Below are 115,343 nucleotides of genomic sequence, written 5' to 3' on the forward strand. Positions count from 1 at the left end.
CCATTAGGTGGTTGTTTGCCTATCCTGATACAGATACCCGTATTTATGGCTTTGTATTGGGTATTAAGTGAAACGGTTGAGTTTCGTCAGGCACCTTTTATGCTATGGATACAGGACTTATCAATACAGGATCCTTTCTATATCTTGCCGTTGATTATGGGAATTACCATGAAAATTCAGCAAAGTTTAAATCCTGCACCGATTGATCCCATTCAAGCTAAAGTGATGAAGATGTTCCCAATTGTTTTTACTGTCTTCTTTCTGTTTTTTCCGGCAGGTTTGGTTTTATACTGGGTTGTTAATAACACCCTGTCTATCATTCAACAAACTTACATCACCAAACAAATAGAAAAAGCAGGGTAACTTGCTTTTAAATCAAGATACCATTGCAGCTATTGCAACACCGCCAGGGAATGGCGGTGTTGGTATTATTCGAATTTCAGGAGCCTTGGTTACTGAAATTGCCAAACAATTGCTTAATAAATCATTAATTCCCAGACATGCCCTGTTTACATCTTTTATAGATAATGACGGCGGCATTATTGATTCCGGTATCAGTCTTTACTTTCCTGCTCCTGCCTCTTATACAGGGGAAGATATACTTGAATTGCAAGGACACGGCGGTTCTGTCGTATTGGATATGCTGTTACGACGAGTAATTTCTTTAGGTGCCCGATTAGCCAATCCTGGCGAATTTACCGAACGCGCATTTCTCAATAATAAACTCGACTTGGCACAGGCTGAAGCGGTTGCTGATTTAATTGAAAGCAGTACCGAACAATCAGTTCGTTCTGCACAAAAATCCATGCAAGGTGTTTTTTCAGCACAAATCAATGAACTGGTTACAGAGTTAACGGAACTTCGCATCTACGTTGAAGCAGCTATTGATTTTGTCGATGAAGAAATTGATTTTTTAACGGATGGTGTGGTTGAAAACCGCATAATCAGGTTATTGCAAAGCATTCAGAAAATACAAAAAACAGCGCAACAAGGTCGTTTATTACGCGATGGTATGACTGTTGTTTTGGCAGGTAAACCTAACGCCGGAAAATCCAGCTTGCTTAATGCACTTGCAGGGCATGAAGCTGCGATAGTCACTGATATTGCCGGAACAACCCGGGACGTACTCAGAGAACGTATCCAGCTTGATGGCATGCCATTGCATATTATTGATACCGCAGGTTTACGGGAAAGTGATAACTCTATAGAAAAAGAAGGTATACGCAGGGCACACGAAGAAATTCTGAAAGCCGATAAGATTTTACTGCTTATAGATGCAAGGGAACCTGAAACAGAAGATTTATTAAAAACCCTGCCAGCTAATATCGACATTACCAAAGTTTACAACAAAATAGATCTGCTAGGTCTGACACCTGAAATACAACAAACAGAAGATGGCTATAGTTGTTACCTTTCTATAAAAACCGGGGAAGGCATGGACTTGTTAAAACAACATCTCAAACAAAGTGTCGGTTTTAATGAAGCCACAGACAACGTTTTTATTGCTAGAAGACGACATATAGAAGCCATAAGAACAGGATACGAATTTGTCGAAAGTGCTTTAAATCAGTTACAGGTTAGTCAGGCAGGCGAATTGGTCGCTGAAGATTTAAGGCAAGCACAAATGAGTCTTGCCGAAATTACCGGTACGGTTACCTCAGATGACTTGCTGGGAAAAATATTTTCCAGTTTCTGTATAGGAAAGTGAAGCAGTAAAACAACCGAAAACAACAACTAAACAAAGTCAATAAAATAAGGGGATGTAGCGATACAACCCCTTTTTTGTTTGCGTATTTTTGCCTTTACTTACCCCTATATTACACCTATGACTTTTTCAGGTGTAATGAGGTGTTAATTGAGGAACACTATAGAGAAACGCGTCAACAAAGCAGGTAACAAACAAAATATTAGACTTGTGTACTGGTACGGGAGCAATACTGATGAAAATGGCAAGACTAAGCATGATCGAAAATTTGAACAGCTTGACCAGTATTTCTATGCCACCCCAAACTCTTTGGTGTTTTTTTCGAGGTCATCAAACAAGTCTTGAGTAGTTTCAAAAATCGGTAGATTACCGGAGTCGGCTTCTTCCATTGCTGAACAGGTTACTGAATTTGGCGTTTTGATCTCGAACGGTAAGCCATTCTGAGTAACTACCTGGCGCAAGCAGCATCCGATATATTTAAACCGCAAGAGGCTAATACCCTAGTGGCATTTTCTTTTAAATCAGGATCTATCCGAGAACGGATCTCGGCAATCTTAAGAGGATGAGTGATAGGCATGATGATACTCCGTCAATGTAACTGCAATATAGTTTATAGCATGGGTGATATTTTGTAGATAATTTAAGCTTTAATTTTTACCAGTAGCGCATGTTTTAAAAAAAACGTATTTACTATGAAATATTTCAACACTCGCTGGGATGATGTAAGTTCCTGCGCTCGAATCAAAGCAAGCATAAAAACTAAAATGTAATATTTTATAAAATTTATTACATTGCCAGTGTTCCAGAGCTATGCAGGCCAATTGGCAACTTCGACATGATATATCCGCGCACGCAGAGCCGTTAGGTAGAAGGGATGGGAAAATATTCCCGGCCAGCCAGGTACACTGCGCATAAAATGCCGTTATGTTAAATGTGTTAATTGTCACTGGCTGGTAACGGGCATGAGTCGACAGTAGTGGACGTTATTTAACGTCTGAAATAGAAACAGGTGGGCGTGTGCCATAACCGGTATCAACACATGTACCTATTAATCCTGATAGGGAATGACTCACAGTTACAGCCACCTACCATCTACTAAAACCTTGCCATCATAAATATAAGAATAAGTATATTTTCATTTAAATATATAAACCCATGCAAATAACTAGTTGACATTTTTTTAAAAAAAGAGTGTAATTTTTTCCGAATTTATTAAAGCCAAACCTATTGTAAAGTAGGGACAGAAAGTCACGGATCCGATACAAACGGAAAGCCGGATTGCCGATTATGACCATCGTTATGGTCACAATAATTGTTTCTATGTTCCTTTTTCTAGGTTCTGTTGACGTTTCACCTCAGCCATAAAAGCACCGAGGAAAATGATAGCATCCCCATGTAATTAATAGCTTTTTTCTCATATCGTGTAGCAATTCTGCGATAGTGCTTGAGCTTACCGAACATACATTCAATGGCATGCCGCTCCTTATAATGCCAATAATCGCACTCAATATCTTCTTTTCGGTTCGATTTAGGTGGGATAACCGCTTTTATTTCACGACTGGCTAACCACTCCCGCAACTCGTTCGTGTCGTAGGCTTTGTCTGCTAAAACGGCTGAAGCATTAACATTTTCCAATAAAGATATGGCTTGCTTGCATTCAGCCTCCTGCCCGCCTGTCAGGATAAATTTGATGGGCATGCCCAAGCCATCACAAAGCGCGTGAATCTTACAACCAAATCCACCTTTGGAGCGCCCAAGTGCTTCATTCTCAGCAGAACTATATGCCGCTCCAGCTGCGCAGGCATGTGCTCTAATAACTGAACCATCCATGGAAACATCTTGTAAATCAGCGTCTTCAGCAAGATGACAGAGAATTTCACCCCATATGCCATTGATACACCAACGTGAAAAACGCTTGAAGATGCTATTCCATTTACCATACGTTGACGGTAATACACGCCACTGTGCTCCCGTACGTAATATCCACAAAATGGCATTAACAAACTGCCTGCAAATATCGGGTAAACCGATATGAACTCCAGGCAATTTTTTTAAGCTTGCCAAAATACGAGTCCACTCTTCATCACTTAATGTTATCCGCTTCATTTCATTCAAAACGACTTATTCTACCGGATTGGTGAAACGTCAACAGAACCTAGAATAACGCTTCCTAACAAACAAAATTTTTCATCGATATTAACCTTACACATTCGACCAACTGTCGCGCCACGACTGACAATAAGTAAGTCACCATATTCTGGATTGCACCGTTGCAAAGCTTTTTTTGCTGTTTCCTCAGAAATGAATAGTGGATCATCAAGAGAAACTCCTTCTTCACGTACATCCTTAGCAGATAAAAAATATACCCCATTTTCTTCTGTCGGAGGCCTAAAATGCTCTCCGTCTGTAATTTTTATAGAGAATTCTTCTGGCTTAACCCACTCCCAGTTTTGGGGAATATCAAACGGTTTTTCTTCTTCCGTTATCGGTGCAAGCGGTTTGGCTTTTTTGATTTTACCTTCCGCTATCAGCTTAGTTTTTTCAATCTGTATGCGTTTTAGTAATTCGCTGGCGGGTTCGTCGTTCGGGTCTTGCGGGACGAGTTTACCCATAACGGCTAGTTGCAGGAGGGTTTGCTTGAGGGCGTCGATGCTGGTTTCGCTGGTGAACAGGGTGTCGAAATGGGCGGCGATGCGTTGCCAGTTGGTGTTGAAGTCTTCAGCGCTTTGCGATTGTGTGAGTGTGTCGAGCAGGTAGCTGACGAGTTTTTCATGGGCTTCGGTGGCATTGCTGTGTTGGTTTTCCAATTGGTCGCACAGCGCCATCAGTTCATCGACTTTGGCGACAATGCGTTGTTGTTCGGCGAGCGGGGACACGGGAACTAATAGCTCTTCCCATTTTGATTTATTGATAATCGGAGTTGCTGACCCCGTTGCAAATTCAAGAATCTTGGATTGAAAACTATTGGCCATCACGGATATATGAGCAAATTTATTTTCTACACAAAAAGGGCTAATGCAATTGATCTGTTGATTGAAACCCATTTCTTTATCTGCAATGGCAGATTTTCCAATAGATCCTCCAATACAAACCATTAAAATATCGCCAGTCTTTGCGATAGTTGTTTCATTTCGTCCAGCCTCAGATAGCCACTTTTCTGCAGGCAAAAGTTCGCAAGCCAACGTGATTTGCCCCGGACCAATAAATGGTATTGATCCATCATACAAAGCAGATTTTTGAGTACTCGGTGTTCTTCCTGTACTAGAAATGCCTATTGTACCGAGTCTAGCCCACCCCCAGCTTTGTGGTAACTCAAACGGTTTTTCTTCTTCAGTAATCAGTGGCAGTAGCTTAGTTTTCTTAACCTTACCCTCAGCAATCAATTTGGCTTTTTCAGCTTCTATCCTCTTAAGCAACTCACTGGCAGGTTCATCATTCGCATCTTGTGGCACCAACTTGCCGCGCACAGCCAATTCCAGTATCAGCTCTCGCAATTTTTTGATGCCATAAACACTGGCGGCATTACCCGAACTGCGGCCACGGCCTGATTTCTTGGCGGTATCGGCGGCTGTCCAGATGTCGATGTGCTCGGTGATTAAGGTTTGAATCGCATTCATCGTGCTATCTCGGTACGGCGCTTATAAGAGGCGGTCATTTTCATGCTTCACCTTCTGAAATGGCATTTTCCAGCACAGCACGGTCGCGTTGCAATTCGGCTTGTAATTCCGCTTCGGTAGGTAAAAAGGCGCGGTAGCGACTGGCGAACAGCTGTTGGCTATCGGCTAACAGGGAATATTTGGCGACGGCTTCATTGCGTTCAGAGCACAAGATCAAACCCAGTGTCGGGTTGTCGCCTTCGCCCCTGTATTGCTCTTCAAACACGCGTACATACATATCCATTTGGCCGACATCCTGGTGGGCAAGCTTGCCGACTTTTAAATCGACCAGTAAAAAGCATTTGAGCAGGTAGTTGTAAAACACCAGATCAACAAAAAAATTATCGCCTTCAACACGTAATTGTTTTTGCCGTGCCACAAAAGCAAAGCCCTTGCCCAGTTCCAGCAGGAAGGTTTGCAATTGCTGAATTAAATTGGTTTCCAGTTCTTTTTCATACAGCGTGGCACTGGGTTGGGCACCGATAAATTCAAGAATATAAGGATCGCGAATAAAGTCGCGTGGGTCACTGGGGGCGTATTGTTGAATGAGCGTTGCGGCTTCTGTTTTTACTGCGGCCTGATCTTGACTGGAAAGCAATCGCTCATAGAACAAGGTACTGACTTGGCGATCCAAGGCTCGCGCACTCCAACCTTGGCTGGCCGCTTCATTTAGATACCACGAACGTGCAACGGAATTTTCAATGCGCATCAACTGGCGATAGTGCGTCCATGTCAAATTGCTACGCAGTGCGTCGCAAATCTCTTCCTGGCTAAATATCTGGTAGAACTGGCGAAAATTTCGCAAGTTGCCGGCAGTAAATCCTTTGCCAAACTCCTTGCTTAATTCCTTAGCCAATTCGACGAGTACTTGTTGACCGTAGGCAGCACGATGTTCGCCAGCCTGTTCATGTTCAACAATTTGCCGACCGATTTGCCAATAGGCTTCAATCATGGCGACATTAACGGCGCGGTAACTACGCTGTCGTGCAGCCTGGAGAATATCCCGTATTTGCGCATAGAGCCCATCGAATAAGACTAGGGTGCTCATTGTCTTGACTCCAGTGCCTCTGCCAATATGGTTTTGAGTTTGCCGCGCAGTGCGGCGATGTCATTCTGCATGGTTTGGTATTGTGCCAATAATACTTCGGGGTCGTGGATTTCCTGCTCGTTGATATGCGGATTTTTGCAATCCAGGTTGTAGTTGCGGGCTTTGATGTCGTCAATACTCATCTTCCAGGCGTATTGATTTTCTTCGCGGGTGCTGAAGTTATCGGACTCTTTGCCCCACCAGGCGGCTTCGGCTTGAAACTCTTCGATTTTCATCGGTTTGGTTTTGTTGTAGTTTTTTACACCCGGTGGATAAGGATGCTCATAAAACCAAATGTGCTGTGTCGGTGTGCCTTTACTAAAAAACAGTAGATTGGTTTTAATACCGGTGTAAGGTGCAAACACGCCGTTGGGCAGGCGCACGATGGTATGCAGGTTACAGTCGTGCAGTAATTTTTCTTTGATGCGGGTTTTGATGCCTTCGCCAAACAGAAAACCATCCGGCAATACCAGTGCGGCACGGCCACCGGATTTAAGCAGTTGCATGATCAGCACCAGAAACAAATCGGCGGTTTCACGGGTTCGAAAAGTGGCGGGGAAGTTGGTTTCTATACCGTCTTCTTCCATGCCGCCAAAAGGCGGATTGGTGACGACCACATCGACCCGTTCTTTTGGTCCCCAACTGATCAGCGGACGCGCCAGAGTGTTGTCATGGCGGATATTACTGGGTACATCAATGCCGTGCAGAATCATATTGGTGGTGCAGAGTAAATGCGGCATCGGCTTTTTTTCTATGCCGAAAATACTGGACTGCAAGTGCATTTCATCATCGACGGTTTTTACATCTTGTTTGCGGATATGTTCAATTGAGCAAGATAAAAAACCACCGGTACCACAAGCCGGATCCAGCACTTTTTCAGACAGGCGCGGGTTTACCATTCTGACCATAAATTCGGTGACGGCACGCGGCGTGTAAAATTCACCGGCATTACCGGCGGCTTGTAAATCGCGGAGCAATTGTTCGTACATGTCGCCGAACAAATGACGTTCTTGGGCTTTGTTAAAATCGACGCCTTCCTGAATTTTGTTGATCACTTGCCGAATTAATTGGCCAGACTTCATGTAGTTATAGGCATCTTCAAATACCGAACGAACCACATAAGCGCGTTGATCGCCGCCTTTAGCTTCCAGTTGTTGCAAGGCCGGGAACATCTCGTTATCCAGAAAATTCTTGAGTGCATCGCCGGTCATGCCTTCGGGATTAGCGGCCCAGTTACGCCAACGATAGGCTTCCGGTAACGGTGATTGGTAATGGTCTTGCAGTAACTCCCATTCACTTTCACGGTCATCAAATATTTTTAAAAACAACATCCAGACCAGTTGGCTTAAGCGTTGGGCGTCGCCATCCACACCCACGTCTTTACGCATGATGTCTTGGATGGATTTAATGGTGGAGGAAATGCTCATGAATTTGTTTGCTTATGGGTAATAATTAAAATAATTTGTAATCATTCAAGTCCCCCTCTTTAAAAAAGAGGGGTTAGGGGAGATTTTATTAGATAAATCCCCCTCAATCCCCCTTTGTCAAAGGGGGAGGTGTACTTATACTTGGCCTTTTATGCTTATCTTACTTGTTACGAAATTAAGCATAGAGTTGTTTTTCCAGTTCATAGAGGGCTGCCAAATAAGCGGGCTTACCGCCAAAGGCTGACACCAATTCGCTGGCGGTGCCCATATTTGTGAAGGGATCGAGGGTAAGAATTTTAATGTCTTCGATATTCTCAATACCGGTATCGGCGTATTTTTCCAGTAAGGTTTCCAATACCTGGCGGGCTTGGTCGCCGTATTTGGTAAAGTAATTGCGTTTTTTTACCTGGTCGACACGTTCGCGGCGGGTCAGCGGTGGTTGATCAAAAGCTACATGGCAAATCAAATCGAAGGCATCAAAGTCTTTGCCTACGTCATCGGCCAAGGCTTCCAGCAACAGGCCGTGTGCTTCCAGTTCTTGCAGAATGGCAACCTTGCGGTCGGTTTTGCTCCAGCGGCGCAGGAAGTCATCAAGTGAGGCATAATCCTTACGCACTGTTGAACGGGTGTAATCTTTAAGGGATTCGGTAATCAACTTGCCTTCAGGACCGTAATATTGCACACGTTCTGAAATGACATAGACGGTTACATCGGCAAGCACATATTTTACCCGCTTGGTGCCGGGGTCATCAAATCCCCCCTCAATCCCCCCTTTGTCAAAGGGGGGAAGTTGTTCGCCTTCTGAATATGGCGGTACCGGATTACCGTTTTCATCGAAGATAATTTCAGGTTCATCTTCTGGTGGTACAGGGGATTCATCGCCTTTTGGCTCATAAATCATCACTGGTTCGCCATCAAAGTCTTTATCCGCAAACAGCTCGGTGACTTTTTTAAAATCCATGATGGTAAACCAGTATTTATCGTAATCTTCATTGATACGGGTGCCGCGCCCGATGACCTGTTTAAACTCGGCCATTGATTTGATATGTTGATCCAAGACAATTAGTTTGCAGGTTTGAGCATCGACACCGGTTGACATGAGTTTGGAAGTGGTGGCGATGACCGGGTAACGTTCTTCGGGATTGATAAAATTGTCCAGTTCCGCCTTGCCTTCAAGTTCATCACCGGTAATACGCATGATGTATTTGCGATTTTCCTGGACCCGTTCTGGATTCAAGTTGACCAAAGCCTGACGCATACGTTCGGCATGGTCGATGTCATCACAGAAGACAATGGTCTTGGCGTAAGGATCGGTCGCGACCAGAAATTCAGTGATTTTTCTGGCGACCAGTTCGGTGCGCTTTTCAAGTACCAAGGTGCGATCCATATCAATCTGGTTATAAACACGATCTTCTATTAACTCACCATTTTTATCCAGCTGACCTTTACTGGGTCGCCAACCTTGCAGGTCTTTGTCGATGTCGATACGGACGACTTTGTAAGGCGCAAGAAAGCCGTCTTCGATACCTTGTTTGAGTGAATAGGTGTAGACAGCCTCACCAAAGTAAAAAATGCTGGACACGTCTTTGGTTTCTTTGGGCGTCGCCGTTAAGCCGACATGCGTGGCCGATGCAAAGTAGGCCAGAATGACGCGCCAGGCCGAATCTTCTGCGGCGCTGCCGCGATGACATTCATCAATGACAATGAGATCAAAAAAATCCGGCGAGAATTGCTTGTAAATGTTTTGTTCTTCTTCGTTGCCGGTGACGGCTTGATATAACGACAGATAAATTTCATAGCTCTTGTCGATCTGACGCTTGCTGATCTTGGTCATGGCGGCGGCAAAGGGCTTAAAATCGTTATTCTTGGTTTGATCGACCAGAATATTGCGGTCAGCCAGAAACAGGATGCGTTTTTTAGTGCCCGATTTCCACAAGCGCCAGATAATCTGGAACGCGGTATAAGTCTTGCCGGTACCGGTCGCCATGACCAGCAAAATGCGTTGCTGGCCTTTGGCCACGGCTTCGATGGTGTTGTTGATCGCAGTAGCCTGATAATAACGCGGGGCGCGACTGCTGCCATCATCGTAATAAGGCATTTCTACGGTGTGGCGGGCATCGGCTGTTGCCAGTCCCTTCCACTGACAATAGCGTTGCCATAATTCCGCCGGTGCAGGAAAGGCATCCAGGGTTAATTCCTGCTCGGTTTTTTCAGCCAGTCCGGTGCGGTCATGCAATAAAAAACCATCACCATTGGAGCTAAACACAAACGGGATGCCCAGTGTTTCGGCATAGTTAAGTGCTTGTTGCATACCGGAACCTACACTGTGTTTATTGTCCTTGGCTTCAATCACCGCAAGCGGAATATTGGCTTTGTAATACAGGATGTAATCGGCGCGCTTTTGCTCACCACGAGTGTGCAACTTGCCACGAACAATCACACGGCCTTTGGTGAAAAAAACCTCTCGACGTATTTGTAAAGCCTCGTCCCATCCGGCCTGAATAACAGCAGGCGTGATGTACTTGGCACAAATATCGGACTCACTTAAGGTCTTTTTGCTCATGATTTCTGCTGTTGTCGTTAGGTTTTTAGGGTAGTGAGATAGCTTGATAACCAATTAACTTATTTTTTTGGTAAAAAAGGTTAATTTTAAAACTCATTCCAACTTCAAAAATCATTCAAACCAGTTTTGTAAGGCTAAGTTGTGAAAGTTCTGAAAATCCTGGGTATTTCGAGTGACCAAGGTTAATTTTTGGGTAACCGCAATGGCAGCAATCTCGCCATCCGCATAAGCACAGGTAAGTCCTTGCCGTTGTAATCCGGCTCGTTCTATTGCATACCAATCTGCTGCGGCCTGGTCATAAGGCAAAACAATCAAGCCATTAAGTAACAGCATATCCAAATAGGATTGAAGTTGTTTTTTTCTTTTGGAGGTTGCCAGTAATTCACAACCATAAACCAGCTCATGCCAGACAATTGCTGCTGTTGCATACTCGCCGTCATGTTTGGCAAGCTGTTGTAAGACGTTGTCATCCGGTTTTAAGCGGGCGGGTTCTGACAGGATATTGCTATCCAGCAAATAGCTTATTCGTCCCATGAAAATTCACGGCCTTGACTGGCTCCACGTAAATTTTTAAGTTCAATTTCCGTCAAGGCACTGTCACCCGTCAATTGACTGCGCCATTGTTGGATGGCTTGGTACAAGCTATTGTCTTTATGGGTCAGTTTTTGATAATTGACTTCGGATAACATCACGGCAACGGGCTTACCATGCCGGGTAAGATGAATAGGTTCATCTGATTCAAGCTGATAAATCAATTGTGACAGGTTATTTTTTGCCTCGGCTATACTGCTGGTTTTCATTGGCAATCACTCTAATTTAGCTAATATTATAGCCATAATAAGGCTTTCGATAGGCGTTATCAAGTTTGCTGTAGATTGTGTCTCTTGGCAGATTGCTTGCTTTCAGCGAAGAAACGCCAACCCGCTGTTTCGAGCAGCTTGTTGATCTTGACGCGGGCGGTGGCTTCTTTGACTGTCATTTAGTGGTTAACGGGGATAGATGTAAAATTTTCCGGCTATTATTTTGCGCCATGAAATACCGCCAGTATTTGTTGGTCTTTTACACGATGCGGCAAGATGAATTATGTACCGATCAGCACTAATTCGCGGGTGTCTTCAATGCGCCCCAAGCGCCCTATTAAGGGATTATCCTGAAGTAAAACGGTACGCTCTTTTATGTCGTTGAGTAGCTTTCGTGCTGTTTTGGGATTATTTTCGGCAATGTAAGTAAAAATATCACGTAAATCTTGACGGGCAGGCTCAGTCCAGACTATTTTCATGCCTTACCTTGGGCTTTGTTTTCGATCAAGCCTTCTATTTCACGCATGACGTCATCATGGACAACGAATTCGCCACGATTTGCTGCCGCTATACCTTTGGGTGATCTTGGCACAAGCCGAAGCGTTGGCTTGCAGATAGGCTTTTATAGCCTGATTAACCAAATAATTGCGCGATCTGTCCAGTGATCCGGCAAGGTTATCCAGTTTATGGATGATTTCTGTTTCGACTCTAATACTAAATGCTTCGGTTGCCATTATTATTCCTCCGGTTTAATGTGGTCCATTTATGATCTTATCTTAGTATATTGCTAATAATATTTTCGCTGCGTAAATGAATGTAAAGGGTGGTCTTCTGATAGGAAACATTTAAAGCACTTCCAGAAAAGTACTACAAAGAATCGTAATCTATTGGCCTTTTTACCTGAAATATTGGTGTGTAAGCCTGTGTATAACTTGTTACTAACAGGAGGACGGTTTTTTAGGGTTATTTTTATCCACAGTTTGTCCACAATGGCGGATTAATTTTTATAGCAGCCTTTAATCATTGGCTTATATGGGCTAAAGACAGTTATCCACAGATTTAACGCCGACTAATAATAATAAGATCTTAAAAGATATACTTTAATACTATAGCGGGCATGACTATAAAAAATGACGGCAATCATTGCCACCAAGAAACCTGTTATATATCTGAAAAGTCACTTTTAAACATCAATCCTTCACTTTTTACCCCTCGCATAGTCTAACTTATTGATTAAAAAGTCTACTGTACTTTCTGTATAGGAAAGTGAAGCGGTAAAACAACCGCAAACAACAACTAAACAAAGTCAACTAAATAAGGGGATGTAGCGATACAACTCCTTTTTTTTTGCGTATATTTGCCTTTACTTTACCTTTTCTCACCCCCTATATTACACCTATGACTTTTTCAGATGTAAGGAGCTGTAAATTAAGGATCACTATAGAGAAACGCACAAATAAGGAGGGCAATAAGCAAAATATGCGTCTAGTATATTGGTACGGGAGCAATACTGATGAAAATGGCAAGACTAAGAGTTTATCCGTAAATAATAGTAACTACTCAGCCCAGCAGCAATCCAAAAAAGTGTTTTTTAAAATTGAAGGGACGGAATGAAGGGGTAACAAGCAAAAGCATTACTGATAGCGATGAAAATACATACTGAATTTTTACGCGCAGTGGATATATAGCGGCGAATGGAAGCAAACTGTTACGCACCAACAAAAGTTTGAAATCCACCGGAAACTTTCTGCTTCACTTTCACCATGCGGATACTCCGCACGGTAAGATTATTGATAAACGGCACAGAAAAATCGTAGCTATGAAGGCCAAGGTCCCGCCTTTATAGTTCCTTAAACGAGCCAGAAGATTATGGGCGGCGGTCTGTTTAGTTTTTGCTGCTGTGTGGGGTTTTCTGCCAAGCCCTTTTTAACCAGTCCATCGTATTGCTGTTTAAATAAAATAATTTGTCCGAGGCTTAAAGAGACTTGTTCTGGCGGCAAGTCGGCCAGGGTGTTTTTAATGTTGACCAATAAAGTCACCATCTCGCCCGCCTAGGTTTGTATGAATGGCTTTTTCAGATAATCCAGCTCCCTTAGGTGATGGGCATTGCAGGCAACGAGTTCGTAGCCATAGTAGCTGAAATAAACTTTCCAATGGTCAAGCACTAATTTGCCATGAAAATTTTCCAGAATCCCGGCAGCATTCATGGCTTCACTACCCCGTTTGGCGTGGACTTCATAATCGGTGAGTTTTTCGGTTGAGACTAAATACAACCAATGCAGCTTACTCGCGACACGCAAATCTGTTTCATCAACATGCGAGATTTCCGCTTGTTGCAGTTGCTCTTTGATTGCAACTCTGGCGGGTTATATGTTTTGTTCCAATTAATTGCCCGCATCAAGGATGAAGGCTTCGGAAGGGGATTGCCCGAACAAATCCTTAAATATTTGCGCGGTACGTTCAATAGGAATGAAATGCCCAGTAGTGAAATAAGTGGCGGCCGTTTTAACTCCATCGCCATATTGCACGGGCTCGCTGACATTTTCTGGAAAATCGCCTTTATTTTCGGTTTGGCATTCAGGGCAGACTTTAAGGGTGGCTTGATGTGCGGTGACGATGATTTTCATTGCAGGGATATCAAAAACCTGCCGCTCCTCCACCTTCAGCACAGGAGCATCTGCCAAAGAAACGGCGCAGTTTCCGCAACAATCTTTGTCATGGACTTCGACTGGGTTCAACGTCGTGCCCTTATGTCCGGGTTGTCAGCCATTCGGTTTTTTGCCCTTTTCGTGCTGGCTGGCGGTACGTTTTTTTTGCCGCAGCTTGTATTTCTAACTGTTCGGATCATACCACTTAACATCAACTGTTTCAAAGGCGGTATAGGCTATCGCGGTATCTGGCTTCGATTCACGTTCGCAGCGTACGCAATTTTCCGGATAATGATGTGCTTCTGCAGTGACTTCTATCTTTTGCTCGCGTCCGTAGCCGGGTGACCCAAGTTGTTTGCCCGCTTTCGTTAATCGTTTGTTGCTTCATCTTGTTGCTTGATCGGTTGTGTCTCGTCTGCCTCGGTCGGTGTTTATTCCTCGGATCCGGTTTTCGATGCGTCTTCGGTGTCCAGGGCGCGATCATCTGCGCCAGAAAATTCATCCTGCCCTTGTTGTTGCTCCTCCTGACCTTCATCGCTGGTGTTAGCTTTATTCCACGGTAGATCACTACTGGATGGCCGTGAGCTATTCCGCGATGTTTATCTCAATCTCGCCCTCGCTTCTTTTAAGTCGTAGAGTAGTTTGACGGATAATCGACGCAGAACTTCCTCTGGCAATTGCAGCAATTTTCTTCAGTTAATTGTAGTAGATTGTGGTCACTTAATCTCATGGGAAATAACATAGCACTTTTTTAACCAAATTTTTAGGTTTTTGACGTTGGGACTGAATAATTACGATTCGACTTTAAATACGCTATGACCGGTATGACTACAATAACTGCAAACGAAATCTTGAGGCCATCGGGTTTGCTTTAACGCAGCTTCGCACTCTACTTCAGTACTAAATTTTTTGAGAAACTCAGGCATAGATAAACCCTGTTGAAGCTGGATACGATTCAGTAGACATCTTTCCTAAATACAGCCATAGCGTAAGTTAACAAGAGCCGCCACTAACTTCCATGTTAGGGAGTAATGCTTGTGCTTACCCCGATAAACATCTTTGGCAATCCTGAAGATTTTGCATCGGCGATTAACATGCTCAATAAGAATACGCCGTTTTGATAGTGCCTTATTATCGGCTTTATCTTCTGCCGAAAGCGGTTGGCCTTTTTTCTTTTTAACCGGTAGAGTCGAGTTTTGATGGTGTTTCTTTATCCCTTGGTATCCGGAATCCGCCAATAACAGGGCATCAGGATGCAACAATAGACGGCTGTCTTTGAAGATCGAAAAATCATGCTGTCGGCCTTTACCCGTCACTACGGAGAGGATAGCCATCGTCAATCGGCAGATCACGAACTGGGCCTTGATCGTGTGGCGTTTTTTTTCCTGAAAAATACGCTTTCTGGTTTTTAACAGGACGCTCGATAGGCTGCTCAGAAACATCGATGACCACGGTAACTGCTGGATTTTCCAATAGTGCTTTGCGGTTGGGGAGTTTTTCTATTTTGACCAATAGCCTTGCGGTGCGGCTATAAATTTTATGGCAATACGATTCGCTGATGTTGAAGACCGCAGCCAGATTTATCAACGTCGGATAGTGGCGAAGATAATAGAGTGTCAGTAACAAGCGGTCTTCCAAAGCCAGCTTGGAGTCTTTTCGTCCCCGTCTAGTCAGTGGATTAAGGACTTTTTGTTCGTCCAGGTATGCCGCTAGCTTACCGTGAAGATGCAGGAAATCTTCTAGTGACAGGCCGACAGTCCTTAAAAATTCTTCAGGCTTGTGTCTTGGTAATTGGGCATAAGGAGTCATGGCTATCCGTGTTTTCAGAGGTAGATCGCTATTTTAACCTTATCAAGGCCAAATTCTATGTCGATTATTTAGGAAAGATGTCTAATGAATAAACTTGGCTGAAGTACCTTGCTAATCAGGAAGGTTGTTGGGCTTGTTAATTTTTAGATTTTCGTTTTTATTTTGCCAAAAAAACCATTGACGCGGAAAAAGCCACCGTCAAAATCAAAGGCGTGATTGCGCTTTTCAGACTAAATTAGAACTGGCAGGTCTGTCCGGCGTCAACTATCCAGTCCGACCGGACAGAGTAATTGTCGCCGAACAGCTGTATGGTGACTATTAATAATGAGGCCCAATCTGTCGTGTTGAATGGTTTTTCAGGCAATAAACCGGTCATGGATAGTTATAAACTTCTTGGTTGATTTTATTCCGCCTTGATTTAATGCAGACCGCTGGCTATAATCCTCAAGCTATTATGTTTGGAGAACTGTGTGGCAAGTAGAAACTACTCTGCTTTCAGTAAAATTCTAAGTTATCAATTACTGATAATACTGGTAATTACTGCCGGCTTTGGCTTTGCAGGAGGATGGCAGCAAGCCTTATCCAGTGCTTTAGGGGGGATGGCAGCTTTTGTTCCCAACTTGTATTTTGCTTTACGGATAGTTAAATCTTCCGGGCAGCCAGCGCGAAAGATGGTCAACTCCTTTTATGCCGGAGAATCAGGCAAATTGTTGTTAACCGCCGCGCTGTTTATAATGATTTTTAGAGTGCCAAACATAGAAATATTACCGCTGTTAGTTGGCTACATAACAGCATTATCAGTTTTTTGGTTCGCGTTATTGATGCGCTAACATTACAATTAAGAGAGGAACGATGGCTACTGAAGTTCATGCCGCCGAAGGTGCAACCGGTTATATTATTCACCATTTAACGCCACTACAAGCTGGTGAGGGTTTTTGGACACTGCATCTTGATACCTTGTTCTTCTCGGCGGCGTTAGGCGGTTTGTTCCTCTGGTTTTTTAAGAGAGCCGCAGAAAAAGCAACCACTGGCGTTCCCGGCTTAGTGCAAAATTTTGCTGAAATGCTGATAGAATTTGTTGATAATCAGGTTAAAGACAGCTTTCATGGCAACAGTAAATTAATTGCCCCGTTGGCCTTAACCATATTTTGCTGGGTATTTCTGTGGAACTTTATGGATTTGTTCCCGGTTGATATTCTGCCGTTAATTGGCTCAATGATGGGTATCGAATATTTGCGATCCGTGCCTAGTACCGATTTAAATGCGACATTTGCCATGTCGATTTCGGTTTTCTGCTTGATTATTTTTTATAGCATTAAAATAAAAGGCCCTTGGGGCTTTGCCAAAGAATTAATGTTTCAGCCTTTTGGCCCCTGGTTATTACCTTTTAACCTGCTGCTGAAATTAGTAGAAGAAATTGCAAAACCAATCTCACTGGCGCTTCGTTTATTCGGAAACCTGTATGCCGGTGAGTTGATTTTTATTTTGATTGCCTTGTTACCCTGGTACATTCAACCGGTATTAAGTTTCCCTTGGGCAATATTTCACATTTTAATTATTACTCTTCAAGCTTTTATATTTATGGTATTGACTATTGTTTACCTGAGTATGGCGCACGAAGATCATTAATTATTGTTTAACCGTTTTTTTATTACTTTTTTTAACCGTTTGGAGGTTTCATGGAAATTGCAAGATTAATTGCTGATGTACAAGGCATGACTGCTATTGCAGTAGGTCTGGTTCTTGGTATGGGCGCTTTAGGAACTGCTATAGGTTTCGGTTTGTTGGGTGGAAAATTCCTGGAAGGCGCAGCCCGTCAACCGGAAATGGTTCCTATGCTACAAGTAAAAATGTTTGTTGTTGCCGGTCTGTTGGATGCGGTAACCATGATTGGTGTTGGTTTGGCGTTGTTCTTTACTTTCGCAAACCCATTCCTGTCTGCTGTACAAGCTGCGGCTGCGGGTTGATACAAGCTGTCTAATTTCAATAGCAACAAGAGGAACGCATCGTGAGTATCAATGCTACTCTGATTGGGCAAATGATTACATTTGCACTTCTGGTATGGTTTACCATGAAGTACATCTGGCCTCCTTTATTTGACTCTTTAGAAGAACGTAAAAAGAAAATTGCCGATGGTTTGGCTGCTGCTGAAAGAGGTCAGGAAGAAATTATTCTGGCCGAGAAAAAAGCTAAAGGCGTTTTAAAAGAAGCTAAAGTACAGTCTTCAGAGATTGTTACCTTGGCTCAGAAACGTGCAAATGAAATTGTTGAAGAATCAAAAGATATCGCCAAGAAAGAAGGCGAGCGTTTGATTATTGCAGCAAAAGCACAAATTGATCAGGAAATACAGCAAGCTAAAGAAGGTTTGCGTCAAGAAGTTGCTGATTTGGCGTTAAGTGCCGCAGAACAAATTCTGGGTGCAGAAATTGATAAAGCCAAACACCAGGACATTATTAGCAAAGTCTCTAATCAATTAGGTTAAGCATAATGAGCGAACTGGCAACATTAGCAAGGCCTTACGCAGCGGCAGTGTTTAAAAGGGCCAAGGAAACTGACGCGACCGCAAATTGGTCGCAAAGCTTGGCGTTTATGTCGGCTGTCCTAAAAAATGAAGATATTACTGTTGTAGCCGATAACCCCAAAGTAAGTAAAGACAGGTTGTTGGCACTGATACTGGACATTTGCCACGAGTACCTTAATGAAGAAAATGAAAATTTTCTTAAATTACTGGCTCATAACAATCGACTCGGCTTGTTACCCTCTATTGTCAAGATCTTCGAAGCCTATAAAGCAGAAGATGAGGGTTATGTCGAGGTTGACGTATTGACTGCTTATGCATTATCCAAAGAAGCCAAGCAAAACTTTGCGGTAACATTGGAAAAGACTCTGGGCAAAAAAATCCATATGAATGTAGCTCTGGATAAGTCATTAATTGGTGGTTTTCTCGTAAGAGCAGGCGACAGAGTAATTGACGGATCTATTAGAGGCCGGCTTCAACACATGCAAAAAGCACTACAGTGAGAGTGAGAAAAAGCACATGCAATTAAACCCATCTGAAATAAGCGATCTGATTAAAAAGAAGATCGAAAACTTCGACTTAAGTGCCGAAGCGCATACAGAAGGTACCGTAGTCAGTGTGACTGACGGTATTGTAAGAGTACATGGTCTTTCTGAAGCTATGCAAGGTGAGATGCTTGAATTCCCGGGTAATACCTTTGGAATGGCACTTAATCTTGAAAGAGACTCAGTGGGTGTGGTGATATTAGGCGCATATCAACACATTACTGAAGGCGACATTGTAAAATGTACCGGTAAAATTCTGGAAGTACCTGTTGGTGAGGCATTACTGGGCCGTGTTGTTGACGCGCTGGGTAATCCTATCGACGGTAAAGGTGCTATTGATACGACTGAAACGTCACCTATTGAAAAAATCGCACCGGGTGTAATTGCCCGTCAGTCGGTTGATCAACCCGTACAATTGGGTTTGAAATCAATTGATGCGATGGTTCCGGTAGGTCGTGGACAGCGCGAATTGATTATTGGTGACAGACAAACCGGTAAAACAGCCATTGCGATTGATGCAATCATTAATCAAAAAGGTACAGGCATTAAATGTATCTATGTGGCTATCGGTCAGAAACGTTCATCAATTGCCAACGTAGTTCGCAAGCTCGAAGAACATGGCGCAATGGCGCATACGATTATTGTTGCCGCATCAGCTTCTGAGTCTGCTGCACTGCAATTTATAGCACCGTATACCGGTTGTTCAATGGGTGAGTTTTTTAGAGATCGTGGTGAAGATGCCCTGATTATTTATGACGATTTAACCAAGCAAGCTTGGGCTTATCGTCAGGTATCTTTATTACTGCGTCGTCCTCCAGGTCGTGAAGCGTATCCAGGTGACGTATTTTATTTGCATTCGCGTTTGCTGGAAAGAGCATCACGTATCAATGCAGCTGAAGTTGAAAAATTGACTGGTGGCAGAGTAAAAGGTAAAACTGGTTCATTGACAGCATTGCCAATCATTGAAACTCAAGGTGGTGACGTATCGGCTTTTGTACCGACTAACGTTATTTCCATTACTGATGGTCAGATTTTCCTTGAAAGCAACTTGTTTAACGCAGGTATCCGCCCGGCTGTAAATGCCGGATTGTCGGTATCACGCGTAGGTGGCGCAGCACAGACAAAGATCATCAAAAAGTTAGGTGGTGGTACCCGTCTTGATTTGGCGCAGTACCGTGAGTTGGCTGCTTTTGCCCAGTTCGCTTCGGATCTGGATGAAAATACTCGCAAGCAAATTGAACGTGGTCAGCGGGTCACGGAATTAATGAAGCAAAATCAATATTCGCCAATGTCAGTGGCGCAAATGGCGGTTTCGTTGTTTGCTGCTAATGAAGGTTTCCTTGATAACATTGAAGTAAACAAGGTACTGGATTTTGAAGCTGCTTTACAGTTGTATATGAAATCAGAGCAGTCTGATTTAATGAATAACATAAATGCAACTGGCGATTTTAGTAATGAAATTAGTAGTGGCATAAGAACTGCTATTGAAACTTTCATTAAAACTCATAGTTGGTAAAAGGGTTTTCACATGGCTGTTGGTAAAGAAATACGCACAAAAATTGCGAGTATCAAAAATACTCAAAAAATTACACGCGCAATGGAGATGGTTGCTGCGAGTAAAATGCGTAAAACAAAAGACAGAATGCAGGCAACAAGGCCCTATTCTATAAAAATTGGCAAGATTATTAAACACTTGGCTCAGGCCAATCCGGAATATAAACACCCTTATTTGATAGTACGAGATGTCAAGAGAGTAGGCATTATTTTGGTAAGTTCTGATAGAGGCTTGTGTGGCGGACTGAATTCAAATTTATTCAGAAAGACGCTAAGCCAATTAATAGAATGGGATAAGGCAAACATAGAAGTTGATGTTTGTACCATTGGTTCAAAAGCTTCCGGCTTCTTTAGCAACCTGAAAGTCAATCTGGTCGGTCAGGTTTCCAAGTTAGGTGACGCTCCGCATCTACAGGATATAGCTGGTGTTATTAAAATAATGCTGGATGCCTATGAGGCAGGTAGAATTGATGAGTTGTATGTAGTTAGCAACGAATTCGTCAATACCATGACTCAACGGCCAACTGTTGAACAGTTACTTCCTGTAGTGGCCTGTGTACTTGACGAAAATCTGAATGGTCATTGGGATTATATTTATGAGCCTGATGCGAAAGACGTTTTGGATCATTTATTAAATCGTTTTATCGAATCCAAAGTGTACCAAGGTCTGGTTGAAAATAATGCCTGTGAGCAGTCTGCCAGAATGGTTGCGATGAAAAGTGCTTCGGATAATGCCGGAAACCTTATCGGTGAGTTGCAACTGATTTACAATAAAGCCAGACAAGCCGCCATCACTCAGGAAATTTCAGAAATCGTTGCCGGTGCCGCAGCTGTTTAAGACTCTGCTGAGCTTAGTCGAAGGCCCCAAGCAAAATGACACAACATTTAGAGGACAACTCAATGAGTTCGGGTAAAATCGTTCAAATTATCGGCGCGGTCGTTGACGTGGAATTTACACGTGCAGACCTGCCAAAAGTATATGATGCCTTAAACGTAGAAGGCAAAGGTCTCGTATTGGAAGTACAACAGCAATTAGGTGATGGCATCGTCAGAACTATTGCGATGGGTAGTACCGATGGCTTAAGCAGAGGCTTGGTTGTTAGTAATACTAAAGCACCTATTTCTGTGCCGGTAGGTAAAGAAACCCTGGGTCGTATCATGAACGTCCTGGGTGAGCCCATCGACGAAAAAGGACCTATCGGTGAAAAGGTAAAATGGGGCATCCATCGTGAAGCGCCAAGCTATGCAGAACAAGCAGCTGCCAACGAATTGTTGGAAACCGGTATTAAAGTTATCGATTTGGTTTGTCCTTTTACCAAAGGTGGTAAGGTCGGCTTATTCGGTGGTGCGGGTGTTGGTAAAACCGTTAATATGATGGAGCTGATTCGTAACATCGCTATCGAGCATAGTGGTTATTCTGTGTTTGCAGGTGTCGGCGAACGTACTCGTGAAGGAAACGACTTCTATCACGAAATGACCGATTCAAACGTAATCGACAAAGTATCGCTGGTTTATGGACAAATGAACGAGCCGCCCGGAAACAGGTTGCGCGTTGCCTTGACCGGATTAACCATGGCAGAATATTTCCGTGATGAAGGTCGTGACGTTTTATTCTTCGTGGATAATATCTACCGTTATACACTGGCGGGAACTGAGGTATCTGCACTGTTGGGTCGTATGCCTTCAGCGGTAGGTTATCAGCCAACACTGGCCGAAGAAATGGGTGTTTTACAGGAACGGATTACTTCAACCAAAACGGGTTCCATTACGTCTATCCAGGCAGTTTATGTACCCGCAGATGATTTAACCGATCCATCACCTGCAACAACTTTCGCTCATTTGGACGCGACCGTCGTATTGTCACGTCAAATTGCCGAGTTAGGTATTTATCCTGCTATTGACCCACTGGATTCAACCAGTCGTCAGCTTGATCCTTTGGTTATTGGACAAGAGCATTATGATGTCGCACGTACAGTTCAGGGTATCTTGCAACGCTACAAAGAGTTGCGTGATATTATTGCGATCTTGGGTATGGACGAGTTATCTGAAGAAGATAAGCTGACTGTATCAAGAGCTCGTAAAATGCAACGCTTCTTGTCTCAACCGTTCTTCGTTGCGGAAGTATTTACCGGTTCACCAGGTAAATACGTGTCACTGAAAGATACAATTGCCGGTTTTAAAGGTATCATTGCCGGTGAGTATGATGCAATTCCTGAGCAAGCTTTTTATATGGTAGGCACCATAGATGAAGTGCTTGAGAAAGCAAAGACATTAAAAGGTTAATGAATATTTCTCTCTGCTTAACGGCAGAGAGGGGTTTGAAACAGGTGAAAAAATGACCATGACCGTACATGTAGACATCGTAAGCGCGGAAAAGGAGATCTTTTCCGGCATTGCGGAAATGATTTTTGCTCCGGGTGAACTTGGGGAACTGGGTATTTCGCCACGGCATGCTCCATTAATAACCAAGCTTAATCCCGGTGAAGTTCGGGTAAAAGTAAGTGAAAATGAAAGTTATGCCTTTTATATATCCGGTGGAATATTAGAGGTGCAACCTCATCTGGTCACTGTTTTGGCTGATACAGCCATTAGAGCAAAAGATATTGACGAAGCACTCGCATTGGATTCTAAAGCGAAAGCTGAAGATGCCTTGGCAGATAAATCTGGTAAAATTGATTACGCAACTGCACAGGCTGAATTGGCACAAGCGGTTATGCAGTTAAGAACGTTGGACAGGCTTAGAAAGCGTGGCGGATAATAAAAAAATACAGATGCACGATTGCTGCCGGTAAGATAAAAAGCGCAATTCTATAATTTTAAAAAGCTCGATAACGTATGCCACGATATCGGGCTTTTTTTTTAACAGGATTTTAAATGAAAATAACGACTATTATTCTTGCCGCTGGTAAAGGTACGCGCATGCGTTCCGAGCTGCCCAAAATTTTGCATAAAATTGCCAATAGACCGTTATTACAGCATGTTTATGATATGTGTCAGCAACTGGAAAACAATACTATTAAAATTGTTTACGGTCATGGCGCCGATCTGGTCAGAGAGTCTTTACAGGATTTGGAAGCCGGCTGGATTGAACAAAAACAGCAGTTAGGTACGGGTCATGCCGTACAACAGGTTAGCGACCAAATTGCTGATGCCGAGACCGTTTTAATTCTTTATGGTGATGTCCCTTTATTGAAATTAACGACAGTAAAGCAATTAACAGCCAATGTTAATGATTTGTCGCTGGCTTTACTGACAGTCAATCTTGAAAATCCGACAGGTTACGGCAGAATAGTCAGGGATGAGTCTGGACGGGTAGCCAAAATTGTTGAAGAAAAAGATGCTTCCAGCACTGAAAAGCTGATTAAGGAAGGCAATACCGGCATCATGGCTGTTCAAGGCGGTCAGTTAAAAAAATGGTTAAACCGGTTAACCAATAACAATGTCCAAGGCGAATATTATTTAACGGATATTATTGAAATGGCCGTTGCCGATGGCATTGCCATTGTAACGAGCCAGCCGGAAACCGTTGATGAAGTGTTGGGGGTTAATAATCGTATCCAGCTTAGTCACCTGGAACGTGTTTATCAGTTGGAACAAGCCAATTATTTAATGGAGCAGGGTGTTACCTTAATGGATCCTGCACGTTTTGACCTCAGAGGATCGATTGAAATGCTGGGGATTGATATAATTTGCGATGTTAATGTCATCATTGAAGGCAAAAACAGTATTGGCAATAATGTCAAAATAGGTGCCAATACCCATATAAAAAATTCCATTATTAGCGATAACGTAGAAATCCTGGCTAACTGCGTCATAGACAATGCCGTTATCGGTGAAGGCAGTAAAATTGGACCTTATGCACGCTTGCGTCCTGAAACTGTGCTGGCTGAACACGTACATATCGGTAATTTTGTAGAAATCAAAAAATCATCCATAGCCGCATCTAGTAAAATAAATCATTTAAGCTATATTGGTGATGCTACCGTTGGCGCGCAAGTTAATATTGGTGCGGGAACCATTACCTGTAACTATGATGGGGTTAACAAATTTAGAACGATCATTGAAGATGGTGCTTTTATTGGTTCGGATACTCAGTTAATCGCCCCGGTGACCATAGGTAAAAATGCTACGATAGGTGCCGGCTCAACAATTACTAAAGACAGTCCTGAAAATCAACTAACTTTAAGCAGGGCAAAACAGGTTTCTATAGCAAACTGGCAGCGCCCCGTCAAACACGACTGAATGGATGCAGGATATCTTGTAATATCTGGAACAATTACCGAGGAAAAATAATATGTGTGGAATTGTAGGTGGAGTAGCGCAAAGAAATGTCGTGCCAATATTACTGGAAGGCTTGAGAAGACTTGAATATCGTGGCTATGATTCAGCTGGACTGGCAGTTATCAACGACCAGGTAATATATCGTAAAAGAGAGCTGGGTAAAGTTAAAGGTCTTGAGGCATTATTACAGGCTGATCCTGTTTCGGGCACTATCGGTATTGCACATACCCGGTGGGCGACTCATGGCAAGCCCAGCACAGCCAATGCACATCCACATATCTGCCGGGATAAAATTGCGGTAGTTCATAACGGTATTATTGAAAATCATGAAGTGTTGCGCAGTGCATTGATAAAAAACGGTTATGAGTTTACCTCGGAAACAGATACTGAAGTTATTGTGCATGAAATTTATCAGGCCATGGAATTTACTGATGGCTTGTTAAATGCAGTCAAGTTGGCGGTAAAGAAGTTGGAAGGTGCGTATGCCTTAGGGATAATCAGTGCAGAAGAGCCTGATATCTTGGTAGCATGCAGAAAGGGTAGCCCGTTGGTTATTGGTGTGGGTATTGGTGAGTATTTTATTGCTTCCGATGTCGCAGCTTTACTTCCTGTTACCCGACGTTTTATGTTTTTGGAGGAGGGCGACATAGCCTCTATCAGCATAGATAAATTGGTTATTTATGACGCAGATGACAATATCGTTAGCCGTCCCGTTAAAGAAAGCCGATTAACGGCAGACTCGGTTGATAAGGGCGATTATCGCCATTACATGCTGAAAGAGATTTATGAACAGCCGTTTGCGGTTTCGCAAACACTGGAAGGCAGATTCGTTAATAATCGCTTGCAAGAAAGTTCATTTGGGCATAATGCCAGTGACGTATTCGATAATATAAAAACCGTACAAATTTTAGCTTGTGGCACTAGTTATCACGCCGGAATGGTCGCGCGTTACTGGTTTGAAAAATTGGCCGGAGTACCATGTAATATTGAGGTTGCCAGTGAGTTTCGCTATAGAAGTCCGGTTTTGGCAGCGGATACCCTGGTTGTTACCATTTCCCAATCAGGCGAAACCGCTGATACCTTGGCGGCGTTGCAAGAAGCAAAAAAACTGGGTGCCAAATATTCTTTGGCGATATGCAATGTTCCCGAGAGTTCATTGATCAGGGAGTCCGATCTGGTATTGATTACGCGTGCAGGGCCTGAAATTGGTGTTGCCTCGACAAAAGCGTTTACGACACAGTTGGTAGCGTTGATGCTATTGGTCATTGCCATTGGCAGGCGATTTCATATGACTGAAGCAATGGAGCAGAAAATCACCTCGGAATTATTTGGTTTACCCGGAAAAATTGAAGCAGTATTGCAGTTGGATGATGAAATTAAGCTATTGGCCGAGCAATTTTCGGAAAAACAACATGCCTTGTTTTTGGGCAGAGGAACACATTACCCGATTGCCATGGAAGGCGCGTTAAAGTTAAAAGAAATATCTTATATTCATGCCGAGGCTTATCCTGCTGGCGAGTTAAAACATGGTCCTTTGGCATTAATCGATGCAGACATGCCGGTTATTACCGTAGCGCCTAACAACCGGTTACTGGAAAAGCTAAAATCAAACATGCAGGAAGTGAGCGCCAGAGGTGGGCAATTGATTGTTTTTATGGATGAAACATTAGCTTCTTCGTCTGATGCTAATGTACAGATTGTAAAAATACCACAAGTTGAAAATGAGATTTCACCAATTATTTATACTATTCCGTTGCAGTTATTATCCTATCATGTCGCTGTTTTAAAAGGGACTGATGTCGATCAACCCCGAAACCTTGCAAAATCAGTTACCGTAGAGTAAGTGTTACCGGTTAATAATTAGGCTGTTGGAAGTAATAAAATATTGTACCGGGTATAAATTTGTGTACTAAAACTCGATCTTCAAGTTTTCTTATTTTGACTTTATAGATCCTGGATAACTAGTAATACAACAAATAATAGATGTAGATGTAGATGTAGATGTAGGCCGGAATAAGGCTTTTCAATCGTAAGCGAGAACAAGCGTTTCGGGCTAACTATACGAGTGCGCCGGAAACGCCACCAGGCGCTACGCTCTTCGACAAGCTCAGGACAGGCTTGGGTGGCCTCATTCCAGCCTACGCCTAATGCTTGTTATCACTGAATTCCCCGAAATCAAGAATTAAAAACTTGAAAATTAAGCAAAACGGTTTTAGGTTAGCCATAATATATCAATCAAGAGCGGCCGAGGTTCTGATCGGGGTTTCGGTTATAAACCATGGCTAACGAATTAGTATAATGCAAACAGGGTTATCAGCACTTTATAATATTCATTACACTATTGATGGCAACAATCAAATTGAGCGACCCGTAACTTTTTGCCCGTGTCATAATAACAAGGCATCTTAAATATTTACAAGGTCGGCATAATGCCCAATTACAAAACCCAGCCTGACCCGTCAAACAAACTGCCACCAGGCATACCTTATATCGTAGGCAACGAAGCCGCTGAACGCTTCAGCTATTACGGAATGCGGGCAATATTAGTGGTTTTTATGACCCAGAATCTGATGAATTCATCAGGTCAACTGGCGGTTATGTCAGAAAATGAAGCGCAGGGTTATTTTCATTTATTTGTCTCGATTGTTTACTTTATGCCGCTGTTCGGCGCTTTATTGGCTGACGGTCTTATCGGCAAATATCAAACCATTATTTTTTTATCACTGATTTATTGCTTGGGCCATTTTGCCCTGGCCATTGATGATACCCGTATGGGTTTGTTAATTGGACAAGGTCTTATTGCCATGGGTGCAGGCGGAATTAAGCCCTGTGTTTCGGCTCATATTGGTGATCAGTTCGGGATTACCAATCAGCATTTAATGACCAAAGTATTTAGCTGGTTTTATTTCGCTATCAATTTTGGCGCATTTAGCGCCATGTTGATTGTTCCTTGGTTGCTTGCTCAATATGGCTCTTCTGTCGCTTTTGCTGTTCCCGGTTTGTTAATGCTGATGGCAACTGTTACTTTCTGGTCCGGGCGTTACCGCTTTGTGCATGTGCAGCCTGCCGGAATCAACTTTATAAAAGAAATGTTCAGTCATGTCGGCTTAACCAGCTTGGGCAAGCTGGCCTCCATTTATGCCTTTATTGCCGTCTTCTGGGCATTATTTGATCAAACCGCCTCATCCTGGATTCTACAAGCCCAAAAAATGGATCGTAACGTTTTTGGTTTTCAATTACTGCCGTCACAAATTCAGGCTGCAAATCCACTGCTGATTATGTTGCTGGTACCTTTATTTTCTTATGTTGTTTATCCTTTTTTAAGCCGCTTCTTGGTGTTGACTGCATTAAGAAAAATGACCATTGGTTTGTTTCTGACGGTTATTGCTTTTACCATCTCCAGTATCATACAAATGCAACTGGATGCCGGCTTAATTCCATCTATCAGCTGGCAGTTATTGGCTTATTTATTTTTAACCTCAGCCGAGGTTATGGTTTCCATTACTTGCCTTGAGTTTTCTTATACCCAGGCACCTAAAACCATGAAATCATTTGTTATGGCATTTTATTTTCTGTCAGTGGCACTAGGCAATCTTTTTACCAGCGCCGTTAATTTCTTTATTCATAATGACGATGGCACCAGTAAGCTTGCCGGTGCCAGTTATTTCTGGTTTTTTAGCGGACTAATGTTGCTTACCGCAGTATTGTTTTCGTTGGTGAGTAAACGCTACCGGGAAGACGACTGATAAATGCTTTCTATGGATCAAATCATCTATAATAAAAAATTGGAATTTAGTTTTTACAAAGTATGTGAGAGAAACCAATGAAACTTACGCTGCTTATTCTGGCAAGCCTTTTTTCAGCCTCTGCCTCTGCTGTCATTTATAAATGTACTGATACTAACGGCAATACAAAGTATCGCTCCAGCCCTTGCGAAACAGGACGTGACAATGGCAGGATTAACATAAAAACAGGTGCTTCCACGACTGACAACAAAAATAACCCACAGGATTTGGCACAAAAAGAGCAACAAATGGCGCTGCAAAAACAAAAGCTTGAACAGGAGCAATTACTAAAAAAACAAGCCAATATCAATAAGGATGCCCTTAATGAAAGTGCAATAAATCAGTTTCTTATTAAAAATAATCCTGACAAATTTTCAGTTTATGCAATTCCTCCTTATGCACCTGAAAAGCTACCGAACCTGGTCAAAACCTACCAAACCAGATTAGCGGACATTGAGCGACTAAGAAGACACGCTGCAGAACAAGCACTGGCATCCGGCCAATGTATCCGCGTTGAATCCGTAGAATTACATACTAAAAGCACCAAAGAGGCACTGATGTTTTCAATCAACTGCAGCAGCGGAAAGTCTTTTTATTTTAACGAACAAGAATTACCAAAGTAATGACCCGCATGAATTTATCAAAAACTATTTTAATAACCGGATGCTCCTCAGGTATCGGTTACTGTACTGCCGTTGAATTAAAAAAAAGGGGACATAAAGTCATTGCTACGGCAAGAAAATCCGAAGATGTAACGCGTTTAAGACAGGAGGGCTTTACCGCCATTCAACTGGATTTGGCTGACAGTAAAAGCATACAACAAGCGGTTAAACAACTGATTGACCTGACTGATGGGCATTGTGACGCGCTGTTTAATAATGGAGCTTTTGGTCAACCGGGCGCTGTTGAAGATTTAACGCGGGATGTTCTCAGATATCAGTTTGAAACCAATTTGTTTGGCACTCACGAATTGACCAATTTACTGATTCCACTGATGCGTAAACAAGGTTATGGCAGGATTATCTATAACAGCTCAATACTGGGATTGGTTGCCATGCGCTATCGCGGCGCCTATAACGCCAGCAAGTTTGCTCTCGAAGGTTTGGCCGATACCTTACGCCTGGAACTTTATGGTACCAATATCCATATTTCACTGATTGAACCGGGGCCGGTTTTAAGTGATTTTAGAAAAAACTCCTACGCACTCTACAAAAAAAATATTGATCCGGTTCACAGCTTTCACAAAGAAGCCTATGAAGCAATGGAAGCCCGACTACAGAAAGAAGGCGCGGCCGTAACGTTTACCTTACCTGCCCAAGCAGTTGCCAAAAAAGTGATTCATGCGCTGGAAGCCAAGCGCCCTAAAATGCGTTATTATGTAACTTTCCCCACCTATCTGTTTGCAGTTCTTAAACGCATTCTGCCTATGTCTTGGCTGGATGCCCTACTGAGAAAGGTTTAATTATGCAAGATCTTGACGAAATTATTATTTACTGTCCCTATTGCGGCGAAGCTCTTGATGCGTTAATCGATACCTCGGCAGGGGCACAGCAATATTATGAAGATTGTGCAGTTTGCTGTGCGCCGATCTTATTTACCGTATCTGAAGATCATACGGGAGAATTGGTTATTGACGTGAAAAGAGATGATGAATAATTTTATTCATTCATCGTCTCTTTATTTTTTGCTTTATGTAAACTTTATTTCATTTACCTCTAACCTGATACCGGCAGAACACAGTCACTAAAAAACACTCACTATGACAGAACAAGATAGAGTATTTCAACAAACCGGTCGGGCGGAAGATTTTGCTTTTGACGAACGTGTTGCTAAAGTCTTTGATGATATGGTTTCAAGGAGCGTACCTTTTTACAACGAGGTTCAGCGCATTCAGTCCGATCTTGTTATGGATTTTTTGCCGGAAGTTGCCGGTGTCGTTTGTGACTTGGGATGCTCGACAGGAACTACCATAGAGCATCTTACCAAACATCAAAAATGCCCGGAAAGCGCCCGTTTTACAGGCTATGACAATTCTGAATCAATGCTGGATAAAGCCCGTGACAAATTGTCAGGGCAAATAGCGGCAGGAAAAGTGTCATTAATTGCTGCTGATTTAAGCCATCTACCCCAATTACCTGCCTGCGACGTTGCCATCCTGAACTGGACTTTGCAATTTGTCCGTCCCATTGGCAGGGAACAGTTGTTAAAATCTGTTTATGAAGCGCTCAAGCCCGGTGGAATACTCTTGTTGTCAGAGAAAATACTGGTCAATGATCCGGTGTTAAATCGCTTGTACATAGATCATTACCTGCAATTTAAAGTCTCCCAAAGCAGTTATACCGATATTGAAAATCAGCGTAAACGTGAAGCGCTGGAAAACGTTTTGGTTCCTTATCGTCTGGATGAAAACTATGCGTTACTGGAGAGAGCCGGATTTGGTCGTATTGGCACCTACTTCCAATGGTTTAACTTTGCCTGCCTTATCGCGGTTAAAGTTTAATACCGGCCACTGAATAATTAAGCACGCAGGACCTGTCGTACCTGCCTTGATGTCCAAGGTGCGTATAGCAAAACCTACAAAATATCAAATTCAATACTATTGGTCGTTTATTTCTGTCCATTGGCATTTTTCCTTTACCAGTGGTGCCGTATGGCCACCGCCAATGCCTCTTGCAATCAAAGCCACAACCCTGTCATCTTTAGAGTAACCCACATGGGCTTCAATAGGATTGGCCATTTTACCCATGCCAAAGGCATCAAATACTTTTGCGACATTAATATTTACATTAGTCACATTAATACATAGCCTGGAATCGAGATACTTTTCGCCAAAATCTTGCGGTATGGCGTAACTTAATAAATCGTTGGGATCGCTAAAAGCAATAATTGATGTTTCATTGAACATGCGCGACGTGTATTTTGAGCCAGTCACCTGACAATAATCAGCTTTTTGTGCACTTACCTCAGGGAGTTCTCTGCCCAATTGCAACATCGGGAGCTGATTGGACATCATAAAAATCTGCACATGCTTTTTTTGTAAAGCCTCCCGCTTTACTTTGTTTATAGTTCGTATAGTCGATTTTTTTTCCGGACTCTCCAGCAAAGAGACCATGCGCGTAATACCGTCAATGGCTATACGACTTCCCAAGCTATGGGATATAAAAACGAATTCATCCTGATTAAAACTGGTGCCGAGGACATTGGTAAAATCACAACCCTGCCGACCATCCTTGGGGATTTGCTCCCAACTATCTTTGCCCATCCAGCAAAAAGCTTGTGCAAATGACCTTAATATAAGATCCCTGCTTTTACCGAGATAAATAATAGGATCGGGGCCGGTATCATTGCTGAATTTTTTTAACATATCATTAACTTCTGCCCGCCGATACGAATATTCTCCCGAGTTATCAAATGCCAATAACGCTTTTTGGTTTCGGGTAATTTCCGACCAGGTTAATTCATAAAACCATAGCTCCTTACTACCATTTTCATTTTGTAACCGGGAAATACGCAAATCACCTAATTTCTCTTCAGGATCACTAAAGGACATTAACTTTATATCTTTATAACTACTCGATTTGGCGGTTAAGTGCAGCTCATTGGCTAATTTCTCCAAAAATTCTGTGGAGTAACCGGGCAAACGATCACCCACACCATGAACCATCAAGACTTTCGTTTTACCCTGTGATTTTTCAAGTCCTGGCGCGATACCTTCGAAGGACTTCCCGCGTACTTGGCAGACTCGGGTATCCACGGCCTCAGACTTTTCCAGAAAAGCTTCAGCTACACCTTTTCCAAAACTGGCACAGCCCGATAAGAAAACAGCCAGGGATACCAGCAACAAACTTTTTTTTATGGTCGATAAGATCATTTTTTTAATCATAGTTTTTTATAAAATTTCGTGTCTTTGTGGTGATATTTTTTCAGTTTTTTAACTTGTTATTTGGGTTATTAAAATTAATCTCCCCAATTTTCATCATGCACAAACTGGTTGTAAGATAAATACTGATAACTGCCTTTACGCATATTGAAAAATAATAATTCAGGCAAGCTCATTAAAACCCCCGTCGCTCCTGATTTAAGATTTTGTCCTGAATCAAATGGCCAACTTAAGAAACCAAACAGGCTTTGACCAATACCGGCAACCGTATTAAAGAGTCCAAAAACAGGCCTAAATGCCACGTTATCATCGGTAAAAAAAACAAAAAAAGCATCGTCAGGATTATAAACATACAACGTACTGCTAAAAATATTGGATTCACGTAGGGCAACCATTAACCCAGCATTTTGGGTATAAAGTGTTGCTAATTGTTGATCACGATAAGAGCTAAATACGGTACTGTTGGTTACCCTATAGTGCTCTTGTACCGATTTAAACGACATAAAAGGAATAAAATTATAAAATGCAGAAACATCGCCGCCCAGTTGTTTGGTTGATTCATTACTTAACCATTCAACTTTTTTTGCTTGATCAACGTCCATTTTATTTTGTGCCAATAAAGCCAAGTCAATCGTTCCAAACAATTGTGTTACACAATTACGGGTAATCAAATCATACCGATAATGGGCAGCCAGCTCCTGGAGTAATTTATTTTCATACTTATCCTGTTCGGTTAATGCTGTTATTAATTGTTGCTGCGTTAATCCGGGCACCAACCAATCCGGTAAGCCAACGCTTTTGGTTGGCAACGCTTTTTCTCCCAGATAACGAACCGGCTTTTGCTGTTTACCTTTAAGTAATTCAAAATAGCGGTTAGCTGACATTTCAAGCATGCTGTAACCGGTTTCAGTCATATCGCCACTGGTTAACATGGTTTTTCGTGTCTGTATCAAATTGTTCTGCGCATCATTAATTTGAATGTATATTTGTTCCACATGCTGTGAAAATTGGTCAGCGCCAAGCCATGCAGATTCCGTAGCAAAATCATCAATAAAAACCCATACCCCTGACTGTAATGACTGGTCTACCGCAATAAACCGCGCCAAATTAACCAAGACTGCATAGCCCCAATCAGACCGCCCCGAGTCAACTGACTTTAACAAACTTAAAGCTAGTTGATCGCGTAAATTCTCCAATACTTTTTTTTCTTCCGGCGTTACTGACTCAGGTGTTATAAAAAATGCGTCAGGTTGTAATGATTGCTCTTCCTCAAGAACTTTTATAGCGACTAATCCTGTTAAATAATCGGTATAACTCTCTGCAAATGAAGGCATTACCGGAGGAAAGTTATCTTTAGACAAAATTGCTGGGGCTGTGGGCCAAGGCTCAGGGGCCAATACTTTAATTCTGGTAGTGATTTGGTCGCGACGATTTTTAAGGTAATCTTGGCCATAATGTTGTTCGATTTTCTTATGCAACATTTTAATAAGCTGCGAAGACTGCAATCGCACACCATTAATGTTCGTTATGTGCCCGTCTTTTTTTTTGCCAGCCAATTGCTGATCATTATAAAAAAGCCCTACGGCATCGAGTCGTAAAACAGACGAAAAATCGGCATCTAAAAAGGCTTCATTACTACTTAATTTATAAAGCAATCGACGTAAAAGAATACGGTCTTTATGTAAATCATCGAGTTGTTCAAACTGCCGATTCTGAGCCAGAAACTGTAATTTAAAATAGTCTCCAAGTTGCTTAAAAGACGCTTCAGATACCTCAATTTGGCTTATATGAATACGCCGGTTCTGCAAAAAACGATACAGAAAATGAAACTCCTGTTTATCTTGTTTTAACAGACGAATCAAGCCTGAGTCATGATGCTGAAAATGATATATTTCATCGCCAAATTGTATGGCACTGTGCCCTCCACTTGAATTACCCTCACTTGCTTCCAGATAAAGATATTCAAATGATGCTGCCAAAGCATTTACCGGCAATAACGCGATAAGGAATATACTGATGAAAACAGGCTTCCAGTTAACGTGCATGGATAACCGGAAGCTTTTTAAAAATAGCAGATGAATCAATAGCAAAAGAGACTATTTTTCAGCATTATAACCATCATCAATTTGTTGCATTTTTTGTGCATTATTACCGGCAAAATTTTGTTTATACGTTTCATAAGCGATACCTTGCACATCTGCTTTCTTTAAGCCTTTTCCGATACCCTTATAGGTCAACGAATCTTGATCCCAATTAGTAATACCGCGTTTTGCGGCAATATCACTCAAGCCCTTGAGGAACGAATTATAATCGGCATTGGGTTGAGACGATTTAACATAAGCCATTGTATAATCAGCCACTTCATTTTGATATTTTTTGCTTTTCCCTGAAACTGAAGAAGGGCTACTGACAATTGAACTGGTTGAGTCTGAAATACTTCCTAAGCTTTCCGAACTACTTTCTGAACTGCCCGAACCGCTTGATGAGCTTTCTGAAAAAGAGCAGCCATTGATAGTCATAGCAAGCCCAAAGAGCGCCGAATAAAGCAGTGCTTGTTTTAAATAACCTGGATATAAACGCATAATTTTTCCTGTAAACTTTAAAGGGCTAAACGGTAATGCTCAAAAGTAAATAAGCTGCCCAAGCCCTATTCTACCTTTGCCACACCAGATTGTTTGCCGGTAATCCAGGTTCGGTAATGAACCTCAAAATCAACCGGCACATACACGACAACTGGCAACTTGCTATTGTAACGTAGTAAATTGCCATCTCCACGCACCGATACAAAAGCTTTTTGTACTTTCTTGTCAGGAGGACAGGCCATCAATGTTGACGCCGTCCCTCCTACTTTTTTAAGAATAAAGTAAGGGAATCCCCAGCCTTTTGCAACTTCTTCAATCAGTTGCCCACCAAACCAGTGATGATTACAGTCCACTTGCAGCGTTTTGCCAATTATTATTTCTAGTTTATGGTTATCTTCATTAGCCAAAACAGGTAGATGAATCACCATTCTTTTATAGCTTTTCTCCGCTGGAGGATATGGTTTCATTCCATAAGTATTCGCAAAAATAGAAGTACTGAATAGAAAAACACTGCTGATAACAAAAATTTTGACATAGCATTTCATCACATAAACCTCTTTTATTGGTTTTGGCTTCGATTATTGGAACTATTCTTCATACGTCAACAATTGCTTGTAACTTCTGTTTTCCTGCAACTCAAACCAAAAAAATAAAGTAAAATGGCTCATTTTACAAAATCCCAGTTCATCAATCTCAAACAGGCCTTAATTAAGTACACATGAAAAATTATAAAATTGCAGTGTTAGCCGGTGACGGTATCGGCCCGGAAATTACCAAGGAAGCGATCAAAGTGCTCAAAGTTATTGAGGAACGCAATGCTGTCACTTTTGAACTGATGCCGGCCGCTTTTGGTGCCTGTGCCTACTTTGAATTTGGCGATGCCTTTCCACAGTCAACTATCGATATTTGCGATCAGGCTGATGCCATTCTTAAAGGTACGATAGGCTTGAGTCATGAAGAATCCAAAAAAATCCCCATTGATAAACAGCCGGAGCGCGGCGCGTTACTGCCTCTTCGTCGCCGTTATAATACCTACGCAAACTTCAGACCGGTTTGTTTGCCAAAAGCCTTGGCGCATTTTTCACCACTAAAACCTGAAATCATCGGTGAAGGCATCGACATTATTATAGTGCGTGAATTAGTCGGTGGCCTCTATTTTGGCAATAAAGAAACGGGTATTAACGAGCACGGCTTGCGCTATGTTAAAGAAACGCTGGAATATGATGAATTACAGATCAGGCAGATTTTGCACCAAGCCTTCAAATTAGCCAATAAACGTAAAAAATTACTGCATAATATTCACAAAAGTAATGTGCTTAAATCCAGCGTACTCTGGAATGAGATACTGGATGAAGTCGCTGTTGAATACCCGGATGTTCAAGTGATCCATCAGTTGGTTGATTCAGCCGCTACCAACCTTTGCCTAAAGCCGACCCAATTTGATGTTATGGTTATGGAAAATATGTTTGGTGACATTCTCAGTGATCAGGCTGGCGGCATTCTGGGTTCATTGGGATTGATGCCATCTGCTTGCCTGGGTGACAATAAAGCTTACTATGAACCGTCTCATGGCTCTGCGCCCGATATTGCCGGTAAAAATATAGCCAATCCTTACTCCATGATAGGCTCGGTTGCCATGATGCTGGAAAACAGTTTTGATATGGCTGAAGAAGCAAAAAATGTTTGGGCGGCAATGCAGGGAGTGTTTAGTGATGGTTACTCCACTGCCGATTTATCCAAGCCCGGCAGTGGTGTCATCATGATTAACACCGTTGAGTTTGGTGATAAGGTTGTTGAAAAACTAAGAGCCATGCCTAAAGTGTCCAGTTAATCAGGCTATTAACGGTTTTTTATTCACCACAAAGACACGAAGGACACTAAGAAAGAAAATATCGTGTTCCTTCGACATTGCTCAGAGCAGGCTTTATGGTGAAAGACATTTAATAATTAAGGGCAAAGGGTCAACCTTCGCCCTTTTTTGTTCACGTGCTTTTAAGTTTTATAACACTCAATGACAGCTTTTTAATTAACGAACGGCTCTTGTATTAAACATTTCCAGACCTATATTATCTGCTATTCATGTTAAAAATCTCCGGGGAATTCTGATGAATGCACCATTAATAAAACAGCTATTATTGATATCAACTTTATCCGTTTGCCTGTCTATCCCCTCGATAGTTCAATCGGCGGGCATGCCCCCTTATATTGACGGGCAGCCATTGCCATCGCTGGCACCCATGCTGGAGCATGCGACACCGGCTGTGGTAAATATTTCTACCTCGACCAATATTCAGGTTAGTGAAAATCCGTTGATGCAGGATCCTTTTTTTCGTCAATTTTTTAATGTACCTAATCAATCACGGCAGCAACAAAACAATAGTCTGGGTTCGGGAGTCATTATTGATAGTAATCAAGGCTTGGTTCTGACGAATAATCATGTCATTGATAAAGCGGATAAAATCCGGGTGACTTTACATGATGGTCGCCAACTCACTGCCAAGTTAATTGGCACTGATCCTGAAGCGGATATAGCCATTATTCAGATTCCTGCCAACAATTTAACCCAGCTACCCATTGCAAATTCCAGTGAACTTAAAGTCGGGGATTTTGTGGTTGCCATTGGCAATCCGTTTGGTTTGGGGCAGACCGTCACCTCCGGCATAGTCAGTGCTTTGGGTCGTTCCGGTCTTGGCATAGAAGGCTATGAAGATTTTATCCAGACCGATGCGTCAATTAATCCGGGTAATTCCGGTGGTGCACTGGTTAATCTTCGCGGTGAATTAATCGGTATGAATACCGCAATTCTGGCACCTACTGGCGGTAATGTCGGTATAGGTTTTGCCATTCCCACCAACATGATCATACCTATTAAAGATTTATTGGTTAAACATGGTGAAGTAAAGCGTGGCTTGTTAGGTGTTACTACTCAGGATTTAACCCCTGATCTTGTCAATGCTTTTAATCTGGAAAACAAGCATGGTGCCGCTGTCAGTCGGATTGAAAGTGATTCGCCAGCCGCAAAAGCAGGATTGGAGCCTGGTGATATTATTGTTTTCGCCAATGGTAAAGCGGTTAAAAATAGCCAGGACATTCGCAATATCGTTGGCTTGTTACAAATTGGTGATAAGGTTGATATAGAATATTTTCGCGGCAACGATAAAAAATCAGTGGTTGCAACGATTGGTAAACAGGAACAACCCCGATTGGCTGGTGAAAAGTTGCATCCCTTATTAAAAGGTACTATTTTGGGTGCAACGCAAAAAGATCAGATTGAAGGGATTTTATTTGAAAAGATCCACACCTCCACGTATGCCTGGCGTTTGGGTTTACGTCCCGGTGACGTTATCGTCTCTGCAAATCGCTATCGCGTTCATAATCTTGAGGAATTAAAGAAAGTGGTCGATCCAGGTGTTCCGCTGTTAATTAATATCCAGCGCGGACAGGAAGGCTTCTTTGTTGTGTTAAGATGATGGTAGGGGCAGACCTGTGTGTCTGCCCAAAACAACTACAATGGATTGTCCCAACATATCGAAGATACTGACCAACCAACAATGCATACAGATAAAAACTTCATTCCTTTAAATATTGCCATATTAGTCGTTTCGGACACACGTACCGATGCCGACGATATCTCGGGTAAAACCTTGGTGGAACGTGCAACGGAAGCCGGGCATCACGTTATGGAAAAGAAAATAGTGGCTGATAATATTTATCAGATCAGGGCCGCTGTTTCAAACTGGATTGCCGCCGATAACATTAATGTAGTGATCAGCACCGGTGGAACCGGCGTAACCGGCCGGGACGGAACGCCAGAGGCCGTGGCACCTTTACTGGATAAAATCCTTGATGGTTTCGGCGAAACTTTCAGAATGTTGTCTTACCAGGATATTAAAACGTCAACCATCCAATCCAGAGCGCTTGCCGGAGTTGCTAATGCAACCTATCTGTTTTGTCTGCCTGGCTCATCGGGTGCCTGTCGCACCGCTTGGGATGCGTTGATTAAAGAACAACTGGATTATCGCACCCGACCTTGCAATCTGGTTCAACTAATGCCCAGACTACTGGAAAAATAACATGCAATCCTGTTTTTTATTTCTTGGTGCGCTAAGCGCACTGATCGGCGTCGGCATGGGGGCTTTTGGCGCTCATGGTTTAAAAACCGTTTTAAGCCCTGAGTTGTTAACCGTTTATCAAACCGGTGTTACCTATCAAATGTGGCACGCACTGGGTCTGATAGCTATTGCACTCATACGCCAGCAAATCCCTGAATCCAGATTACTGCTTTGGGCTGGCTGGCTAATGTTCATCGGCATACTCATTTTTTCCGGTAGCTTATATTTACTGGCATTACTTGATTTAAAATGGTTAGGCATGATTACGCCGATAGGCGGCGTCAATTTTATAATTGCCTGGCTATTAATCGCTATTTTTGCAGCAAAAAAACCACATCACAGCAGGTATACACATGCGCGACGCTAATCCCCAAACCATTTATTTAAATGACTACACAGTACCCGACTATTTAATTCATAGTGTCGATTTAAACTTTACCTTGGCAGAAGAAAACACCAAGGTTATCTCACGGCTTACCTTAAGCCGTAATCCTGCCAGTAAATCAGGTGATACGGCACTGGTTTTAGCAGGTGAAAATCTGACCTTAATCAGTGTCATTCTAAATGACGACAATGAATTAACGGACCAACATTACCTGCAAACACCGGATTCATTAATTATTCATGAAGTACCGCAGCACCGGAGTTTTGTGCTGACTATCGAAAATACCATTAATCCGAAAGCCAATACAGCCCTGGAAGGCTTATACCTTTCCAATAGTATGTTATGCACCCAATGCGAAGCGGAAGGTTTTAGAAAAATTACTTATTTTCTCGACAGACCTGACGTGATGCCGCAATTTACCACGACGCTGGTTGGCGACAAAGATCGCTATCCGGTTTTACTGTCTAACGGTAACAAAATTGCCCAAGGTGAATTACCGGATAATCGTCATTGGGTAACTTGGGAAGATCCGTTCAACAAGCCTTGTTATTTGTTTGCGCTGGTTGCAGGGCAGCTGGAGTGTATCGAAGACAGCTTTACTACTCAATCCGGTCGCACGATCAGTTTACAGATTTTTGTTGAAAAACAGGATCTGGATAAATGCGCACATGCCATGCAATCGCTTAAAAATGCCATGCACTGGGATGAACAGGTTTATGGCCGTGAATATGATCTGGATTTATATATGATTGTTGCTGTCGGTCATTTCAATATGGGGGCGATGGAAAATAAAGGCCTTAACGTATTTAACACCAAATTTGTGCTGGCCCGACCTGATACCGCGACTGACTCTGATTATGAGCATATTGAAGGTGTTATCGGTCATGAATATTTCCATAACTGGACGGGCAATCGCATTACCTGTCGTGACTGGTTTCAGCTTAGCCTGAAAGAAGGCTTTACCGTATTTCGCGATCAGGAATTTACCGGCGACCGTACCTCCAAAGCGGTAAAGCGCATTGAAGATGTCAACAATCTACGTACCCGCCAATTTGCCGAAGATGCAGGTCCTTTGGCCCATCCGATCCGCCCCCATGCCTACATAGAAATCAACAATTTTTATACCTTAACGGTCTATGAAAAAGGCGCTGAAGTAGTGCGTATGATACACACCTTAGTCGGTGCCGAAGGTTTTCGCAAAGGTAGTGATTTATATTTTGAACGCCATGATGGTCAGGCAGTTACCTGTGATGATTTTGTTAACGCGATGGAAGCGGCCAACGCCATTGATTTAACCCAATTTCGACTCTGGTATGCGCAGGCAGGCACACCGGTATTAAATGTTCAGCAAGCTTACGATGCAGGCGCACAAACGCTGACTTTAACCATCACTCAACAGTGTCCGCCAACACCAGGACAAGCCGTTAAAGAACCGATGCATATACCGGTAAAAGTCGGCTTAATCAACAAAGCCGGTTCCATTGCACCGTGCAATTTACAAAACCTCGTTCCCAAGCTGGAGCTTGGGAACGAGGTTGAGCGTAGCAACGAGCTTGATGAAGTAATTTTGCAGCTGACCCAAGCCGAGCAAACCTTCATCTTTGAAGACCTGAAAGAGCAACCGGTGCTGTCTATTTTAAGAGGTTTTTCGGCACCCGTTAAACTGGTCATGGAACGTAGCCCTGAAGAACTGGCATTTTTATTAAGCCACGACAGCGATACCTTTAATCGCTGGGAAGCAGGACAACAACTTGCGGGACAAATTATTGCCGGACTGATCGCTGATATACAAAACAACAGACCTCTGCAAGTAAATCCGATTATTATCACGGCCTTTAAACAAGTCCTTGAACAATCGTGGGATGACTTGTCGTATTTTTCATTATTATTAAGCTTACCATCAGAAACTTACCTGGCAGAACAAATGCAGGTAGTCGACGTTGAAGCCATTCATACTGCCCGCGAATTTGTCCTGCTGGCGCTGGCTGAGCAACTACAAGAGCAATTTAAAGCTCTGTATCAGGATAATCATCGGGAAGAATCAGGTTTATTTGACTCCGGTACGATTGGTCGCAGACGCATCAAAAACATTTGCTTGGCTTATTTAGGCAGACTTGAACAAGCAGAAATACAGCAATGGTCACAGCAGCAATTTGATAGCGCCAAAAATATGACCGATCAAATGGCTGCCTTGGCAGTGATTGTCAATAGCTCGCATCCAGCCAGAGAAAAGTGCCTGAGTAATTTTTATCAACAATGGCAAACAGAAGCCTTGGTTATTGATAAATGGTTCGCACTACAGGCATCCAGCCATAATCCGGATACCTTTACTACCGTTCAGGCCTTAATGCAGCATCCTGCGTTTGATTTAAAAAATCCAAATCGGGTGAGATCCTTGATTGGCGCATTTAGTCAGGCCAACCCATTACATTTTCATGCCGCCAATGGACAAGGTTATCAATTTCTGGCTGATCAGATTATTGCCCTCAACACCTTAAACCCTCAGGTTGCCTCACGTATGTTAAGCGCATTAACAACATGGCGCAGATATGACCAGGGTAGACAAGCGCTAATAAAAGCGCAACTGGAAAGAATAATGACCACCGAAGATGTTTCTAAAGACGTTTATGAAGTCGCCAGTAAAAGTCTCGCCTAAACGATAAGTAAAGTCTGCTAAAGATTCTTGGATAAACATTTTTTTATGCATATAGCGACTTGTATTGGAAATTTAATGTCTGAGAATTGATAGAAAATAAGACGGAGAGAACAAAGTGAGTGGAAAAAATCTTTTAGAAAGTCCGTTAATAGATGAAACAGAACTTCTTGAGCGCAAAGCCTTGGTAAATCTTGTTCGCAAATGGGCAGACGTCAATACCGATGGCATACTGGATTCTAATTGCCAAATTTTCACTGATCCGGATATTGATGGTCTTATTGCTTACCGGGTTGAATGCGGTAACGCCGTGGTCTTTGGCGATCCCGTATGTGCCGCAGAAGACAAACCGGAGTTGGCCAAAGCCTTTCAGCAGTTTTGTCTGGTTCATGAAATCGGGGTTGTTTATATCATTGCGTCACCAGAATTTGCTAACTGGGCTGGGCAAAATATGCGCTCTGCCGTGATTGAATTTGGTGAGAAATTAATATTAAATCCCCTTAGTAATCCTGTTGACCATAGCGGAGCAAAAGCCGGTTTAGTGCGTAAAAAGGTGAAACATGCACTTAAAGAAGGAGCTGTAGTTCAAGAATATTCTGAAGATAATGCTGACATTGAAAAAGCGATAAAAGACGTTGCAACAACTTGGCAAAAAGCCCGGCTTGGTCCGCAAGTCTATTTAGTGCAGTTTTCCCTGTTTAAAGATCGTGTAGGCAAGCGTTGGTTTTATGCCAAACAAGGTGAAAAAATAGTGGGAATCTTGATACTGAACGAACTGCAATCGCATAATAGTTGGCTTTTAAATAACGTTATGATAACCAAAGACGCTCCTCATGGTATTTCAGAATTATTAGTCATTGCTACGCTACAAGCTTTGGCAAAAGAAAATTGCCAGTCAGTCACCATAGGTCCGGTTCCTGGGGAGCAACTGGGAAAAATAAACGGACTTGGCTGGTTTTCAGAAACTATGACACGCTGGATTTACCGGCTTGCCAAGAATTTTTTTCATCTTAACGGCCATGCAACTTTCTGGAAAAAATTCGAGCCGACAACTTGTTCTTCCTGTTTATTGTTTCCTGAAAAAAACCTGTCATTTTCAAGTATCAAGGCTCTTTTGAAAGCCTTGAATGTCCACGTTTAAAAATACGCTATAAAATAAATCTTACATTTTTAACGTGTGTTAAAAGCCGACCTGATTTTATAGGTTTTTGATTTATCAGTTATGACATAATGGCAATCTTCGCTTGGCTGTTTATTAATTAGTTAAACCTGTTTTGTCAATGATGAATTATTTTGGAGGGTGAGTGCGACTTTTACTGGTTGAAGACGATGAAATACTGGGCGATGGTTTGGTTGCCGGCTTAAAAATGGAAGGTTATGCCGTTGATTGGCTAACCAATGGCAAGCTTGCGGATGAGGCTTTAAAGCTTAACACTTATGAGTTAATCGTCTTGGATCTAAATTTGCCGGACATGGATGGTATGGCTATTTTAACGGCGTTAAGAAATCGTAAAGATGAAACGCCGGTAATGGTGCTGACAGCCAAGGATACCGTTACTGATCGGGTATTGGGTTTGGATAGTGGCGCAGATGATTTTGTCATTAAGCCGTTTGAGCTGGATGAGGTTTGTGCAAGATTGAGAGCCTTGGCAAGACGTAGTGAGGGCAGAAGTGCTCCAACTATTGAATATAAGGGGATCGTACTCGACCCTGCTTCCCATCAAGTTACCTTTAATAACGAAAAGATAGAGCTGTCACAAAAAGAATTTGAGATATTGAGTTTTCTGATGAGTAACATCGGTAAGGTCGTTTCCCGATCCCGGCTTGAAGAAAGTCTTTATTCATGGGACTCTGACGTAGAAAGCAATACCGTTGAAGTGCACATACATTATCTTAGAAAAAAACTCGATCCTGCTCTGATTCGTACCGTCCGCGGTGTCGGTTATATTATTGATAATGATGACGAGCCATGAATTATTCCCTTCGGCAATTATTGTTGGTAAGCCTGCTGTCAGCATCCATGCTGATTTGGGGGATTGCTGCCTATGTCAGTTATAAGGTAACGCGTAATGAAGTTGCCAACCTGTTTGATGCGGAATTGGCACAATCGGCTAAAGTACTTAATGCCTTTGTTGAAAGCCTGCTTCGTGAAGGCTCATTCTCCGGGCACTGGAGCAAGGAGCAGACCGGCGAGATTTTACACACCTATGCGTTAAAGCGTAAGTTTAAAAGCAAGAGCGCTTTTCAATTGTGGTCTGAGGATGATGGTTTATTGCTGCGCTCGGAAAATGAGCCGGCATTTTCGGTTCATGGTTTTAATCAAACCAATATTAATGATCAGTTATGGCCCATATTTGATGAGCTGTTACAAGCGAATGCGTTAGGGCATAAATACGAAAGAAAAATTGCTTTTCAGCTCTGGTCCAAAAAAGAGGGCTTGGTGTTGCGTTCCGATAGTGCACCACTGTTTGCTTTTTCTTCATCAGATCATGGTTTTAGTGAAGCAACTATTGATGATAATGTGTGGCATGTTTTCAGTATTACCACATCAACCGGCGAATATATTATCCATGTTGGTCAGAAAGAGGAGATTCGTGCCGAATTAACGGATGAAATATCATCCCAATTGGTGACCCAGTTTCTTATTGGTTTGCCTTTTTTAGGTTTGGTTATCTGGATTATCGTTGGCCATGCTTTAAAGCCCATCAACCGGTTGGAAAAAGCGCTTGCCAAGCGTGAAGCCAGTTACCTTAAGCCGCTATCCATCAAAAGGCTACCCAATGAAATTGTACCGGTAGTTAATGAAATCAATAATCTTTTTGTGCAGCTGGAACAGGCTTTTGAACATGAGCGCCGATTTACTGCTGATGCCTCTCATGAATTAAGAACACCGTTAGCCGGATTGCTGACACAAGCGCATGTCGCCCTAAGAACGACCGATGAGGATGTGCGTAAACAGGCGCTTTTACGTATTAAGCAGGCCGTTAATAGAATGACCTATATGGTTCAGCAATTGTTGACGTTCTCGCGTATTGAGTCTGGCGAGGAGTTTTTAATTAAACAAAACACGATGGTAAGTCGTGAAGTTATTCATGTGATCGCCGAACTGGAACCGGAGGCACATAAAAAACAGATTGTTATGGAGCTTATGGAGGAAAACGTGGTTCCGGTTGTTGTTAACGGGCCATTAGTCTCTATTTTGATTCGAAATATTATTGATAACGCCATCAAATATACGCCCGCCAAAGGTAATGTATTAATAACCGTCACTGGCCAGGAAAAATATTTACAAATATGTGTTGAAGACTCCGGGCCGGGAATAGCGCCTGATCAATACGAAAAGTCTTTAAAGCGTTTTCATCGCTGTGTTGATACGGCCAATACGGCAAAGGGCACAGGTCTGGGTTTTTCCATGGTGCAACGAATTGCCGCTATTCATAATGCCGATCTTATTTTAGGCGTGTCTCAATTTGGCGGACTAAAAGTGACGGTATTATTTCCGTTACCGGTCAGGCCGGTTGATAAGTCATGGCAAAAGAAGTTAAGTTTTTTTCATATCAACAAAAGTAGCTGAGACATCAGGGATAGATGCCGGTTAGTCTTAAAAGCTTTAGCTCACAAAAGGTACAAAAAAGACAGGATCAGCAAAATACTTCAATAATTGTATTTCCTGTATGATGGCAATCGCTGTTGTTTTATAACGAAGATCAACGGGTAAAAAAAAGCTATAATAATCAATTTTACACAGAGGAACACAATATGAACGAAAACTGGATTGCTCCTTCCATCCTTTCAGCCAATTTCGCCAAATTAGGCGAGGACGTGGATAGAGTTTTAGCTGATGGCGCTGATGTTGTGCATTTTGATGTGATGGATAATCATTTTGTGCCCAATCTGACCATCGGGCCTTTGGTCTGTGAAGCCTTAAGAAAACATGGCGTAACAGCACCGATTGATGTGCATTTGATGGTTGAACCTGTTGACCGTTTGATTCCTGATTTTGCCAAGGCCGGTGCCAGTATCATTACTTTTCATCCTGAAGCCTCTGTGCATATCGACCGCACCCTGCAATTAATTAAAGATTGTGGTTGCAAGGCCGGATTGGTATTTAACCCGGGTACATCCTTACATTATCTGGATTATGTCATGGATAAGCTCGACATGATTTTATTGATGTCGGTTAATCCGGGCTTTGGCGGTCAATCATTTATTCCTTCAGCTTTGGATAAATTAAAGCTGGTTAGAAAAAGAATTGACGACAGCGGTTTGGCTATTCGTTTGGAAATTGATGGCGGTGTAAAAGTCGACAACATTCGCGCCATTAAAGCCGCCGGTGCTGATACATTTGTTGCCGGTTCAGCTATTTTCAGCCAGCCTGATTACAAAAAAGTCATTGATGAAATGCGTGCGGAATTGGCGCTGACGGTTTAGTTTGTAGTAAGTTTTGTAGGTTGGGTTAGCGATAGCGTAACCCAACTCATCGATTTATTGATTATAATGGGTTTCGGCTCACGCCTCTACCCATCCTACGAGCTTGAACAAATCTGTGTATAACGATAAATGTTCCGGCGTTGGGGCGATATAATATTTAGTAGAGAAATCAAGCTATGGCTGCCGAAGATATTAATGAGAAGAAAGAGATCGCATTTTATGGCGCTGGCGTTGCTGCTTGGTACAACACGTCTCTTGAACATGATAAAAGTCTTTTCACCCTATCGGCTGGCGGAATTGGCTTACTAATGACATTGATCAGAACAGTGGGTGTTCAGTCTGCCGAAACCCTTATTCTTTACATCGCTGCGATGATTAGTTTTCTTATTTGCCTAGTATCTGTACTAGTAATATTCAAGAAAAATAGGTCTCATATTGAGCAAGTCTTTCAAGGAAAGCAAGAAGCTGATCATAGCTTGACGGTTTTAGATAATGTATCAATTTTGTCTTTTGGTATTGCTGTTCTTTTTTCAGCAGTTATAGGCATCTCATCAGCAATCAGTTCCTACACAACAAAGGTTACATATATGGCAAACGAAAATAATAAGGAAGAATCTAAAAGCGTTTCTTATTCTACTTTTGATAGTGTAAATGGCATATCAAATTTAGCTCCAAGCAATCTTTTAAAAAAAAGCTTTAATGGAATTGGGGCGTTACAACCTCAGCCTATAGCAAATCAAACAACGCAACCAACAAATACAGCACCTCCACAGACTCCTACCAGTAGTCAAAACAGTGGGCAAAAATAGTCTTCTACCATAATATTTAAGCTGTAAAGTGCGCATCGCGTACCTTTTTGGCTATTCACACGTTGAATAACAAAACCATCATGACCCCAGAACAATTTGATCACTATGCTGAACAAGGCTATAACCGGATTCCGGTAAGCCGCGAAGTCCTGGCTGATTTGGATACGCCTTTAAGTGCTTATCTAAAATTGGCTGATGGTGCGTATTCTTATTTATTTGAATCGGTTCACGGCGGTGAGCAATGGGGACGTTATTCCATTATAGGATTGCCCTGTAAAACAGTCGTTAAAATTAACGGCAATCAAATTCGGGTAGAAAAAGACGGCGACTTGCTGGAAACCGTTACCCACGAGAATCCGCTGGTCTGGATTGAGCAGTTTAAGGCACGTTATAAGGTCCCTGATATTGCTGATTTACCGCGCTTTAATGGTGGCTTGGTGGGTTATTTTGGTTATGAAACCATACGCTATATTGAGCCGCGTCTGCGTGGAATAGAAAAACCCGACCCGCTGGGATGTCCTGATATCTTATTGATGGTCTCAGAAGAAATTCTGGTATTTGATAACCTGTCAGGTAAGGTATTGTTATTGACACATGCCAACCCGGAAGAAGTCGATGCCTATCAGCGTGCGGTGGCACGAGTAGCTGATCTGGCTGTCAAGCTGCGTGAAATGCAAGCCAAAACCGAGAAACATGCCAAACCTCGCACGGTTGAAGAAACTGATTTTGTTTCAGGTTTTACCCAACAGGGCTTTGAAGAGGCGGTATTGAAGGCCAAAGAATACATTGCCGATGGTGATATTATGCAGGTCGTATTATCGCAACGTTTGTCTATTCCTTATAGTGCTTCACCGTTAAATTTATACCGTGCCTTACGCTGCTTAAATCCATCGCCTTATATGTTTTATCTTAATCTGGAAGATTTTCATATTGTCGGTTCGTCGCCTGAGATACTGGTCAGGTTGGAAGATAATACCGTGACGGTGCGCCCGATTGCCGGAACACGCAAGCGCGGCGAAACGCCTGAACAGGATATTGCCCTGGAACACGAATTATTGGCAGACCCCAAAGAACTGGCCGAACACTTAATGCTGATCGATTTAGGCCGCAATGATGCGGGGCGTGTTGCTGAAATAGGTACCGTACAATTGACCGATAAAATGATTGTCGAACGCTATTCTCATGTCATGCATATTGTTTCTAATGTTACCGGTACACTTCAGCAAGGTAAAAATGCTTTTGATGTGCTGGCAGCGACGTTTCCGGCGGGAACGGTAAGCGGTGCGCCAAAAATACGCGCCATGGAAATTATTGATGAACTTGAACCGGTAAAGCGCGGCGTATACTCTGGTGCAGTCGGCTATATTGCCTGGTCCGGTAATTTGGATACGGCTATCGCTATTAGAACTGCAGTGATTAAAGACAACCGGTTACATATACAAGCGGGTGCCGGTATCGTTTATGATTCTGTGCCCAGAAATGAATGGGATGAAACGATGAACAAAGGCCGCGCCATATTTCGTGCCGTCAGTATGGCCGAAGCCGGTCTGGAAGGAGAGCAGGCATGAGCGCAGTAAAAGTGGTCATGGTCGATAATTACGATTCGTTTACTTATAATTTGGTACAGTATTTTGGCGAACTGGGCGCGGATGTTACGGTGGTTCGTAATGATCAAGTGACTATTGCAGATATAGAAAAGCTGGCACCGGATAAAATCGTTATATCCCCCGGTCCTTGTACGCCTAAAGAAGCCGGTATCTCTGTTGAAGCCATTTTAAAATTTGCCGGAAAATATCCTGTGCTAGGCGTTTGTCTGGGTCATCAAAGTATCGGTTATGCCTTTGGCGGCCATGTTATCCATGCCAAACACATTATGCACGGCAAAACGTCATTGATTCATCATCACAATCTCGGTGTATTTAAAGGCTTGTCCAATCCGTTTACCGCGACCCGTTATCATTCTCTGGTTATTGAACAGGCAACGTTACCTGATTGTCTGGAAATTACGGCGTGGACTCAGGATGATGCCGGCAACCTGGATGAAATTATGGGCGTCAGGCACAAAACCCTGGATATTGAAGGCGTACAATTTCATCCGGAGTCGATTTTGACTGAACATGGCCATGATTTGTTAAGAAATTTTTTAGGGCGGTGAGTCCAACGATATTTAAAGAGAGTGATTACTTATATTTCCAGTCATGGCATAGGGTTGTTGACTGATCAGGAGGAGCTGTTCATGCCGTATCAGGATTTTCCCGGGTTTAAAAATCAGCCTGTGAATGCCATTATCGAGGTTGAAGAAATTTCCCACGGGCATTTTTACTGGTCAAAGATTGATGTTGATTTGACTGTGGAAATGATTAAACACCCTGAAAAATTTCCTTTGGTAGCGAGACAGGTAGATTAGTGAGTGGTCGAAGATATTTCCCTGGATTTATTTAAAATGCACATACAAAAAGCTTTGCAAAAACTGCTGGATAAGCAAAATCTGACTGCAAATGAAATGCATGAGGTTATGCGTCTTATAATGTCCGGCAAAGCGACTGATGCACAAATCGGTGGTTTTTTAATCGCGTTGCGTTGCAAAGGCGAAACCATCGACGAGATTGCCGCTGCCGTTGAAGTGATGCGTGAATTAGCCGGTAAGGTAACCATCACCGGCGAGCATGTCATCGACACTTGCGGTACCGGCGGCGATGGTGCGAATACATTTAATATCTCCACCACCAGTGCCTTTGTGGTCGCTGCAGCAGGAGGGCAGGTAGCCAAACACGGCAATCGCTCTGTTTCCAGTAGCTGCGGTAGTGCCGATGTGCTGGAAGCGGCAGGTGTTAATCTGGATTTAAGTGCTGAACAAGTCGCACAGTGCGTTAGTGAAATTGGCGTCGGATTTTTATTTGCACCCAAGCATCATGGTGCAATGAAGCACACTATTAATGTACGTAAAGAAATGGGCGTGAGAACCTTGTTCAATTTATTGGGCCCTCTATCCAATCCGGCTGGCGCGCCTAACCAGTTAATCGGTGTCTTTGCAAAAGACTGGATTAAACCGTTGGCGCTGGTATTAAAAAAACTGGGTAGTCAGCACGTATTGGTTGTTAATGCAGAGGATGGTCTGGACGAAATTAGTATTGCCTCTGTTACCACCATTGCCGAACTTAAAGGCGGCAACGTCAATATATATACCATTACACCCGAACAGTTCGGTTTTAAACGCGCCAGCCTGAGTACGATAGCCGTTGAGGGTGCAAAATCCAGTTTGGCAATGGTAAATTCGGTTTTGGATAATCAGGCCGGACCGGCACGGGATATTGTGCTGTTAAATGCCGGAGCGGCTATTTATGCCGCCAATATCACTGATTCGCTGGCTTTGGGTATAGAAAAAGCCCGACAAGTTATCGTCAGTGGTGGAGCAAGAGCTAAATTCGAGGCGTTAATCGCCTTTTCAAAAAAATTATAACGGACTGACAAACATGACTAATACGCCTGACATTTTAAAAACCATCCTGGCAAAAAAAGCCGAAGAAGTCGCCAGACGAAAATCTGGTATGACGATAGCCAATCTTGAAGATATTGCCTCAGGTGTAGAACGTCCGCGTGGCTTTTATAAGGCTATCGAATACAAGATATTGGCACGGAAACCTGCAATTATTGCCGAAATCAAGAAAGCATCACCCAGTCAGGGCGTAATTAGGGAAAATTTTCAACCGGTACTTATTGGTCAGGATTATGCCATGAATGGTGCAACCTGCTTGTCAGTATTAACGGATAAAGAATTTTTTCAGGGTTCGGAAGCGTATTTACAAATGGTCAGAGAGCGCTGTCCACTACCGGTATTAAGAAAAGACTTTATGATTGATGCTTATCAAGTCTATGAAGCTCGTGCGTTGGGCGCAGATTGTATTTTGCTGATTGTTGCAGCTCTTGATGACAATCTTATGCGTGAGCTGTCAGATACCGCCACAAAATTGGGCATGGATGTGTTGGTCGAAGTTCATGATGCCGGAGAGCTGGAAAGAGCGCTTAAGCTGGATACCAAACTGATTGGCATTAATAACCGTAATTTACGCACTTTTGAAACCACACTGCAGACGACTTTGGCATTAAAAGAGCAAATCCCTGATGACCGGATTATTATTACCGAAAGCGGTATTCACACCCGTGACGATGTGCAAATGATGCTGGATAATGCTGTTTACGGCTTTTTAGTCGGGGAAGTATTTATGAGGGCAGAAAGCCCCGGTAAAAAAATGCGTGAGCTGTTTGCTTTATAAAAAACACGTTTTATAGCTTCCCGGATAAATAATTTCGATGCATACAGATACCATTCTTTGAAAGGATGGTATCTGTATGCGCATTAAACAATGTAGAGTTGGAATTTAATTTACTGAAAATCTGTCAATGAAAAAAACTGCATCTTTAGTCCGGTCTTTTAAAAGCATTATTGGCAAAAAATGTATTCTCCTCTGTTGCTGATAAGCGCATTCCATCATTATCGTCAAAAGTCGTAATATTTTCACCGCTTAGTTTTATCATTAAGCGTACTTCGTTTCTTGAATCTGCTGAATTTAACGCATCTTCATAACTGATTTTTCCAGCGATATACAAGTCATACAGGGCTTGGTCAAAAGTTTGCATACCTTGTTCGCGTGAGTTTTTCATTAACTCTTTAATCTTGTCAATCTCGCCTTTACGGATATAATCTTTGATCAATGGCGTATTAATCAATATTTCGACGGCGGGATAGCGACCCTTGCCATCGGCTCGCTTGATTAATTGTTGGGCAACGATTCCTTTCAGATTCAATGACAAATCCATTAATAACTGGCCATGCATTTCATCAGGAAAGAAATGCAAAATTCGATCCAAGGCTTGGTTGGCATTGTTTGCATGTAATGTAGACAGGCATAAATGTCCTGTCTCGGCAAAAGTAATGGCATTCTGCATGGTTTCCCGTGTCCTGATTTCACCAATCAAAATAACATCAGGTGCCTGTCGTAGTGTGTTTTTTAACGCAACCTCATAAGATTCCGTATCAATTCCTACTTCACGCTGGGTGACAATACAACCCATATGCGGATGCTGAAACTCTATAGGATCCTCAATGGTAATAATATGGCCGCTACTGTTTTGATTACGATGCTTGATTAAGGCAGCCAATGAGGTTGATTTGCCTGTGCCTGTAGCCCCTACAAACAGAATAAGGCCACGTTTTTCCATAATTATTTCTTTTAAAACAGGTGGCAAAAACAAGGAATCAGCATCGGGTATTTCATTTTCAATCCGTCGCATTACCATACCGGCAGAATCTCGCTGGGTAAAGGCGCTGATTCTAAACCTTCCTATATCTTTTACACCCAGGGCATATTGACACTCCTTGGTATTTTCAAACTCGGTTTTTTGTCGCGGGTTCATCGTACTCAGGACAACCTCTAAAGCCTGCTCTGCTGTCAATGGCGTCTTGGAAACCTCAATCAGAGTGTTATCAACCTTTATGGTCGGAGCCCTTCCTGCGGTTATAAATAAATCAGAGGCTTTTTTCTCGGCCATTATTGCAAATAGTGTATTCAAATTCATCATTTATTCCTTAACGGAAGCTATCTTTATTAACGGCTTTAACCATTGCTTCTTTTGAGGTAACCAAACCTTTATCAACCAGTTCTCTCAGGTTTTGATCCAGCGTCTGCATACCTTCCTTGCGCCCGGTTTGAATGGCAGAATACATCTGTGCGACTTTGGCTTCGCGTATCAGGTTTCTGATAGCCGAGGTACCCACCATGATTTCATGTGCAGCAACACGGCCACCGCCGGTTTTTTTCATCAGTGTTTGTGAAATAACGGCCTGTAAAGATTCCGACAGCATGGAACGAATCATGTCTTTTTCTGCAGCCGGGAAGACGTCAATAATACGGTCGATGGTTTTGGCTGCTGAAGTGGTATGTAAAGTACCAAAAACAAGGTGACCTGTTTCAGCAGCGGTTAATGCCAAACGGATAGTTTCCAGATCGCGCATTTCACCTACCATAATAATATCAGGATCTTCACGTAGTGCCGAGCGTAACGCTTCATTAAAGCCATGGGTATCGCGATGGACTTCGCGCTGATTAATTAAACATTTCTGGCTGTCATGAACAAACTCGATGGGGTCTTCTACAGTCAGTATATGTGCGTAATCATTACAATTAATATGATTAATCATCGCCGCCAGTGTAGTTGATTTGCCTGAGCCGGTGGGACCTGTCACCAGGATAAGTCCGCGTGGTTTTCTGGTCAATTCCTCAAAAAACTTGGGAGCATTCAGGTCTTCCAAAGACAATACTTTTGAGGGAATGGTTCTAAAAACTGCCGCTGCCCCACGTTGCTGATTAAAGGCATTAACACGAAACCTCGCTATTCCAGGCAATTCAAACGAAAAGTCAGTCTCCAAAAACTCTTCATAATCACGACGTTGCTTGTCATTCATGATGTCATAAATTAAAGCATGCACTGCCTTATGGTCGAGAGCCGGCAGATTAATTTTCTTTATATCACCATCAACCCGGATCATGGGTGGCAGACCTGCTGATAAATGTAAATCTGACGCTTTATTTTTAACCGAAAAGACCAGTAACTCTGCAATATCCATTAAAATCCCGAGTAAAGTAGTTGGTAAAAAACAACTAAATATCATAACTTTAGCGCAACTCTTGGCTTTTTTGAAGCGGTACTGTTTAATAACAACTTATTTTGCTTTAATTATCCCCTGATAACGATGATAAATACCAGACGTAATACCTTGCTTACACAAATCAGACAAGCTGAAATAACTTACCATCGTAAGCCAGGCTCGGTGCAATTGTTGGCGGTGAGTAAAACCAAAACGGCTCAAGCAATTGCCTTTGCTTATCAAGCGGGACAACGTCATTTTGGCGAAAACTATTGCCAGGAAGCCATAAAAAAACAACAGGAATTGGGAGCGTATGATATTACCTGGCATTTTATTGGACCGATCCAATCCAACAAAACTAAAGCGCTGGCGATGCATTTTTCCTGGATACACAGCGTTGATAGTTTTAAGATTGCCAAACGCCTGAGTGATCAACGCCCTTCTACACTGCCGCCGTTAAACATTTGTTTGCAAGTTAATATCAGCAGCGAACCCAGTAAATCCGGCATCACCTTGAATGAATTGCCGCAACTATGCCTGCTTGTATCAAAGCTGCCCAATATAAAACTGTGTGGCGTGATGGCCGTTCCCATGCCTGAAGATGATTTTGATTTGCAACGACAACCTTACAAAATACTATATGATGCGGTTGCCAAGCTAGGCAATCCTAACTTGGATACTTATTCATTTGGCATGAGTGGAGATTTAAATGCCGCGATAGCAGAAGGCGCAACTATTGTCAGGATTGGTACGGCATTATTTGGTGCTCGAGAATAAAGCCAAATCGGGTTATTGGAACCAGATGCTTTTTTGGTTTTCAACGCAGTTGGTATCCAGTATGGCAATAATTTCTTCGCAGGCTATTATGTTTTTAGAGTCAACCAGAATATGATCTGCCAAGGCTATAATGGCAGACCAATTTGATTGGTTGTTTATAAAATGGAATGCAGCCATAAAAAGCTCGGATAATTTCTTTTCCCTGTGTACTTTATCGGCAATAAAACAATCCAAATATTCATTGATAGTTTCTAAATCAGAAGATCCGCCATAATTATGCAGAGCATGTAGATTTACCAAGTGCTGATTAATTGGTTCATCATCACGGAGTGATATATAGTTAGCTTCTGCCAGAGGGCCTACCAGTAAATTAATAATATCAGCTTCAAAAGCGCGTTGATAAGCCTGTTTTTGTGTAGCAGAAAAATTACTGACTGCTTCTTTGAATGAGGATGGCAATGTATGGATTAAGCGGCCGCCATCTATTTTAGTGACGCAATGATTGCAACTATCATAAGCCTTACATAAGCATTCTATTGACGGGATATCACTATTCAGCTTTTTAATAAAAATCTGGAAAAAAATCGGTGGCAGTTGTTTTTGTTTGTTGCCCAGATAAATTGCTGCGGCATGGCCGGCTTCATGGATAGCCGTTTTTTTACTAAGTTCGGCGGTGTTTATGGCGTAAAAATCGTTTGACGTATATCTTCGTTTCATAATAGCCCCATTAAAAAAAATGCGGACCCAGTATGCAGTCCGCATTATCGAGAGGAAGGATGGTTAACTGGTGTTGTTTAAATCACAACAGCAATTTGAGTTAAAGTGTAACTACCTGATAGAGTATTGAAAATGTGGCATATTGTCGCGTGGCAATATGCCGCTATATTTGGCATTATACTTGCTTTGTACAATTGGTTGGCTTGGTGTTAATTGCCTTAACATCAGGTAAAATGCCACATGTAAATGGTCATTGGTTAATTTACTGTGGCATATCACCTATTCAATGCGGCATATGACCTATTTTTTTTGAATTGTTTAACTGATGCTAGCAGATAATTGTGTAGCCGGTTTTTCCGGTAATAAAAATAAGGGCTACATGGTGAGTAGGCCGCAGGAACTTCCCCAGCAGCCTCTCACAGAACGGTACGTGAACCTCTCGACTCATACCGCTCCCATCAAGCAAACGCTCTTGTCATTCCAGCTCGCCAATGGGCGAACAAGCTTGGACATTGATCAGCATTTCTCTCAAGTAACTGCGATGCTCTGGTTTTATGCCAACGGAGGGTAATACTACTACCGCAAATATAAAAAACAAAGTCAGAGGCTTAAACATGCCTCGTTTCTTGGCACCATCAGCAAAGGAAAGGGTTTTGGTCGGCGTTTGACTGCCTTTGGCTGGCTCTTACGTTTTTGTTTTCCAATGGCCGTTGATGCCATTGCTTTTAATAATTCACGCAAGGCGCTTATGAGTTGGTTCCCTGTCAAGCCTACCATCTGCTTGGCGGCTTGAATGACCAGTTGCACTGCTGACCTGAAACTCAGTTGGCGGGGTATCTTCTCATGCAGGCTGGCTGCCTGTGCCAAATTGCCACGAATGATGTTGTATGCCAATAAGTGGATAGCTATCTCCTTGCTTACCATGTCAGGTTTTTTGCACCGTAATATTTCCATGCCCATATTGGTTTTGATGGAACGAAAATCCAGCTCAATTTTCCAGCGCTGCTTATAAAGCATAGCCAGCTCTTGCTTATGAAAGCCCTTTGCATTTAGTAAGGTGGTCAAATAGATTCTGCCGTTTACCGCAAACTCCCGGACGGTAATCGATTCCGGCAAGTCGCTATAGTCCTGCTTGGACATCCATACCGGTTTCCGTTTGGGTTTCGTCCAGTCAATCAAATGATCTCTTGCACCCAGGTAGACACCCAAACTGAAATCTACTTTTTTCCGGGCATGTAGTGGAAATAGCACAGGAATTTCACGAGCCTACAAGAGCGCAATAATTGCGAAGGTACAGTAATAGCGGTCCGCCATCAGCAAGTCGCCAACTGACAGGCTGCCAAACAGTTGACTGAGTAACGATGTTTCGCCAGTTCCTTTGCCTTGATAGGCTCCCAAGCTATAGTCGAGCACGGTTCCTGCAGCCAAAGAAATCAACACAACCATGCGAGCAATCGGAAAGCCCAAGCCAGGCTTTTGACTATCCAGCTGAGGAAAGTCTGCCTGATTCTCTGGTGTATCTGGCATTTGCACCGTTGCTCCATCAGTAAGGACAACGTTATAACCCTTCCATCGCCACGCGGCCAGAGACTGGTTATGAAGACGCAAACCAGCAGCTGTGGTGGCTGCTCTGAGTTCCTTTAGTGGTAAGCGTTGTCGGGCTTTACAGTAAGGTCCCGTGTTAACCGTATTGGCTGGTTGTCCATCGACGATACGATCAATCAATACGCCTGCCACTGCCTGTTTACAGGAACCGTCATCACTTAATACTTGGAAAATGAAAGCTTTAAGCGTGACTAAGGGCAAGAACACCGAGGAGCGTTTATGCGGGGTATTGGCGATAATGTTGGTAATGCTGTCGGCTGAAAAAAATCCTCAACACCTAGTCCTTGGGATTGCAAAAATGACTTTTTGAAGCGGTCAATTTGCTGCTGAATACGGTTTTTTTAATAGCTGGCATGGTTAAGTTATTGATCAGACTTTGTAATACTCAAAATTCTACCAGAATAGTGCTTGATCTTTATCTTATTATTTGCGTATCTAACTGTAACTTATAGATTAATTATATTTGCGGTAGCAGTATTACCAACGGAGGGGCTTAAATTTACGCCGCGCCCACCTTACCAGTGCTCTGTTTACGTGCTGACACATACCATAGAGTACTGATCGATAGTAACGACCATAGTAGGCTATCCAGCCACTTATAATTGAATTCGTGTTCCGCGATGCCTAGCAATACACTGGACTATGTGATTGCCAAACGACTTCTGAAGCAAAATTGGGCTTCCATTTCAATGCTTCACTGGTAGCGCTGAATTTGCTGCGTCTGGAAGACCGGCAATAGGCCGTGGAAGGCTCAGATCGCCATGTTATTTCCATCGCCATTTGAAAGACCCGTAAATTCAATGCCCATTTATTGGAAAGATTTTCTTGCCACTTAGGGGTCGACTTTACTGTCATAAAATCCAGCCAAGGCTTTGCAGCCCTCTGTAACTATGGGGCTATCGCCGTGTAGACTGTCCGAAGTTTTGTTAATGTTTTCGTAGTAATAATTTTTAATGTGAATTAAGAGCTAACTCGTAAATGATTCCAAAAGAACATGGCGGCGGCCAACTTGCCAAATACATGAACCATTAGACCGTTGTATGATCGCACCTTGCCAGCGCATTCAATGCCGGTTTGTTGCTCAATCCAGCCGAATAAGGTTTCAATGGGTTGTCGGACACGAGAAATGGCCGTCGACAACCATTGATCCTATGGTTCCAAATACGTTTGGCCTTTTTGTTTTTTTACCGGCGTTAATACCGTCAGGTTTTGAGCCTCTCTGACTTCTTTTGCATCGGATCGGTGATAGGCCTTGTCGCCATAAAGCGCGTTGTTATTCAATTCAGGCCTAATCTGATCAAATACTGTTCCATCATGGCAACTTGCTCCCGTTACACCAATATATTCAGGGTTAGGTAACGTGCCCGCTTGGCGACGCCCGACAATATGAACCCGAACCCCATAATAGTACAATTTCTTGGTTGAACAATAACCTGCATCGGCTAACTCGCTTGCTACGCGCGCTTTAAATCTGTGTCCTTGCTTGGCCAGCGCCACCGGAAAAGAATCTATCAACCAGACTTGTCCTTGATTTTTTGCTTCTTGCTCTTGCTGAATGATTTCCAGCAATGGCGCGAAAACATCAGCCATTTTATTTAGTCGTTGCACAAAAGCGGTATAACCGGGCAATTTTGGAAACCATTCGCGCAAATGACAATCGGCATAACCATAGATCTTTTTTAGTTCTCTATTTTTATCAATAGACATCTTTCCTAAATACAGCCATAGCGTAAGTTAACAAGAGCAGCCACTAAATTCCATGTTAGCGAGTAATGCTTGTGCTTACCCCGATAAACATCTTTGGCAATCCTGAAGATTTTGCATCGGCGATTAACATGCTCAATAAGAATACGCCGTTTTGATAGTGCCTTATTATCGGCTTTATCTTCTGCCGAAAGCGGTTGGCCTTTTTTCTTTTTAACCGGTAGAGTCGAGTTTTGATGGTGTTTCTTTATCCCTTGGTATCCGGAATCCGCCAATAACAGGGCATCAGGATGCAACAATAGACGGCTGTCTTTGAAGATCGAAAAATCATGCTGTTGGCCTTTACCCGTCACTACGGAGAGGATAGCCATCGTCAATCGGCAGATCACGAACTGGGCCTTGATCGTGTGGCGTTTTTTTTCCTGAAAAATACGCTTTCTGGTTTTTAACAGGACGCTCGATAGGCTGCTCCGAAACATCAATGACCACGGTAGTTGCGGGATCTTCCAACAGTGCTTTGCGGTTGGGCAGTTTTTCGATTTTTATCAATATTCTTACAGTACGAGTATAGATTTTTTGGCAATACGATTCGCTGATGTCGAAGACTGCTGCCAGATTTATCAACGTCGGATAGTGACGAAGATAATAGAGTGTCAGTAACAAGCGGTCTTCCAAAGCCATCTTGGAGTCTTTTCGTCCCCGTCTAGTCAGTGGATTAAGGACTTTTTGTTCGTCCAGGTAAGTTGCCAGTTTACCGTGAAGATGCAGAAAATCTTCTGGTGACAGCCGACAGTCCTTAAAAATTCTTCAGGCTTGTGTCTGGGCAATTGGGCATAAGGAGTCATGGCTATCCGTGTTTTCAGAGGTAGATCGCTATTTTAACCTTATAAAGGCCAAATTCTATGTCGATTATTTAGGAAAGATGTCTATTGACCTCAAATAGGTAGATCGCTATAACTTCTTCATCGGTAAAACTCAGGTCTGAATAATTCGACATGCGCTGACTATAAACCCAAAGGTTATTCTGATAGTGCTTGCATACATAAAGATAAGTTGTTATTAATTGCTCTTGCCAGTTCATTGGTTGCCTATAGGTTGGGGGGGGGTGGTGTCTTTCCCAATATTCTAGTCCAACTAGTGTTCTGGCTTCTATTCAGCTCTTAATTCACATTTTAGTATTTAAGCTGCACTGTTAAAATCATCACAGCTAAGCTTTCTAATTACGCGATAGGCGTAGACTTAAGATTGATTTTTTGAAGCGTCTTAAATAATCCTAAAGAATTATTATTTAACTTATTGTTTTTTAAAGTATTCTATGGTCATAAACAGTGCTGCAATAGAGCGTGCTTCAGTGCATTTCCCGGTAGCTAATAAGGCATTGATATTGTTTATTTTCCAGGGAATAACTTCCAGTTCTTCCGGTTCATCACCAAGTAATTTTTCGGCATATAAGTCTTGGGCAATGACAATCTCAGTCGTATGCTCAAGATAAGAAGGTGCCAGGGATAAAGAACTTAAATGATGGAGTTTTCTGGCACCAAAGCCTACTTCCTCTTTAAGTTCTCTGTTTGCAGCCTCTAGAAAAGATTCTCCCTCATCAGTTTTACCTTTGGGCAAGCCAACCTCATAACGGTGTACACCGGCAGAATATTCTCTAATCAATAATACGGTTTCACTATCCAGCATCGGCACTATGAGTACTGCACCACCCGGCCTGCCCCGAGCCAGACGCTCGTAGTTGCGCAGTTCACCATTGCTAAATTTTATATCCAGTGATTCAATACGGAATAAACGGCTTTTGGCGATAGTTGTTTTGTTAAGAATGGTTGGTTTTTCAGGCATTGTGCTAAATTAAAGTAATTATTTTTTATAAATATAACGCACTATGATGATTGATTGGAAAAAAATTGATACTGTTTTATTAGATATGGATGGCACCCTGCTGGATTTAAATTTTGACAATCATTTCTGGAAAGAATTTGTACCGTTAAAATTTGCCCGGCAAAAAGGCATAAGCATAGACTTGGCAAAACAGGAATTAGAACCTCGGTTTAAATCTATGGAGGGCAGTCTGGAGTGGTATTGTCTGGATTACTGGAGCAATGCTTTAGAGCTGGATATTGCCGGACTAAAGGCTGAAATTTCAGGGTTAATCGCGGTATTACCACATGTCACCGAGTTTCTGGAAAAACTTCAGCAATCTTCACAGAAGGTTGTATTGGTTACCAATGCACATCGTGACAGTTTAGGGTTGAAAATGGAAAAAACCTGTTTGCAGCCATTTTTCGATGAGATTATTAGCTCTCATGATTTAGGATTTCCTAAAGAACATGCTAATTTTTGGCAGCTTTTTCAGCAACAGCAAGTCTTCGATAAAAAGACCACAATATTGATTGATGACAGCCTGGCAGTATTAAATTCAGCCAGACTGTTTGGTATAGAACATTTAATTTCGGTCAGTAAGCCGGATAGCAAGCAGCCTAAAAGAGATATTATTGATTATGCGACTATTGAAGATTTTCGGGAGCTTATGAGCGGATTGTAGGTTTATGGCCTCGGACTTCGGGCCGGGTTGGGACGTTTGCCTTGATAGTCGGCTTTAGGTTTTGGTGGTCTTTTTTCCGGTGTTATAACATCGGCTAAAAGACCTGCCGTGATTATTTTAACAGGAATTTTTTGACCAATATAATCTTCAATATCTGGCATTGAATAGGCATAATGTTCACAGATAAAGCTGATAGCATCGCCATTGGCACCAAAACGCGCCGTTCTGCCAATTCTATGGACATAATCTTCTACATCCTGTGGTAAATCATAATTAATAACATGCGACACGTCAGGAATATGAAGGCCCCTGGCGGCAACGTCGGTGGCGATTAACAAAGTTATTTTGTTTTCCTGAAAATCATTTAACAGTTTTTGGCGTTTATCTTGTGGTACATCACCACTCAGGGCAGCGGTTTTATAACCATTGGCATTAAGCGTATCATCCAGTTTTTCAGCGCAGCGTTTGGTGTTAACAAAAATAATGCTGCGTTGTGGTTGATAGTGATTTAACAGTCCGATTAATAATGGTATTTTTTGTTCGTTAGCGGGACGATAGGCACTTTGCCGAATGGATTTAGAGGTGACCTCTTCCGTTTCAATACGAATTAACACCGGATTATTCATGTGCTCATAAGCCAACTCGGTGACTTTATAGGATAATGTCGCTGAAAAAAGCATATTTAAACGCAGCTCAGGTGCAGGCATACGTCGAAGTAAAAAACGTATATCTTTTATAAAGCCCAAATCAAACATACGATCCGCTTCATCCATCACAGTAACTTGCACGTCGTCCAACGTGAAAGCATTTTGACGGTAAAAATCAATAATGCGACCTGGTGTGCCGATGATAATATCAATATTAGTTTTTAAAGAATCCAGTTGTTTTTGATAGTCAGTACCGCCGTAAATTAACGCCAAGTTTAAACCAAGATGTTTGCTCAGCAATAAGGCATCTTTATGAATTTGAATTGCGAGTTCGCGTGTTGGTGCCAGAATAATGGCCCTGGGATTTTTAAAAAACTTATTGTTGGCAATTGTGCTTGGTTTTGTTCGTGCTATATTGTTATCCGGTTTTACCTCGGGCATTCTGGTTATTGTCGATAATGGGTCAATATCCTCATTGTTCTGATCTGTGGTAATTTTTTCGGTATCTTTACCTGCATTATCGTTGATTAAGTGCTGAAAAGTAGCCAGCAAAAAGGTGGCTGTTTTTCCGGTTCCCGTTTGCGCTTGTCCGGCAATATCTTTGCACCGCAATAATAACGGTAATGCCTTATCCTGGATGGGCGTGCAATGATTAAAGCCTGCATCCTTTAATCCATGCAGGATAGAGTCAGACAATTCAAGATTACTGAAGCGGGTTTCTGTTAAATGGGTATTTTTCATAGAGCTATAGCATAACGTAAAAATCTAATTGGTTGAAATTGATTGACTATAAGCGCTATCCCTCATATAGTTTTAGTTTTAATATTTGGAGAAATAGTGTGAGCGATTCAGTCCTTCATGTAAGCGATAGTGAATTTAACGAAACTGTTATTAAAGCTAACGGTCCTGTACTGGTTGATTACTGGGCTGAATGGTGCGGACCTTGCAAAATGATTGCACCGGTTCTTGATGCTATTGCCGCAGAGTATAAAGGCAAGTTGACAGTTGTTAAAATAAACATAGATGAAAATCCACAAACACCACAACACTACGGCGTTCGCGGCATTCCAACATTAATGTTGTTTAAGGATGGCGAAGTGGAAGCCACTAAAGTAGGTGCTTTGACAAAGTCAGAACTTGCCAAGTTTATTGATAGCAACATTTAATACGTCCTGCCTCTTTTTCAGATCCGTCACATTAACTGGACGGATCTGAATACTTAAGCTATACTTAAACAGTGCGGCCATCCTGCGTACTCAATTATATCGTCCGATAAATTACACCCCTGAATTCTACATCCCATCCCGGTTGTTAAGGTGTTACACCCTAACTACATTTCTTCGAGTTGCATTTTTTATGAATCTTACCGAGTTAAAACTAAAACAAATTAGTGAAGTTATTGAAATCGCCGAGTCTCTTGGACTTGAAAACGTTGCCAGATCGCGTAAGCAGGATTTGATTTTTGCAATTCTGAAAAAGCAGGCAAAAGCCGGTGATGACATTTCCGGTGATGGTGTGTTGGAAATTTTACAGGATGGATTTGGTTTTTTACGTACGCCGGGTTGCTCGTATTTGGCGGGTCCGGATGATATTTATGTGTCACCCAGTCAAATCAGACGATTTTCTTTAAAAACAGGTGATACGATAAGTGGAAAGATCAGGCCGCCTAAAGATAACGAACGTTATTTTGCCATGCTTAAAGTTGATCAGATCAATTTTGAACCCCCTGAAAATACCAAAAATAAAATCACCTTTTCAAACCTGACGCCCTTATTTGCCAAACAACGGTTTGTTCTTGAACAGGGCAACGGCACCAGCGAAGATTTAACCGGAAGAATAATAGATTTAATTGCCCCTATCGGTAAAGGTCAACGTGGCCTGATTGTTTCGCCGCCGAAGGCAGGTAAAACCATGATTTTACAAAGTCTGGCACAGGCAATTGCTGAACAAAATCCTGAGTGCTATCTGATTGTATTGTTAATTGACGAGCGTCCTGAAGAAGTGACAGAAATGGAACGCTGTGTTCGCGGCGAAGTTATTTCCAGCACCTTTGATGAACCCGCAACCCGACATGTTCAGGTTGCAGAAATGGTAATCGAAAAGGCAAGACGTTTGGTGGAGCATAAACACGACGTAGTTATTTTGTTAGACTCGATTACCCGACTTGCCAGAGCTTACAATACGGTTGTGCCATCTTCGGGAAAGATATTAACCGGTGGTGTTGATGCCAACGCCTTGGAAAAACCTAAACGCTTCTTTGGTGCTGCGCGAAATATTGAAGAAGGTGGGAGTTTAACCATTATAGCGACTGCATTGGTTGATACCGGATCAAGAATGGATGAAGTCATTTATGAGGAATTCAAAGGTACGGGTAATATGGAATTGCATCTGGATCGAAAAATCGCTGAAAAAAGAATTTATCCGGCCATAAATATTAATCGTTCTGGTACGCGTAGGGAAGAATATTTGGTTGACCCGGATACGCTGCAAAAAACCTGGATTTTACGCAAAATTCTGCAACCGATGGATGAGACTGCTGCCTCAGAATTTTTGATAGGTAAGCTTAAAGACTTTAATACCAACGCTGAATTTTTTGATTCAATGAAGCGTTAAAAGATGTGAAAGTAGCCCGGGCATTCGCTTAAAAAATAATATTTACCACAAAGACACGAAGTAATCACTGAAAAGTAGTTAGCCTTCAGGTTTTTGTGGCTGTTCTTGTATGATGAAAAATATCGACTACATTCACTGTCACATAACTGTTTAAATACAGCGGTGACGTTATTTTTATCGTTATAGAGCCCTTAATTAAGCACGTCCTACCGAGAATAATGTCGCTTAATCAATGAAGGCATATGTAACAAACACTAGAAAAATCAGTATATGACCGATCCAACATTGTTAATCAACGCAATAATTCTCGGCATTATCGAGGGTTTAACCGAATTTCTTCCTGTTTCGTCTACCGGCCATTTGATTTTAGCCGGACAATTACTTGGTTTTAACGACGATAAAGGCAAGGTGTTTGAAATCGCCATCCAGTTTGCTGCGATACTGGCAGTAGTTTGGGAATATCGTGCACGACTCGCGCATACAGTAACCAGTATAACTTCTGAGTCAGTATCTCAACACTTGGCAATCAACTTGATGGTTGCCTTCATGCCGGCTGCGGTATTGGGATTTCTGTTTTTAAAACAGATCAAGTATTATTTGTTCAACCCCATCGTGGTCGCTTCAGCCTTTATTATTGGCGGTTTTTTGATCTTGTGGGCGGAACGCCGTGAACATGTTGTTCATGCTGAATCAATCGATGACATGACCTGGAAGGATGCCTTAAAAGTCGGTTTTGCACAGGCATTAGCCATGATTCCTGGAACCTCACGTTCAGGCGCAACTATTATCGGTGGACTGTTTTTCGGTCTGTCGCGCCGCGCTGCAACCGAATTTTCTTTTTTCCTCGCTATCCCCACCATGTTTGCTGCAACCCTCTATGACGTGTACAAAAATCGCGATTTGTTCAGTGTAGACGATGTGTCTTTGTTTGCCGTTGGTGGCACAGTATCATTTATCAGCGCATTCATTGCTGTGCGTGGCTTGATACGCTTTATTAGTAAACATGATTTTACCGTATTCGCTTGGTATCGTATCGCCTTTGGCATCATTGTGCTGATCTCTGCACAAATGGGCTGGGTAGATTGGGGTAATCATTAAAAGTTGCCGTCACCAACCAGTTGTTATCAGTCCCGGAAAATGAATATTATATTTTCCGGGACTGATTGTTAGCAACCACCTATCTTCTGTTTAAACTGCTTAACTAAAACTCTAGTTTGCAAATCGCACAGCTTGTTTTGATTAGCAAGATGCTTTAGCCGGCATCAAAAACGTCATCATTTCCGTAGGGAAGCTTAAATCATAGCGATATGGTTTGTACCAAGTGTATTAAAGACATCCAAGCGACTGGGAGTTGAATTATTTAATACTTTTGTTTATACAAATTAAGTTTTGAAAAAAAACAAAACACATTTAAAGTAGCTATTCTATTCATTATTCCACCTAAATTTTTTCTTCAAGTTTTCCCCAGGAATCCTGATGCAAACCAGAAATAGTTTACCTTCCTTAAAAGTTATTTTCTTAACCGGCTTAATGGTTTTGTTATTGTCTTCTTGTGGCAAGAAAGAGGCAGCGAAGACTGACGCTATGGTCATTCGGCCTATTAAATTAATGATCGTGGGATCGGCTCTTACTGGCCAGACGCAAAAATTACCGGGTACAGTGCGGGCGACTGACCGGGTCGATCTCGCTTTTCAGGTAGCCGGGCCATTAATTGATCTGCCGGTTAAAGAAGGTCAGAGTGTCAAAAAAGGTGATCTGATCGCCAGAATCGATCCTCAAGATTATGAAACCAGTCTGCGTAACGCTAAAGGAGCTGTTGCTAAAGCGAAAGCGGCTGTCGATTACGCGGCCGCCGAATATCAGCGTTATCTTAATGTTAAGGCAACCGATGCCGGCGCTGTCAGTGATTCTATGGTAAATCTGAAATATACCGCGCAAACAGTCGCCCAAGCAAATTTACAGTCTGCAGCAGCGGGTTTGGCCGCCGCGCAAGATCAATTAAGCTACACCTGGTTACGAGCTCCGTTTACTGGTGTTATTGCTCGAAAATATGTTGATAATTATCAGGAAGTTACTGTAAAAGAGCCGATTTTAAGGCTGCAAAATATGACTGATGTTGAGGTGCTGGTTGATGTACCTGAAGCAATGATGGTGCCAATACGCAAAACGCCGCCTCGCCTGTATGCAGACTTTATCGCCGACCCGTCACGGCGGTTCGAGCTTAAAATTAAGGAAGCTGCGCTACTCGCTGATAATTTGACGCAAACTTACCAGATTGTTTTGGTAATGCCTGCGCCGACCGGCATTCGTATTCTTCCGGGAATGACCGCCACAGTGGCTATTGAATTTGCCAGTGATTCTGTCGATACCGGCGGCATTATTGTTCCGGCTATTGCTGTCTGGGCTGATGATGCCGGTCATCCGATGCTTTGGATAGTGGATACAAAAACCATGGCGGTCCATCGCCGCGCTGTTACTACGGGTGATTTAACCGGAGTTGACGGTATTAAAGTCACGACAGGATTAAGCCCCGAAGAAGTTATTGCCATTAGTGGCGTCAGTAAGTTACAGGAAGATCAAGTCGTCCGAAAACTGGAATAACTTGAGGAACGTGTTTAAAACGGCTACGTGGCTCGATTGCTAAGAGATGTTTAAACAGGTCAGGATAGAAAACAGTTACCTGAAAAAGTACCAGCAAAAAATAATTGCTCACATAGTCTGTCAATAAAGCTTATGGTTTATTGCCTTTTGCCTGAGTATCCGGATTGGCTAATGTAGATCGGCCGTCATGGATGTTGGTATTTTGGATAAAAGCACAGCAAAAACAATAATCAACAAATTGCTAATCGCTATCAAGACAAGGGTCTATCTATGAATTTAGCGGAATGGAGTATACGCAAGAGTCTTATCACCTGGGTGATGACGATACTTTTTTTGGTGGTTGGCTGGAGTTCATATCAGCAGTTGAGCCGCCTTGAAGATCCCGAGTTTACGATCAAGGATGCGGTTATTACCACCCCTTATCCTGGTGCTTCTGCAGCGGAGGTGGAAGAGGAGGTTACCAATCTCATCGAGAAAGCCGCCCAACAAATGGGCCAGCTTAAACGTGTGGAGTCGCGGTCATCACGAGGCTTGTCATGGGTAAAAGTGTCCATGCAGGACAAGTATGATAAAAATAGTCTGCCTCAGGTTTGGGACGAGTTACGCCGAAAAATTAACGATGCTCAACGCTTTCTTCCTCCCGGCGCAGGGCCGTCGTTGGTCAATGATGACTTCGGTGATGTTTATGGTATTTTTCTGGCAATCACCGGTGAGGGTTATAGTTACAAGGAAATTTACGAGTATGCCAAGTTATTGCAGCGTGAATTGTTAAAAGCCAGCGATGTTAAACGCATAGTCCTGTACGGTGACCAAAAAGAAGCCGTTTATGTCGAGATGCGCCGCGAAAAAATGGCTCAACTGGGCATTTCGCCACAAGATATTTATAGCGCCTTAAAATCCAAAAACATTGCCACCAGTGCCGGCAATTTATTGTTAGGCGAGGAATACATTCCAATTAGCCCGACCGGCGAATTTAAATCAGAGCAGGACTTTGGTGATTTGCTTATCAGAAGTTCCAACGCAAAATCAGATAGCTTGATTTATCTGCGTGATGTAGCGGAAATTAAACGCGGTTATCAAGATCCACCAGTAACTTTGCTACGTTATGATGGCAAAACTGCTATCGGTCTGGCGATTTCAACCATACAGGGTGGCAATGTCATGGTCATGTCCGATTCCTTGGATCAGCGCTTTAAGGAGCTGGAAACGCTGCGGCCTATAGGCATGGAATTAAATATCATCTCCCATCAGGCTCAGTCGGTGAAAACTTCGCTAACGGGGTTTTTGATAAACCTTGCCGAAGCGGTAGCCATTGTCGTCGGTGTGTTGCTGTTGTTCATGGGCTTGCGTTCCGGATTGATTTTAGGCGTGGTACTTATGGTGACCATCATGGGTACTTTTATTTTTATGCAGATTAATCACATCACCTTGGAGCGTATTTCTCTGGGTGCCTTGATCATTGCTTTAGGCATGCTGGTGGATTGTGCCATTGTGGTCACTGACGGTATGCGTATGCAAATGGCGCAAGGTAAATCCGGCTTTGATGCCGCCAAAGATATCGTTGGACAAACGGCACTGCCGATGCTGGGTGGCACCATAGTCGCGATTACTGCCTTCGCGGCTATCGGCACCTCTCAAGATTCGACCGGTGAATATTGCCGCACCCTGTTCAGTGTTATTTTATATTCACTGACGTTGAGTTGGTTGACGGCAGTAACGTGTACGCCCTTGCTGTGCGCGACTTTTCTCAAGGTAACCCCCGGTAAGGCCGATAACACCAATAACGATCCTTACGGCAAGGGCTTTTACCGCTTGTACAGTCACTTTCTGGCCGGCTGCATACGTTTTCGCTGGGTGGTGGTGGCTGTTGCCATCGCGTTGTTTATCTCGGCACTACTGGGTTTTGGTTATATCAAAAACAGTTTTTTTCCCGACTCGACCCGGCCACAGTTTTATGTGGACATCTGGTTTCCCGAGGGGACTGATATCAGGGAAACCCAGCGCCAATTCAAGATTGCCGAAGCTACACTCAAAAAGCACGAAGGCGTCACGCATTTAACCAGTACCATCGGCGGCAATCAGGTGCGCTTTTTGTTGACGTATACCCCGGAAAGCAATTATCCCAGTTACGGTCAGATTCTGGTGGATGTGGATGATTACACGCGCATCAAGACTCTGGCACCCGAGGTACAAAAAGAACTTGAAGGACTGTTTCCAGGCGCTATCAGCAATATGCGCCTGTTTGTGCTGGGGCCTTCTACCGGAGGCAAGATTCAATTACGTATTTATGGGCCGGATGCTGAACAACTGAGGATTTTAAATAATAAGGCCGAAACAATTTTATTAAACGATCCCAATGCTCGGGCGGTGCGCAATGAGTGGCGCGAAAAAATCAAGGTCGTTCGACCACAGATGGCAGAAACCCAAGCTCGCAGGGCAGGTATTGACAGGCCCGAACTGGCACAAGCACTGGAATCTGCTTTTCAGGGTACCAAAGTGGGTATTTACCGGGAGCGGGATGAGCTGATTCCTGTTCTGGCGCGCGCGCCGACCACAGAGCGGACGGATCTCGATAGTCTTGACGGTATACAGATATGGAGTCCTGCCGCTCAGTCGATGATCCCGATGGGGCAAATTGTCTCCGGTTTTACTACCGAATTTGAAGACGCCTATGTTTGGCGTAATGATCGACGTAAAATGATTCGCCTTCATGCCGATCCCAGGCAAGGTTTGGCCAGCGAATTATTTGCCCAAGTCAAGGCGAAGATTGAACAAGCTCTTAATGTTGATGTCGCCGGGGTGCTGGGTCATGAGTTGGGTGATACACCTTTCGATGCCAAAACCTTAAAAGTACAGGATAACGATCTGTGGCCGCTTAAAGACAAACCTGGATACTATATGGCCTGGGGCGGCGAGGCAGAAGATTCGGCACGCGCCAATGCCAGTCTGGCAAGCTCCATCCCTATGTTCTTTGGCATCATGGTCTTAATCGTTCTGGTGCTGTTTAATTCCATCAAGAAAATGCTGGTGATCTGGTTGACCGTACCGTTGGCCTTGATTGGCGTCACCGTCGGCTTGCTGGTTTTTAAGCAACCGTTTGGTTTCATGGCATTGCTCGGCTTGATGAGTCTTTCCGGTATGGCCATTAAAGCCTCAATTGTGCTGGTTGATGAAATTGGTGTACAGATTGGCCAAGGCAAAACGCCCTATCAGGCGGTGCTTAGTGCCGGAGTAAGTCGTTTGATTCCGGTTACGATGTCGTCAGGGACAACGATGCTGGGGATGATACCGTTGTTTACGGATGCCTTTTTCATTTCCATGGCAGTGACCATCGTGTTTGGGCTGGGCTTTGCCACGTTATTGATTCTTATCGTGGTGCCGGTACTTTATAGTCTGTTTTTTAACATTCATGAGGATGATAAAAACCTCGATGTAGCGCAACCACAAACCGGCTCGGTGGAGTAGGTCATGGCTATTAATAACAACAAATGCTACTCTCTGGTAACCATGATGACGGCAGCCATGCTCGGTAGTAGTTGTAGCCTGGTTGGCCCTGATTATGTCAAACCGGAAAGCGCTGTCGAAGCCAAATGGATTAATCAGTCATCTCCGGAAATTAGCCGGCGTACCGCTGAATTAGCAACGTGGTGGAAAGTATTTAATGATCCGGTGCTGGACCGGTTAATCGCCGAGGCCCGATTACAGAATCTAAATCTTCAGGTTGCCGGTACCCGCATACTTGAAGCACGCGCCCAACTTGGTATTGTCACCAGTAAGGAATATCCGCAGCTTCAGCAAATGAACGGCGATTTAAGCAAACAACAGATCAGTGCTTTTGCCCCCAATACCAGCTCCCTGATAGATCGCTCTTACTCCAGTACCGGTATCGGCTTTGACATGGGCTGGGAACTTGATCTCTGGGGGAAATTCAGACGCGGCGTGGAGTCGAGTGTGGCAAATTTGGAAGCTTCCGTTGCCGGTTACGATGATGTCCTGGTATCACTGACTGCCGAAGTCGCGCGTACTTATGTACTGGTTCGCACCAGTCAAACACGGATACAGGTTGCTTGTGATAACGTCAAAATTCAGGAACGCACTTTAGAGATAGCCAAGGCACTTTTTTCTGGCGGCCTTATTAATGAACTGGATTATTTGCAGGCAGAAAGCTTATTGAGTAATACGCGTGCCTCGATTCCACCGTTGGAAGCCGAATTACGACAAGCGAAGAATGCTTTAAGTGTGCTTTTAGGCCGAACTCCAGGAACGATTGACAGTTATTTAACCGACAATAAACCCATTCCGGTTGCGCCTGTACAAGTTGCTATTGGCGTCCCTGCTGAATTATTGCGACGACGGCCGGACATTCGCCTTGCCGAACGTCAGCTTGCTACCCAGAGTGCCTTGATTGGTGTAGCCAAAGCCGATTTGTATCCGCATTTTTCCCTGCTGGGCTCCATCAGTTTGAGAGCTAGCGATGCCGCACTGACTTATGCCTCGATGGGCGGCAGTACCTTGGGGCAACTTTTTAACGCCAAGAGTTTTCAGTATTTTATCGGCCCCAGTATTTCCTGGGATATTTTCAATTATGGCCGAATCACCAATCAGGTACGGGTTGAAGATGCCCGTTTTCAATCCTTGGTGGGTGTTTATCGTAATACCGTGCTTAACGCCGCTAAAGAAGCGGAAGACTCAACCGCCGGTTTTTTAAATGCCCAACAACAACGCGACCAATTGCAGCTTAGCTATGCGGCCGCCAAACGCTCTACCGACCTGTCTCTGTATCAATACAGCGAGGGACTGGTGGATTATCAGCGAGTACTTGACTCGCAACGTACGTTGGCCACCTCGCAATCAGCATTGGCCAGTACTACCGGCAATATCGCCATTAACTTGATCGCGCTCTATAAGGCGGTAGGTGGTGGTTGGGAAACCCGGACAGAACAAGATTTTGTTCCAGAAGCGATTAAGAAGACAATGGCCGAGCGTAGCAACTGGGGCAGCTTAATGCAGCCCAAACAACTGGATTTATCTGAACAGGACAAGCGTAAACAATGGCGCTTTCCGGATTGGTAAAGATAGTGATATTAACTACAGGTTATCGTCATGACTAAAGATTCGACTGTACGTATTGGCAAGCATGAGATTAGTCGATTTCGCTTTTTGCTGGGGTCATTGATGATGATGATTGGTTTGCGGCCGTTACTGGACGAATGGCTTGGCGAACGCATCTGGGCGGATGTGAGTACCGATATTTTCTTTGCCTTTGCTTTGATATCCGGCCTCCATGCTATCAGCGGTCAGCCCAGGCAGCTTCGGTTTTGTCTGTTGCTAATTAGTACCATCATCATTCTGCGCTCGTTTCATTATACATTGCACATTCAAATGCCTGTTTTTGATAAAGCTCAAATGGTTGTCGGAGCAATTTTTCTCGTGCAAATGTTAATCATGATTTGGGTACATATCGTAAAGGAAAATGAAGTCACATTAGACTTGATCATGGCCGCTGCCTGCGCTTATATCTTGCTGGGAATGGTCTGGGCTTATGCCTATTACTTTTTGGAAAACTTCCATCCCGGTTCTTTCAATATTGTTGAAAATTCGACTGATGATCTGGTGGATTTTAATTATTACAGTTTTGTAACCCTAACCACGGTGGGTTACGGAGATATTCTTGCCATAACCCGAGCTGCTCGGGCACTTTCTATTTTCGAAGCCATCACCGGCCAACTTTATTTGGCGATTATGATCAGCCGTTTGGTGGGCTTACACGCCTCGCAAAGCGGAAACAACAACAGAAAATAACCCGTCCAGCGACAGTCAAAAACGCCAATCATTATCCACGACAAGTACGAAATAAATGCTGAGTTTTATTATTAAGAAGAGGGTACGAAAGCTGTTGAGCTGACTTAAAAAATGAGCGAATGGTTAGAGCTTATTTAGTGTAACGGGTTGGCAGTACTGATTGTGACTATGTAATGTCCTGTTGTTTCGGGGTAGTGACTCCGCAAGGGCAGTAAGTTTTACGTTAATGTTAACCTGGAGGTTGACAAGTTGGCCTGGTAGGTTATAATAACCGGCTTATTCGGGGTAACGTAGTTTGACCCTGAACCAAGACAGCAACAGGCAATGTCGACAAGGAGTTGACAAACCGAATCCGCTCTGTATAATAGGCGGACTCAACGGTGCTGCGGCACCAACGCTCTTTAACAACTTGATCAAAATAATTTGTGTGGGTACTTGTGGTGATTGTTAGGCTGTTAAAAAATAATCGACACAAAGACAACACATTAAGAAGTAATTTTTAACGTTTAGTTTTGTAGTCGAGCCAAGATTGGCTACTCATCTTATTGAGTGGCAAACTGATTTAAACTGAAGAGTTTGATCATGGCTCAGATTGAACGCTGGCGGTATGCTTAACACATGCAAGTCGAACGGTAACAGGCCTTCGGGCGCTGACGAGTGGCGGACGGGTGAGTAACGCGTAGGAATCTGCCTTATAGTGGGGGACAACGTGGGGAAACCCACGCTAATACCGCATACGCCCTACGGGGGAAAGGAGGGGATCTTCGGACCTTTCGCTATGAGATGAGCCTGCGTTAGATTAGCTAGTTGGTAGGGTAAAGGCCTACCAAGGCGACGATCTATAGCTGGTCTGAGAGGACGATCAGCCACACTGGGACTGAGACACGGCCCAGACTCCTACGGGAGGCAGCAGTGGGGAATATTGGACAATGGGCGAAAGCCTGATCCAGCAATACCGCGTGTGTGAAGAAGGCCTTAGGGTTGTAAAGCACTTTCAATTGGGAGGAAAACCTGCCGGTCAATACCCGGTAGCTTGACATTACCTTTAGAAGAAGCACCGGCTAACTCCGTGCCAGCAGCCGCGGTAATACGGAGGGTGCGAGCGTTAATCGGAATTACTGGGCGTAAAGCGTGCGTAGGTGGTTCGTTAAGTCAGATGTGAAAGCCCTGGGCTCAACCTGGGAACTGCATTTGAAACTGGCGGACTAGAGTTTAGTAGAGGGGAGTGGAATTTCAGGTGTAGCGGTGAAATGCGTAGATATCTGAAGGAACACCAGTGGCGAAGGCGACTCCCTGGACTAAAACTGACGCTGAGGTACGAAAGCGTGGGTAGCAAACAGGATTAGATACCCTGGTAGTCCACGCCGTAAACGATGTCGACTAGCCGTTGGTCCTATTTACAGGATTAGTGGCGCAGCTAACGCATTAAGTCGACCGCCTGGGGAGTACGGCCGCAAGGTTAAAACTCAAATGAATTGACGGGGGCCCGCACAAGCGGTGGAGCATGTGGTTTAATTCGATGCAACGCGAAGAACCTTACCTACCCTTGACATCCAGAGAATCTGTTAGAGATAGTAGAGTGCCTTCGGGAGCTCTGAGACAGGTGCTGCATGGCTGTCGTCAGCTCGTGTCGTGAGATGTTGGGTTAAGTCCCGTAACGAGCGCAACCCTTGTCCTTAGTTGCCAGCGGGTAATGCCGGGAACTCTAGGGAGACTGCCGGTGATAAACCGGAGGAAGGTGGGGACGACGTCAAGTCATCATGGCCCTTATGGGTAGGGCTACACACGTGCTACAATGGCCGGTACAGAGGGCTGCGAACTGGCGACAGTAAGCAAATCCCAGAAAGCCGGTCTTAGTCCGGATTGGAGTCTGCAACTCGACTCCATGAAGTCGGAATCGCTAGTAATCGCGAATCAGAATGTCGCGGTGAATACGTTCCCGGGCCTTGTACACACCGCCCGTCACACCATGGGAGTGGGTTGCAAAAGAAGTGGGTAGTCTAACCTTCGGGAGGGCGCTCACCACTTTGTGATTCATGACTGGGGTGAAGTCGTAACAAGGTAGCCCTAGGGGAACCTGGGGCTGGATCACCTCCTTACAAAGATGGTCTATCGTCATCATGCGTATCCACAACAAATTATTTTGATCAGACGCAGTATGAGCCCAGGGCCTGTAGCTCAGTTGGTTAGAGCGCACCCCTGATAAGGGTGAGGTCGGTGGTTCGAGTCCACCCAGGCCCACCACCTCGCCGCAAGGTAAGCGTGATGTGGCCCGGGGATGTCAGTAAGCAGCAGCGCAAGCATAAGCAAGACACATTGGGGCTATAGCTCAGCTGGGAGAGCACCTGCCTTGCACGCAGGGGGTCAGCGGTTCGATCCCGCTTAGCTCCACCAATTCTATAACGTTTCGATTCACTTAAGAATCAGCAGAGACCTTATAGAATTGGTGTATTTATTGAATACACGAATAGCTCTTTAACAATTTGGAAATCTGTAACAACGTAATCTTGATCTGTAAAGGTGACAGGATTACGCAACGAGTTCGCGTACACAGACGAAGTCAGCGGATAGTAACAAGACTTGGCCGATTAAGCAATTAATCAGCCAAGCTGGCTACTAAAGCGCAACCACAGAGTAGCACGCGAATGAGTTCTCAAAAACAGAAAAAAGCGATTAAGAAAGCTGATCGGTATAACACGTAACGATGTTAACCGGCTAACCCGCCAACAGAAAATACCCTGTTGACGGGCTAACCGGCGAAAACAGACTTATTGGGGTTATATGGTCAAGTGAATAAGCGCATACGGTGGATGCCTAGGCAGTGAGAGGCGATGAAGGACGTTGTAGCATGCGATAAGCCGCGGGGAGTTTGCAAACTAACCCTGATCCGCGGATTTCCGAATGGGGAAACCCGGCCAACATCAGTTGGTCACATTACAGTGAATACATAGCTGTATTGAGCGAACCCGGAGAACTGAAACATCTAAGTACCCGGAGGAAAAGAAATCAACCGAGATTCCCCTAGTAGCGGCGAGCGAACGGGGATTAGCCCTTAAGTTGTATAGTTGTTAGTGGAACAGTCTGGAAAGTCTGGCGATACAGGGTGATAGCCCCGTACACGAAAACGCTATACAGTGAAAACGAGTAGGTCGGAGCACGTGAAACTTTGACTGAACATGGGGGGACCATCCTCCAAGGCTAAATACTCCTTACTGACCGATAGTGAACCAGTACCGTGAGGGAAAGGCGAAAAGAACCCCGGAGAGGGGAGTGAAATAGATCCTGAAACCGTATGCGTACAAGCAGTGGGAGCACCCTCGTGGTGTGACTGCGTACCTTTTGTATAATGGGTCAGCGACTTAATCTCAGTGGCAAGCTTAACCGAATAGGGGAGGCGTAGCGAAAGCGAGTCTTAATAGGGCGTTTAGTCGCTGGGATTAGACCCGAAACCGGGCGATCTATCCATGGCCAGGCTGAAGGTGAGGTAATACTTACTGGAGGGCCGAACCCACGTATGTTGAAAAATGCGGGGATGAGCTGTGGATCGGAGTGAAAGGCTAATCAAGCTCGGAGATAGCTGGTTCTCCTCGAAAGCTATTTAGGTAGCGCCTCGTGTATAACTGTTGGGGGTAGAGCACTGTTTCGGCTAGGGGGTCATCTCGACTTACCAACCCGATGCAAACTCCGAATACCAACAAGTTTGAGCACGGGAGACACACGGCGGGTGATAAGGTCCGTCGTGGAAAGGGAAACAGCCCAGACCGTCAGCTAAGGTCCCAAAATCTATGCTCAGTGGGAAACGATGTGGAAAGGCCCAGACAGCCAGGAGGTTGGCTTAGAAGCAGCCATCCTTTAAAGAAAGCGTAATAGCTCACTGGTCGAGTCGGTCTGCGCGGAAGATTTACCGGGGCTAAGCATAGTACCGAAGCTACGGGTTCATCTTTTAGATGAGCGGTAGAGGAGCGTTCTGTACGCCTGCGAAGGTGAACTGAGAAGTTTGCTGGAGGTATCAGAAGTGCGAATGCTGACATGAGTAACGATAATGGGGGTGAAAAACCCCCACGCCGAAAACCCAAGGTTTCCTGCGCAACGCTAATCGACGCAGGGTTAGTCGGTACCTAAGGCGAGGCTGAAAAGCGTAGTCGATGGAAAGCAGGTTAATATTCCTGCACTAGTAGTAACTGCGATGGGGTGACGGAGAAGGCTAGGTCAGCTGACGGTTGGAAGTGTCAGTTTAAGCGAGTAGGGAGGGTTCTTAGGCAAATCCGGGAACCTCTATTCTGAGACGTGATGACGAGACTCTCCTCGGAGAGACGAAGTGATTGATGCCATGCTTCCAAGAAAAACCTCTAAGCTTCAGGTTACTAGTAGCCGTACCCCAAACCGACACAGGTGGGTGGGATGAGAATTCTAAGGCGCTTGAGAGAACTCGGCTGAAGGAACTAGGCAAAATGATACCGTAACTTCGGGAGAAGGTATGCCCTTGGTAAGTGAAGTCCCTTGCGGATGGAGCTGAAGAGGGTTGCAATAAAATGGTGGCTGCGACTGTTTAGCAAAAACATAGCACTCTGCAAACTCGGAAGAGGAAGTATAGGGTGTGACGCCTGCCCGGTGCTGGAAGGTTAATTGATGGGGTTATCTTCGGAGAAGCTCTTGATCGAAGCCCCAGTAAACGGCGGCCGTAACTATAACGGTCCTAAGGTAGCGAAATTCCTTGTCGGGTAAGTTCCGACCTGCACGAATGGCGTAACGATGGCCACACTGTCTCCAGCCGAGACTCAGTGAAATTGAAATTGCGGTGAAGATGCCGTATACCCGCGGCTAGACGGAAAGACCCCGTGAACCTTTACTATAGCTTGACACTGGACTTTGAATCGATTTGTGTAGGATAGGTGGGAGACTTAGAAGCCGGAACGCTAGTTTTGGTGGAGTCAACCTTGAAATACCACCCTGGTTTATTTGAAGTTCTAACCTGGATCCATTATCTGGATTGGGGACAGTGTCTGGTGGGTAGTTTGACTGGGGCGGTCTCCTCCTAAAGAGTAACGGAGGAGCACGAAGGTACCCTCAGCCTGGTCGGAAATCAGGCAATGAGTGCAATGGCATAAGGGTGCTTGACTGCGAGATAGACACATCGAGCAGGTACGAAAGTAGGTCATAGTGATCCGGTGGTTCTGTATGGAAGGGCCATCGCTCAACGGATAAAAGGTACTCCGGGGATAACAGGCTGATACCGCCCAAGAGTTCATATCGACGGCGGTGTTTGGCACCTCGATGTCGGCTCATCACATCCTGGGGCTGAAGCAGGTCCCAAGGGTATGGCTGTTCGCCATTTAAAGTGGTACGCGAGCTGGGTTCAGAACGTCGTGAGACAGTTCGGTCCCTATCTGCCGTGGGCGTTTGAGATTTGAGGGAAGCTGCTCCTAGTACGAGAGGACCGGAGTGGACGAACCTCTGGTGTTCCGGTTGTCATGCCAATGGCATTGCCGGGTAGCTACGTTCGGACAGGATAACCGCTGAAAGCATCTAAGCGGGAAGCCCCTCCCAAGATGAGATCTCACTGGGACCATGAGTCCCCTGAAGGGCCCTGGAAGACTACCAGGTTGATAGGCACGGTGTGGAAGCGCAGTAATGTGTGAAGCTAACGTGTACTAATTGCCCGTGAGGCTTGACCATATAACACCCAATCAGTTTGGGCGTGTTATAGCCCAAGATAACTAGTCATAGTTGTCTTGGCCAGCCGATTATCGCTAATCACTGTATAGAAAACGAACAAAAAGAAAACAAAAACAAGACCAGAAAAAGCACGACCCGATTGTTACAGATTTCCAGCGGAATGGCTAATCCCATACCGAAGACCGTCGACAGGCAAATAAAATAGCCTGAGGCGACACCAGTTTGCTTGGTGACCATAGCGAGCGTGAACCACCCGATCCCATCCCGAACTCGGAAGTGAAACCGCTTAGCGCCGATGATAGTGTGGCAGTTTGCCATGCGAAAGTAGGGAATTGCCAAGCGCTTAAATTAAAAACCCAAGATAACCTCTTGGGTTTTTTTTTGCCTGTTAGTCTGAAAAATAGCACGTAAATAGCATTAGTAAATAATATGATATTTCACTCAAGTAATATTGCCAAACTGAATAACCCTGAATTGCAAAGCAGGGCTATTATGAGAGATAATGTTCGGCTATGCATAGTCTGCTATGCTTGTCGGATAAATCCTGTAACACGCCATACGCTCAATAAAGAGCCTGTATGTAAGCTTTGGAAAACGCTATGAAAAAGACCATGTACGAAAAGATTTTGGACAGCCATCTTGTCGTTGACGAGGCTGGACAGGCTCCTTTGATTTATGTTGATCGCCATCTTATGCATGAGGTAACCAGTCCTCAGGCTTTTGAAGGATTGAGATTGTCTGGACGGAAAGTACGCAATCCACATAGCATATTGGCTACAATGGATCATTGTGTGCCTACCAAAAATCGTGATCTGCCTATTGCTGATCCGATAGCGCGGAAACAAATCGAAACCATGGCTGAAAATTGTCGTGAAAACGGTTTGAATCTATATGATATGAAAAATCCAAATAACGGCGTAATTCATGTCGTGGTGCCTGAGCATGGTTTTGTTCATCCGGGTATGGTCGTTGTTTGTGGTGATAGCCACACGGCAACTCATGGTGCCTTTGGTGCACTTGCGTTTGGCATAGGTACATCCGAAGTAGAGCATGTGATGGCTACCCAGACGTTGCCACAGAAAAAATCCAAAACCATGCAGGTGGTAGTTAATGGTGAATTATCCAAATATGCTTCCGCAAAAGATATTGCCTTGGCAATTACCGGAAAAATTGGCACGGCAGGCGGTACCGGTTATGTAATTGAATATACCGGTTCGGCAATTAAGGCACTTTCAATGGAAGGCCGGATGACTTTGTGTAATATGGCTATTGAAGCAGGAGCCAGAGCCGGACTAGTCGCGCCTGATGAAAAAACCTACGAGTATCTCAAAGGCCGTGAATTTGCACCCTACGGTCAGCATTGGGATCAGGCATTGGCTTATTGGAAGACTCTTCCGAGCGATGAGGGTGCGGTATTTGATGCAACTGTCACGCTTGATGCTGCCGACATTGCTCCTCAAGTTTCCTGGGGAACCTCTCCCGAACAGGTTGTTGGAGTTGATGGTGTTGTTCCTGCTCCAGAAAGCTTTGATGATGAAATAAAACGCAAAGCGTGTGAAGGTGCATTGGCTTATATGGGCTTGACACCAAATACCAAAATTACTGATATTCCTGTTGATCTTGTTTTTATTGGTTCTTGTACCAATGGACGTATCGAAGACTTTAGAATTGCTGCACAAATAGCAAAAGGTACAAAAGTAGCCAAGGGCGTCACGGCGATTGCTGTGCCAGGTTCCTATCATGTGAAACAGCAGGCTGAAGAAGAAGGTTTGGACAAGATTTTTATTGATGCCGGTTGGGAATGGCGTGATCCGGGTTGTTCCATGTGTCTGGCGATGAATGGTGATGAACTGACCAAGGGCCAGCGTAGTGCATCGACTTCAAACCGTAATTTTGAAGGACGCCAAGGTAAAGGTGGGCGTACGCACCTTGTTTCACCTGCAATGGCAGCTGCAGCTGCAGCTGCTGGTCATTTTGTCGATATTCGCAACCTTTAACACACAGGCAAACCGGAGAAATTATGGAACCGTATAAAAAACATGAAAGTATTGCTGCTTTGATGGATCGTAGCAATGTTGATACTGATCAGATTATTCCCAAGCAGTTTCTAAAAAGAGTTGAACGAAGTGGCTTTGGCGTGCATTTATTTCACGACTGGCGTTTTAATGATGACGGCTCGGATAACGCTGAGTTTGAACTAAACAAGCCTGCATTTAAAGGAGCCAAAATTCTGGTTGCTGGCGATAATTTTGGTTGTGGTTCTTCTCGTGAACATGCGCCATGGGCAATTGCAGATTATGGTTTTAACACCATTATTTCTACCAGCTATGCCGATATTTTTTATAATAATTGTTTTAAAAACGGCATCCTGGCGATAAAGGTTAACAAAGAGCAACTAGACAAATTAATGGCAGAGATTAGTGCCAATGAAGGTGTGCGCTTTGTGGTTGATTTGGAAAGCCAGCAAGTTATCACGCCGGCGGGTAATGGTTTTACCTTTGACATAGACCCGTTTCGTAAAAGCAATTTATTAAGCGGTTTGGATGATATAGGCTTGACCTTGAAGCATGTCGACAAGATCACCGAGTATGAAAAACATCATAAGGAAACTTATCCCTGGTTGTGGGCTTAAGGATTTTAGATTGCCGGGCCGGGATTTACTTAAAGCGTTTATCCCGGCTTACGCGCTTAACTTTTAAGTTATACCGGGGTAAAAATGGATAGCTGGAAATTTACACCTTATGATATTAATCAATGGAATAAGGCAGAGGAAAGAATACTTTTTGTTGCATCTGAACCCAATGGAGATAAACCCAATAGCGGAATTTTAGATATGGGAGATTGGTTTAGAACTGCGGCACCAAAAAATAAGTATCACAAGAATAAACCGTTTTTTAGACGATGTGAAATCATGCTAAACGGTATAAATGATAAAAATATAGGCAATATATTTGATAATTTCAGATTTATGGCTTTGAACCCAATTCAGGGTGACCCGACGCCAGGTTCAAATACTGTTTCGGATTATGTCACAAACAATATGAATGAGGTAATCAAGTACTTTAATTCTACTGATAAGAAATTTGGCTTGGCTCCTAATATCATCGTATTACTTGGTAATACAGCACAATCAGTATTTATTGGTTGTATCAGAAAACAGCTGATAAATGATAAGTCTTTAAAGTGGATAGCCATGCCACACCCATCAGCGCAAATAGCATATGATGGCTTGGAAATGGCGAGTAAAAAAATCAGGGAACATCTTAAGCCAATTAATGAAGACGCTGAAAAGTGGGTTTATCAGTTGGATAATTTTGATGACTGGAGAAGTATTTAATAGCCGTGTCGGGTTAGTATGTATGATAGGTAAAGCTGATAGCTGAACTTTATTATAGGTAACTAAAAATCAATCATGAAAAATAACAGTCACTAACTATGCCCACCGATTCCAGAACCATTCAACTAATGGACACCACCTTGCGTGATGGTGAACAAACTCAAGGTGTCTCTTTTACGCCTACAGAAAAAGTACATATTGCCAAAGCCCTGTTACAGTCATTAAAGGTTGACCGGATTGAGGTTGCTTCTGCCCGGGTCTCTCAGGGCGAAAAAGAGGCGGTCACCAACATTAACCAATGGGCACAACAGGAAGGTTTCGTTGGTTGCGTTGAAGTACTTGGCTTTGTTGATCATACCAAAAGTGTTGACTGGATTTTGGAAACGGGTGGCGGGGTAATCAATTTACTGACCAAAGGCAGCGAAAAACATTGTCGTGAACAGTTGGGAAAAACACTGGCTCAGCATACTGACGATGTTCTGAAAACTGTTGATTATGCCTTGGAAAAAGGTCTGAAGGTTAATGTTTACCTTGAGGATTGGTCAAACGGTTATCAAGACAGTCCCGATTATGTTTATGGTTTAATGGATAATTTGCGGCATTCGGGTATCAAGCACTTCATGTTGCCCGACACACTGGGTGTTTTATCACCCGAAGAGGTATTTAATAACCTCAGCGATATGTGTAACCGCTATCCGGAATTACAATTTGATTTTCATCCCCATAATGATTACGGACTGGCAACGGCAAATGTCATGGCGGCTGTTCGGGCTGGTGTAAACTCTATACACTGTACCATTAATTGCCTGGGTGAACGGGCCGGTAATGCTTCACTTGCTGAAGTTGCGGTGGTATTGCGAGATAAGATGAATATGCAGTTATCTATTGATGAGAGGCATATTGTTCGTATCAGTAATATGGTTGAAAATTTTTCCGGAAAACGGGTTGCCGCTAATGCACCCATTATTGGTGCCGATGTCTTTACACAAACCGCAGGGATTCACGCTGATGGTGATCAAAAGGGCGGTTTATATAAAACCAAATTAGGCCCAGAACGCTTTTCTCGTACCCGAAGTTACGCTCTGGGTAAAATGAGTGGCAAAGCCTCATTGAAAAAAAATCTGGAACAGCTAGAACTTGATCTCTCTGAAGAAAATCAGAAAAAAGTGCTGGAACGAATTGTTAGTTTGGGCGACTCAAAACAGACCATCACCACAGATGATTTGCCTTTTATTATTGCCGATGTCCTGGAAAGTAAAGATTATCAACATATAAAATTGCTGAATTGCTCCATTACCAGTGGTCTTGATTTAGAGTCAACAGCCAGTATTCGTGTCAATGTCAACGGCTCCAAGCATATTGCTTCAGGTTCCGGTAATGGAGGTTTTGATGCTTTTATAGACGCCATTAACAAGGTGATGAAATTACATCACTATACCTTGCCGGCATTGGCTGATTATGAAGTCAGAATTCCAAGGGGCGGCCATACCAATGCTTTAACTGAGTGTGTGATTACCTGGGATTGCGGCGGGAGCTTACGTAAAACCCGTGCTGTACATGCTAATCAGGTTTTTTCCGGTATCTTGGCTGCGTTAAAAATTATTAATATGCAGTTGCATGAATTTGATACAAATCCTGCTTAAAAATATCGGGTAGTTAATAGGCTATCCTTTTCGGCAAATAATAAACTTAAGGTAACTCTAAAAAAATACCTCCCCGAATCGTTGTCTTAATTAATTTCTGTAGGAGCAGCGGGAGCATGTCCGCAATCCCTACTAAAAAGTCGAATAAATTGCCTTTTTCTTACGGAATGATAGATCATTAGTGTATTCCTGACATATATTTAAACATAAATTACACCCTATAAATTTATAACGTGAGAGATTTGGTCGATGAGTAAACAAAAGCTATCGTTACAGGAACAATTACTAAAATCCGGTTTGGTGAGTTCCGCTCACGCTAAAAGTGCTAAATCCGATAAACGAAAACAAACTCAGCATCAGCGTCAGAATAATGTAACTGTGGTTGATGAAGCCAAAGAGCTGGTTAAAAAAGCACAGGCAGAAAAAGTCGAAAGAGACCGCGAACTTAATCAGTTAATCAAGCAGCAAGAAGAGCAAAAACACCTGATTGCACAAGTTAAACAATTGATTGAATTAAACCGATTGCCTAAAGACGCTGATGGCATAGCTTATCATTTTAATGATAAGAATAAGGTAAAGACATTATATGTCTCTGAAACCATGCGGGATCAAATTATTCGTGGCAAACTGGCTGTAGTAAAGTGGGGAGCAAGTTATGAAGTGGTTTCGTCTGAGGTAGCAAAAAAAATAAGCTTACGTGATGCAGGTAGTGTTATTGTTCATAATGAGCCAATCGCCAGTACCATTGATAATAATGACGATCCTTATGCGGGCTATCAAATCCCGGATGATTTGATGTGGTAATGCTATGTTGTAAATAAAAAAAGGGGGGGCAAATCTATATTGGCCCCCGGCACTATTATTTTTTAGCGCTTTCCTGCTTAATCAGATGATTGATAATTTCAATCATCTTTTCATGAGATCCGGCCAAAGTGCCATTGGTTTTGTATTTGCCATTAATAATAACGGCAGGAACTCCGGTTATACCGTAACGAGCCGCCATGAGAGGTGCCTGACGCATTTTGGCATCGACGACAAAGGAATTATAAGCTTCTTTAAATTGGCTTTCGCTAACACCATGTGCTGCAAAAAATTTGGCCAATGCTTCTTCAGTATCGAGAGTTTCTTTTTTGTTTTGCACAGCATCAAAAAAATCACCATGAACTTTATCAACAATTCCTAAGGCTTCAGCGGTGTAATAAGCTTTGGCATGTTTACTCCAAAGTTCATTAAATGCAGCAGGCTGACGGATAAATTCAACATTTTTAGGCAGATTTTTTGCCCATTTTTCAAGTAAAGGTTCAAAGCTGTAGCAATGCGGGCAGCCGTACCAGAAGAATTCAATGACTTCAATTTTGTCCGGGTTTTGTGTGGGTTGAGCCGGTGAAAGTGTTTCATAGCCTACTGCAGGTTCAGCTTTTAACAGAAAAGAGCTGGAAAGTAACAAGACTAACAGAACAGATTGAGTAATTTTTTTAAGCATAATTTAGTTCTCAATAGAGAGTATGGTTTGAATAGCATAATATAGCGCTAATGACCCCGACATTTTTAGTTTATTTCATCATTGAAATACGATAAGAAACCGCTTTGATTTCCTCATCAGTCATTTTTTTGGCAATCATATGCATCATATTGTCAGGGTTATTACTACGAGCGCCAGATTTAAAGTCAGTGAGTGTTTTTATTAGATAATCAGCATGTTGTGATTTTAATAACGGAAATGCTGCGGGTTTGTTACCTTCACCAAACGGGCCATGACAGGCAATACAGGCGGAGACTTCTCTGGTTAAATCGCCATTACGATACAAGTCACTGCCTTGGGCAATAATGGTATCAATCGTCGCATTAGCATCTGCTTTTTTCTCGCCTTCTGCAGTGGCAGGTTTTTCATCGTCGTCTTCGTCATCCAAAATCGGTAGCTCGTTTGCTGACACTTTTTGTATCGCGTAGTATGCCGCGATATTAATCATGTCTTCATCAGTCAATCCCATCGCTATTGCTGACATCATGGGATTTTTGCGTGTGCCGGTTTTAAAGGCTTGTAACTGTTTTATAAGGTATGAAGAATGCTGCTGTGCAAGCTTGGGGAATGTTGATACCATGCTGTTACCATTGTCTCCGTGACAACTGACGCAGGCGGCCGCTTTTTCTTTTCCTGCACTAATACTGCTCTCTGCATGTAAAATACCTGAAGTACTGGTAAACGCCAGGGCTAGTGAAAGTGCCAGCAGTTTTTTTTTCATCGGTTTCCCCTTTGGAATAAAGTAGTCATTTTACGGAAGCCTTTAATATATGTATTCAGGCTGCTGAGTGTAGCCGGATTCTACTCTAATTAGCAAGCTTAAGCGAGGCAACGATGAACCCGGTTTATCACCAAGCAAAATTTATTAACAGTTCACCTGATCTTAAAGACACACCTGAAGATCAGGGCAGGGAAGTGGCCTTCGCAGGGCGCTCAAATGCAGGCAAATCGAGTGCAATTAATACGCTGACCAGGCAACATGGTTTAGCCAGAATTAGTAAAACTCCGGGCAGAACCCAAATGCTCAATTTTTTTGAAATTAATGCAACGGAGCGATTTGTTGATTTACCAGGCTATGGTTATGCCAAAGTCCCTATAGCGGTCAAGAAAAAGTGGCATGAGTTAATGGAAAAATATTTAACCCAGCGCAAGTCCTTGTGTGGAATCGTATTAGTCATGGATGTACGTCATCCTTTAACTGAATTTGATTGGCAGATGATTGAATGGTGTCAGCACACCGGTTTACCTTTACATATATTGTTGACCAAAGCTGATAAATTAAATTATGGAGCTGCAAAAAATACTTTAATGCAGGTCCAAAAAGAACTGGGTGATATTAACTTTCCATTGACGATACAGTTGTTTTCATCGTTGAAAAAAACGGGTATTGATGAAGTGCATAAAGCCATTGATCTTTTTTTTATGCCGGTTGATGAGTTTGAATTAGAGCCACAATTGGAAGGCGAAGGGGAATAAAGCTTTAAAAAAAACCCTAAAATTTAAAAAATACTTTAGGGTTTTAAGAGTAATCAGCCGCTACACTGAGGGGGAACGGCTGATTCAATGCCAAGAAGGCATTGCGTGTCTACGACTTTAAGCAGGCATAAAAGTTTCAGAAAGATTAAAATTTTTTAATGCGCTTCGTCCCAGTTATTACCCACTCCTATATCAACAATCAGCGGTACACTTAAATCAGCGGCTGAACTCATAATATTTCTAATCATGGCGCTATAGCATTCTATTTGATCTTCTGCCACTTCAAATACCAGTTCATCGTGAACTTGCATAATCATTTTTGCATCCGGTTTCTCTTTAAGTAACCACTGATCAGTACCAATCATGGCGCGTTTAATAATATCGGCAGCAGTGCCTTGCATGGGTGCATTAATAGCAGTGCGTTCAGCATATTGGCGGCGCGCTGCATTACGTGATTTTATTTCGGGTAAATATAAGCGGCGACCAAATAAGGTTTCCACATAGCCCTGTTCACGGGCTTGATCCCTGATACGGTCCATATAATTTTTAACGCCCGGATAACGGGTAAAATACAAGTCTATATACGATTGCGCCTGACTACGTGACAAACCCAGTTGTTGCGCCAGACCAAAAGAAGACATGCCGTAAATCAGTCCGAAGTTAATCGCTTTTGCGGAACGGCGCAAATCAGTGGTCACTTGATCAACAGCTACACCAAATACTTCTGATGCTGTTGCCTTGTGAACATCCTCGCCAGCGCTAAAGGCTTTTAGCAAGCCGGCATCAGCAGATAAATGTGCCATAATCCGTAATTCAATTTGCGAATAATCAGCGGCCACGATTTTATAGCCTTGCGGTGCAATAAACGCTTGTCGTATTTTGCGGCCTTCTTCGCTGCGGATGGGGATGTTCTGCAAGTTGGGATTGGAAGACGATAGTCTGCCGGTAGCGGCTACCGCTTGATGATACGACGTGTGTACACGACCGGTTTTATCATCAACTTGTTGTGGCAGTTTGTCGGTATAAGTCGATTTTAATTTGCTTAAGCTACGGTGATCCAGAATCAGCTTGGGCAATGGATAATCAATCGCCAGTTCCTGTAGTACCGACTCTGCAGTTGAGGGTTGGCCTTTAGGTGTTTTCTTTAAAACAGGTATTTTTAGCTGGTCGTAAAGAATTTCCTGAATTTGTTTTGGTGAACCTAAATTGAAAGTATGTCCTGCGAGGTCATGAGCCATTTGTTCAATAGCGACAATATGACTGGCCAGTTCCAGACTTTGCTGAGACAGCATGGCCGTATCAATCAGTACGCCATTGCTTTCAATACGCGCAAGCACACTGATCAGCGGGACTTCTATTTCCGAATATAAGGTCAGCAGGGCTGGGTGTTGTTGCAGCTTGGCCATCAGAACTTGATGCAGTTGCAAAGTAATATCCGCATCTTCAGCGGCATATGGAGCGGCTTGTTCGATGGTTACTTCCTGAAACGGGATTTGTTTCGCGCCCTTGCCGGCAACCTCTTCATAATGAATAGTCGTCAATCCTAAATATTCTTTGGCAAGATCATCCATATTATGTTTGGTTGCCGTGCTGTTTAAGACATAAGATTCCAGCATGGTGTCATGAGCGATGCCTCGCAGGGTTATGCCGTGATTGGCAAGTACATGCGCGTCATATTTAAGATTTTGCCCCAACTTGGCTTTATTAGGGTTTTCAAGTAGTGGACGGAGTTTTTCCAGTATTTCAGTACGATTTAGCTGGTCAGGTGCACCCGCATAATTATGGGCTAACGGGATATAAGCGGCTTTACCAGCAGTTACCGAAAAGGAAACGCCGACTATCTCTGCTTTACTGTAATCAAGGCTGGTGGTTTCGGTGTCAAAAGCAAACAGTTGTGCATTTTCGAGTTGTTCAAACCATTGATCAAACTGCTGATGGGTCAGTATGATTTCATAACTGGATTCGATAAGAGCCGGTTTAGCTTCTTCTTTAACAACGATGGTTTCTACCTGGTTATCGAGCATTTTAAACCACGATAAAAATCCCAGTTCGGCTAACATTTGTTTTAGTTCGGCCGTATTTATAGGGTTACGTTTTAAATCCTCCATGTCATAAGGTAAATTAAGATCACATTTGATGGTTGTCAGTTGTTTGGCCAACGGCAGCTGATGCAGGCTGGCACGCAAGCTTTCACCAATTTTACCGGTAATTTTATCGGCATTAGCGACCAGATTTTCCAGGGTTTCGTACTGTTCCAGCCACTTTGCCGCCGTTTTTGGACCCACTTTGGGTATGCCGGGAATATTGTCGCTGCTATCGCCCATTAATGCCAGATAATCAATAATCTGTTCCGGTTTGACACCAAACTTGTCGATAACACCCTGAATATCCATGCGCGTGTTGGACATGGTATTTTCCAGGATAATATGGTCGGTGACTAGTTGTGCCATGTCTTTATCGCCAGTAGAAATAATGACATCAAAACCTTGCCCTTCCGCATATTGCGCCAAGGCACCGAGAACATCGTCGGCTTCAACATCAGGTTCCATAATCAAGGGTAAACCCATAGCCCGAATCAAGTGGTGCAAGGGTTCAATTTGTACGCGCAAATCGTCAGGCATCGGCGGCCGGTGAGCTTTATATTGGTCATAAAGATCATTGCGAAAGGTTTTACCTGGCGCATCAAAAACCACGGTGATGTAGTCACTTTGATAGTCGGCTATCAGTTTCCGCAGCATGTTGGACACGCCGTAAACGGCGTTGGTAGGTTCGCCCAGAGGATTGGTTAAGGGTGGAATTGCATGATAAGCACGAAATAAAAAAGAGGAGCCGTCAATCAGAATCAGGCGTTTTTGTGTTTGTTGTGACATGGAATTTAAGATGCAAGGTTAAAGGCCTAAAACCGGATGCGGTATTTTACCTCTTTACTTGGTTTTCTCGTAGGGATCAAAAAGATCGGCTAAAAGTTAAAAACCTTATCGGCAATCTCATCGATTTTTACATTTTGTCCCCTTCGGTTAAGGGTTTTCAACAAAAGCGCAATTCGTGGCGGTCTGCGCTTATGTATCCTGTCAAGTTTTACGCTTAACCTCCATTATATTAGGCAAACAATTTATCTTACCAAGAACCTGACTTAATTGACTGGTGTTTTCTATTTGAATAGTCATATTTAAAACGGCGGAAAAATCGGGATGGGTATCCAGTGCCGCGTTTAAAATATGAATTTTGGCTTGCGCTAAAATCTGCGATACATTGTTTAGCAAATTTTGTGCATTAAAAGTATGAATGACAATAGGCACGGCATGGCTGGCTTTTTTTGCACCCCATTCAGCCGAAATAAGCTGAGGCTGTTTTTCAATGCTCAGCTGCGTAACGTTTTTACAATCTGTGCGATGAATTGTGATGCCTTTATGGTGGGAAATATAACCGATAATGTCATCACCCAGTACCGGCGAGCAACAGTGTGCAAACGACGTTTCTACATTATCGATACCTGCCACCGAAATCACCGATTTTTCTGAAAGCTTCTTCGGCCGGATTGTGACGGGTACATCTTCCAGTTCGGGTATTTTTAAATAGCCGGCAAGTTGTCTGCTATTAATATCGCTACGGCCTATCGCCTCAAGTAAAGCATCAGTATTGGGTTGTTTAAAATAACTCAGCATGTCGACCATGTTCAGCATTTTTAAGCCCAGTCGCTTACTTTCCTTATCCAGAATAGTTTTGCCACGCGCTATATTTTCTGTTTGCTGTTGATTTCTAAACCAGCTTTTTACTCTGCTGATAGCGCGCGATGATTTTAAATAGCCCAGATTGGGATCTATCCAATTATGGTTGGGTGCACCCTCTTTAGCCGTTAAAATCTCTACCTGTTCGCCGGATTTTAGCTTACAGGTTAGTGGCACGATCCTGCCGTTTATTTTTGCTCCACGGCAACGATGGCCTATTTCAGTATGAATGGCATAAGCAAAATCCAGTGGGGTTGAGCCTTTTACCAGATCTATCAATTTACCGGCGGGTGTTAAAATATAAACTCGGTCATTAAATAATTCACTACGGAAATCATCACTTAATGCCTCATCGCTGTGATTTTCTTTCAGCAGTTTGCGTAAAGAGGCAACGCGTTTTTCCATCTCGGTCGTCGGCTTGCCACCTTCTTTATATGACCAATGCGCTGCGACGCCAAGTTCCGCATAATCGTGCATTTCCTGCGTGCGAATCTGCACCTCAATACGATTGCCTTGCGTGTCTAAAATGACGGTATGCAATGATTGATAGCCATTTTCTTTAGGATTGGCAATGTAATCATCAAATTCTTTGGGAATGTATTGCCATAAACCATGAACAATACCCAATACGGTGTAGCAGTTGGTTAAGTTATCAACGATCACCCGCACCGCCAACAAATCATACAATTGATCTATATTCAATTGTTTCTTCTGCATTTTTTTCCAAATGCTGTAAATATGTTTGGGCCGACCATAACAAGAACAGCTTATATTTTCTTCTGTAAGGTGTTTTTGTAACAGTTCAGTAAAACTGTTGATACAGTTTTCTCGTTGCTCACGATTATTGGCAAGAGATTTGGCAATCTGGAGATACGCTTGCGGCTCCAAATACCGAAAAGCCATATCTTCAAGTTCCCATTTAAACTGATGAACGCCCAACCGATTGGCGATTGGTGCATAGATATCCAGTGTTTCCCTGGATATAAAGTGACGCATCTCATACGATTCTTTGGGTAAATTACGCAGTCGATGAATCCGGTAAGCCAGTTTGATTAATACTGCCCTGACATCCTGGGTCATGGACAATAACATTCGTCGTAATGTTTCTGCCTCATTGGGCTTTTTGTTCATTTCCGGTGAATAAACCGTTAATGTATTCAACCAGTTGACATCTTTTACCAAGGCATCAATAGTGTCACCAAACTGCCCTTTAATATCAGGTAAGGGTTTGAGTTCTGACAAACGCGGATCACTTAATATTGCCGCGAGTATGGTTTTAAAATCCACATTGTAATCGCGTAAAATTGCCGCAATCTCAACGCCTTTAGGCCGGTAATAATGCGGGTCGTCAGGGATGCTCGCGATAATCGTCAAGGCACGATCTATCTGCTCGTCATCGGCAGCAGATAAATTACTAAAAAGGTGTTTATTTGGATCAATGTTTTTTTGCATCAAATGATTGTAGACGATTACAGAAACTTGGCAATCAAAAGCCGCATTGTAAGGCATTCATCAGTAACAATTCAGGTTGATATTCCCTGGTTCCCAAGCTGAGCTTAGGAAGCTCTAGCTTCCTGATCTTAAGGAACCAATTTTTCAACAGGATCATAAAAATTATATGTACCGATTTTATTGGCCTCCCAACTAATAGTCGTTACTTTAAAAATATATTTGGCTACGCTAGGTTCTGTTGACGTTTCACCAATCCGGTAGAATAAGTCGTTTTGAATGAAATGAAGCGGATAACATTAAGTGATGAAGAGTGGACTCGTATTTTGGCAAGCTTAAAAAAATTGCCTGGAGTTCATATCGGTTTACCCGATATTTGCAGGCAGTTTGTTAATGCCATTTTGTGGATATTACGTACGGGAGCACAGTGGCGTGTATTACCGTCAACGTATGGTAAATGGAATAGCATCTTCAAGCGTTTTTCACGTTGGTGTATCAATGGCATATGGGGTTAATACTGCTACCGCAAATATAAAAAACAAAGTCAGAGGCTTAAACATGCCTCGTTTCTTGGCACCATCAGCAAAGGAAAGGGTTTTGGTCGGCGTTTGACTGCTCTTGGCTGGCTCTTACGTTTTTGTTTTCCAATGGCCGTTGATGCCATCGCTTTTAATAATTCACGCAAGGCGCTTATGAGTTGGTTCCCTGTCAAGCCTACCATCTGCTTGGCGGCTTGAATGACCAGTTGCACTGCTGACCTGAAACTCAGTTGGCGGGGTATCTTCTCATGCAGGCTGGCTGCCTGTGCCAAATTGCCACGAATGATGTTGTATGCCAATAAGTGGATAGCTATCTCCTTGCTTACCATGTCAGGTTTTTTGCACCGTAATATTTCCATGCCCATATTGGTTTTGATGGAACGAAAATCCAGCTCAATTTTCCAGCGCTGCTTATAAAGCATAGCCAGCTCTTGCTTATGAAAGCCCTTTGCATTTAGTAAGGTGGTCAAATAGATTCTGCCGTTTACCGCAAACTCTCGGACGGTAATCGATTCCGGCAAGTCGCTATAGTCCTGCTTGGACATCCACACCGGTTTCCGTTTGGGTTTCGTCCAGTCAATCAAATGATCTCTTGCACCCAGGTAGACACCCAAGCTGAAATCTACTTTTTTCCGGGCATGTAGTGGAAATAGCACAGGAATTTCACGAGCCTGCAAGAGCGCAATAATGGCGAAGGTACAGTAATAGCGGTCCGCCATCAGCAAGTCGCCAACTGACAGGCTGCCAAACAGTTGACTGAGTAACGATGTTTCGCCAGTTCCTTTGCCTTGATAGGCTCCCAGGCTATAGTCGAGCACGGTTCCTGCAGCCAAAGAAATCAACACAACCATGCGAGCAATCGGAAAGCCCAAACCAGGCTTTTGACTATCCAGCTGAGGAAAGTCTGCCTGATTCTCTGGTGTATCTGGCATTTGCACCGTTGCTCCATCAGTAAGGACAACGTTATAACCCTTCCATCGCCACGCGGCCAGAGACTGGTTATGAAGACGCAAACCAGCAGCTGTGGTGGCTGCTCTGAGTTCCTTTAGTGGTAAGCGTTGTCGGGCTTTACAGTAAGGTCCCGTGTTAACCGTATTGGCTGATTGTCCATCGACGATACGATCAATCAATACGCCTGCCACTGCCTGTTTACAGGAACCGTCATCACTTAATACTTGGAAAATGAAAGCTTTAAGCGTGACTAAGGGCAAGAACACCGAGGAGCGTTTATGCGGGGTATTGGCGATAATGTTGGTAATGCTGTCGGCTGAAAAAAATCCTCAACACCTAGTCCTTGGGATTGCAAAAATGACTTTTTGAAGCGGTCAATTTGCTGCTGAATACGGTTTTTTTTAATAGCTGGCATGGTTAAGTTATTGATCAGACTTTGTAATACTCAAAATTCTACCAGAATAGTGCTTGATCTTTATCTTATTATTTGCGTATCTAACTGTAACTTATAGATTAATTACATTTGCGGTAGCAGTATTAGCATATGGGGTGAAATTCTCTGTCATCTTGCTGAAGACGCTGATTTACAAGATGTTTCCATGGATGGTTCAGTTATTAGAGCACATGCCTGCGCAGCTGGAGCGGCATATAGTTCTGCTGAGAATGAAGCACTTGGGCGCTCCAAAGGTGGATTTGGTTGTAAGATTCACGCGCTTTGTGATGGCTTGGGCATGCCCATCAAATTTATCCTGACAGGCGGGCAGGAGGCTGAATGCAAGCAAGCCATATCTTTATTGGAAAATGTTAATGCTTCAGCCGTTTTAGCAGACAAAGCCTACGACACGAACGAGTTGCGGGAGTGGTTAGCCAGTCGTGAAATAAAAGCGGTTATCCCACCTAAATCGAACCGAAAAGAAGATATTGAGTGCGATTATTGGCATTATAAGGAGCGGCATGCCATTGAATGTATGTTCGGTAAGCTCAAGCACTATCGCAGAATTGCTACACGATATGAGAAAAAAGCTATTAATTACATGGGGATGCTATCATTTTCCTCGGTGCTTTTATGGCTGAGGTGAAACGTCAACAGAACCTAGGACAGATTTTGTAACCTTGTTCCAAATGTTTAATATCGCCATTATTCAAAAAGTTTGCGTTAGGAATCTATAGCTGTTTAGTTCATGCGGGGTAAAAACATGAGTAACGGAGTTACAAACCCCGTCACGCTTGAGTCAATTTTCAATTAAGCTAAAGCGCCTTATTATGAAGACAAAGCCTGAAAATCAATGCATAGAGGGTTATCATTTCAGCATCTATCAAGAAAAATCGGCAGTGGATAAGTACTATCTGATAGCAGATCAAGCCAGCGATACAGTCGGGCTTATCTTCATTAGAGCAGGGTAAGGCTGCTATGCAATAGATAGTATTTAGATCGGTGTTGGAGAAGGGATATGGCACGGTGATGTAGAGTTGCCGTAATTCCTACAGGCTTTACCACCAGCACTGAAAGCATGATCCAACACAGGGTAGGCTTTATCTCTTGTATTGAAGGCATCATCCCCCGCAGATATAATCTGACTTACAGCAATCAACTCTCCTCCGGAAATAGAATGCACCTCATCCCCTGCAACCTTGGCTTGATCTGTAGCCATTTAAAGGCGATCAATAGCAAAGTAAGCAGGATTTACAGCATTGCTTGGTTATATTAGGTTAATTCAGATTTACTAAATTTTGGAGCAAACAAGAAACAGTCGTTTACCGATTTAATTCGCTGGTTCCCAAGCTCCAGCTTCCTGTTTATCTTTATCACAGTCTAGTCACCGATGCCTGAAAGCAGTTTCAGGTCTTGCAGGGTCTTTGTCTACGATTTTATCGTGATGAGAGTAGCGCTGGTTACCAAGCTCTAGCTTGGTAACCTAGTTCAGGAAGAGCTCCATCTTACTTTTTAACCTGCGTGTGACGAGGTTTGTAGCCCTCGTCACGCTTGAGAGCTACTTGCTCTATAACCTGTCACAATCGGCTTTTATTTTTTTCCTTGCCCAACAAGAAAACCAACCAAACCTGATGTAATCGCGCTAACAATCCCGGATGCCCATTTCTTGTCTTCCGCCTCTCCGGTAGCGAAGGTGTAAATACAGCCCGCAAAGACAACACCTACTATTAACAAAGCAAAGCAAAATAACGAGAAAGTTATTTTTCTTTTCAGCTCTGCGTCTGCTGCTTCAGCAGTACGACGGGCGACAGCATCTTCCGGTGCTTCGTTACTAACTGATAGTTCGTATTTATGGTTGCCGGGGTCGATTAGTTGGCCAAGGTTGATTGGCTTCGACTCTTCGCTCACAGGGCTTAGATGCCGACAATTTCAGTCAGTAAACGTTTGTCCTGATCAAGAATGCCAAGCCGTTTCTTTTCCGTTTTAGCCTCTGCGACCACATCATATAGGGCGATAGCTTTGCGTAAAATTTCAGTCTTTGTTGTATGGCCGGAAGCGGCCAGTTGTTCCAATCGGTCATTTAGTTCCGGTGACAGGGACAAGCTGAGGCGGACTGTTTCTTTGGTGGTTGACATATTAATCTCCGGTTACACTAAAAAGGCGTTATTAATACATTAATAATACGCTTTTTTTTGTTTTGCACCAAATTAACCTGCTTTTGTCAGTTCGCAAACTTGAGCGGTTGTAAAAGTGTTGGTAAAGATGCATAACAATGCCAAAACTACAGGGACTTAGCGGGTTCCCAAGCCGGAGCTTGGGAAACAAAAGAGACAAGCTGGAGCTATTTTGGCATGAACGGTTTAACTGTGCGGCTTTTTATACGGGACTGGTAAACTTATCCACTAACAAGGTGTAACGATTAAAAGAACGGCCGTTATTTTTCTGCTCTTTGCCTTGAAAAGTTATGGTGACTAAATCTCCCAGGGCAGCGTTATGCTGTTTCAAGCTGTGAATTAAATAACGATTTAGGTCAACACCGACAACCGCACCGTTATCCTCCTGTAAAAACAGTGTTTTCTGTTCGTCATAAAGTAAGTCATTAGAAGTGCCACTGCCTTGAATGATCCCTGTGATTGCGTTGCCTGCCGAAGGTTGCCAGTAGGTTACTTTGTTGATTGGTTGGTTTTCAGTCATTTTTTTATCCTGTTTCTTAATGAGAGCAACTGGGCACAATTGTACCCAGTTCATCGTAATATTGCTTAATAGTGATGAAAGTATGGGGACGCATGAACCGTATACAAGGTGATTCAAGCTATAGCGATCATTAATATCAATTAACAGGATGGCATGAGACAAAAAACACAATTTTATTATGAGAATATCGGTTAAACAATTTTAGGGAAAAGCTTTTTCTGGCGACTAACATCAACTTGTGTGTCCAAAAAACGGATTTTTAAATCTTGCGTATATTAAAACGCTGAAAATTTACTATGATTAAGGCATGTTTGTGCTATTCAAGGCTTATAAATTTAAGCCTAAGTAGCTTGTTTTTTTGGAAAAATTATTATTCAGGATAAATAGAAAAAATTAACCAGGAATAACAAGAAGGTAATGAATTGAATCATAGGAAAGTTTTACTTATTGTTGAGGATGATCCGGGACTGCAAAAACAATTAAAATGGGCTTTTGAAGGTTATCAAACGGTAATCGCCAGCAATAAAAATGAAGCCATTACCGCTTTGAGGCGTTATATGCCCAGAGTTGTCACGCTGGATTTAGGCTTGCCTCCCGACACCGCCAATGCCCGCGAGGGCATGAAGACGCTCCAGGAAATTCTGGAGCTTGCACCTGCAACCAAGGTTATTGTTGTTGCCGGAAATGATGATAGGGAAAATGCTATTGAGGCAGTAGCAATGGGTGCTTATGATTTTTATCAAAAACCAGTTGATATCGATATTCTAAACTTGATTATCGAGCGCGCCTTTCAACTCAGTGAACTGGAGAAGGAGCATTTGACGCTACAACAACAAAAATCAGAATCTTTAGTGGGAATTATCGCTTCCTGTAAAAAGATGCAGGAACTTTCCCGCAAGGTAGAAAAAATTGCCCCAACCAATATTACTACCTTATTACTGGGAGAAAGCGGCACAGGTAAAGAGGTGCTCGCTAAAGCCATTCATGGTTTGAGTAATCGTAGAAACAAGCCTTTTATTGCCGTCAATTGCGCTGCCATTCCTGAGAATCTCCTTGAAAGCGAATTGTTTGGTTATGAAAAAGGCGCTTTTACCGGCGCTTCCCAACAAACCAAAGGAAAAATTGAATATGCCCATAACGGTACCTTTTTTTTAGATGAAATTGGTGACCTGCCTTTTTCCCTGCAATCGAAGTTATTACGTTTTCTTCAAGAAAGAACGATAGAACGAATCGGTGGAAGGCGTGAGATACCTATTAATGTACGTATCATTTGTGCTACCCATCAAAACTTGCAGGCGCTAATTAATGAAGGTAAATTCAGGCTTGATTTATATTATCGTATTAGTGAAGTAACTATTTCTATTCCTCCCTTAAGAGAAAGAGAAGGCGATGCCATTGCCATCGCCTCGGCATTTCTAAGACAATTTTGTAAATTAAATAACAAGAAAATCAAAGGTTTTAGCAAAGAGGCGGTAAAAGCTATTGAAAGTTACTCCTGGCCGGGTAACATTCGGGAGCTGGAAAATAAAATAAAACACGCCGTGATTATGTCTGACGATACCAATATCAGCTTTGAGGATATGGAACTGAACGATAACCTTGATGCTTCGATGCCGTTTAATTTAAAAGAGGTACGAAAGAGTGCAGAAACTTTGGCAATCAGAAGGGCATTAACACACTCTAATAACAATATTTCAAGTACCGCAAGACTTCTTGGTATTACAAGACCTACGCTGTATATGCTTGTCGATAAATATGGAATTCAAGTGAATGAATAGCCATACTATTTAAAAGGGAGATTGTCCGAGAAAGAAAATTTACTGCGAAAAAGCCATTGTGACCCTATTTTCTGCTCATTTTCCTTTAATAGAACAACTATTTACCTCAAATGACCAAAAAATTTGATAAAAAATAAGCTTCCTCTCGCTACCACACCTCTTCTCGGTCAGCCTCCTGGCCAAATTTATAAGTATTATTTTTTGACTGAAAAACCTTAATGGTGCTGGTAGCGAATAGTTGTTTTATTTCTGTGTTGTTAAAAATACAGCAACAGCGATAATAATAAGTACCACCGCAGTTATAACGATTAGCCATTTTTTGCTACGGCTGCTTTGTAACGAGTCTTTTGTTATATCTTCTGTCAGGCTTACGCCTTCAATTTGAGCATTAATCGCTTTGTATTTGCCCCGATTATCTTTGGCAATCTGGTAATAAATAATATCACCGGTTGTAGGTCTGCGACTTACGCCGTTTAGTGCCGAGATATGTATAAAAATGTCTTTGCCGCCGTCATCCGGTTTGATAAAGCCAAACCCTCTATCTTCTTTCCACGTTTTTAAAACTCCCTTAACCATTTTTTTTGTCATAAAAGTTACTTCTTTGTTGTTTAATCATATTGGTTTCTGATCTTACTTTTTTTGGATTGGTCCTTTCATGTTGCCAGTAGAAAATGCGTAATAGCCGTCTCAAATGTGACACAACATGAATTATTAGTAGTCTGGCAAAATACGTTAAAAAAATCCCTGATTAAAGCCATGTAAAAATGACAAGACTTAATCAATTGGCGAATTTTGCACCGGATTTATTTTTTAATAATGACTTTATCATCAATAATTAATTCAGAAATCCCACCCAAAGAGCCCAGTACGGTGCAACTGGCTTTTTTAAAACCGCCTGTTTTAACATTTTCACCTTCCCAGATTAACGTGACATAGGTATCTTTATCACTTTTTGTTTCCTTGGGAAAATAGACTTGTTCTCCGGTTTTTTCTTTAATGATCACAGGGCATTTCTCACTTGCCATTGTTTGTATTGCAACCAGGTTTCTAATTGATGAGGCGGCTTCTTTTTGTGCATTAGAGGGTTCATCTTTACTAACGCCGACCATAATAAATCCGGCGACAAAAACGCCAATAACAGCTAGTACAACTTTCATTGTTTCAGACATTTATATTCTCCTTTTATTGTGAAAAAGCAGCCAGATTTACTGTCTACCCCAAATTTTTTTATTGGTTAACCCAAGGTGGTTTCCTGCGAATAATATACCCCTGCTTGCTGGTTTTTTTATTCTTGGATATTACCTAAAAAGTTTGGTTAACGGGTTAATATACCATTCACTCTGATGTATGCAAGGGCGAGTGCAAGGTTTAAATATCGAAATGCCCCAAATTATTATTGTCCGCTGCGTCCGACAGATACACTATAAGGTGTGGTTTTACCGGTTGCCAAATTGGTCGCATTTAATTTAACAGCTTGGCTGTTGCCAGAGCCATAACGGCTGGATAATCGACTTTACCTGTAGCCATAATGGGTATGCTCTCAACGAGCATAATTTTTCTGGGCAGACTGATATTGGCAACCCCAGGCGATGCGGCTGCCAAATCATTGACAGTTACCTGCTTTTTAGTGGTAACTAAAATAATCTGTTCACCTTTTTTTGCATCCGGCAGACTGATTGCTGCGTGATGTGCATCCGGCCAGGCATTAATAGCCAATTGCTCGACAGCAGTTAAGGAGACCATTTCACCACTAATTTTGGCGAAACGTTTACTGCGTCCGCGAATGCTGATGAAACCGTCATTATCAACATGAACGATATCTCCAGTGTCATACCAGCCTTTGCCATAGATCGATTCAGGTGGAATCAGTGTGCCCGGATGGTCGGCCAACAGATAACCCAACATGATATTAGGGCCTTTGACATGCAATTGCCCGGCATCATTAATTCCTGGTATCGGTTCCAGTTTGTGTTCCATATAAGGCATAAAGCGACCAACAGTTCCTGTCTTGTAATAGATAGGCGTGTTAACCGAGATTATCGGTGAGGTTTCGCTGGCACCATAACCCTCCAAAATACGAATGCCGAATTTTTCTGCCCAGATTTGACGGGTATTTTCCTGGAGCTTTTCTGCCCCGGCAACCACATAGCGCATATTATAAAAATCGTAGGCGTGAGCTTGTTTGGCGTAAGCGGCAAAAAAAGTATTGGTGCCAAACATAATGGTGGCATGGATTTCATAAGCAATTTCAGGAATAACGCTAAAATGCAGGGGAGTGGGATAAAAAAAAGTTTTCATGCCACTGATAATCGGTAGCAGGGTGCCGACGGTAAAGCCAAAGGAATGAAACATGGGTAAAAAATTAAGTACTATATCTTTGGCATTAAAACTGATGCAGGCTTCCAATTGCTTTAGGTTACCTAAAATGTTGGCATGGGAAAGCACGACACCTTTTGGGGTGCCTTCTGATCCTGAGGTAAATAAAATCACGGCCGGACTATCAGGGTTGTACTTTTTATTTTTATACCAAATATCAGTCGTTCTGCTTTTTATCAGAGCAGTAAACTTGTCCAATGCGGAAATTTTTTCGGCCAAATCTTCCAGATACACCAACACACATTGTTTACTTAACTGGTCGGCTTCTTTCTTTAAATTTCCCAGTTCAATAAAACGACGCGAGGTTAATACCGTTTTAACTTGCGCGGTTTGACAGGCAGATGGCATACCGGCTGAACCCATTGAGTAATTCAACATCGCGGGAATACGATTATGTAGTTGTAAGCCCAACACAGTAATAAGGGTTTTAGACGAATTCGGTAGAAAAACCCCTACATTTTCACCGGTTGTCGTGATGTTTTTTAAGGCTTTGCCAAGGGCAATGCTGCGCATGACTAAATCGTCATAGGACAACAGGGTACGATCGAGATCTTCGGCTATTTTGTGTTTACCGCCATATATTGTTCGGGCATCAAGCAGACTGGTAAAAATGGTTTGCCGATAAGGACTGGTGACAAACATCATATTAGTCATAATATCGGATAAAAGATGACCACAGTAAGCGCGGCGGGTTCTGCCCCTGAGTTTCGTGGGAGCAGAAATATGCGTGGACGGTAAAATATGAATAGTGATTTTAGGAAATAAACGTAAAGGGACAATTCTGTGGAGTTTTGAAAAATGCGTATACTGGGCACCCGATATCCGTATTGGCAAAATGGTGGCTCCGGATTTATCGGCGACCATACCGGTTCCATCATAAATTTTCATTAATGATCCGGTAACAGTGATTCGGCCCTCAGGAAAAATAACAGTTTTGGTGTCATTTTCAAGATGATGAATCAAATTTTTTAAGGATAAAGGATGGGTAGGATCCATTGGAAATACCCGCGACAACCTCAAGAAAGGTTTTAACCACCAGCGCTGTGAAACCTGGGTATTGATTGCAAAAGTTATCTCATCGGGTAGAAAAACACCCAGTAATAAGGGATCGAGAAAAGAGCTGTGATTAGCGATAATCAAAACCCGTTTTCCCGCTTTGGTGTAGTTATCAAGGCCTGTCACTTCGACTTTGTAGAGTAAAGTAAGTAGTCCGCGTAAAAATATTTTTAGCATAGATTTCTGTTCACATTCTCTTAATGGGGATTTTAAGAGATTCCTTAAAGTGGTTTAAATATAGGCTATGAAAGGGCGCATAACACAACATACAGACTGAGTTGATAAACTCACGGCTTTTGAAACGATAAGCCGTCGGGTTTTAATGCTCCTTTTTACTGGCGCATTTAATACATAAAGTAGAATAGGGCATTATTTTTAAACGCTCTTTATTGATGGGCTTATCGCAAACCTGGCAAATACCGTAGTGGCCATTGTCTATTTTCGCAATAGCCTGTTTAATCATTTCTATTTCAGTTCTGGCTGAATTACCCAGATAATCCACTACTTCATTGTTTTCATTTTGTGTTGCTTGTTCCGCAAAGTCCTTTTCTAAAGGTGTGTCGGAATGCTTGATATCATTAGTGATGCTGGTGAGTCGAAGATTTAGTTCTTCCAGCATGGCAATTAAATGGCTACGAATTTCATCATATTCTTTCATTAGACTATTGCTCTTTTTTTAAAATGGAGGCACTCTTAAGTTTTGTATTCTGCTTTTAGGCGATATTACCGCGTAGTAAATTGCCTTAACTCAAAGTTGAATTACAATAACTTTCGGTATCCTATCATCCCTTATGCAAAATGACACCCAACATCTATTGGATGCCGCTAATCAGGTCATCCTTGGTAAAGCGCATAAAATTCGTCTGGCATTATGTTGCCTGATTGCACGCGGTCATTTACTGATAGAAGATATTCCCGGCGTAGGAAAAACAACGCTGGCAAATACCTTGGCAAAATTGCTGGGTTTAAATTGTCAGCGGATTCAATTTACCAGTGATATTTTGCCTGCCGACATTATAGGGGCTTCAGTATTTGATGCCAAAAATTTTACCTTTAAATTTCACCCCGGGCCTCTCTTTAATCAAATGGTTTTGGCTGATGAAATTAATCGTGCTACGCCTAAAGCACAAAGTGCCTTGCTGGAAGCAATGGAAGAGCAAAATATTACCGTTGATGGAAAGACCTATCCGTTACCCAGTCCTTTTTTTGTCATTGCCACCCAAAACCCCTCTTATCAAATAGGTACATTTCCTTTGCCGGAGTCGCAATTAGATCGGTTTTTAATGCGTATTGAATTGGGTTATCCTGATCATGATGCAGAAAGACTGTTACTTAAAGGTCAAAGCCGGCATAGTTTGATTGAATCGCTGCCAGTCATGCTGACACCAGAGCGGCTAATTAACATGCAGGATGCCGTTACCGATATTTATGTCTCCAACGCCGTACTGGATTATTGCCAGGCCATCATTAGCTTTACGCGAGAATCATCAGAATATCATTGCGGGCTTTCACCCAGGGCGGGCTTGGCATTGCTTAACGCCGCTAAAGCCTGGGCATTTATGGAGCAGCGCGATGCTGTCATTCCTGAAGATATACAAGCCGTATTGGCGGCCGTAGCCGGCCATCGCTTACGATCAGGCAACAATGATTCAGCGGCTATAGTGGCACCCATTTTAGCCAAAGTAGCTGTCCATTGAATAGGTTATCTTTAAAAGAACGCTTTCAGCTGAGCCGCTTTTTTAGTGGCGAGAAAGCCGTTGATGAGCCGGTAAAATTAACGCATCGACGTATCTTTATTTTACCCACTTATCGGGGAATTAACTTTGCCATACTGACGGCTTTGCTATTGTTGATGGCCTTTGTTTATAACAATAACCTGGTCTATCTACTGACTTTTTTATTGGCCAGTATTTTTTTTATTACCATTTTGCATAGTTATAAAGCGCTGGCGGGTCTGGTTTTACAAAAAGGACAGAGCAAGCCGGTTTTTGCCGGAGAAGCTGCCGGGTTTACTATTTATATAAATAATCCGGTTGATGTGGAGCGTTTTAATTTACAGATTAAACTGCAACAACCCGAAAGCCTTACCATTAAGCCGCAAAGCAAGACCTGCCTAACCCTGTATTCTTTAACGCAAAAAAGAGGCTGGCACACAGCCGGAACAGTAACCCTTTCCAGTACCTATCCATTCGGTTTATTTCGGGTCTGGTCGCCGGTACGCTTTAATCTTAAAGCTCTGGTTTATCCAAAACCATCGCTACAAGAACGGCCCTTTCCAGAAATGCCTTCAACTACTGTCAATAAAGGTTTTAGCCAGAAGGGGGCGGATGATTTTTATGGCTTAAAGAGCTATCAGCCAGGAGATTCCATTAAACACATACACTGGAAAGCCTTTGCCAAAGGGCAGGGTTTATTCAGTAAACAATAGACATCTTTCCTAAATAATTGACATAGAATTTGGCTTTGATAGGGTTAAAATAGCGATCTACCTCTGAAAACACGGATAGCCATGACTCCTTATGCCCAATTGCCAAGACACAAGCCTGAAGAATTTTTAAGGACTGTCGGCCTGTCACCAGAAGATTTTCTGCATCTTCACGGTAAGCTGGTGACTTACCTGGACGAACAAAAAGTCCTTAATCCACTGACTAGACGGGGACGAAAAGACTCCAAGATGGCTTTGGAAGACCGCTTGTTACTGACACTCTATTATCTTCGTCACTATCCGACGTTGATAAATCTGGCTGCGGTCTTCGACATCAGCGAATCGTATTGCCATAAAATCTATACTCGCACTGTAAGACTATTGATCAAAATCGAAAAACTGCCCAACCGCAAAGCACTGTTGGAAGATCCCGCAGCTACCGTGGTCATTGATGTTTCGGAGCAGCCTATCGAGCGCCCTGTTAAAAACCAGAAAGCGTACTTTTCAGGAAAAAAAACGCCACACGATCAAAGTCCAACTCGTGATCTGCCTATTGACGATGACTATACTCTCCGTAGTGATAGGTAAAGGTCAACAGCATGATTTTTCGATCTTCAAAGATAGCCGTCTATTGTTACATCCTGATGCCCTGTTGTTGGCGGATTCCGGATACCAAGGGATAAAGAAACACCATCAGAACTCGACTCTACCGGTTAAAAAGAAAAAAGGCCAACCGCTTTCGGCAGAAGACAAAGCCGATAATAAGGCACTATCAAAACAGCGTATTTTTATTGAGCATGTTAATCGCCGATGCAAAATTTTCAGGATTGCCAAAGATGTTTATCGGGGCAAACACAAGCATTACTCCTTGACATGGAATTTAGTGGCTGCTCTTGTTAACTTACGCTATGGCTGTATTTAGGAAAGATGTCTAATATAGTAGCGATAGTTCAGAGGAAATCTGGTTGAATTACGATAATGCCCCCGGACATAATACCGAAGAACGCTTAAGCCAGTTATGCCGGTGGGTTATTGATGCCGAGCGTATGGGAATACCCTATGGGTTTTCTCTGCCCGGATTAAAGTTGTCGCCGGATAATGGTATGGCACACACCAGAAAGTGTCTGGAAGCACTCGCCCTGTTTTAAAAGCATGAATAGTGTCCAAAATAAACGCATTTTAATTTTTTTATTAGCATCTATCGGGCTGATAGCTTTTCCGCATATTAACCATATTCCAAAAGCCGTTTTCGCTTTTTTTTATCTATTGTTAAGTTGGCGTTTTATCGGTATCTGGAAACAAAACTGGCTACCCAATAAATCGGTCATTTTTTTTCTGACAGTCTGCGGGCTGGCTCTGCTGTATAGTCAATATCATGGCGTTTTTGGACGAGATGCCGGAACCCGCTTGTTTGTTACTGCCCTGGCATTGAAGTTATTGGAGATTAAGTCAGAACGTGATCTTTATTTAATCACCTATCTGGCTTTTATCGTTGCCGCTTCACAGTTTCTTTATGAGCAAAGTCTGTTGATGGCCGCTTATATTTTATTTGTTTGCAGTATATTGTTGGCGACCTTGGTTTGTCTCAACAGCACCAAGCCGCAGCCATTTTTAGCGTTAAAAACAGCCGGTATTATTCTCGTTCAGGCCATCCCCATGGCAGTGATTTTGTTTATATTGTTTCCTCGGGTGGAGGCGCCAAAATGGATGCTGTTTAACGAAAAGCATCAAGCTAAAGCCGGTTTGAGCGATAGCATGGAACCTGGCTCTATCAGCGACTTGGGCATGTCGGATGAACTGGTTTTCAGGGTTAAATTTACGGGAGCACTGCCACCGCCAGCGCAACGTTATTGGCGAGGGCCGGTTTTGTCATATACCGATGGTAAAAAGTGGACTCAGGTAAAAGACCTGCGTTTCAGGCCGTTTTTAAATAAACCGGTTTTTACCGGGTCATCGTATCAATACACTCTGTTAATGGAGCCGCAAGATAAAAATTGGGTTTTTGCACTGGAAATGCCGGCAGACTATGCTTTGCCGTTAAGCCAAAATGCAAATTATCAGCTGGTTACCTTGGATAATCCCGATAAACGTACTGAATATAAAATCACTTCTTATCCTGGTTATAACACCGGTACTATTACGCGTGCCGAATATAAAGACGCTACGCAATTACCAGGTGATCCATCTGACAAAATTAAACAGCTGGTTAAACAATTACACGGATTTGATAGCACGTCCGATTATTTTATTAACGAGTTGTTAAACCATTTCAGAAAGGAGGATTTTCATTACACCTTAACGCCGCCCTTGATGGAAGAAAATCCGCTTGAAACCTTCTTGTTTGAAACCCGTTACGGGTTTTGCAGCCATTATGCCGCCGCTTTTGTTTATTTGCTACGGGTTGCCAATATTCCTGCCCGCGTGGTTACCGGTTACCAGGGAGGGGAGCTTAACAACGTCGGTAATTTTTTGGAAATACGTCAAGCTGATGCGCATGCCTGGGCAGAAGTCTGGCTGGAAAATAAAGGCTGGGTTCGATTTGATCCCACCGCAGCCATTGCACCGGAAAGAATTGAGCGAAATATCAATATAGACCAGCTTATGCCTGGGGGCGTCATTAACTATATGCCGACCGATGCTGCGCAAGCGGCTTTTAACTGGCTAAAACAGAGTCGCCAATTGTGGAGCAATATTGACTATCACTGGCAACGTTGGGTTATTAATTACGATAATAAAAACCAATCCGGATTCTTGTCATCCTTAGGCATTACTGACATCAAAGCCATGCTTTACTGGATGGTTGGAAGCATAGGTTTAATAACTGCCCTGCTAAGTTGGTTGTTGTTATATCAAAAACAACAAGCCATTGATCCGGTAGTGCGGCTTTATAATCGATTTTGTCAGAAAATTGCCAAACGTGGCTTACTCAGAGGCCCATGTGAAGGGGCTAAAGATTTTGCCGGGAGAGTTAAAATAAAGTTGCCTGAAAAAGCAACGTTGATTGATCAGATTACTGATCTTTTTATCAAGCTACATTACGGTAAAAATCCAACCCCTGATGATTTTAAGTTATTCAAAAAACGGGTTAAAAGCTTTAAAATTTAATCACTTTTCCATGGCAATTTTTAATGCATCATCAACCTTTTCGAGCCAGATAAACTGTAGTTGATTTCTTACCGCTTCAGGTATTTCTTCAAAGTCTCTTTGGTTGCGTGCCGGAAGCATGACTGTTTTTATGCCTGCCCTGGCAGCGGCAATGACTTTCTCTTTAATGCCGCCGACCGGCAATACCAGTCCACGCAAACTAATTTCCCCGGTCATGGCAATATCGTTTTGTACAATCCGTTCAGAAAACGCGGAATAAAGGGCAGTGAACATTGCGACACCGGCGCTGGGGCCATCTTTAGGAATCGCACCTGCCGGTACATGAACATGAATGTCATTTTTTTCAAACATTTCCTGGGATAAGCCCAGCTCATGGGCACGTGACTTAACCAGACTTAATGCAGCCTGGGCACTTTCTTTCATGACATCGCCCAATTGTCCGGTAAGAATCAGCTTGCCGTTTCCGGGAACACGGGCGGCTTCAATAAAAAGAATGTCGCCGCCAACCGGAGTCCACGCCAGTCCTGTCGCAACGCCCGGAACACTGGTGCGCATGGCGACGTCCCTTTCAAATTTTTTTGGTCCCAGAATCCCGGGAAGTTGTTCGCTATCGATTTGCTCATTAACGATAATACCTTCAGCAATACGCATGGCTACACGGCGAAATACCGAGCCGATTTCACGTTCCAAATTTCTGCAACCGGCTTCGCGGGTATAATCCTGAATAATGGTTTCTATGGCCTGGTCGGTGATGGAACATTGTTCTGCGGTGAGACCGTTTGTTTCCAATTGCCGGTTTACCAGATAACGCCTTGCTATCTGTGCTTTTTCATCCAGGGTATAACCGGATAATTCGATGACTTCCATCCGATCGCGCAGCGGTATTGGTACGCTGTCCAGTACATTGGCCGTGCCAATGAACATGACATGACTTAGATCAAATGGCACGGAAAGATAATTATCGCGAAAGCTTGAGTTCTGCTCCGGGTCCAATACTTCCAGCAAGGCTGAAGAGGGATCACCCTGAAATCCTGACCCGAGTTTATCCATTTCATCAAGCATAAATACCGGATTATTGGTGCCTGCTTTCAGAATGGATTGAATAATATTACCCGGCAGCGCGCCAATATAAGTGCGTCGGTGCCCACGGACTTCAGCTTCGTCATGCGTGCCGCCCAGACTGGTACGGATAAATTCACGGCCGGTAGCACGGGCTATACTGCGTCCCAAAGAAGTCTTGCCGACTCCTGGTGGTCCGACAAAACATAAAATAGGACTTTTGCCATTCGGATTCAGTTTGCGCACAGCCAAAAATTCGAGTATTCGCTGCTTTATTTTATCCAGGCCGTAATGATCTTCATTAAGAATTTCCCTCGCTTTTGCTATATCAATAGCGCCTGTACTCGCGACCGACCAAGGCAATTCTGTCAGCCAATCAAGATAGGTGCGAATCATTGAGTATTCACCACTGGCATCCGGCATGTGCTGTAAGCGCCCGAGTTCCTTGCGTGCTTGTTTTTCTACCTCTTCAGGCATCTTGGCTGCACTAATGGCGTTACTGATTTCTTCAATTTCGGCAGTATGTCCTTCTCCTTCACCCAATTCCTTTTGGATAGCCTTCATTTGCTCCCGCAACACGAATTCACGTTGCTGCTGACCCATGGTTTCCTGGGTTTTCTCGCTAATTTTGTTGGAAAGTTTTAATACTTCAAGCCGATAATTAAGCAGCTCCAGAAGCTTGTCAATACGTTCCTGTATGGTAAACAGAACCAGTATTTCTTGTTTCTCTTCAGGTTTTAAAATCAGGTAACTGGCAATCAGATCGGCCAACACTGTTGGTGAGGTAATGGATTGAATAGCCCCTATCAGTTCATTAGGTGCTTGTTGCGTTTGCGCCAGTACTTCCAGTGCTTTTTGTTTGAGTGTTATGACTCGCGCTTCCACATCCTTGGAGCTTATTTCCTGCTCTTCATAAAGCTCGATACGGGCGACAAGAAATGGGTAGCCCGGCAAAAATTCCTTTACCCGAAAGCGCTGTACACCCTGACAAACGACATGATGGGAGTTATCAGGAGCCGTCAGGTAGCGCAAAATTTCCGCTACAGTACCAACTGTATGGAGATCATCGCCCTCAGGTTCTTCATCCTGGTCACGTAGTTGCATGATCAGGCCGATCGGTTTCTCGGAACGTACTGCTTGCTGCACTGCTGCAACAGAGCGTATGCGACCTATCACCAGGGGAGAGACGTTTTGCGGAAAAAGTACGGTACCTCGCATGGGTACAATAATCAGTGCATCATCAGGAATAGGTGGGGATGACAACGGAGTTTCCTGCTTTATCTCCTGATTTGACTCTTCCGTATCCATTGATAACCCAAGCAGCCTGTTTTTTATATCCTTGATATGCATAAGAAATCCTTATATTTTCCGCAATGAAATTAATAAACAACCGTTTACAAATTCACGAGTACCAATTTCAAAATGGCCTGCGGGCATTTCAATGCGCCGTTCAAAGCGTCCATAGGGAATTTCCAGACGCCGAATATGCGCTTCTGAGTTGACAGGTAGACGCCGCTGCCCGTTTACCATTAAATGATTACCTTCCAGAGTTACGCTTAGATGTTCCGGGGCAACGCCAGGTAGTGCGATCATAATTGTGAATTCATAATTGGTTTCGTAGATATCAACCGGCGGCTCCCACGTGGGGTGCCTGACGTTAATAACTGCAGGTCTAAAGAATTGTCGGTGCAGCCTGTCAGCCCGATCCACTATTTCGCAAGCTTCCGCCCACATCCAGGTTTCAAGATCACGTATTGGCATAAGGTGTTTATCTTAGGTTGTCGATTCACAAGTCACTAGGCTTAAAGCTATGGTGATTTAATTTAAGCTTTTTTTTCAAAGAGTCAATGACTATGTTGGCTATAGCTGATGAATATTAATTTTGTTTAAAATGTTCAGCCATTAACGCAACCGGCAGTTGTCCAAATTCTGCCGGCCATTAAAGATGGGAGATATCTGGATGCTGTCATTCAGATTTGAACATGTTAGTATTATTGATAATTTTTGCGGCTCACATAAGCGTAGTACCCTGTTTTTTAAAGGATGTTTAATATAATGGAAAAAACAAATTCAGACTTTTGGATGAAAGTAAAACTTATACTTTTTGGGATATTCTCAATAACCACACTTATTCTTCTTTACTATTCTTTATTCATTGTTCTTGTGTCATTGATAGGAATTGGGCTTGGCGTATTGGTTGCGCCAATTCTTTCCTTTGCAAGATACCGATTTAATATCCCTCGGGCCATGAGCGCCCTACTTTGTCTTATTGTGTTTATTATTGTTATTGGTGGAGCAAGTTTTGGCATTTGGTACTTGGTCTCGGATCAAGCAGAAAACCTTTCCGAGCGCATACCAGAAATTTCAGCGAATCTAAAGAGTCGGCTTTCGTCACTTTTCATAAAACATTCGGCAGTCCAGGCTCAGCTTGAAGGTCTGAATGTTGCCGCTACCGCACAAAGTATTGCAGCATTTTTTTTAAAGGGTCTGCAAAACAGCTTTTCCGCAACCAGCGGATTTCTGTTTGCTTTGATTATCGGTCTGTACACATCGGTCTCTCTGGATACTTATTTTGCGGCAGTTGTTCGTGCCTTTCCTGAAAATTCCCGGGATAAAGCAAGCGCTATTCTCAGTCAATGTGCCATAACACTCAGACTCTGGTTTCGTGCACAAATGATAGACATGATTATTCTGGGCTTTATGACAGCGTTTGGTTTATGGCTTGTCGGTGTCGATTATTGGGCTTTATATGGACTTCTTACGGCAATATTTGGCATTATTCCGTATCTCGGAACCCTGATTGTCCTCGCTTGCGCATCACTGATTACCTTGACATCCGAACCCTCGCTGGTTATTTGGGTTATTGCTGTTTTTGTTATCGTCCAACAGATCGAGGGTAATATTATTCTTCCAATGCTCATGAAAGGTCAGGTTGAGCTACCTGAAGTACCACTGCTGATTTTTATTTTACTTTTGGGCTCATGGCTTGGTATTGTCGGCGTTTTCCTTGCTCCTCCGTTCTTTGCCATTATTAAAGTTTTATATGTGGAGCTTTATCTTCCTCGGGTTGGCGAGGAGATCGGCTGAATCGTCGATCTAAATCAGTGGCAATTAACGGCTAAAATCGTTTTTGTTACGGGAAAGGATATTAATGCCTTAAGCCCAAGCTTCCATGGGTTTTTTAATAATTGAGCAGGCGTTTGACTTTAGCGTGTCAAGAGCATGTTTATAAAATAATTATTTTTTTGTATGTTTTAGTAACCCGAAGCGCGAGCAAAAAACTCTAAAAGATATTTTGGCTTATCATAAACGATCTGTTTTCGGGTTCAAAAAATCGCGGCGCATCAGACGAATCATTTGTTGTTATACTTAATCAGAGAGTACTTCTGGCGTGTATTCCGTGACTTCGGCAAGTCCATTCCAGCATCACTGACTATATTGCAGATAAGGTAGATATTACTTAAGTCAATTATATTGAGTTGTTACATTTTGTTACAATTAATAAATTGTAGATAAAAAAGATACATTATATATTTATGCCTCTGTAAATAGTAATTATCACCAAGCTTTATTAAAAATATTTTATTTTTTAATATTTTCATAATGAGAGTGGCTATTTTTTTAGAGTAACTTAAATAAAGGAATTAGATAAAATGACCAAGAAATTAATAGTAGCTTTGATAATAGACATCTTTCCTAAATAATTGACATAGAATTTGGCTTTGATAGGGTTAAAATAGCGATCTACCTCTGAAAACACGGATAGCCATGACTCCTTATGCCCAATTGCCAAGACACAAGCCTGAAGAATTTTTAAGGACTGTCGGCCTGTCACCAGAAGATTTTCTGCATCTTCACGGTAAGCTGGTGACTTACCTGGACGAACAAAAAGTCCTTAATCCACTGACTAGACGGGGACGAAAAGACTCCAAGATGGCTTTGGAAGACCGCTTGTTACTGACACTCTATTATCTTCGTCACTATCCGACGTTGATAAATCTGGCTGCGGTCTTCGACATCAGCGAATCGTATTGCCATAAAATCTATACTCGCACTGTAAGACTATTGATCAAAATCGAAAAACTGCCCAACCGCAAAGCACTGTTGGAAGATCCCGCAGCTACCGTGGTCATTGATGTTTCGGAGCAGCCTATCGAGCGCCCTGTTAAAAACCAGAAAGCGTACTTTTCAGGAAAAAAAACGCCACACGATCAAAGTCCAACTCGTGATCTGCCTATTGACGATGACTATACTCTCCGTAGTGATAGGTAAAGGTCAACAGCATGATTTTTCGATCTTCAAAGATAGCCGTCTATTGTTACATCCTGATGCCCTGTTGTTGGCGGATTCCGGATACCAAGGGATAAAGAAACACCATCAGAACTCGACTCTACCGGTTAAAAAGAAAAAAGGCCAACCGCTTTCGGCAGAAGACAAAGCCGATAATAAGGCACTATCAAAACAGCGTATTTTTATTGAGCATGTTAATCGCCGATGCAAAATTTTCAGGATTGCCAAAGATGTTTATCGGGGCAAACACAAGCATTACTCCTTGACATGGAATTTAGTGGCTGCTCTTGTTAACTTACGCTATGGCTGTATTTAGGAAAGATGTCTAATGTTTGTCGGATTTGTAGAAGCCCAAGCATCCAATTTGGTAAATAACGGGGATTTCAGTCAAGGTGCCACAGGTTGGACAATAATCAGTCCAATCCATAATTATGGATTGAGTGCTCAAGGCTGGTATGACGGCGCGTATAAAAACAATCCCGATACTTTTTCTCAAGCTATAAACACAATAGCAGGAGATAAATATACATTATCCTATACGTTCTCCACAGTGACAAATCAAGCAGGTTTGATTTTCAAATCTATATGGAATGGTACCGCGATTCAGACAATTACAACTCCTAACACGACTCCCACAACATATACTTTCACTGATCTACTTGCCACGAGTAATTCTACAGTGCTAAGTTTCGTAAGTGGGAACGATCCCTATTTTAACCTTCTGCAAAATATCAGTTTGACACAACAACCTTCAGCAGTACCCGTTCCAGCAGCAATCTGGATGTTTGCTACTGGCTTGCTGGGCTTTGGTGCAATGCGTAAAAAGGTTCAAGCTTAAAACTGATATTACGCCAAGGATTAAAGCCATCTCATAAAAGGTGGCTTTTTTATATCCTGCTGATTTAAAAGTAATTGAACACTAGATAAAACGATATATCCCCGCTGATTTATCTTGATGAAATATTAATAGAACCTGTATGACTATAACGGACATTCAAAAATTATAGCGTACATAATGACATTCTTTAGGAAATGCATACCTGTAAAACTCATCATCAAATTTTAATGGCTAAAATCGCTTATTGCTCCTGATGTAAAAAAACTATGCGAACAAACCATACGGTTTCTGCCTTTTTGCTTCGCCTGATAAAGCCGCTTGTCTACTTCGTCAATAAAGCCTATTAGTTCATCTGCATGAGTTGGAATAATGGTAGCAACTCCAAGGCTGACGGTCAGTATTTGACTAACCAGGGACTTTTCATGAGGTATCTGTTTTTTAAAAATCAAGCTGCGGCATCTTTCAGCCACCATTTTAGCTGATTTTGCATCCGTTTCGGGTAGAACCAACACAAATTCTTCTCCGCCAAAACGGGCAAAAAAATCTCGAGGCCGAGTTCCAGCCGAATTTAGGGTTTTTGCTACACGCTTTAAACAATCATCTCCCTGAATATGCCCATATTGATCGTTATACTGCTTAAAATAATCAATATCGAACATGATTAATGAAAGCGGTTGATTATTACGTTTTGCATTGACCCATTCCACTTCCATAATAGAATCGAACATGCGTCGATTGGCGACGCCGGTTAATCCGTCTTTAAAAGAAAATTCATGTAGTTCTTTCTGGAGGCCAAGTAGTTTTTCCTCATTTTTTTTCCGCTCACTGATGTCAAACATAAATCCGACCAGAGAATCAACACTACCTTCTTCGTTACGAACTACATGCACCACATCACGGATCCAAACGTAATCGCCATTCTTGGTAAGTGCACGATAATCTGCCTCGTGGTCGATTCCGGCTTGTGATTGAGCAACGCAAAAATTAACAACTTCGTCTCTGTCTTCGGGGTGCATTCTTTCTGCCCAGTTTTCTACGCTCACCCAACTCGCAGGTAACCAGCCCAGCAAGCTTTCTATCTGGGGTCCGATGTAAGCGAACTGCATGGTATTCCAGTCCAGTTTCCATGGAATTGCTTTTGTGGATTCCAACAGGGTTTTGTATACACTATTGTCACTTTCCATTTCTTTTCCCACTTCCATCATTATTTTTAACTTCAATTTGTTACGGGAAAGGATACCAACGTCTTACAACAGATATTTGAATGTAAGTCTCAGGTATATTCTAATTCATTTATATAACTTATCAGCCTCCCTTAAACTAAAATAGGCTATGATAATTAATCAAACTGACCTATCAGGATAATTTATGTCCAGACAATCCCCAAACAATAGTGGCATATCAACGGCTACCAAGCTGTTGCAACTATGGCATCACTGGATGGATCGCAATATTTACGATCTTGCCCGACAGATGCGCTTGAGTTATGTGCCGCCGCTGATGGTTTATATGGCGGCCGGTTTGTCAGGCTTAACAGGGATTGTCGGTACTTTTTTTGTTAAGGAATATCTCGGGTTATCCGCAGAATTTTTGGCGACTTTAAGCTTTTGGGTGATGTTGCCATGGGCATTGAAAATGCCACTGGGTCATTTGGTGGATTTACTCTGGCGCTATAAGGCCGGATTGATTTATCTGGGTGCCGGATTGATTACCGTAAGTTTACTGATCATGACCAATTTGCTGGCAGATCTTGATTATATGACTAATCTGATGCCCGCAGAAGCCTGGTATATCCTGGCATCATTATTGGCTCCCATCGGTTATGTCATGCAGGATATTGTCGCCGATGCCATGACTGTAGAAGCGGTAGCGCGTTTTGATAAAGATGGAAAGCCGATTACACAAGAGCAAATTCTGCTGGCGCATACGACTATGCAGACTTTGGGGCGAGTGTCCATTATCGGTGGCACGTTGATGGTCGCTGCCGCCAATGTCTACATGTTTAGTGGCGTAGCGACGATGACTGCTGTGGAAAAAACGGCGGTTTATATCAGTATTTATGATTGGGCATTACTGATTCC

The 115,343-nt window shown here is 43.0% G+C and carries 107 protein-coding genes, 2 tRNA genes, 3 rRNA genes, 3 pseudogenes and 1 riboswitch (2 of these 116 running past the window's edge); of the genes and pseudogenes, 67 read left to right on the forward strand and 48 right to left on the reverse strand.

The genetic code is table 11. The features are described 5' to 3' along the window. Together yidC and mnmE are read left to right on the forward strand one after the other, a co-directional pair. On the forward strand, positions 1-363 hold the final stretch of the coding sequence (gene yidC, locus KKZ03_RS05295; RefSeq protein ID WP_243220500.1) for a membrane protein insertase YidC. 1,353 nt of this gene lie to the left of the window's left edge; only the last 363 of its 1,716 coding nucleotides appear in the window; the start codon falls outside the window, past its left edge; it ends in the stop codon at positions 361-363. A gap of 1 nt (position 364) precedes the next feature. Then, positions 365-1,708, forward strand: a complete 1,344-nt coding sequence (gene mnmE, locus KKZ03_RS05300; RefSeq protein ID WP_243220501.1) for a tRNA uridine-5-carboxymethylaminomethyl(34) synthesis GTPase MnmE — start codon at positions 365-367, stop codon at positions 1,706-1,708. A gap of 287 nt (positions 1,709-1,995) precedes the next feature. On the opposite strand, the gene KKZ03_RS21965 is transcribed toward mnmE, so the two are convergent. The 17 genes from KKZ03_RS21965 to KKZ03_RS05380 form a co-directional block, all read right to left on the reverse strand. After that, a complete protein-coding gene (locus tag KKZ03_RS21965; protein ID WP_371744857.1) occupies positions 1,996-2,166 on the reverse strand; it encodes a hypothetical protein in 171 nt (56 codons plus the stop codon). Then, positions 2,154-2,282 (reverse strand): type II toxin-antitoxin system RelB/DinJ family antitoxin, encoded by a 129-nt coding sequence (locus KKZ03_RS21970; protein ID WP_371744858.1) that lies wholly within the window; start codon positions 2,280-2,282, stop codon positions 2,154-2,156. The genes KKZ03_RS21965 and KKZ03_RS21970 overlap by 13 nt, the downstream gene beginning before the upstream one ends. 630 nt (positions 2,283-2,912) lie before the next feature. After that, positions 2,913-2,991, forward strand: a riboswitch (cyclic di-GMP riboswitch). 64 nt (positions 2,992-3,055) lie between these two features. Then, positions 3,056-3,811, reverse strand: coding sequence for an IS5 family transposase (locus tag KKZ03_RS05310; protein ID WP_243217187.1), 756 nt, complete (start codon positions 3,809-3,811; stop codon positions 3,056-3,058). A 20-nt stretch (positions 3,812-3,831) separates the two neighbouring features. Beyond that, positions 3,832-5,322, reverse strand: a complete 1,491-nt coding sequence (locus KKZ03_RS05315; RefSeq protein ID WP_243220502.1) for a restriction endonuclease subunit S — start codon at positions 5,320-5,322, stop codon at positions 3,832-3,834. A 40-nt stretch (positions 5,323-5,362) separates the two neighbouring features. Continuing rightward, on the reverse strand, positions 5,363-6,409 hold the full coding sequence (locus KKZ03_RS05320; protein ID WP_243218573.1) for a YhcG family protein: 1,047 nt from the start codon (positions 6,407-6,409) through the stop codon (positions 5,363-5,365). Next, on the reverse strand, positions 6,406-7,875 hold the full coding sequence (locus tag KKZ03_RS05325) for a class I SAM-dependent DNA methyltransferase (protein ID WP_243220503.1): 1,470 nt from the start codon (positions 7,873-7,875) through the stop codon (positions 6,406-6,408). Before KKZ03_RS05325 ends, KKZ03_RS05320 begins: the two co-directional genes overlap by 4 nt. Before the next feature lie 175 nt (positions 7,876-8,050). Beyond that, positions 8,051-10,438 (reverse strand): EcoAI/FtnUII family type I restriction enzme subunit R, encoded by a 2,388-nt coding sequence (gene hsdR / locus KKZ03_RS05330; RefSeq protein ID WP_243220504.1) that lies wholly within the window; start codon positions 10,436-10,438, stop codon positions 8,051-8,053. Positions 10,439-10,549: 111 nt separating this feature from the next. Beyond that, on the reverse strand, positions 10,550-10,972 hold the full coding sequence (locus KKZ03_RS05335; protein WP_243220505.1) for a type II toxin-antitoxin system VapC family toxin: 423 nt from the start codon (positions 10,970-10,972) through the stop codon (positions 10,550-10,552). After that, positions 10,960-11,238, reverse strand: coding sequence for a type II toxin-antitoxin system Phd/YefM family antitoxin (locus KKZ03_RS05340; RefSeq protein ID WP_243220506.1), 279 nt, complete (start codon positions 11,236-11,238; stop codon positions 10,960-10,962). Before KKZ03_RS05340 ends, KKZ03_RS05335 begins: the two co-directional genes overlap by 13 nt. Positions 11,239-11,519: 281 nt before the next feature. Next, positions 11,520-11,717: a type II toxin-antitoxin system RelE/ParE family toxin gene (locus KKZ03_RS05345; RefSeq protein WP_243220507.1), complete on the reverse strand. Its 198-nt coding sequence runs from the start codon at positions 11,715-11,717 to the stop codon at positions 11,520-11,522. Between the two features lie 54 nt (positions 11,718-11,771). Beyond that, positions 11,772-11,972 (reverse strand): CopG family ribbon-helix-helix protein, encoded by a 201-nt coding sequence (locus KKZ03_RS05350; RefSeq protein WP_243220508.1) that lies wholly within the window; start codon positions 11,970-11,972, stop codon positions 11,772-11,774. Between the two features lie 1,116 nt (positions 11,973-13,088). Continuing rightward, positions 13,089-13,280, reverse strand: coding sequence for a hypothetical protein (locus KKZ03_RS05355; protein ID WP_243220509.1), 192 nt, complete (start codon positions 13,278-13,280; stop codon positions 13,089-13,091). Positions 13,281-13,289: 9 nt separating this feature from the next. Next, positions 13,290-13,589, reverse strand: a complete 300-nt coding sequence (locus tag KKZ03_RS05360) for a transposase (protein WP_256452006.1) — start codon at positions 13,587-13,589, stop codon at positions 13,290-13,292. A gap of 33 nt (positions 13,590-13,622) precedes the next feature. Next, positions 13,623-13,976 carry an IS66 family transposase zinc-finger binding domain-containing protein gene (locus tag KKZ03_RS05365; protein WP_243220511.1) on the reverse strand — a complete coding sequence of 118 codons (354 nt, stop codon included), beginning with the start codon at positions 13,974-13,976 and terminating at the stop codon, positions 13,623-13,625. A gap of 701 nt (positions 13,977-14,677) precedes the next feature. Further along, positions 14,678-14,812, reverse strand: a complete 135-nt coding sequence (locus KKZ03_RS21775; RefSeq protein WP_256451998.1) for a transposase — start codon at positions 14,810-14,812, stop codon at positions 14,678-14,680. A gap of 45 nt (positions 14,813-14,857) precedes the next feature. Then, the gene (locus KKZ03_RS05375) at positions 14,858-15,238 is read right to left on the reverse strand and encodes a transposase family protein (protein WP_371744859.1); all 381 of its coding nucleotides are present in this window, start codon (positions 15,236-15,238) and stop codon (positions 14,858-14,860) included. Continuing rightward, positions 15,192-15,695 (reverse strand): transposase family protein, encoded by a 504-nt coding sequence (locus KKZ03_RS05380; protein ID WP_243220513.1) that lies wholly within the window; start codon positions 15,693-15,695, stop codon positions 15,192-15,194. Before KKZ03_RS05380 ends, KKZ03_RS05375 begins: the two co-directional genes overlap by 47 nt. A gap of 470 nt (positions 15,696-16,165) precedes the next feature. Between KKZ03_RS05380 and KKZ03_RS05385 the strand changes: the two genes are divergently transcribed. The 16 genes from KKZ03_RS05385 (at position 16,166) to cmoA (ending at position 30,878) form a co-directional block, all read left to right on the forward strand. After that, complete coding sequence (locus tag KKZ03_RS05385; RefSeq protein ID WP_243220514.1) at positions 16,166-16,525, forward strand: ATP synthase subunit I; 360 nt, start codon at positions 16,166-16,168, stop codon at positions 16,523-16,525. A 22-nt stretch (positions 16,526-16,547) separates the two neighbouring features. Further along, positions 16,548-17,324 carry a F0F1 ATP synthase subunit A gene (atpB, locus tag KKZ03_RS05390; protein ID WP_243220515.1) on the forward strand — a complete coding sequence of 259 codons (777 nt, stop codon included), beginning with the start codon at positions 16,548-16,550 and terminating at the stop codon, positions 17,322-17,324. A 50-nt stretch (positions 17,325-17,374) separates the two neighbouring features. Beyond that, the gene (atpE, locus tag KKZ03_RS05395) at positions 17,375-17,662 is read left to right on the forward strand and encodes a F0F1 ATP synthase subunit C (protein WP_019864635.1); all 288 of its coding nucleotides are present in this window, start codon (positions 17,375-17,377) and stop codon (positions 17,660-17,662) included. Between the two features lie 41 nt (positions 17,663-17,703). Next, a complete protein-coding gene (locus KKZ03_RS05400) occupies positions 17,704-18,177 on the forward strand; it encodes a F0F1 ATP synthase subunit B (RefSeq protein ID WP_243220516.1) in 474 nt (157 codons plus the stop codon). Between the two features lie 5 nt (positions 18,178-18,182). Then, complete coding sequence (locus KKZ03_RS05405; protein ID WP_243220517.1) at positions 18,183-18,716, forward strand: F0F1 ATP synthase subunit delta; 534 nt, start codon at positions 18,183-18,185, stop codon at positions 18,714-18,716. Between the two features lie 16 nt (positions 18,717-18,732). After that, positions 18,733-20,274, forward strand: a complete 1,542-nt coding sequence (gene atpA, locus KKZ03_RS05410; RefSeq protein WP_243220518.1) for a F0F1 ATP synthase subunit alpha — start codon at positions 18,733-18,735, stop codon at positions 20,272-20,274. A gap of 12 nt (positions 20,275-20,286) precedes the next feature. Then, complete coding sequence (gene atpG / locus KKZ03_RS05415; protein WP_243220519.1) at positions 20,287-21,150, forward strand: F0F1 ATP synthase subunit gamma; 864 nt, start codon at positions 20,287-20,289, stop codon at positions 21,148-21,150. Between the two features lie 62 nt (positions 21,151-21,212). Continuing rightward, entirely contained in the window at positions 21,213-22,595 is a 1,383-nt protein-coding gene (gene atpD, locus KKZ03_RS05420) for a F0F1 ATP synthase subunit beta (RefSeq protein ID WP_243220520.1), read from the forward strand. Positions 22,596-22,647: 52 nt separating this feature from the next. Then, on the forward strand, positions 22,648-23,070 hold the full coding sequence (locus KKZ03_RS05425) for a F0F1 ATP synthase subunit epsilon (protein WP_243220521.1): 423 nt from the start codon (positions 22,648-22,650) through the stop codon (positions 23,068-23,070). A 116-nt stretch (positions 23,071-23,186) separates the two neighbouring features. Then, positions 23,187-24,554 (forward strand): bifunctional UDP-N-acetylglucosamine diphosphorylase/glucosamine-1-phosphate N-acetyltransferase GlmU, encoded by a 1,368-nt coding sequence (glmU, locus tag KKZ03_RS05430; protein WP_243220522.1) that lies wholly within the window; start codon positions 23,187-23,189, stop codon positions 24,552-24,554. Positions 24,555-24,606: 52 nt separating this feature from the next. Continuing rightward, positions 24,607-26,436 carry a glutamine--fructose-6-phosphate transaminase (isomerizing) gene (gene glmS, locus KKZ03_RS05435; protein WP_243220523.1) on the forward strand — a complete coding sequence of 610 codons (1,830 nt, stop codon included), beginning with the start codon at positions 24,607-24,609 and terminating at the stop codon, positions 26,434-26,436. A gap of 586 nt (positions 26,437-27,022) precedes the next feature. Next, the gene (locus tag KKZ03_RS05440) at positions 27,023-28,339 is read left to right on the forward strand and encodes a POT family MFS transporter (RefSeq protein ID WP_243220524.1); all 1,317 of its coding nucleotides are present in this window, start codon (positions 27,023-27,025) and stop codon (positions 28,337-28,339) included. A gap of 77 nt (positions 28,340-28,416) precedes the next feature. Then, the gene (locus KKZ03_RS05445; protein WP_243220525.1) at positions 28,417-29,001 is read left to right on the forward strand and encodes a DUF4124 domain-containing protein; all 585 of its coding nucleotides are present in this window, start codon (positions 28,417-28,419) and stop codon (positions 28,999-29,001) included. Between the two features lie 8 nt (positions 29,002-29,009). Continuing rightward, entirely contained in the window at positions 29,010-29,840 is an 831-nt protein-coding gene (locus KKZ03_RS05450; RefSeq protein ID WP_243220526.1) for an SDR family oxidoreductase, read from the forward strand. 2 nt (positions 29,841-29,842) lie between these two features. Then, a complete protein-coding gene (locus tag KKZ03_RS05455; protein WP_243220527.1) occupies positions 29,843-30,034 on the forward strand; it encodes a CPXCG motif-containing cysteine-rich protein in 192 nt (63 codons plus the stop codon). Between the two features lie 103 nt (positions 30,035-30,137). Continuing rightward, positions 30,138-30,878, forward strand: a complete 741-nt coding sequence (gene cmoA, locus KKZ03_RS05460) for a carboxy-S-adenosyl-L-methionine synthase CmoA (protein ID WP_243220528.1) — start codon at positions 30,138-30,140, stop codon at positions 30,876-30,878. A 96-nt stretch (positions 30,879-30,974) separates the two neighbouring features. Here the strand turns inward: cmoA and KKZ03_RS05465 are convergent, their stop codons facing one another. The 4 genes from KKZ03_RS05465 to eco form a co-directional block, all read right to left on the reverse strand. Continuing rightward, positions 30,975-32,249: a hypothetical protein gene (locus KKZ03_RS05465; RefSeq protein ID WP_243220529.1), complete on the reverse strand. Its 1,275-nt coding sequence runs from the start codon at positions 32,247-32,249 to the stop codon at positions 30,975-30,977. A gap of 86 nt (positions 32,250-32,335) precedes the next feature. Further along, a complete protein-coding gene (locus tag KKZ03_RS05470; RefSeq protein WP_243220530.1) occupies positions 32,336-34,303 on the reverse strand; it encodes a hypothetical protein in 1,968 nt (655 codons plus the stop codon). Positions 34,304-34,354: 51 nt separating this feature from the next. Beyond that, a complete protein-coding gene (locus KKZ03_RS05475) occupies positions 34,355-34,840 on the reverse strand; it encodes a putative lipoprotein (protein WP_243220531.1) in 486 nt (161 codons plus the stop codon). A gap of 65 nt (positions 34,841-34,905) precedes the next feature. Beyond that, positions 34,906-35,385, reverse strand: a complete 480-nt coding sequence (eco, locus tag KKZ03_RS05480; RefSeq protein WP_243221539.1) for a serine protease inhibitor ecotin — start codon at positions 35,383-35,385, stop codon at positions 34,906-34,908. 173 nt (positions 35,386-35,558) lie between these two features. On the opposite strand from eco, the gene leuB reads away from it, so the two are divergent. From leuB to trpC, 15 genes are all read left to right on the forward strand, one after another. Further along, positions 35,559-36,671: a 3-isopropylmalate dehydrogenase gene (leuB, locus tag KKZ03_RS05485; protein WP_243220532.1), complete on the forward strand. Its 1,113-nt coding sequence runs from the start codon at positions 35,559-35,561 to the stop codon at positions 36,669-36,671. A 274-nt stretch (positions 36,672-36,945) separates the two neighbouring features. Next, entirely contained in the window at positions 36,946-38,310 is a 1,365-nt protein-coding gene (locus KKZ03_RS05490) for a DegQ family serine endoprotease (RefSeq protein ID WP_243220533.1), read from the forward strand. 81 nt (positions 38,311-38,391) lie between these two features. After that, on the forward strand, positions 38,392-38,913 hold the full coding sequence (gene moaB / locus KKZ03_RS05495) for a molybdenum cofactor biosynthesis protein B (protein WP_243221541.1): 522 nt from the start codon (positions 38,392-38,394) through the stop codon (positions 38,911-38,913). A gap of 1 nt (position 38,914) precedes the next feature. Continuing rightward, on the forward strand, positions 38,915-39,319 hold the full coding sequence (locus KKZ03_RS05500; RefSeq protein WP_243220534.1) for a DUF423 domain-containing protein: 405 nt from the start codon (positions 38,915-38,917) through the stop codon (positions 39,317-39,319). Continuing rightward, a complete protein-coding gene (gene pepN / locus KKZ03_RS05505; protein ID WP_243220535.1) occupies positions 39,306-41,993 on the forward strand; it encodes an aminopeptidase N in 2,688 nt (895 codons plus the stop codon). Before KKZ03_RS05500 ends, pepN begins: the two co-directional genes overlap by 14 nt. A gap of 115 nt (positions 41,994-42,108) precedes the next feature. Beyond that, the gene (locus tag KKZ03_RS05510; protein WP_243220536.1) at positions 42,109-43,131 is read left to right on the forward strand and encodes a phosphatidylglycerol lysyltransferase domain-containing protein; all 1,023 of its coding nucleotides are present in this window, start codon (positions 42,109-42,111) and stop codon (positions 43,129-43,131) included. 163 nt (positions 43,132-43,294) lie between these two features. Beyond that, on the forward strand, positions 43,295-43,963 hold the full coding sequence (locus KKZ03_RS05515) for a response regulator (protein WP_243220537.1): 669 nt from the start codon (positions 43,295-43,297) through the stop codon (positions 43,961-43,963). Then, on the forward strand, positions 43,960-45,564 hold the full coding sequence (locus KKZ03_RS05520) for an ATP-binding protein (RefSeq protein ID WP_243220538.1): 1,605 nt from the start codon (positions 43,960-43,962) through the stop codon (positions 45,562-45,564). Before KKZ03_RS05515 ends, KKZ03_RS05520 begins: the two co-directional genes overlap by 4 nt. A gap of 185 nt (positions 45,565-45,749) precedes the next feature. Continuing rightward, complete coding sequence (rpe, locus tag KKZ03_RS05525) at positions 45,750-46,421, forward strand: ribulose-phosphate 3-epimerase (protein ID WP_243220539.1); 672 nt, start codon at positions 45,750-45,752, stop codon at positions 46,419-46,421. A gap of 176 nt (positions 46,422-46,597) precedes the next feature. Continuing rightward, positions 46,598-47,230, forward strand: a complete 633-nt coding sequence (locus tag KKZ03_RS05530) for a hypothetical protein (RefSeq protein ID WP_243220540.1) — start codon at positions 46,598-46,600, stop codon at positions 47,228-47,230. Between the two features lie 80 nt (positions 47,231-47,310). Beyond that, entirely contained in the window at positions 47,311-48,798 is a 1,488-nt protein-coding gene (trpE, locus tag KKZ03_RS05535; RefSeq protein ID WP_243220541.1) for an anthranilate synthase component I, read from the forward strand. Further along, positions 48,795-49,385 carry an aminodeoxychorismate/anthranilate synthase component II gene (locus KKZ03_RS05540; protein ID WP_243220542.1) on the forward strand — a complete coding sequence of 197 codons (591 nt, stop codon included), beginning with the start codon at positions 48,795-48,797 and terminating at the stop codon, positions 49,383-49,385. Before trpE ends, KKZ03_RS05540 begins: the two co-directional genes overlap by 4 nt. Before the next feature lie 21 nt (positions 49,386-49,406). Next, positions 49,407-49,637: a DUF2442 domain-containing protein gene (locus tag KKZ03_RS05545; RefSeq protein ID WP_243220543.1), complete on the forward strand. Its 231-nt coding sequence runs from the start codon at positions 49,407-49,409 to the stop codon at positions 49,635-49,637. Between the two features lie 36 nt (positions 49,638-49,673). Then, the gene (gene trpD / locus KKZ03_RS05550; protein ID WP_243220544.1) at positions 49,674-50,690 is read left to right on the forward strand and encodes an anthranilate phosphoribosyltransferase; all 1,017 of its coding nucleotides are present in this window, start codon (positions 49,674-49,676) and stop codon (positions 50,688-50,690) included. A gap of 13 nt (positions 50,691-50,703) precedes the next feature. Continuing rightward, complete coding sequence (gene trpC, locus KKZ03_RS05555) at positions 50,704-51,504, forward strand: indole-3-glycerol phosphate synthase TrpC (protein ID WP_243220545.1); 801 nt, start codon at positions 50,704-50,706, stop codon at positions 51,502-51,504. Positions 51,505-51,649: 145 nt separating this feature from the next. Here trpC and KKZ03_RS05560 read toward each other — a convergent pair whose 3' ends face one another. Both KKZ03_RS05560 and KKZ03_RS05565 read right to left on the reverse strand, forming a co-directional pair. Beyond that, the gene (locus tag KKZ03_RS05560) at positions 51,650-52,807 is read right to left on the reverse strand and encodes a PilT/PilU family type 4a pilus ATPase (protein WP_243221543.1); all 1,158 of its coding nucleotides are present in this window, start codon (positions 52,805-52,807) and stop codon (positions 51,650-51,652) included. Between the two features lie 10 nt (positions 52,808-52,817). Beyond that, complete coding sequence (locus tag KKZ03_RS05565; protein ID WP_243220546.1) at positions 52,818-53,855, reverse strand: type IV pilus twitching motility protein PilT; 1,038 nt, start codon at positions 53,853-53,855, stop codon at positions 52,818-52,820. 126 nt (positions 53,856-53,981) lie between these two features. On the opposite strand from KKZ03_RS05565, the gene KKZ03_RS05570 reads away from it, so the two are divergent. Further along, entirely contained in the window at positions 53,982-54,653 is a 672-nt protein-coding gene (locus tag KKZ03_RS05570; protein ID WP_243220547.1) for a YggS family pyridoxal phosphate-dependent enzyme, read from the forward strand. A gap of 12 nt (positions 54,654-54,665) precedes the next feature. On the opposite strand, the gene KKZ03_RS05575 is transcribed toward KKZ03_RS05570, so the two are convergent. The 8 genes and pseudogenes from KKZ03_RS05575 to nudE form a co-directional block, all read right to left on the reverse strand. Beyond that, a complete protein-coding gene (locus KKZ03_RS05575) occupies positions 54,666-55,370 on the reverse strand; it encodes a hypothetical protein (protein ID WP_243220548.1) in 705 nt (234 codons plus the stop codon). Between the two features lie 600 nt (positions 55,371-55,970). Further along, positions 55,971-57,307, reverse strand: a pseudogene (locus KKZ03_RS21975) (IS4 family transposase). A 145-nt stretch (positions 57,308-57,452) separates the two neighbouring features. After that, positions 57,453-57,581 (reverse strand): annotated as a pseudogene (locus tag KKZ03_RS05590) (group II intron maturase-specific domain-containing protein); the annotation flags it as partial. 354 nt (positions 57,582-57,935) lie between these two features. Further along, a complete protein-coding gene (locus KKZ03_RS05595) occupies positions 57,936-58,115 on the reverse strand; it encodes a hypothetical protein (protein ID WP_243218224.1) in 180 nt (59 codons plus the stop codon). Between the two features lie 9 nt (positions 58,116-58,124). Continuing rightward, a complete protein-coding gene (locus KKZ03_RS05600; RefSeq protein ID WP_243220549.1) occupies positions 58,125-58,682 on the reverse strand; it encodes a transposase in 558 nt (185 codons plus the stop codon). Positions 58,683-58,687: 5 nt separating this feature from the next. Continuing rightward, complete coding sequence (locus KKZ03_RS05605; RefSeq protein WP_371744861.1) at positions 58,688-59,068, reverse strand: transposase family protein; 381 nt, start codon at positions 59,066-59,068, stop codon at positions 58,688-58,690. Further along, complete coding sequence (locus tag KKZ03_RS05610) at positions 59,022-59,360, reverse strand: transposase family protein (RefSeq protein ID WP_243220551.1); 339 nt, start codon at positions 59,358-59,360, stop codon at positions 59,022-59,024. The genes KKZ03_RS05605 and KKZ03_RS05610 overlap by 47 nt, the downstream gene beginning before the upstream one ends. A 612-nt stretch (positions 59,361-59,972) precedes the next feature. Next, complete coding sequence (gene nudE / locus KKZ03_RS05615; RefSeq protein WP_243220552.1) at positions 59,973-60,521, reverse strand: ADP compounds hydrolase NudE; 549 nt, start codon at positions 60,519-60,521, stop codon at positions 59,973-59,975. A gap of 46 nt (positions 60,522-60,567) precedes the next feature. Here nudE and yrfG point away from each other — a divergent pair, with 46 nt between their 5' ends. Continuing rightward, positions 60,568-61,224: a GMP/IMP nucleotidase gene (gene yrfG / locus KKZ03_RS05620; protein ID WP_243221545.1), complete on the forward strand. Its 657-nt coding sequence runs from the start codon at positions 60,568-60,570 to the stop codon at positions 61,222-61,224. A 2-nt stretch (positions 61,225-61,226) separates the two neighbouring features. On the opposite strand, the gene KKZ03_RS05625 is transcribed toward yrfG, so the two are convergent. Then, the gene (locus KKZ03_RS05625) at positions 61,227-62,612 is read right to left on the reverse strand and encodes a DEAD/DEAH box helicase (RefSeq protein WP_243220553.1); all 1,386 of its coding nucleotides are present in this window, start codon (positions 62,610-62,612) and stop codon (positions 61,227-61,229) included. Positions 62,613-62,710: 98 nt separating this feature from the next. Here KKZ03_RS05625 and trxA point away from each other — a divergent pair, with 98 nt between their 5' ends. The 17 genes from trxA to KKZ03_RS05710 all read left to right on the forward strand — a co-directional run bounded on the left by trxA (position 62,711) and on the right by KKZ03_RS05710 (position 84,347). Next, positions 62,711-63,037 (forward strand): thioredoxin TrxA, encoded by a 327-nt coding sequence (trxA, locus tag KKZ03_RS05630; protein WP_243220554.1) that lies wholly within the window; start codon positions 62,711-62,713, stop codon positions 63,035-63,037. A gap of 190 nt (positions 63,038-63,227) precedes the next feature. After that, positions 63,228-64,484 (forward strand): transcription termination factor Rho, encoded by a 1,257-nt coding sequence (gene rho, locus KKZ03_RS05635; protein ID WP_243220555.1) that lies wholly within the window; start codon positions 63,228-63,230, stop codon positions 64,482-64,484. A 270-nt stretch (positions 64,485-64,754) separates the two neighbouring features. Then, positions 64,755-65,582, forward strand: coding sequence for an undecaprenyl-diphosphate phosphatase (locus tag KKZ03_RS05640; RefSeq protein ID WP_243220556.1), 828 nt, complete (start codon positions 64,755-64,757; stop codon positions 65,580-65,582). Between the two features lie 378 nt (positions 65,583-65,960). Next, positions 65,961-67,085 (forward strand): efflux RND transporter periplasmic adaptor subunit, encoded by a 1,125-nt coding sequence (locus tag KKZ03_RS05645; protein WP_243220557.1) that lies wholly within the window; start codon positions 65,961-65,963, stop codon positions 67,083-67,085. A 270-nt stretch (positions 67,086-67,355) separates the two neighbouring features. Next, on the forward strand, positions 67,356-70,550 hold the full coding sequence (locus tag KKZ03_RS05650) for an efflux RND transporter permease subunit (RefSeq protein WP_243220558.1): 3,195 nt from the start codon (positions 67,356-67,358) through the stop codon (positions 70,548-70,550). A 3-nt stretch (positions 70,551-70,553) separates the two neighbouring features. Beyond that, positions 70,554-72,158: an efflux transporter outer membrane subunit gene (locus KKZ03_RS05655; RefSeq protein WP_243220559.1), complete on the forward strand. Its 1,605-nt coding sequence runs from the start codon at positions 70,554-70,556 to the stop codon at positions 72,156-72,158. 30 nt (positions 72,159-72,188) lie between these two features. Further along, a complete protein-coding gene (locus KKZ03_RS05660; protein ID WP_243220560.1) occupies positions 72,189-72,887 on the forward strand; it encodes a potassium channel family protein in 699 nt (232 codons plus the stop codon). A 564-nt stretch (positions 72,888-73,451) separates the two neighbouring features. Further along, positions 73,452-74,986, forward strand: a 16S ribosomal RNA gene (locus tag KKZ03_RS05665). 68 nt (positions 74,987-75,054) lie between these two features. Then, a tRNA-Ile gene (locus tag KKZ03_RS05670) sits at positions 75,055-75,131 on the forward strand. A gap of 74 nt (positions 75,132-75,205) precedes the next feature. Continuing rightward, positions 75,206-75,281: transfer RNA gene (locus KKZ03_RS05675), tRNA-Ala, on the forward strand. 389 nt (positions 75,282-75,670) lie between these two features. Then, positions 75,671-78,563: ribosomal RNA gene (locus KKZ03_RS05680) — 23S ribosomal RNA — on the forward strand. Between the two features lie 225 nt (positions 78,564-78,788). After that, positions 78,789-78,904: ribosomal RNA gene (rrf, locus tag KKZ03_RS05685) — 5S ribosomal RNA — on the forward strand. Together the 16S, 23S and 5S rRNA genes with 2 tRNA genes alongside form the textbook arrangement of a ribosomal RNA operon. 258 nt (positions 78,905-79,162) lie before the next feature. Then, the gene (leuC, locus tag KKZ03_RS05690; RefSeq protein ID WP_243220561.1) at positions 79,163-80,560 is read left to right on the forward strand and encodes a 3-isopropylmalate dehydratase large subunit; all 1,398 of its coding nucleotides are present in this window, start codon (positions 79,163-79,165) and stop codon (positions 80,558-80,560) included. A 23-nt stretch (positions 80,561-80,583) separates the two neighbouring features. Continuing rightward, on the forward strand, positions 80,584-81,195 hold the full coding sequence (leuD, locus tag KKZ03_RS05695) for a 3-isopropylmalate dehydratase small subunit (protein ID WP_243220562.1): 612 nt from the start codon (positions 80,584-80,586) through the stop codon (positions 81,193-81,195). Positions 81,196-81,279: 84 nt separating this feature from the next. Next, entirely contained in the window at positions 81,280-81,900 is a 621-nt protein-coding gene (locus KKZ03_RS05700; RefSeq protein WP_243220563.1) for a uracil-DNA glycosylase family protein, read from the forward strand. A 98-nt stretch (positions 81,901-81,998) separates the two neighbouring features. After that, on the forward strand, positions 81,999-83,543 hold the full coding sequence (locus KKZ03_RS05705; protein WP_243220564.1) for an alpha-isopropylmalate synthase regulatory domain-containing protein: 1,545 nt from the start codon (positions 81,999-82,001) through the stop codon (positions 83,541-83,543). Positions 83,544-83,792: 249 nt separating this feature from the next. Continuing rightward, positions 83,793-84,347 carry a DUF2058 domain-containing protein gene (locus tag KKZ03_RS05710; RefSeq protein WP_243220565.1) on the forward strand — a complete coding sequence of 185 codons (555 nt, stop codon included), beginning with the start codon at positions 83,793-83,795 and terminating at the stop codon, positions 84,345-84,347. A 55-nt stretch (positions 84,348-84,402) separates the two neighbouring features. Here the strand turns inward: KKZ03_RS05710 and KKZ03_RS05715 are convergent, their stop codons facing one another. Then, a complete protein-coding gene (locus tag KKZ03_RS05715; protein WP_243220566.1) occupies positions 84,403-85,026 on the reverse strand; it encodes a thiol:disulfide interchange protein DsbA/DsbL in 624 nt (207 codons plus the stop codon). Positions 85,027-85,096: 70 nt separating this feature from the next. Beyond that, positions 85,097-85,786, reverse strand: coding sequence for a cytochrome c (locus tag KKZ03_RS05720; protein WP_243220567.1), 690 nt, complete (start codon positions 85,784-85,786; stop codon positions 85,097-85,099). 113 nt (positions 85,787-85,899) lie between these two features. Between KKZ03_RS05720 and yihA the strand changes: the two genes are divergently transcribed. After that, the gene (yihA, locus tag KKZ03_RS05725; RefSeq protein WP_243220568.1) at positions 85,900-86,541 is read left to right on the forward strand and encodes a ribosome biogenesis GTP-binding protein YihA/YsxC; all 642 of its coding nucleotides are present in this window, start codon (positions 85,900-85,902) and stop codon (positions 86,539-86,541) included. A gap of 155 nt (positions 86,542-86,696) precedes the next feature. On the opposite strand, the gene polA is transcribed toward yihA, so the two are convergent. Then, on the reverse strand, positions 86,697-89,411 hold the full coding sequence (polA, locus tag KKZ03_RS05730; protein ID WP_243220569.1) for a DNA polymerase I: 2,715 nt from the start codon (positions 89,409-89,411) through the stop codon (positions 86,697-86,699). A gap of 201 nt (positions 89,412-89,612) precedes the next feature. Next, the gene (locus KKZ03_RS05735) at positions 89,613-91,721 is read right to left on the reverse strand and encodes a bifunctional (p)ppGpp synthetase/guanosine-3',5'-bis(diphosphate) 3'-pyrophosphohydrolase (protein WP_243220570.1); all 2,109 of its coding nucleotides are present in this window, start codon (positions 91,719-91,721) and stop codon (positions 89,613-89,615) included. Positions 91,722-92,002: 281 nt separating this feature from the next. Between KKZ03_RS05735 and KKZ03_RS05740 the strand changes: the two genes are divergently transcribed. Continuing rightward, positions 92,003-92,233: a transposase gene (locus KKZ03_RS05740; RefSeq protein ID WP_371744862.1), complete on the forward strand. Its 231-nt coding sequence runs from the start codon at positions 92,003-92,005 to the stop codon at positions 92,231-92,233. Positions 92,234-92,262: 29 nt separating this feature from the next. Here the strand turns inward: KKZ03_RS05740 and KKZ03_RS05745 are convergent. Continuing rightward, positions 92,263-93,623: pseudogene (locus tag KKZ03_RS05745) on the reverse strand (IS4 family transposase). Positions 93,624-93,762: 139 nt separating this feature from the next. Here KKZ03_RS05745 and KKZ03_RS05750 point away from each other — a divergent pair. Then, positions 93,763-94,287 carry an IS5 family transposase gene (locus KKZ03_RS05750; RefSeq protein WP_256452008.1) on the forward strand — a complete coding sequence of 175 codons (525 nt, stop codon included), beginning with the start codon at positions 93,763-93,765 and terminating at the stop codon, positions 94,285-94,287. 348 nt (positions 94,288-94,635) lie between these two features. On the opposite strand, the gene KKZ03_RS05755 is transcribed toward KKZ03_RS05750, so the two are convergent. The 4 genes from KKZ03_RS05755 to KKZ03_RS05770 all read right to left on the reverse strand — a co-directional run bounded on the left by KKZ03_RS05755 (position 94,636) and on the right by KKZ03_RS05770 (position 96,335). Further along, complete coding sequence (locus tag KKZ03_RS05755) at positions 94,636-94,860, reverse strand: hypothetical protein (RefSeq protein WP_243220572.1); 225 nt, start codon at positions 94,858-94,860, stop codon at positions 94,636-94,638. 371 nt (positions 94,861-95,231) lie between these two features. Continuing rightward, on the reverse strand, positions 95,232-95,549 hold the full coding sequence (locus tag KKZ03_RS05760) for a hypothetical protein (RefSeq protein WP_243220573.1): 318 nt from the start codon (positions 95,547-95,549) through the stop codon (positions 95,232-95,234). A 5-nt stretch (positions 95,550-95,554) separates the two neighbouring features. Then, positions 95,555-95,776, reverse strand: coding sequence for a ribbon-helix-helix protein, CopG family (locus KKZ03_RS05765; RefSeq protein ID WP_243220574.1), 222 nt, complete (start codon positions 95,774-95,776; stop codon positions 95,555-95,557). Between the two features lie 241 nt (positions 95,777-96,017). Continuing rightward, positions 96,018-96,335, reverse strand: coding sequence for a hypothetical protein (locus KKZ03_RS05770; RefSeq protein ID WP_243220575.1), 318 nt, complete (start codon positions 96,333-96,335; stop codon positions 96,018-96,020). Positions 96,336-96,757: 422 nt separating this feature from the next. Here KKZ03_RS05770 and prsR point away from each other — a divergent pair, with 422 nt between their 5' ends. Next, a complete protein-coding gene (gene prsR / locus KKZ03_RS05775) occupies positions 96,758-98,113 on the forward strand; it encodes a PEP-CTERM-box response regulator transcription factor (protein WP_243220576.1) in 1,356 nt (451 codons plus the stop codon). 243 nt (positions 98,114-98,356) lie between these two features. Here the strand turns inward: prsR and KKZ03_RS05780 are convergent, their stop codons facing one another. The 4 genes from KKZ03_RS05780 to KKZ03_RS05795 all read right to left on the reverse strand — a co-directional run bounded on the left by KKZ03_RS05780 (position 98,357) and on the right by KKZ03_RS05795 (position 102,203). After that, positions 98,357-98,701 (reverse strand): cold shock domain-containing protein, encoded by a 345-nt coding sequence (locus KKZ03_RS05780; RefSeq protein ID WP_243220577.1) that lies wholly within the window; start codon positions 98,699-98,701, stop codon positions 98,357-98,359. Positions 98,702-98,916: 215 nt separating this feature from the next. Beyond that, positions 98,917-99,282: a hypothetical protein gene (locus KKZ03_RS05785; protein WP_243220578.1), complete on the reverse strand. Its 366-nt coding sequence runs from the start codon at positions 99,280-99,282 to the stop codon at positions 98,917-98,919. A 292-nt stretch (positions 99,283-99,574) separates the two neighbouring features. Next, positions 99,575-101,722, reverse strand: a complete 2,148-nt coding sequence (locus KKZ03_RS05790; RefSeq protein WP_243220579.1) for an AMP-binding protein — start codon at positions 101,720-101,722, stop codon at positions 99,575-99,577. 142 nt (positions 101,723-101,864) lie between these two features. Continuing rightward, positions 101,865-102,203, reverse strand: coding sequence for a TraR/DksA family transcriptional regulator (locus tag KKZ03_RS05795; RefSeq protein ID WP_243220580.1), 339 nt, complete (start codon positions 102,201-102,203; stop codon positions 101,865-101,867). A gap of 133 nt (positions 102,204-102,336) precedes the next feature. On the opposite strand from KKZ03_RS05795, the gene KKZ03_RS05800 reads away from it, so the two are divergent. The 6 genes from KKZ03_RS05800 to KKZ03_RS05825 all read left to right on the forward strand — a co-directional run bounded on the left by KKZ03_RS05800 (position 102,337) and on the right by KKZ03_RS05825 (position 107,075). Continuing rightward, positions 102,337-103,242 carry a MoxR family ATPase gene (locus KKZ03_RS05800; protein ID WP_243220581.1) on the forward strand — a complete coding sequence of 302 codons (906 nt, stop codon included), beginning with the start codon at positions 102,337-102,339 and terminating at the stop codon, positions 103,240-103,242. Next, a complete protein-coding gene (locus KKZ03_RS05805; protein WP_243220582.1) occupies positions 103,239-103,973 on the forward strand; it encodes a DUF58 domain-containing protein in 735 nt (244 codons plus the stop codon). The genes KKZ03_RS05800 and KKZ03_RS05805 overlap by 4 nt, the downstream gene beginning before the upstream one ends. Before the next feature lie 81 nt (positions 103,974-104,054). Next, the gene (locus KKZ03_RS05810) at positions 104,055-104,558 is read left to right on the forward strand and encodes a transposase family protein (RefSeq protein ID WP_243217091.1); all 504 of its coding nucleotides are present in this window, start codon (positions 104,055-104,057) and stop codon (positions 104,556-104,558) included. Beyond that, on the forward strand, positions 104,512-104,892 hold the full coding sequence (locus tag KKZ03_RS05815; protein WP_243217090.1) for a transposase family protein: 381 nt from the start codon (positions 104,512-104,514) through the stop codon (positions 104,890-104,892). The genes KKZ03_RS05810 and KKZ03_RS05815 overlap by 47 nt, the downstream gene beginning before the upstream one ends. A 43-nt stretch (positions 104,893-104,935) precedes the next feature. Then, positions 104,936-105,118 carry a hypothetical protein gene (locus KKZ03_RS05820; protein ID WP_243220583.1) on the forward strand — a complete coding sequence of 61 codons (183 nt, stop codon included), beginning with the start codon at positions 104,936-104,938 and terminating at the stop codon, positions 105,116-105,118. Between the two features lie 4 nt (positions 105,119-105,122). Then, positions 105,123-107,075, forward strand: coding sequence for a DUF3488 and transglutaminase-like domain-containing protein (locus KKZ03_RS05825; protein ID WP_243220584.1), 1,953 nt, complete (start codon positions 105,123-105,125; stop codon positions 107,073-107,075). Here KKZ03_RS05825 and lon read toward each other — a convergent pair whose 3' ends face one another. Both lon and KKZ03_RS05835 read right to left on the reverse strand, forming a co-directional pair. Next, on the reverse strand, positions 107,076-109,484 hold the full coding sequence (gene lon, locus KKZ03_RS05830; protein ID WP_243220585.1) for an endopeptidase La: 2,409 nt from the start codon (positions 109,482-109,484) through the stop codon (positions 107,076-107,078). It lies immediately after the preceding gene. A gap of 9 nt (positions 109,485-109,493) precedes the next feature. Then, positions 109,494-109,895 carry an Hsp20/alpha crystallin family protein gene (locus tag KKZ03_RS05835; protein ID WP_243220586.1) on the reverse strand — a complete coding sequence of 134 codons (402 nt, stop codon included), beginning with the start codon at positions 109,893-109,895 and terminating at the stop codon, positions 109,494-109,496. Positions 109,896-110,189: 294 nt separating this feature from the next. On the opposite strand from KKZ03_RS05835, the gene KKZ03_RS05840 reads away from it, so the two are divergent. The 4 genes from KKZ03_RS05840 (at position 110,190) to KKZ03_RS05855 (ending at position 113,262) form a co-directional block, all read left to right on the forward strand. Next, positions 110,190-111,221 (forward strand): AI-2E family transporter, encoded by a 1,032-nt coding sequence (locus KKZ03_RS05840; protein ID WP_243220587.1) that lies wholly within the window; start codon positions 110,190-110,192, stop codon positions 111,219-111,221. Between the two features lie 681 nt (positions 111,222-111,902). Further along, on the forward strand, positions 111,903-112,406 hold the full coding sequence (locus tag KKZ03_RS05845) for a transposase family protein (protein WP_243217091.1): 504 nt from the start codon (positions 111,903-111,905) through the stop codon (positions 112,404-112,406). Next, on the forward strand, positions 112,360-112,740 hold the full coding sequence (locus tag KKZ03_RS05850) for a transposase family protein (RefSeq protein WP_243217090.1): 381 nt from the start codon (positions 112,360-112,362) through the stop codon (positions 112,738-112,740). The genes KKZ03_RS05845 and KKZ03_RS05850 overlap by 47 nt, the downstream gene beginning before the upstream one ends. A gap of 12 nt (positions 112,741-112,752) precedes the next feature. Beyond that, entirely contained in the window at positions 112,753-113,262 is a 510-nt protein-coding gene (locus KKZ03_RS05855; protein WP_243220588.1) for a VPLPA-CTERM sorting domain-containing protein, read from the forward strand. Positions 113,263-113,486: 224 nt separating this feature from the next. Here the strand turns inward: KKZ03_RS05855 and KKZ03_RS05860 are convergent, their stop codons facing one another. Further along, entirely contained in the window at positions 113,487-114,446 is a 960-nt protein-coding gene (locus tag KKZ03_RS05860; protein WP_243220589.1) for a sensor domain-containing diguanylate cyclase, read from the reverse strand. A gap of 184 nt (positions 114,447-114,630) precedes the next feature. Here KKZ03_RS05860 and KKZ03_RS05865 point away from each other — a divergent pair, with 184 nt between their 5' ends. Beyond that, positions 114,631-115,343: the start of a hypothetical protein gene (locus tag KKZ03_RS05865; protein WP_243220590.1), read on the forward strand. Its footprint extends 964 nt past the window's final position; 713 of the gene's 1,677 nt are visible here — the first part of the coding sequence; its start codon is at positions 114,631-114,633; the stop codon falls past the right edge of the window.

It is taken from the genome of Methylobacter sp. S3L5C (assembly GCF_022788635.1).
Taxonomy (GTDB): Bacteria; Pseudomonadota; Gammaproteobacteria; order Methylococcales; family Methylomonadaceae; genus Methylobacter_C.

Excerpts from the sequence above, each read along its gene's own strand:
- KKZ03_RS05845 (WP_243217091.1), top strand. The coding sequence starts at position 111,903 with ATGACTCCTTATGCCCAATTGCCAAGACACAAGCCTGAAGAATTTTTA.
- KKZ03_RS05455 (WP_243220527.1), top strand. The coding sequence starts at position 29,843 with ATGCAAGATCTTGACGAAATTATTATTTACTGTCCCTATTGCGGCGAA.
- KKZ03_RS05655 (WP_243220559.1), top strand. The coding sequence starts at position 70,554 with ATGGCTATTAATAACAACAAATGCTACTCTCTGGTAACCATGATGACG.
- KKZ03_RS05470 (WP_243220530.1), bottom strand. The coding sequence starts at position 34,303 with ATGCACGTTAACTGGAAGCCTGTTTTCATCAGTATATTCCTTATCGCG.
- trpD (WP_243220544.1), top strand. The coding sequence starts at position 49,674 with ATGCACATACAAAAAGCTTTGCAAAAACTGCTGGATAAGCAAAATCTG.
- KKZ03_RS05790 (WP_243220579.1), bottom strand. The coding sequence starts at position 101,722 with ATGCTAAAAATATTTTTACGCGGACTACTTACTTTACTCTACAAAGTC.
- KKZ03_RS05765 (WP_243220574.1), bottom strand. The coding sequence starts at position 95,776 with ATGTCAACCACCAAAGAAACAGTCCGCCTCAGCTTGTCCCTGTCACCG.
- KKZ03_RS05650 (WP_243220558.1), top strand. The coding sequence starts at position 67,356 with ATGAATTTAGCGGAATGGAGTATACGCAAGAGTCTTATCACCTGGGTG.
- KKZ03_RS05445 (WP_243220525.1), top strand. The coding sequence starts at position 28,417 with ATGAAACTTACGCTGCTTATTCTGGCAAGCCTTTTTTCAGCCTCTGCC.
- KKZ03_RS05465 (WP_243220529.1), bottom strand. The coding sequence starts at position 32,249 with ATGATCTTATCGACCATAAAAAAAAGTTTGTTGCTGGTATCCCTGGCT.
- moaB (WP_243221541.1), top strand. The coding sequence starts at position 38,392 with ATGCATACAGATAAAAACTTCATTCCTTTAAATATTGCCATATTAGTC.
- KKZ03_RS05500 (WP_243220534.1), top strand. The coding sequence starts at position 38,915 with ATGCAATCCTGTTTTTTATTTCTTGGTGCGCTAAGCGCACTGATCGGC.
- KKZ03_RS05520 (WP_243220538.1), top strand. The coding sequence starts at position 43,960 with ATGAATTATTCCCTTCGGCAATTATTGTTGGTAAGCCTGCTGTCAGCA.
- KKZ03_RS05715 (WP_243220566.1), bottom strand. The coding sequence starts at position 85,026 with ATGCTTAAAAAAATTACTCAATCTGTTCTGTTAGTCTTGTTACTTTCC.
- KKZ03_RS05625 (WP_243220553.1), bottom strand. The coding sequence starts at position 62,612 with ATGAAAAATACCCATTTAACAGAAACCCGCTTCAGTAATCTTGAATTG.
- atpD (WP_243220520.1), top strand. The coding sequence starts at position 21,213 with ATGAGTTCGGGTAAAATCGTTCAAATTATCGGCGCGGTCGTTGACGTG.
- KKZ03_RS05570 (WP_243220547.1), top strand. The coding sequence starts at position 53,982 with ATGATAAATACCAGACGTAATACCTTGCTTACACAAATCAGACAAGCT.
- KKZ03_RS05810 (WP_243217091.1), top strand. The coding sequence starts at position 104,055 with ATGACTCCTTATGCCCAATTGCCAAGACACAAGCCTGAAGAATTTTTA.
- nudE (WP_243220552.1), bottom strand. The coding sequence starts at position 60,521 with ATGCCTGAAAAACCAACCATTCTTAACAAAACAACTATCGCCAAAAGC.
- KKZ03_RS05610 (WP_243220551.1), bottom strand. The coding sequence starts at position 59,360 with ATGGCTTTGGAAGACCGCTTGTTACTGACACTCTATTATCTTCGTCAC.
- KKZ03_RS05855 (WP_243220588.1), top strand. The coding sequence starts at position 112,753 with ATGTTTGTCGGATTTGTAGAAGCCCAAGCATCCAATTTGGTAAATAAC.
- KKZ03_RS05825 (WP_243220584.1), top strand. The coding sequence starts at position 105,123 with ATGAATAGTGTCCAAAATAAACGCATTTTAATTTTTTTATTAGCATCT.
- KKZ03_RS05700 (WP_243220563.1), top strand. The coding sequence starts at position 81,280 with ATGGATAGCTGGAAATTTACACCTTATGATATTAATCAATGGAATAAG.
- pepN (WP_243220535.1), top strand. The coding sequence starts at position 39,306 with ATGCGCGACGCTAATCCCCAAACCATTTATTTAAATGACTACACAGTA.
- KKZ03_RS05335 (WP_243220505.1), bottom strand. The coding sequence starts at position 10,972 with ATGGGACGAATAAGCTATTTGCTGGATAGCAATATCCTGTCAGAACCC.
- atpA (WP_243220518.1), top strand. The coding sequence starts at position 18,733 with ATGCAATTAAACCCATCTGAAATAAGCGATCTGATTAAAAAGAAGATC.
- atpB (WP_243220515.1), top strand. The coding sequence starts at position 16,548 with ATGGCTACTGAAGTTCATGCCGCCGAAGGTGCAACCGGTTATATTATT.
- KKZ03_RS21970 (WP_371744858.1), bottom strand. The coding sequence starts at position 2,282 with ATGCCTATCACTCATCCTCTTAAGATTGCCGAGATCCGTTCTCGGATA.
- KKZ03_RS05800 (WP_243220581.1), top strand. The coding sequence starts at position 102,337 with ATGCAAAATGACACCCAACATCTATTGGATGCCGCTAATCAGGTCATC.
- KKZ03_RS05560 (WP_243221543.1), bottom strand. The coding sequence starts at position 52,807 with ATGAATTTGAATACACTATTTGCAATAATGGCCGAGAAAAAAGCCTCT.
- KKZ03_RS05600 (WP_243220549.1), bottom strand. The coding sequence starts at position 58,682 with ATGTCTATTGATAAAAATAGAGAACTAAAAAAGATCTATGGTTATGCC.
- KKZ03_RS05345 (WP_243220507.1), bottom strand. The coding sequence starts at position 11,717 with ATGAAAATAGTCTGGACTGAGCCTGCCCGTCAAGATTTACGTGATATT.
- KKZ03_RS05325 (WP_243220503.1), bottom strand. The coding sequence starts at position 7,875 with ATGAGCATTTCCTCCACCATTAAATCCATCCAAGACATCATGCGTAAA.
- KKZ03_RS05740 (WP_371744862.1), top strand. The coding sequence starts at position 92,003 with ATGAAGCGGATAACATTAAGTGATGAAGAGTGGACTCGTATTTTGGCA.
- KKZ03_RS05710 (WP_243220565.1), top strand. The coding sequence starts at position 83,793 with ATGAGTAAACAAAAGCTATCGTTACAGGAACAATTACTAAAATCCGGT.
- KKZ03_RS05660 (WP_243220560.1), top strand. The coding sequence starts at position 72,189 with ATGACTAAAGATTCGACTGTACGTATTGGCAAGCATGAGATTAGTCGA.
- KKZ03_RS05475 (WP_243220531.1), bottom strand. The coding sequence starts at position 34,840 with ATGCGTTTATATCCAGGTTATTTAAAACAAGCACTGCTTTATTCGGCG.
- KKZ03_RS05575 (WP_243220548.1), bottom strand. The coding sequence starts at position 55,370 with ATGAAACGAAGATATACGTCAAACGATTTTTACGCCATAAACACCGCC.
- KKZ03_RS05425 (WP_243220521.1), top strand. The coding sequence starts at position 22,648 with ATGACCATGACCGTACATGTAGACATCGTAAGCGCGGAAAAGGAGATC.
- leuD (WP_243220562.1), top strand. The coding sequence starts at position 80,584 with ATGGAACCGTATAAAAAACATGAAAGTATTGCTGCTTTGATGGATCGT.
- KKZ03_RS05350 (WP_243220508.1), bottom strand. The coding sequence starts at position 11,972 with ATGGCAACCGAAGCATTTAGTATTAGAGTCGAAACAGAAATCATCCAT.
- glmS (WP_243220523.1), top strand. The coding sequence starts at position 24,607 with ATGTGTGGAATTGTAGGTGGAGTAGCGCAAAGAAATGTCGTGCCAATA.
- eco (WP_243221539.1), bottom strand. The coding sequence starts at position 35,385 with ATGAAATGCTATGTCAAAATTTTTGTTATCAGCAGTGTTTTTCTATTC.
- KKZ03_RS05310 (WP_243217187.1), bottom strand. The coding sequence starts at position 3,811 with ATGAAGCGGATAACATTAAGTGATGAAGAGTGGACTCGTATTTTGGCA.
- KKZ03_RS05320 (WP_243218573.1), bottom strand. The coding sequence starts at position 6,409 with ATGAGCACCCTAGTCTTATTCGATGGGCTCTATGCGCAAATACGGGAT.
- KKZ03_RS05450 (WP_243220526.1), top strand. The coding sequence starts at position 29,010 with ATGAATTTATCAAAAACTATTTTAATAACCGGATGCTCCTCAGGTATC.
- cmoA (WP_243220528.1), top strand. The coding sequence starts at position 30,138 with ATGACAGAACAAGATAGAGTATTTCAACAAACCGGTCGGGCGGAAGAT.
- trpC (WP_243220545.1), top strand. The coding sequence starts at position 50,704 with ATGACTAATACGCCTGACATTTTAAAAACCATCCTGGCAAAAAAAGCC.
- KKZ03_RS05645 (WP_243220557.1), top strand. The coding sequence starts at position 65,961 with ATGCAAACCAGAAATAGTTTACCTTCCTTAAAAGTTATTTTCTTAACC.
- KKZ03_RS05720 (WP_243220567.1), bottom strand. The coding sequence starts at position 85,786 with ATGAAAAAAAAACTGCTGGCACTTTCACTAGCCCTGGCGTTTACCAGT.
- KKZ03_RS05565 (WP_243220546.1), bottom strand. The coding sequence starts at position 53,855 with ATGGATATTGCAGAGTTACTGGTCTTTTCGGTTAAAAATAAAGCGTCA.
- KKZ03_RS05340 (WP_243220506.1), bottom strand. The coding sequence starts at position 11,238 with ATGAAAACCAGCAGTATAGCCGAGGCAAAAAATAACCTGTCACAATTG.
- KKZ03_RS05785 (WP_243220578.1), bottom strand. The coding sequence starts at position 99,282 with ATGTCTGAAACAATGAAAGTTGTACTAGCTGTTATTGGCGTTTTTGTC.
- KKZ03_RS05490 (WP_243220533.1), top strand. The coding sequence starts at position 36,946 with ATGAATGCACCATTAATAAAACAGCTATTATTGATATCAACTTTATCC.
- KKZ03_RS05440 (WP_243220524.1), top strand. The coding sequence starts at position 27,023 with ATGCCCAATTACAAAACCCAGCCTGACCCGTCAAACAAACTGCCACCA.
- rho (WP_243220555.1), top strand. The coding sequence starts at position 63,228 with ATGAATCTTACCGAGTTAAAACTAAAACAAATTAGTGAAGTTATTGAA.
- KKZ03_RS05640 (WP_243220556.1), top strand. The coding sequence starts at position 64,755 with ATGACCGATCCAACATTGTTAATCAACGCAATAATTCTCGGCATTATC.
- KKZ03_RS05840 (WP_243220587.1), top strand. The coding sequence starts at position 110,190 with ATGGAAAAAACAAATTCAGACTTTTGGATGAAAGTAAAACTTATACTT.
- KKZ03_RS05540 (WP_243220542.1), top strand. The coding sequence starts at position 48,795 with ATGAGCGCAGTAAAAGTGGTCATGGTCGATAATTACGATTCGTTTACT.
- KKZ03_RS05705 (WP_243220564.1), top strand. The coding sequence starts at position 81,999 with ATGCCCACCGATTCCAGAACCATTCAACTAATGGACACCACCTTGCGT.
- KKZ03_RS05780 (WP_243220577.1), bottom strand. The coding sequence starts at position 98,701 with ATGACAAAAAAAATGGTTAAGGGAGTTTTAAAAACGTGGAAAGAAGAT.
- KKZ03_RS05860 (WP_243220589.1), bottom strand. The coding sequence starts at position 114,446 with ATGGAAAGTGACAATAGTGTATACAAAACCCTGTTGGAATCCACAAAA.
- KKZ03_RS05770 (WP_243220575.1), bottom strand. The coding sequence starts at position 96,335 with ATGACTGAAAACCAACCAATCAACAAAGTAACCTACTGGCAACCTTCG.
- KKZ03_RS05755 (WP_243220572.1), bottom strand. The coding sequence starts at position 94,860 with ATGGCTACAGATCAAGCCAAGGTTGCAGGGGATGAGGTGCATTCTATT.
- KKZ03_RS05355 (WP_243220509.1), bottom strand. The coding sequence starts at position 13,280 with ATGGTGACTTTATTGGTCAACATTAAAAACACCCTGGCCGACTTGCCG.
- glmU (WP_243220522.1), top strand. The coding sequence starts at position 23,187 with ATGAAAATAACGACTATTATTCTTGCCGCTGGTAAAGGTACGCGCATG.
- yrfG (WP_243221545.1), top strand. The coding sequence starts at position 60,568 with ATGATTGATTGGAAAAAAATTGATACTGTTTTATTAGATATGGATGGC.
- atpE (WP_019864635.1), top strand. The coding sequence starts at position 17,375 with ATGGAAATTGCAAGATTAATTGCTGATGTACAAGGCATGACTGCTATT.
- KKZ03_RS05405 (WP_243220517.1), top strand. The coding sequence starts at position 18,183 with ATGAGCGAACTGGCAACATTAGCAAGGCCTTACGCAGCGGCAGTGTTT.
- polA (WP_243220569.1), bottom strand. The coding sequence starts at position 89,411 with ATGTCACAACAAACACAAAAACGCCTGATTCTGATTGACGGCTCCTCT.
- leuB (WP_243220532.1), top strand. The coding sequence starts at position 35,559 with ATGAAAAATTATAAAATTGCAGTGTTAGCCGGTGACGGTATCGGCCCG.
- KKZ03_RS05315 (WP_243220502.1), bottom strand. The coding sequence starts at position 5,322 with ATGAATGCGATTCAAACCTTAATCACCGAGCACATCGACATCTGGACA.
- rpe (WP_243220539.1), top strand. The coding sequence starts at position 45,750 with ATGAACGAAAACTGGATTGCTCCTTCCATCCTTTCAGCCAATTTCGCC.
- yihA (WP_243220568.1), top strand. The coding sequence starts at position 85,900 with ATGAACCCGGTTTATCACCAAGCAAAATTTATTAACAGTTCACCTGAT.
- KKZ03_RS05530 (WP_243220540.1), top strand. The coding sequence starts at position 46,598 with ATGGCTGCCGAAGATATTAATGAGAAGAAAGAGATCGCATTTTATGGC.
- leuC (WP_243220561.1), top strand. The coding sequence starts at position 79,163 with ATGAAAAAGACCATGTACGAAAAGATTTTGGACAGCCATCTTGTCGTT.
- hsdR (WP_243220504.1), bottom strand. The coding sequence starts at position 10,438 with ATGAGCAAAAAGACCTTAAGTGAGTCCGATATTTGTGCCAAGTACATC.
- KKZ03_RS05380 (WP_243220513.1), bottom strand. The coding sequence starts at position 15,695 with ATGACTCCTTATGCCCAATTACCAAGACACAAGCCTGAAGAATTTTTA.
- KKZ03_RS05735 (WP_243220570.1), bottom strand. The coding sequence starts at position 91,721 with ATGCAAAAAAACATTGATCCAAATAAACACCTTTTTAGTAATTTATCT.
- KKZ03_RS05835 (WP_243220586.1), bottom strand. The coding sequence starts at position 109,895 with ATGCCAATACGTGATCTTGAAACCTGGATGTGGGCGGAAGCTTGCGAA.
- KKZ03_RS21775 (WP_256451998.1), bottom strand. The coding sequence starts at position 14,812 with ATGCCTGAGTTTCTCAAAAAATTTAGTACTGAAGTAGAGTGCGAAGCT.
- lon (WP_243220585.1), bottom strand. The coding sequence starts at position 109,484 with ATGCATATCAAGGATATAAAAAACAGGCTGCTTGGGTTATCAATGGAT.
- atpG (WP_243220519.1), top strand. The coding sequence starts at position 20,287 with ATGGCTGTTGGTAAAGAAATACGCACAAAAATTGCGAGTATCAAAAAT.
- trpE (WP_243220541.1), top strand. The coding sequence starts at position 47,311 with ATGACCCCAGAACAATTTGATCACTATGCTGAACAAGGCTATAACCGG.
- KKZ03_RS05795 (WP_243220580.1), bottom strand. The coding sequence starts at position 102,203 with ATGAAAGAATATGATGAAATTCGTAGCCATTTAATTGCCATGCTGGAA.